The organism is Aquamicrobium soli, assembly GCF_042646345.1.
GTDB lineage: Bacteria > Pseudomonadota > Alphaproteobacteria > Rhizobiales > Rhizobiaceae > Mesorhizobium > Mesorhizobium soli_A.
The window spans coordinates 1-112,897 of the sequence record NZ_JBHRTK010000012.1; the positions used below are offsets into that span (position 1 = coordinate 1).

The window sequence follows — 112,897 nt, forward strand, 5'->3', positions numbered from 1 at the left end:
GTTCTTCAACAGACACCTCATCACGAGTCCAATGTAAACACTGCCCCACAAGGGGGAGGGGAATCTGGTAGCGTCCTACCGAAAATGTCAGCGCCCCGCTTGCAACTGGTCGAGCTGGAATCCTCCTCCCCCTTGTGGGGAGGGGCCAGGGGTGGGGGTCATGCGGGGCATGAAGCTTGCCGCCCGGGGGTGCGCCAGTGAGCGTCTCCGGCCCCCTCTCCCGGCGCGAATGGCTCCTGTCCGAGCGGCCTGCCTCGCGCCTGCAGGCTCGGCTCGGGCGGGCCTACGTCGCCTGGCGACGCTTTTCGGCCAACCGGCTGGCGCTGGTCGGCCTGCTGATCATCCTGGCGCTGATCGCGGTCGCGGCGCTGGCCGGCACCATCGCGCCCTACTCGCCGACCGTGGGCGATCTCGCCGGATCGCGGCTGTTGCCGCCGGGCGAAAAACACTGGCTCGGCACTGACGACCTCGGCCGCGATATTTTATCGCGCATCCTCTACGGCTCGCGCTGGACGCTCTATGTGGTGGTGCTGGTCGCCATCATCGCCGCCCCCATCGGCCTCCTGGTCGGCACCGTCGCCGGCTATGCCGGCGGCTGGGTGGATACGGTGCTGATGCGCATCACCGACATCTTCCTCGCCTTCCCGAAGCTGATCCTGGCGCTGGCCTTCGTCGCGGCGCTCGGCCCCGGCATCGAGAACGCGGTGATCGCCATCGCCATCACCTCCTGGCCGCCCTATGCGCGCATCGCCCGGGCCGAGACGCTGACGGTGCGCAACTCGGATTTCATCAAGGCCGTCGAGCTGATGGGCGCTTCGCCGCTGCGCATCATTTTCCGCCACATCATGCCGCTCTGCCTTTCCTCGCTGATCGTGCGCGTGACGCTCGACATGGCCGGCATCATCCTCACCGCCGCCGGCCTCGGCTTCCTCGGCCTCGGCGCGCAGCCGCCGCTGCCCGAATGGGGCGCCATGATCGCGTCCGGCCGCCGCTTCGTGCTCGACCAGTGGTGGGTGGCGGGCGTGCCGGGCTTCGCCATCCTCATCGTCAGCCTCGGCTTCAATCTCCTGGGCGACGGCCTGCGCGACGCGCTCGACCCCCGCAGCGGTGACCAATGAGCGACACGCTGCTCGAGATGGAAGACCTGCGGGTAACGTTCCCGACCCGCACCGGCGTGGTCGAGGCGGTGCGCGGCGTTTCCTTTTCGCTGGGCCGCGAGCGGCTGGGCATCGTCGGCGAGAGCGGTTCCGGCAAATCGCAGACCGGCCGCGCCATCATGGGGCTGACGCCGCCGCAGGCCCGTGTCAGCGCCAAAAGACTCGCCTTCGACGGCATCGACCTTCTTGCCGCCTCGGCCGTCGAGCGGCGGGCGCTGCGCGGCAATCGCATCGCCATGATCCTGCAGGACCCGAAATATTCGCTCGACCCGGTGATGAGCATCGGCCGGCAGATCGTCGAGACGCTGCGGACGCACGAAAAGGTTTCAAAGGCCGAGGCACGCGAGCGGGCTCTCGACATGCTGGCGGCGGTGCAGATACGCGACCCCAAGCGGGTGTTCGACCTGCACCCGCACGAGGTTTCGGGCGGCATGGGCCAGCGCGCCATGATCGCCATGATGCTGGTGGCCAATCCCGAGATGCTGATCGCCGACGAGCCGACCTCGGCGCTCGACGTCACCGTCCAACTCGACGTGCTCGGCATCCTCGACCGGCTGGTCGGCGAGCGCGGCATGGGACTGGTCTTCATCTCGCACGACCTCAGGCTGGTGTCGTCCTTCTGCGACCGGGTGGTCGTCATGTATGCCGGCAAGGTGGTGGAGCAGTTGAAGGCCTCCGACCTGAAGAACGCCGAGCACCCCTATACGCGCGGCCTGCTCGACTGCATGCCCAAGATCGGCGCCGACCGCCACCCGCTGCCGGTGCTGGAGCGCAAGCCGGAGTGGGCGCTGTGAACGGCCGCAACGAGGGACCCCCACCCCTGACCCCTCCCCACAAGGGGGAGGGGAACCGGATGGAGCCATGCCAACCCTATACCCGCGATTTCCCAGGGACGGTGACGCTGGCGTCCCCCTCCCCCTTGCGGGGAGGGGCCGGGGGTGGGGGTAAATCCATGCCGAGCGGAGTGGGGCCATGACCGCCGCGCTCTCCGTCAAAAACCTCGAAGTGACGTTCGACCGTTTTCGCGCGCTGAAGGGGGTCAGCCTCGATGTCGAAAAGGGCGAATCCTTCGGGCTGGTCGGCGAGTCCGGTTCCGGCAAGTCGACGCTGCTTCGGGCCGTTGCGGGGCTGGCGCCGGTGTCGGCCGGCGCGATCGCCGTCGACGGCGAGACGCTGGGCAGGCGCCGGACGAAAGCCTTCTACCGCAAGGTGCAGATGGTGTTCCAGGACCCCTACGGCTCGCTGCACCCGCGCCAGACGGTGGACCGGCTGCTGCAGGAGCCGCTTGCCATCCATGGCATCGGCGACGGCGAACGGCGCATCCTGCGGGCGCTCGACGAGGTCGGGCTCGGCTCCGGTTTCCGCTTCCGGTATTCGCATCAGCTTTCCGGCGGCCAGCGCCAGCGCGTGGCGATCGCGCGGGCGCTGATCCTGGAGCCGTCGATCCTGCTGCTCGACGAGCCGACCTCGGCGCTCGACGCCTCCGTGCAGGCGGAGGTGCTCAACCTTCTGGAAGAGGTGCGCCGGGCGCGCGGCCTGACCTTCCTGATGGTCAGCCACGACCTCGCCGTCGTTACCCATATGTGCGACCGGCTGATGGTGATGCAGAACGGCGAGGCGGTCGAACATCTCGACGCCGCCGATCTCGCCAGCCGCCAGGTTACGAAGGATTATACGCGCAACCTGCTCAAGGCCAGCGAAGGGTTTTCACGCCCGGCGTGATACCGCATCCGGCCATCGGCAGGCCCAACGGCTCGCCCGCGGTGCGGGCTTGAGCAAAGGCTGAAATAGCGCGAGATTGGGCAACAGACCGTGCAGGCCCGACAACCAGAGCTGCCTTGAGAGGACCCGATGAAGAACGCCGCCATTTCCGAACGCAAGAACGCCGCCATCTCGCGCGGCGTCGGCATGACCACGCAGATCTACGCCGACCGCGCCGAAAACTCGGAGATCTGGGACGTCGAGGGCAATCGCTACATCGACTTTTCCTCCGGCATCGCCGTGGTCAACACCGGCCACCGCCACCCCAAGGTGATCGCGGCGGTCAAGGCGCAGCTCGACCGCTTCACCCATACCTGCCATCAGGTCGTGCCGTATGAGAACTACGTGCACCTGGCCGAGCGCCTGAACGGCATGCTGCCCGGCAAGTTCGAGAAGAAGACGATCTTCGTCACCACCGGCGCCGAGGCGGTGGAGAACGCGATCAAGATCGCCCGCGCCGCCACCGGCCGGCAGGCGGTCATTTCCTTTGCCGGCGGCTTCCACGGCCGCACCTTCATGGGCATGGCGCTGACCGGCAAGGTGGTGCCCTACAAGGTCGGCTTCGGCGCGATGCCCGGCGACGTGTTCCACGCGCCGTTCCCGGTGCCGTTGCACGGCGTTTCGGTGGCCGACGCGCTGGCGGCCTTGGAGCGGCTGTTCAAGGCCGACGTCGATCCAAACCGGGTCGCCGCCATCATCGTCGAGCCGGTACAGGGCGAAGGCGGCTTCTATGAAGCGCCACGCGAATTCACCTCGGCGCTGCGCAAGATCTGCGACCAGCACGGCATCTTGTTGATCGCCGACGAGGTGCAGACCGGCTTTGCCCGCACCGGCAAGATGTTCGCCATGGAGCACCACGACGCGGTGCCGGACCTCACCACCATGGCCAAGAGCCTCGCCGGCGGCTTCCCGCTTTCGGCGGTGACGGGCCGGGCCGAACTGATGGACGCGCCCGGACCGGGCGGCCTCGGCGGCACCTATGCCGGCAATCCGCTGGGCATCGCGGCGGCGCATGCCGTGCTCGACGTGATCGAGGAGGAAAAGCTCATCGACCGCGCCAACGCGCTCGGCGGCCGGCTGAAGCAGCGGCTGGAATCGCTGCGCGACGACGTGCCCGAGATCGTCGATATCCGCGGCCCCGGCTTCATGAACGCGGTCGAGTTCAACGATGTCCAGAAAGGGCTGCCCTCGGCCGAGTTCGCCAACGCCGCGCGGCTGAAGGCGCTGGACAAGGGCCTGATCCTGCTCACCTGCGGCGTCTACGGCAACGTCATCCGCTTCCTGGCGCCGATCACCATCCAGGACAACGTCATGAACGAGGCGCTGGACATTCTGGAAAGCTCGATCCGCGAGGCACGGGCGTAACTTTTCTTCTCCCCTGCTGGGAGAAGGTGTCGCGAAGCGACGGATGAGGGGAAACGCCGCCCCTCATCTACATGCCGTCATCTGCCCTAGCGTGCATTCATCATTCTTCGCCCCCGTAAACGGGGCGAGGAAAACAGTTTCGGCGTTACTCCGCCGCCTGCTTCTGCTGATACGCCGCCAGCGCCGCCTTCAGCGCATCGGGACCGCCGACGGCGACTTCCAGTGACGGCGAAAAGCCGGCGCCGAGCATCTTGCGGCCGAGCATGTGGTCGGCCGGCTTGTTGATCGATTCGACGCCGATCAGCCGGTCGCCGCCATAATGATAGATGGAGAATTTGTTCTCGTCCGGCTCGCCCACCACGACCGTCTGATCGCTGCCCGAGGTCAGGCCGACCATCTGCAGCTTCATGTCGCCGATGTCCGACCAGAACCACGGCACCGCCGCATAGCTGTCTGCGCGGCCGACAATCGTGCGGGCGGCAAGGCGCGCCTGGTCGGTGGCGTTCTGCACCGATTCCAGCCGCACGTCGCCGCCGGTGAACCAATGCCGGTAGTTGGCCACGTCGCCCACCGCCAGCACCTGCGGCACGGACGTCCGCATCTGGCCGTCGATTTTGATGCCGTTGGCGACGGCGATGCCCGCGGCCTCGGCCAGTTCGACATTGGGCACCACGCCGATGCCGATGATGACCATCTGCGCGGCCAGGCGCTCGCCCGACGCGGTGATGGCGGCGATGACATGGCCGTTCTCGCCTTCCAGCCGGGCGACCGTCGTGCCGGTCAGGATGCGCACGCCCATGGCTTCCAGCCGCTGGCGCACATGCGAGCCGATGGCCGGCGCGACGGCGCGGCCGAGCAGGCGGTCGACGGCTTCCACCACCGTTACCTTGCGGCCGCCGAGCGTCAGCGTCGCGGCGATCTCGAGGCCGATGAAGCCGCCGCCGAGGATGACGACTTCCCCGGCAGCGCCGCTAAGTTCGCGGATCAGGCGCGCATCGCCGATCGAGCGCAGCGACAGCACGCCTGCCAGGTCGGAGCCCGGCAGCGGCAACAGGCGCGGGCGCGAGCCGGTCGCCAGCACAAGATGGTCGAAAGGGAGTGTGCCGCCGCCGGCCAGTTCGAGGCGGCGCCCGCCCAGATCGATGCGCTCCGCCCGAAGGCCGGGCCGGAAATCGATGGCGTTGCCGCCATAGAAGGTCTCGCCGCGCAAGGGCTGCGGCTTCGCCTCCACGTCCTTGATGAAGGTCTTCGACAGCGGCGGCTTGTGGTAGGGCAGTTCGTTTTCGTCGCCGAGCAGCAGGACCGGGCCGTCATAGCCCTCCTCGCGCAGGCTGGCGGCGGCCTGGACGCCCGCATGTCCCGCCCCGACAATGACGACACCGTTACTCATGCTGCCCTCTTTGCCTGCTTTCGCGCGTGGTCCATCCTATGGCGAACGCGATGGGAAACGGTGGTCCGGTTCCGCCACGAAAGCCATCATTCCGGTCGCACCTGGAACGGCTGTTTGTCAATCGCGCCGATCGGGGCAGGCCCGGAATATGGTTTGCACCAAAAACATGACCGTTTCAGTTTAGAATTATTCTAAACTATTGTTTCGATTGATTTTTCTTGACCGAAACAGTTGACTTTCAGCCACGCCACCGTTTTATGAAAGCCAAGCGCGATGGCGCACCTTTGATGTCTGGGCCTTGAACCCGTTCGATTGGAGGCACTTCGGTGTTTTGTTCGACCAGCCAATTCCCCTGGCCCCTGTTGCCGGCTGCTGTCCCGGCGGACGCCCCTGAATGCCGTCCTGCCCCGGGTATGGCCGCCGCTCTGCTTCCCTGAAATTGCCGAGGAGACAACCATGAGAACGACACGGGTCAGGGCACGCATCGCCGGCAGGCTCGCCGCGCTCGTCGCCACGGCGGCGCTGACGACGGCGGCCTTCGTCTTGCCGACAAAGGCGGAGACGGACGCGAAGGCGGTCATCAAGACCTATGCCGATATCGCGCTCGCCAAATATGAGGATTCGCTGACCACCGCGCAGGCGCTGGACAAGGCGGTGGACGCGCTGATCGCCACGCCCTCGGCCGACACGCTCGCCGCTGCGCGGGACGCCTGGAAGGCGGCCCGCATTCCCTACCAGCAGACCGAGGCCTACCGCTTCGGCAACCCGGTCGTCGACGACTGGGAAGGCCGCGTGAACGCCTGGCCGCTGGACGAAGGGCTGATCGACTATGTCGATGCCGGCTACGGCACCGAGTCGGACGAGAATTCGCTCTACACGGCCAATGTCATTGCCAACAAGACGATCAAGATCGACGGCAAGGACGTCGACGCCACCAATCTCACGCCGGAATTCCTCTCCGGCACGCTGCAGGAAGCAGGCGGCATCGAGGCCAATGTCGCCACCGGCTATCACGCCATCGAGTTCCTGCTGTGGGGCCAGGACCTCAACGGCACCGGTCCGGGCGCCGGCGACCGCCCGCATACGGACTACGACACCGCCAACTGCACACACGGCAATTGCGACCGCCGCGCGCAGTACCTGAAATCGGCTTCCACGCTGCTGGTCGCGGATCTCGAGGAGATGGTCGGCAACTGGAAGGACGGCGGCGCTGCGCGCAAGGCCCTCGAGGACGGCGAGCCGAACGCCGGCATCACGGCCATCCTGACCGGCATGGGTTCGCTTTCCTACGGCGAACTGGCCGGCGAGCGCATGAAGCTCGGCCTGCTGCTGCATGACCCAGAAGAAGAGCACGACTGCTTCTCCGACAACACGCACATGTCCCACCTGGAAGACGCCGTCGGCATCCGCGACGCCTACCACAACCGCTATACCCGCATCGACGGCTCGACGGTTTCCGGGCCTTCGGTTTCCGACATGGTCAAGGCCGCCGATGCGGCGCTGGACAAGGAGCTTTCCGACAAGCTCGACCTGACGGTTTCGAAGATGGAAGCGATCAAGGCGCGCGCCGACAGCGGCGAGGCCTACGACCAGCAAATCGGCGAGGGCAACACCGAAGGCAACGACACGGTGCAGGCGGCGATCGGCGGGCTGATCGACCAGACCAAGTCGATCGAGCGGGCCGTGTCGGTGCTGAAGCTCGACGCCATCGCCTTCGAAGGCTCCGACAGCCTCGACGCGCCGGACAAGGTCTTCCAGTAAGGAACAATCCACCCAGCCAGACGGGGCGCATGCCCCGCCAGCCATCGAGACGACCATGCTGATCTGCCAATGCAATGTCCTTACCCAGAAAGAGGTCGAGCAGGCCATCGTCGCGCTGCTCGATCAGGATCCGTGGCAACTCATCGTGCCGGCCAAGGTCTATCATTCGATGAAGAAGCGTGGCCGCTGTTGCGGCTGCTTCCCAAATGTGGTGGAAACGATCATTCGGGTAACCGAAGACTATCATGCCAGATCCGCAACGGACGGCGTGGATATCGTGACACACCTGGATCGCGTGAGGGAACTGCGCGTCCAATACGGGAGCACCGCGCATGAAAGGCGAACCGCAAGTCATCGAGCGGCTTAACGAAGCCCTCTTCCTGGAACTCGGCGCCGTCAACCAGTACTGGGTTCATTTCCGCCTGCTGGAGGACTGGGGCTACACCAAGCTCGCCCGCAAGGAACGCGCCGAATCGATCGAGGAAATGCACCATGCCGACAAGCTGGTGGCGCGCATCATCTTCCTCGAAGGCCACCCGAACCTGCAATCCGTGGCGCCGCTGCGCATCGGCCAGAACGTCAAGGAAGTGCTGGAATCGGACCTGGAAGGCGAATACGAGGCCCGCACCGCCTACAAGCGCTCGCGCGAAATCTGCAACGAGCTCGGCGACTACGTCACCATGAAGCTGTTCGAGGAACTGCTGGCCGACGAGGAAGGCCATATCGACTTCCTCGAAACGCAGCTCGACCTGCTCGCCTCCATCGGCGACGAGAAATACGGCCTGCTCAACGCCGACTCGGCCAACGAGGCCGAATAGGACATGCCTGGATGCGGCGCCTGACGCGATTCCTGCGCCGCATAGCCATTGCCTGCACGGTTGTCGTCTCGACGGCAGCAGTTGCCGCCGATCTTGACGGTGTTGCCGCCGCGCGCACCGACCTGTCGCCTGCCGACCTCGCCCGCGTCGAGGCGGTCACCAAACCGGCTGTCGATTTCTCCAGGGCGGAGCCCTTCGAGACCATGCAGGGCGGGGCCGGCACGTCGAAAAAGCGTGCCGACGCCAACGCCTTCTCGCATCCGGCCGGCAACCTCACCTTCGAGCAACGCGGCACCTTCGGGCTGGGCGAGGCGCTGTTCCGTAAACTGTGGGTGTCGGCGCCTTCCTCGACGCAGGCTTCCGACGGGCTCGGCCCGCTCTACAACGCACGCGCCTGCGATGCCTGCCATGTGAACAACGGGCGCGGCCACCCGCCTGAGGCCGGCCCCACCTCGATGCTGCTGCGGCTGGCGCGCGCCGCCGGCACGGCGGAGGAACAGGCGAAGATCGCCGGCCACGAAGCGCTCAACTTCCCCGATCCGGTCTATGGCCGGCAATTGCAGGAACTGGCGGTGCCGGGCGCGGCCGGCGAAGGGCGGATGGCCATCCGCTACGAGGAACAGCAGGTGACGCTCGGCGACGGTAGCGTCGTTTCGCTGCGCAAGCCGAGCTATGCGGTCGAGAACCCGACCTACGGGCCGCTCGATCCGAAAACGACGCTGTCGCCGCGCATGGCCAGCCCGCTGATTGGGCTCGGTCTCGTCGAGCAGATCGATCCGGCCGATATTTTTGCCCATGCCGATCCCGACGACGCGGACGGCGACGGCATTTCCGGCAGAGCCTCTATCGTGCGCGATCCCGTCAGCGGCAAGCCGACGCTCGGCCGCTTCGGCTGGAAGGCGGAGCAGGCGACGATCCGCCAGCAGGCGGCTGACGCGCTGGCCGACGACATCGGCATTTCCTCGCCCGAAGCGCCACGGCACTGGGGCGACTGCACCGAAGCCCAGACCGCCTGCCGGGCGCTGCCGGCCGGCGTGCAGGCGCGCCTCGGCGACACCGAAGCCCCGGCGCCGGTCATCGACCTCGTCACCTTCTACACGCAGAACCTTGCCGTTGCGGCGCGGCGCGGCGGCGACGACGGCAAGGTCCTCGAAGGCAAGCGGGCGTTCTACGAAATGGGCTGCGTAGCCTGCCACACACCGAAATTCGTCACCCGACGCGACGCACCGGACAAGGCGCAGGCCTTCCAGTTGATCTGGCCCTATTCCGATTTCCTGCTGCACGACATGGGCGAGGGGCTGGCCGACGGCCAGCAGGCAGGCATGGCCTCGGGAAACGAATGGCGCACGCCGCCGCTATGGGGCATTGGCCTGGCGAAAAAGGTCGGCGGCCATGCCTTCTTCCTGCATGACGGGCGCGCCCGCAGCCTACCCGAGGCGATCCTGTGGCATGGCGGCGAGGGGCAAAAGGCACGCGACCGCTTCGCCGCCGCATCTGCCGCCGAACGCGCGGCGCTGATCAAATTCCTGGAGTCCTTGTGATGACAAGACGGTTTTCTCTCGCTTGGATGCTGGCGCTCGCCTTGCCCTTCGCCCTGTCGGCAGCACCGACCGCGACGGCAGCGGTAAAGGCGTCGGATGTGATCGGGGCGGCCGTCGACGGGTTCGTGCGGCCCGCCTATGACGACCTGCACAACCGGGCCACCGACCTCGGCAAGACCATGCAGGCGCTGTGCGAAGCCCCCTCTCCTGCCGCTCTGGAGGCCGCGCGAACCGGGTTTTCCGGTGCCGTCGCGGCCTGGTCCACGGTCGAGATCATCACCTTCGGCCCGATCCGCCAGGACAACCGGATGGAACGGATGCTGTTCTGGCCCGACCGGAAGGGCATCGGCCTGAGGCAGGTGCAGGCGGCGCTGGCCGGCAAGGACGAGACGGCGACCGACCCCGCCCAACTCGCGACCAAAAGCGTCGCCATGCAGGGCTTCGGCGCGCTGGAGTTCGTCCTTTACGGCACCGGCGCGGAGGCGCTTGCCACCGGCGACGCCTATCGCTGCCGCTATGGAGCAGCCATTGCCGGCAACATCGCGACGATCGCCGGCGACGTCGCCGCCGCCTGGAACGACAAGGCTGGGTTTGCCGCGCAGTGGGCCAATCCGGGGCCTGACAATCCGCTCTACCGCGACGGCAACGAGGCGGTGACCGAACTGATCAGCGTCTTCATCAACGAGCTGGAGATGGTGCGCGATGTGCGCCTGAAAGGCTTTTTCGGCACGACGCCCGATGCCGACAAGCCGAAACAGGCGATCTACTGGCGCTCGCAAAACACCGCCGCCTCGCTTGCCGCCAATCTCAACGGCATGGACCGGCTGTTCACCGTTTCGAAGATCGGCGAAGCGCTTTCGCCGGAGGCTCGCTGGATGGCCGATTCCATCCATATCCAGCTGGCCAACGGCGTGGCCGATGCGCGCGCCGTCACCGGCCCGATCGACGAGGCGCTGGCCGATCAGGCGCGGCGCGCCAGACTGGAGCATTTCGCGCTGGTGACCAGCACGCTTTCCGCCTTGATCGGCACGCGCATGACCGCGGAATTCGGTCTTACCGCCGGCTTCTCCTCGCTGGACGGGGATTAAGGCCGATGCACAACGCCTTCATTCGGACGGGCCGGGAGCTTCATACCCCCACCCCTGGCCCCTCCCCACAAGGGGGAGGGGATTCGGAAAGCTCACCGCCAGATTCCCCTCCCCCTTGTGGGGAGGGGCCAGGGGTGGGGGTAACTTTACCGGCAAAGACATCTTCAGCATCGATGAGAGCGTCCCATGCGCACGCGTCTGATTGACCGTCGCGATTTCCTGAAGGCGGCGGGCGCGGGCTTCGCGGCGGCGCTGGCGCCATCGGCGTGGGCGGCCGCGCTTGAAACCGATGCCGTGTTCGCCACCGCATTCGTGCGGCGCGACGGCAGCTATGGCGCGGGCATTCTTTCCGAAGCCGGCAAGCTGCTCTATTCGGTGGCGTTGCCGGACCGGGGCCACGACGTGACCTTCGATCCGGTGTCACAGCGCTCGGTGGTGTTTCCGCGCAAGCCCGGCACCGTCGCCGTCGTCTTCGATCATACGCGCCGGACGGAGCCGCTTACCATAGCCAGCAACTCCGGGCGGCATTTCTACGGCCATGGCGTGTTCTCGCCGGACGGGGCGCTGCTCTACGCCACCGAGAACGATTTCGACAACGCCGCCGGCATGATCGGCATCTATGACGCGAAAGGCGGCTTTGCCCGTGTCGGCGAATTTCCGACCCATGGCGTCGGCCCGCACGAACTCATGCTTCTGGACGACGGGCGCACGCTCGCCATCGCCAATGGCGGCATCGAAACGCATCCGGATTTCGGCAAGGCCAAGCTCAACCTGGCGACGATGCAGCCTTCCTACGTGCTGGTCGATCGCCTTTCCGGCGATCTCCTGGAGAAGCACCAACTGCCGCCCGACCTCAACCGGCTTTCCATCCGCCACATGGACGCGGACGGGTCCGGCACGATCTGGTTCAGCTGCCAGTATGAGGGGGCGACCGCGGATAGGCCGCCGCTGGTCGGGCGCGCGCCGCGCGGCAAGGAGCTCGAACTCCTGGAAATGCCGGAAAAGGCGCTGAACAGCCTGCACAACTATATCGGCGCGATGGCGGCCAACCGCGAGGCCGGCACCATGGCCGTGTCCTCGCCGGCCGGCAACAGCTACGTGGTTTTCGATACGACGAGCGGCAAGGTGGTTTCGGCGACCGACATGACGGAAGTGTGCGGCATCGCTCCCGACCGCGACGGCTTCATCGCCACTAGCGGCGCCGGCGCCATCGCCCCGTCGAGGCGGGCGGCCGTGTCGGAACCGGGCTATGTGTGGGACAACCACATGCTGCGGATAAGGCCACCCGCGTAACCTATTTGTCCGGGGTCTCGCCGTGCGGCGGCGTGGTTTCGTCGGCCGGCTTGTAGAGGTAGAAAAACTGCCAGGCGCCGTAGGCCGCAAAGGCCAGCGCGATCAGGCCCCAGGTCGACGAGCCCCCGTAAAATTCGAGCGCGGCCCAGACGGCGCAGCCCGCGACGATGGCGATGCGCCGCCACAGGGGCCGGAAGAACGGGTGCTCATAGTCCTTCAGCAGGGCCATCAGGCAGCATTCTTGCGGGCGAGCCGCGCCTTGATGCTTTCGACATCGGCACGCGGGGTCGCGGAAAACAGCGTGCGGGTATAGCTGTGCTGGGGATCGGAAAAGACAGCGTCGCGCGAGCCGTATTCGACCGCCTCGCCGAAATACATCACCATCACGTCGTCCGCGATGTAGCGCACCACCGACAGGTCGTGGCTGATGAAGATATAGGTAAGCTGGAACTCGTCCTGCAGGTCGGCCAGAAGGTTGAGCACCTGCGCCTGCACCGAAAGGTCGAGCGCCGAAACCGGCTCGTCCAGCACCAGCAGGCTCGGCCTCAGCATCAGCGCGCGGGCGATGGCGATGCGCTGGCGCTGGCCGCCGGAGAACATGTGCGGGTAGCGGTTGAAGTGCTTGTCCTCCAGTCCGACCTTCCGCAGCATGTCGTAGGCACGCTCGCGCCGCTCGGCCGCCGGCATCGAGGTGTTGATGACGAGCGGCTCCATCAGCACGTCGCCGATCTTCTGGCGCGGGTTGAGCGAGCCGTAGGGGTTCTGGAAAACGATCTGCACCTTGCGGCGAAGTTCCGGCGTCGGCCGCCCGGCGGCGATATCGATCTTGTGGCCGTCGAGGAACAGCTCGCCCGACGTCGCCGGATCGATGAGGGTGATGATGCGCGCCAGCGTGGACTTGCCACAGCCCGACTCGCCGACGATGGCCAGCGTCTTGCCCTTCTCCACCGAAAACGACACGCCCTTGACCGCGTGCACGATGCGCGCCGGCCTGAACACGCCGCCCTGCACGACATAATCGCGCTTGATATCCTTGCCCTCGACGACGATCGGGTTGCCGGTATCGGTCATTGCGGTGCCACGGCCACGCCGCCCTCCAGCATCAGCGCGGCAACGGTCGGCAGCCGGTCGCCGGTGGCGTTGTCGGGAAGGGCCGCCAGCAGCGCGCGCGTATAGGCATTCTTCGGCGCCTCGAACAGCGAAAGCACGTCGGCCTCCTCCATCTTGCGGCCCTTGTACTGGACGATGACCCGGTCGGCCGTCTCGGCCACCACGCCCATATTGTGGGTGATCATGATCATGCCCATGCCGTGCTCGGCCTGCAGCTTCATCAACAGGTCGAGGATCTGCTTCTGGATGGTGACGTCGAGCGCCGTGGTCGGCTCGTCGGCGATCAGCAGCTTCGGGTTGCAGGCGATCGCCATGGCGATCATGACGCGCTGGCACTGGCCGCCGGACATCTGGTGCGGATAGGAGGAAAGCCGCTCCTCCGGGTTGGGAATGCCGACCGCCTTGAACAGTTCGATGGCGCGGGCGCGCCGCTGGCGCTTGTCCATGCCGAGATGGAAGCGCAGCACCTCCTCGATCTGGAAGCCAACGGTGAAGCAGGGGTTGAGGCTCGCCATCGGCTCCTGGAAGATCATGGCGATGTCGCGGCCGACGATGCGGCGGCGCTCGGCCGCGCTCATCGCGAACAGGTCCTTGCCGGCAAACAGCGCCTTGTCGGCGGAAACCTTTGCCGTCCACGGCAGCAGCCCCATGACCGCCAGCATCGACACCGATTTGCCGGAGCCGCTCTCGCCGACGATGGCCAGCACCTCGCGCTCGTCGACATGAAGCGACACGCCGTCTACCGCCCGGAACGGGCCGGAGGCGGTGTCGAACTCTACGACGAGGTTTTCGATCTCAAGCAAGGCCATGGTCACGACCTCTTCATCTTCGGGTCGAGCGCGTCGCGCAGGCCGTCGCCGACGAGGTTGATGGCAAGCACCGTGACCAGGATGGCGATGCCGGGCAGGGTCACCACCCACCAGGCGCGCAGGATGAATTCGCGCGCTTCGGCCAGCATCGTACCCCATTCCGGCGTCGGCGGCTGCGCGCCCATGCCGAGGAAGCCAAGTGCGGCGGCATCGAGAATGGCGTTGGAGAAGGAAAGCGTCGCCTGCACGATCAGCGGCGCCATGCAGTTGGGCAGGATGGTCCTGAACATCAGCCGGATCGGCCCGGCGCCGGCGACTCGGGCGGCAACCACATAGTCGCGACTCTTCTCGGCCATCACCGCCGCGCGGGTGAGGCGCACGAAATGCGGCTGGTAGACCAGCGCGATGGCGATCATGGCGTTGTCGAGGCCAGGGCCGAGCACCGCCACCAGCGTCAGCGCGAGCAGCAGCGACGGGAAGGCCAGGATGATGTCCATCAGCCGCATGATGACGGTGTCCAGCCAGCCGCGGAAATAGCCGGCGAGCACGCCGACGAAGATGCCGACAACAAGCGCGATGGTGGTGACGACGATGCCGATGAACAGCGAATAGCGGGCGCCGAACAACAGCCGCGAAAGGATGTCGCGGCCGACCGCGTCGGTGCCGAGCAGGAATTCCCACCGCCCGTTCGCCTGCCACACCGGCGGCACCAGCACGGCGTCGCGATACTGCTGGTAGGGCTCGTGCGGGGCGATCAGCGGCGCCAGGATCGCCACCACGATCAGCGCCAGGAAGAACCACAGGCCGATGACCGCGCCCTTGTTCTCGGAAAAATAGAACCAGAACTCGGCAAGCTGGCGCCGGCGCGGCGACATCTCGTCCAGCGAAGAAGCGGTCTTGGCGGTCGCGTTGCTCATGGCGCCCTCAATACCGGATACGCGGGTTGACCAGCCCATAGGCGAGGTCGACGAGCAGATTGACGATCATGATGATGGCGGCGATCAGAAGCAACCCGCCCTGGATGACCGGATAGTCGCGCTTGAACACCGAATCCACCATCCACTTGCCGATGCCGGGCCAGGAGAAGATCGTCTCGGTGAGGATGGCGCCGGCCAGCATGACGCCGACCTGCAGGCCGATGGTGGTGATGACCGGGATCATGGCGTTGCGCAGCGCATGGATGCCGACGACACGGAACGGCGACAGTCCCTTGGCGCGCGCCGTGCGCACATAGTCCTCCGACAGCACTTCCAGCATGGCCGAGCGCGTCTGGCGCGCGATGACGGCCAGCGGAATGGTGCCGAGCACGATCGCCGGCAGGATGAGATGGCTGACCGCGGAGGTGAACGCCCCCTTCTGCCCAGAGAGCAGGGAATCGATCAGCATGAAGCCGGTGACCGGCGGGAAGAAATAGAGCAGGTCGATGCGCCCCGACACCGGCGTCCAGCGCAGGATGCCGGAAAACAGGATGATCAGCAGCAGGCCCCACCAGAAGATCGGCATCGAGTAGCCGACCAATGCCGCCCCCATCACCGACTGGTCGAAGAAGGAACCGCGCTTGATGGCGGCGAAGACGCCGGCCGGAATGCCGAGCACGATGGCGAAGATGATGGCGCAGACGGACAGTTCCAGCGTCGCCGGGAACAGCGCGAAGAACTGCTGGATGATCGGCCGCTTGGTGACGATGGAGGTGCCGAAATCGCCGTGCAGGATGCCGCCGATATAGGACAGGTATTGCATGACCAGCGGCCGGTCCATGCCGAGTTCGTGCATGATCTGGGCGTGGCGCGTCGGGTCCATCACCCGCTCGCCCGACATCAGCATGACCGGGTCGCCCGGCAACAGCCGGATGAAGGCGAAGGCGATGATCGACACCCCGATGAAGGTGGGGATGAGGATCAGGAGCCGGCCAAAGAAGAATTTGAGCATGGATGTCCTATGACATCTCGCCCCGACCGGATCAATCGGCCGGGGAGAAAGGCAACGCCCGGCCTGGGCCGGGCGTTGCTGTTGGCTTTATTCGGCGATGTCGACGTTGTCGAAGCGGTGGATGCCGAGCGGGTCCTGGGTAAAGCCGGTGACCTTCTTCGACATCGGCATGAACACGGTCGAGTGGTCGATGGTCGCCCACGGGGCTTCCTTCTTGAAGACGACCTGCGCCTGTTCGTAGAGCTTGGCGCGCTCGGCCTGATCGGACGTCACCTTGGCCTTCTTGACCAGCTCGTCGAACTCCTTATTGCACCACTGGGCGCGGTTGTTGCCGCCGACGGCGGTGCAGCCGAGCAGGGTATCGAGGAAGTTGTCCGGATCGCCGTTGTCGCCGGTCCAGCCGAGGATGACGGCGCCGTCGCGGTCCTTGTCGGAGGAGCGCTTCAGGTACTCGGCCCACTCATAGGTGACGATCTCGGCCGAGACGCCGACCTTGGACAGGTCCGCCTGCATCAGCTCGGCGGCGCGGCGCGCGTTGAGCATGTAGGGGCGCGACACCGGCATCGCCCAGATCTTCATCTTCAGGTCCTTGACGCCGGCGGCCTCGAGCGCGGCCTTGGCGGCGTCGGGATCGTATTTGTCGTCCTGCACCGCATCGTTATAGGACCACATGGTCGGCGGGATCGGGTTCTTGGCGACCTGTGCCTGCCCCTCGAAGACCGCGTCGACGATCGCCTGCTTGTTGATCGCTTGGTTCAGCGCGCGGCGCACCTCGGCCTTGTCGAACGGGGCCACCAGCGTGTTGTAGGCGAGATAGGCGACGTTGAGGCCGGCCTGCTCCTCGACATTCAGGTCGGGATTGCCCTTCAGCGCCTCGACGTCGGCGGCGTTCGGATACGGATAGATCTGGCACTCGCCCGCTTCCAGCTTCTGCCGACGCACGGACGCGTCCGTGGTGATGGCGAAGACGAGGTCGTCGATCTTGGGCGCGCCGTTCCAGTAGTCGGCGTTGGCCTTGTAGCGGATCGCCGCGTCAGGCTGATAGGCGACGAAGGTGAACGGACCGGTGCCGAGCGGCTGCTGGTTCATCTGCTCCATCTTGCCGTCCGCCGAGAGCTTGTCGGCATATTCCTTCGACAGCACGGAGGCGAAGTCCATGCCGAGGTCGGCCAGGAACGGCGCCTCGGGATGGTTCAGCACGAACTTGACCGTGTGGTCGTCGACCTTCTCGATCGACTTGATGAGGTCGGGGAAGCCCATGCCGGCCGAATATTCCCAGCTCGCGCCCGCCACATACTTGTTCCACGGATCGTCCGCCTTGAGCTGGCGATCGAAGGAGTAGATCACGTCGTCGGCGTTGAACTCACGGCTCGGCGTGAAGAAGTCGGTGGTCTGGAACTTGACGCCCTGGCGCAGCTTGAAGGTGTATTCGAGGCCGTCGTCGGAAATGGTCCAGCTTTCGGCGAGGCCGGGCTCGATCTCGGTCGAGCCGTGCTTGAACTCGACGAGACGGTTGTAGACCGTGCGCGAGGAAGCGTCGAACGTGGTGCCGGCGGTATAGAGGCCGGGATCGAAGCCTTCGGGCGACCCTTCCGAGCAATAGACCAGCGTCTTGGCGTTGGCAGCGCCTCCCAGCACCGTTGCAGCCAGCAACGCAGCCGCAAAAGCCATTTTCTTTTTCATGGAGAACTCCCTGATTATTTCCAAGCCCCTCTAGCAGGCTCGTGAAGGCCGCATATAAGCATCAAATTCACCCTAGTGGAACTGCCCGCTTGCATTCCCCAAGGAAAGCGGAAAAGCATTCCGTCTATCTTTAATTCGAAGAATTCTTTTCCAAATTTCGATCGCGCCTCATATATCAGTGGTCTTTTTTTCGCCTTTTTCAGTCCCGCTCGACCCTGTCACTCCGCCTTGCAAGCGCCTGCATAGTTGGTGATACATAAGCCAACCGAGGGAGAAACGCGTGGCCAAAGCGACGGAAACGACCGGTCGGGCGAAGGGCGGGAGCGCCTCCGAACCGTCGCCGGAAACAGGCGGGACAGAAGCCGCTTCCGAAAACCGCGCCAGCCCCCCTCCTCTGCCCGATGCCACGAAAACGGACGCGGCGCGGCCCCCGTCAAAACCCTGGCTCAAAAGCTACCCGAAGAACATGGCGGCCGAGATCGGCGCGCTTCCGGCCAATTCGATCGGCGAACTGCTGGTCAAGGCCTGCAAGCAACATGCGGGGCGGACGGCCTTCGTCTCGATGGGCACGAACCTCAGCTACGCCCAGCTGGAGCGGCGCTCGGGCGCGCTGGCCGCCTGGCTGCAATCGCGCGGCATCCCGAAAGGCGCGCGCGTTGCGCTGATGATGCCCAACGTGCTGCAATATCCGATCGCGATGATGGCGCTGCTCAGGGCCGGCTGCGTCGTCGTCAACGTCAACCCGCTCTATACGCCGCGCGAGCTGGAGCACCAGTTGAAGGATTCCGGCGCCGAGGCAATCGTCATCCTGGAGAATTTCGCCAGGACGCTGCAAACCGTCGTCGCCAGGACCGGCATCAAGCACATCGTCGTCGCCTCCATGGGCGACCAACTGGGCGAGCTCAAGGGAGCGGTCGTCAACTTCGTCGTGCGGCGGGTGAAGAAGCTGGTGCCGGCCTGGTCGCTGCCCGGCCATGTCCGCTTCAACGCGGCGCTGAAGGCCGGCGACGCACTGCCCTTCAAGCCGGTGAAGACCACGCCCGACGACATCGCCTTCCTGCAATATACCGGCGGCACCACCGGCGTCTCCAAGGGCGCGACGCTGCTTCACCGCAACATCCTGGCCAACGTCGCCCAGCTCGCCCTGTGGGTGGAGGACGCCTACGCGGTCAAGCCCAAGCCGGCGCACGCCACCTATATCTGCGCGCTGCCGCTCTACCACGTCTTCGCGCTGACGGTGAACGCGCTGATGGGCATGCAGCAGGGGGCGCAGAACATCCTGATCCCGAACCCGCGCGACATTCCCGCCTTCGTCAAGGAACTGGCGCGCCAGCCGTTCCATATCTTCCCCGGCCTCAACACGCTGTTCAACGCGCTGCTGAACAACGACGATTTCCGCAAGCTCGACTTCAGCGCGCTGCGGCTCAGCCTCGGCGGCGGCATGGCGGTGCAGAAGGTGGTGGCCGAGCGCTGGAAGGACGTCACCGGCAGCCACATCACCGAGGGCTACGGCCTTTCCGAGACCTCGCCGGTGGCGACGGCCAACAAATGCTCCTCCCCCGATTTCACCGGCACCATCGGGCTGCCGCTGCCTTCCACGGAACTGTCCATCCGCGACGACGCCGGCAACGAACTGGCGCTCGGCGACATCGGCGAGATCTGCATCAGGGGGCCGCAGGTGATGGCCGGCTACTGGAACCGGCCGGACGAGACCGCGAAGGTGATGACGGCCGACGGTTTCTTCCGCTCCGGCGACATGGGCTTCATGGACGAGGCCGGCTACACCAGGATCGTCGACCGCAAGAAGGACATGATCCTGGTTTCCGGCTTCAACGTCTATCCGAACGAACTGGAGGACGTGGTCTCGCGCCACCCGGGCGTGCTGGAAGTGGCGGCCATCGGGGTGCCCGACGAGCATTCAGGCGAGGTGCCGAAGCTGTTCGTGGTGCGCAAGGACCCCGCCCTCACGGAAGCCGACCTCGTCGCCTACTGCCGCGAGAACCTGACCGGCTACAAGCGTCCGCGCACGATCGAGTTCCGAACCGAACTGCCCAAGTCGCCCGTCGGCAAGATTCTGAGGCGCGAACTCAGGCCGAAGGACCCCGCCTGAGGGCAGGCCGGCGGCGCGCAATGACGCTACGGAATTCTTCTTGCCGGGATTATCGGCATATGATCGTATGACGATCAAAAGAAGTCGATTTCAATCCGACAGCCAAACAACGGCCGATAGCCAAACAATGGGAGGTTTGCATCGATGTCCACTGACTACAAAAGCGTTTCGCGCCGCCGTTTCCTTGAGGGAAGCGCCGTCGCCGTCGCGGCGGGTACCCTGGGAATGCCCTTCGTGCGAACGGCGCGAGCGCAGGCGGCGACCTTCAAGGCGGGTGTCATCACCTCGCTGTCGGGCGAGAACATCCTCGGCGGCAACCTGACCAAGCAGGGCTACGACCTGTGGGCGGACGCCATCAACGAGAAGGGCGGCGTCGAAGTGGGCGGCGATCGCTTCAAGGTCAGCATGTTCTACGGCGACGACCAGTCGAACCCGGCCACGGGCGCCGACGCCGCCGAGCGGCTGATCGTGCAGAACGAGGTCGACGTGCTGTTCGGTCCCTACACCAGCGGCTCCACCATCGCCGTGCAGCCGATCTGCCAGAAATACCAGGTGCCGATGATTTCCGGCTCGGCGGAATCGCCGAACGTCTGGAAGGCCAAACCCGAATTCAACTTCGGCATCATCCCGGCCGTGGACACTACCTCCGGCCTGTCGCTGGGCGTGCTGGCGAAGCTGTCCAACCCGGCGGCGAAGACGGTCGCCGTGATCGGCGTCAACGAGCCGTTCTCGAAGGAAACGGGCGAAGGCTTCCGCGACGGCGTCAAGGCCGCCGGGCTGGAACTGGCCGCCTACGAACTGGTGCCGCCGGAAGGCGACCTCACCCCGGTCATCTCCAAGATCGCCGCGCTCAACCCCGACGTCATCGCCGTCGGCGGCCATGAGGAGCCGCTGATCAACGTGGTCAAGACCTGCAAGTCGCTGAACTACCGGCCGAAGGCGCTGATCATGCATTACGGCATCACCAACCCGGCCTTCGCCCAGGCGCTGGGTCCCGATGCCGACGGCACGACGGGCGTCGTCGTCTGGCTGCCTTCCGTGGCCTACAAGGACGATCTGTTCGGCACCGCCAAGGACTTCGCCGACATGGCGACGAAGAAGCTGGGCGGCGAGCCGGACTATACGGCGGCCGGCTGCGCGGCGAGCGGCCTGGTGCTGGGCGATGCGCTGAAGCGCCTCGGCAAGAAGCCGGCGCTGACGCCGGAGGATCGCGTGGCGCTGAAGGACGCCATCGCCGAGACCGACATCCAGACCTTCTACGGGCCGATCAAGTTCGAGAAGGAAGGCGCCCATTACCACGACAACATCCAGCCGATCCCGGTACTGGTCCAGATACAGGGCGGCAAGGTCGTCGCCGTGGGACCGAAGGAAGCGGCGGCGGCCGACTACATCTATCCGTTGCCGGCCTGGAAATAAGCGAACCGGCGGGATGCGGACGGTGATGCGTTCCGCTCCCCGCTACTACGCTCAGGTAGTTGCGCATGCCCGTGAAATGACGGACCATGCGCAACCGATTGCCTGCCCGTTTCCCTGACGACGAACGGTTGCCGCCTTGGATCTTTTTCTCCAGACCTTGCTGAACGGCCTTCTGATCGGCGGCGTCATCGCCACCTTCACCATCGCCTTCCAGCTTACCTTCGGCGTGCTGCACGTCATCGACTTCGCCGTCGGCGGCTGGGTCGTGCTCGGCGGCTATCTCGGCTACTACATGGCGGCCGGGCTCGGCGTCGACGGCTTCCTCGCTATCCCGGTGGCGTTCGTGCTGTTCGGCGCCCTCGGCTACCTGATCGGACCGGTGCTCTACAATGTCCGCAACAGCCGCACGGCGCGGCCGGAACTGATGGCGCTGGCGCTGACCTTCGGCCTGTTCACGCTGCTGCGCGGCGGTATGCTGACGGCCTGGGGCTTCAACACCCGCAACGTGCCGACCGTGCTCAGCGGCCAGAGCCTGGCGCTCGGCCCGGTGACGGTGCCGATGATCCGCGTCGCGGCGGCGGTGTTCGCCATCGCCATCGCCGGCGGGCTGTTCGTCTTCCTCTACCGCACCCGCTACGGGCTGGCGATCCGCGCCACGGCCGAGAACCGCCAGAACGCGGCGCTGATGGGGGTCAACATCCGCCGCCTCAGCGCCAACGTCTACGGCCTCTATGCCGGCATCACCGCCATGGCCGGCGTGCTGATGGGGGCGATCTACTCGGTCAACCCCGAAGTCGGCCTGCGCTACACGCTGTTTGCCTTCTTCGTGGCGGTGCTGGCCGGCCTCGGCTCGGTCGGCGGCGCGCTGGTGGCCGCCCTGCTGCTCGGCGTCATCGAGGCTTTCGTCTCCACCTATGTCGGGGCGAGCTATTCGCTGCTGTCGATCTTCGGCACGCTGTTCCTGGTGCTCCTCATATCCCCCAAGGGGATATTGCGCAGGGGGTTGTGAGATGGCGGCACAACCCGTGAAATCGCGCCTCCCCGTCCTCGTGCTGATGGCGGCCATTCTGGTCGTGCTGGCGCTGATGCCGTTCCTGGTCAACAATTACTGGCTGCGCATCGCCACCGGCGCGCTGATGTGGGCGGGGCTCGCCTGCTCGTGGAACATGCTGGGCGGCTACGCAGGCTACATCAATTTCGGCCATTCGGCCTTCTTCGGCCTCGGCGCCTATGTGACCGCCTTCCTGATGAACGACCCGTTCGGCCTGCCGTTCGTCGCCACGATCCCGGCCGGCATGCTGGTGACGGCGCTGTTCGCGATCATCATCGGGGCACCGACGCTCAGGCTGCGCGGCGCCTATTTCGCCATCGCCACCTGGGCCTTCGCCGAGGTGCTGATCCAGTTCGCCTCGGCGGTGGACTTCACCGGCGGCATCGGCGGCATCGGCCTACCGCCCTATCTCAACGAACGCTTCTTCTACTACGCCATGTTCGGGGTCGCGGCCCTGACCTATCTCATCACCTGGGCCCTGTTCGAGCGCTCGCGCTTCGGCCTCAAGGTCAAGGCGCTGCGCGACCACGAGCCGGCAGCGGAAGCGCAGGGCATCAACACCGCGCTGGTCAAGCTGCAGACCTTCGTGCTCAGCGCGGTGACCGCCTCGGTGTTCGGGGCGATCTTCGCCTACTGGGTCACCTTCATCAATCCGAAGTCCGTGTTCGGCGGCGACATCACCGACCAGATGGTGGTGATGGTGCTGCTCGGCGGGCTGGGCAGCCTGTGGGGGCCGGCGATCGGCGGCGTGGCGCTGTTCGTGGTCAACCGGCTGGTGTGGATGTACTGGGGCGACACCGCCTTCTATATCGCCGTGCTCGGCGCCGCCATCGTGCTGGTGGTGCTGTTCCTGCCCAACGGCATCGCCGGCCTGTTTACCCGGCGCAAGGCGAACGCCCTCGACAAGATGGCCGGCAAGCTCGCCGGCGGCAGCGACGAAGGAGCGCGCCCATGAACCCGGCGACGCAGGCGCCGGCAAACGGCGATCCGATCCTGGTCGTGCGCGACCTTCACAAGCATTTCGGCGGCATCAAGGCCACCAACGGCGTCAACCTGGAGGTGAACCGGCGCGAGATCGCCGGGCTGATCGGCCCCAACGGCTCCGGCAAGTCCACGCTGTTCAGCCTGGTGTCGGGCACCGTGTCGCCCGACAGCGGCCAGATCCGCTTCGACGGCCACGAGATCGCCGGCCGCAACGCCCATGTGGTCGCGCGGCTCGGCCTTGCCCGCACCTTCCAGATCCCGGCGCTGTTCGACAACATGACGGTGACGGAGAATCTTCTCGCCGCGGCGGCACAGGCGCACTGGCAGGGCGCGCGGGAGCGGGCGGCCGAGACGCTTTCGCTGCTGAGGCTGGAGCATGTCGCCGACAACCGCGCCTCCGACCTGTCCGGCGGCCAGCAGAAGCTGCTCGAATTCGGCCGCGCGGTCATGCGGCAGGCCAGCCTGGTGCTGCTCGACGAGGTGACGGCGGGCGTGCACCCCAACATCCGCAAGATCATCCTCGAGGCGATCACGCAGTTGCGCGGACGCGGCATCACCTTCCTCATCATCGAGCACGACATGGAGATGGTGCGCAGCGTGTGCGACCGCATCATCGTCATGGATTCCGGCCGCGTGGTGACCAGCGGAACCTTCAACGACATCGTGCGCAACTCCGAAGTCATGCAAACCTACCTGGGGCGGCCGCAATGACCACGCTCGCCGCCGAAAACGTCGCCACCGGCTATGGCAAGCAGGAGATCGTCCACGGCGTCTCGCTGACGGCGGAGGCCGGCAAGATCACCTGCATCTTCGGCCCGAACGGCTGCGGCAAGTCCACGCTGCTCAAGGCCGTGGCCGGCGCGCTGCCGGTGTGGCGCGGCAGCGCCAGCCTCGACGGCACGACGCTTTCCAACCTGCCGGTACACGAGGTGGTGCGGCAGGGGCTGGTGCTGATGCCGCAGGGCGGCGGCGTGTTCCCGCGCCTCACCGTCATGGAAAACCTGCGCATGGGCGGCTATGCCCTTGCCGACCGCGGCGCGGTGGAGAGCCGCATCGAGGAACTGATCGGCCAGTACCCGTCGCTGGCGCGGCGGCGCAAGACGGCGGCCGGCGCGCTTTCCGGCGGCGAGCAGGCGATGCTGTCGCTGGCGCGCGCGCTGGTTTCAAAGCCGCGCTTCATCCTGCTCGACGAGCCGTCGGCCGGGCTGTCGCCGGCCATGGTGATCGAGACGCTGGAGCGCATCACCGGGCTGACCCGGCAGGGCATCGGCATCCTGATGGTGGAGCAGAACATCCGCGAGGCGATGCCGATCGCCGACAAGATCTACATCCTCGCCGCCGGCGAAAAGCGCTTCGAGGGAACGCCGGGCGACGTGCGCGACGACCGCCAGATCATGGATATCTACATGGGCGGCGCCTGAGGGCAGCCTGCTAACGGGCCGCTTCCCGCTGCCGCTCGCCGATCCACGTCGCGCAGGCCTGGCTGATCGCGTCATGGACGGCGCGGCCGATGGCGGCGCCCACGGCGGTATGCAGTCCGGCGAAGGCTTCGCCCGGCTCACCGGCCGGGGCAGCGACCACGATGCAATCCGTGCCGGTGCCCGTCGCCACCTGCCCGCCGACCTTCCAGCCGGCATCGATGACGGCGGCGGTGCGCGCCTCGGCCGCGATCGACAGGGCCTCCAGCTGCGCGCCTTGCGAAAGCGGCCGGTCGACATGGGCGAGAAGATTGATGGTGCCGACAGGCTTTGCCGGCAACGGCGGCGCCCCTACCCGGGCCGCGTTGCCGAGCCCGGCCGTCGCCAGGCAGGTGCCGGTCACGCCGTCGAAGCAGGCGGCCGCCAGGTGATGGCGGGCGACATCGCGCGACGTCATCAGATGGACGGCATCCGCATGGCCGGCCGCCGCCATCCTGGTTTCCAGCAGCTCGACGGGGTCGACCCCCAGCGGCAGGTCGTCGTCGCGCACATGCAGCCACGCCACCTTGCGCGCCTGGTCAAAACCCGGGCGGGTGAGCGACCAGCTCACCATCGCCTGCGGCGTGGCGAACTCGGCGACGAGGAAAGGAGCGGCGCAGGAAACGGCAAAGGCATTCATGCCGCCCTTGTTCCACCGTCCGCCGCCGCCCGCAAGCCGGCATGAGGCCGGAACCTGCACGGGTGGCGCTTGCGCCACAGCGGGACAAAAATTGTTCGCCGGCCCGCGCCCTTGCCGATTGACGCTTTCGCCCGCGGCCACTAGGGTCCGCGTTGGAATTGGCTCCGCCGCGAGGCGGATTAAAAGGGAACACGGTGACGCCGAACGACGGCTGAATCCGGGACTGCCCCCGCAACTGTAACCGTTGAGTCTTCTTCCACTAGCCACTGGGCGCGCTTCTGGCGCTCGGGAAGGCGGAAGAGCGGCGACGACACGGAAGTCAGGAGACCTGCCTTTTCCGGTCACCCAAGCCTGGACACGGGGTGTGTTCAAGCGCGGTCGTCCGTGGCGGTGACACTTTTGTGTTGCCGTGCGCCGGGCGGACCGGGTGGAACCCTCATTCCCCCCAACCAGTCGGATCACGGTTCGTTTTGAGCCAGGGCGCGATACGCGCCCAAGATTGCCTGGGGACCGAATTGAAGAAACTATCGATCACGACCAGCATGCTGGCATTGGCACTGACGGGCGCGCTCGCCGGCACGGCCGTCGCGCAGGATGCCCAGACCGACGAGCAAGGCGCGACGAAGCTCGACCGGCTTCTCATCACCACACCGTTGCGGCGCGAATCCTCGCTGGAGCGCTCGACCTCGTCGGTGACCGTGGTGAGCGAGGAAGACATCAAGCTGTCGGCGGCGCCGGACCTGCCCTCGCTGCTCAAGAGCTATCCGGGCGTCACAGTGACCTCGAACGGCGGCATGGGCGCCGATTCCAGCGTCTCGCTGCGCGGCGCGACCGCGGCGCAGACGCTGGTGCTGGTCAACGGTGTCCGCGCCGGTTCCGCCACACTGGGGACGGTCAACCTGTCCGCCATCCCGCTCACCTCGATCGAACGCATCGAGATCGCCAAGGGCGGGCATTCGGCGCAATACGGGGCCGACGCCATCGGCGGCATCATCAATATCATCACCAAGCAGGGCGGCGTCTGCGCCGACGGGCGCAAAAGCTGCGGCACGGCGACGGTGGGCGTCCTGCACCCGTGGGGCGGCTACCTCTCCGGCAGCGTACAGGGCCAGAGCGAACAGGGGGTCAACTATGCCTTCGGCGCACAGGTCATCGGAACGCAAGGCTATGACTTCACCTTGCCGGGGACATACGGCCATGATCCCGACAAGGACGGCTTCGTGCAGGGCTCGGCCAATTTCGCCCTGTCGAAGGACTTCGACTGGGGGCGGCTCTACGCCGATGGCCTGTATGCGCGCGGGCGCAACCAGTATGACAGCCAGCCGACGGACCAGACCGACACCCACAATTTCTCCGGCCGTCTCGGTGCCCGCATCGATCACTCCGACAACTGGTCTTCCACGGTCGAGTTGACCAGCGCGCTCGACTACGCCTCCAATTTCGGCCACGGCGTCGAGGGCGACGATTTCGACACGCTGCGCTACGGCATCCTTGCCTCGACGCAGAAGACCTTCGAGGTCAACGACGCCAGGCATACGGTGCTCGGCGGCGTGGAGGCCTATCGCGACTCGGTCGACGGCAGCACCGTTTCGGATGTCGCCTACGCCAGGACGAAGCGCGACCTCGCGGCCGTCTTCGGCCAGTACTCCTTCGAGTATCAGGCGCTCACCATCGATACCGGCCTGCGCTACGATCACGACGAACAGTTCGGCGGCGCCACCACCTTCAATATCGGCGCCAGCTACGAACTGACGGACGGGCTGGTGGCGCGCGCTTCCTACGCCACCGGCTTCCGCGCCCCGACCTTCAACGACCTTTATTATCCCGACCCCTTCACGCCGGGTAATCCCGACCTGAAGCCGGAAAAGTCGCGCTCCTTCGAAGTGGGCCTGAAGTGGCAGGCCACGGCCCAGACCAGCCTCGACATAGCCGTCTATCACATGCGGGTGAAAGACCAGATCAACTGGGCGCCGATTGCGCCGGGCAGCTTCATCTGGCAGCCGGACAACATCGACCAGGTGGAGGTCACCGGCTTCGAGGCGACATTGGCGCATGTGTTCAACGAGCAGTGGAGCGGCACCCTCGGCATCGATCTCCGCGATCCGCTGAACAAGAGCCCCGGCGTCCACGGAAAATACGTTCCCTATGGCGACCGCTTCAAGGCAACGGCAGGGCTGGCCTACAAGCCCACCGAGAAGCTGGAGCTTTCGGCGGCGGTGATCTATGGCGGAGCGCGTTACGCCGATGCCGCCAACACCATCAAGCTGCCAGACTATGTTACGGCCGACTTCACCGCCCTTTACGCACTGGACGCGCAGTCCCAGTTCAAGTTCTCGGTGGCGAACGCCTTCAATGAGCAGTACCAGACCAAGCTGGGTTACCGGGCGCCGGGGCGGACGATCGATTTCAGCTTCACCCGCTCGTTCTAGGGAAACAGCACCATGAACGCCGCCGCTGCGAAATGCCGGAAAATCGCAACCGCCGCGGCGGCGGCCGTCTTCGCTCTGGCATCCGCGCCCACCATCGCCCAGCCGGCGCCGCAGCGGGTCGTCTCCATCAACCTGTGCACCGACCAGATGGCGATGCTGATGGCCGCTCCCGGGCAGCTCAAGTCGGTGTCCTTCCTCGCCACCGAGAAGGGCACCTCGATGATGGTGGACGAGGCGGCCCGCTATCCCCTCAACCACGGCCAGGCGGAGGAAGTCTTCCTCATGCAGCCCGATCTGGTGCTGGCCGGCACCTATACCGCCAAGGCGACGGTAGGCCTGCTCGAGGAACTCGGCTTCCGCGTCGAGCAGTTCACGCCGGCTTCCTCCTTCGAGGACGTTCGGACAAGCCTGGTCCGCATGGGCGCGCTGCTCCATCGCGAACAGCGCGCCGCCGAACTGGTGGCGGAACTGGACGCCGGATTGGCGGAACTTGCGGCACGCAAGCCGCCAGCGAAGAACGCCGCCTTCTACTATGCCAACAGCTACACCTCCGGCTCCGGTACGCTGGCGGACGCCATCGTGCGGGCAGCCGGCCTTACCAACCTGGGCGATACGCTGGGCTTCACGGGCATGACGCGCATGCCGCTGGAACTGCTCATCGCCGCCAACCCGGATCTCATCATCGAGGGCGACAGCCAGTACAGCGCGCCGGCGCTCGCCAAGGAGAATTTCTCGCACCCCGCCTTCAAGGCGCTTTCCGGCCGCATCGTGCCCATTCCCGACAAATACACGATCTGCGGCGCGCCGTTCACGCTGGAAGCCTCGCGCATCCTGCAACAGGCGGCGTTCGGGCAATCGGGCGACCATAAGGGCGGCAGGCCGTGAGCGACACCGCCCGCTTCCGGCTGGTGCTCGGCCTGCTCGGCGCGCTCACGCTCGCGCTGTTCTTCCTGTCGCTGACGGTCGGGCCGGCGGCGGTCGCCTTCGGCGACAGCATTCGGGCGCTGTTTTCCGACAAGGCCGACACGATGGCGCTGATCATGCAGGAAATCCGCCTGCCGCGCGCGATCCTCGGCCTGATGATCGGCGCCACGCTCGGCCTGTCGGGGGCGGCGCTGCAAGGCTGGCTGCGCAACCCGCTGGCCGAGCCGGCGCTGCTCGGCGTCAGCGCCTCGGCCTCGCTCGGCGCGGTGATCGCCATCTACACCGGCTTCTCGGCGCTGTTTCCGCTCGGCCTGCCGCTGGCGGCGCTGGCGGGCGCGGTGGCCGCGGTGCTGGTGGTGCAGGCGATGGCCGGCCTGCGCGGCGGCGCGCTCACCGTCATCCTCGCCGGCATCGCCGTCTCCAGCCTGGCCAGCGCCATGACCGCGCTGGCGCTGAACCTGTCGCCCAACCCGTTCGCGGCGCTGGAAATCATGTTCTGGATGCTCGGTTCGCTGACCGACCGCTCCATGACGCATGTGTGGCTGGCGGGTCCGTTCATGCTCGTGGGCTGGGTGATGCTGGCAAGCCTCGGGCGTGCGCTCGATGCGCTGACGCTGGGCGGCGACGCCGCCGCCAGCATGGGCGTCGACCGGCGTCGCGTGCAGTTCCTGGCCGTGTTCGGCACCGCAGCCTCGGTGGGTGCTGCAACCGCCGTCGCCGGCGTCATCGGCTTCGTCGGGCTGGTGGTGCCGCATATGCTGAGGCCGCTGGTCGGCGCGCGCCCGTCGCGGCTGTTGCCGGCGAGCGCGCTCGGCGGCGCCTGCGTGCTGCTCGCCGCCGACACGCTGGTGCGCCTCATCGCTCCAGAGCGCGACCTCAAGCTCGGCGTGCTGACGGCGATCGTTGGCGCGCCGTTCTTCCTGTGGCTGGTCTACAAGACGCGGAGGCAGATGCTGTGAGCCTGCTTTCCGTGAAAAATCTCAGTGCGTCGCTCGGCGGCAAGCCGGTGTTGAAGGACCTGTCCTTCACCGTGGCGCCCGGAGAGTTCGTCGGCCTGATCGGGCCGAACGGCGCGGGCAAGTCGACGCTGCTGCGCACCGTTCTCGGCTTCACGCCGCATCGCGGCGCGGTGTCGATCGACGGCCGCGACGCCGCCTCGATGGGCGCGCGCGAGCAGGCCCGCCATGTCGCCTACCTGCCGCAGGAGCGCGACATCGCCTGGCCGGTGCCTGTGGAAATGATCGTTTCGCTCGGCCGCCACGCGCACCGCCCGGCCTTTGCCGCCGCCGGCAGGGCCGACAAGGAAATCGTCGAGGCCGCCATGCGGCGCATGGAGGTGGACGCCTTCCGCAACCGCCCGGCGACCGAGCTTTCCGGCGGCGAGAAGGCGCGGGTGCTGATCGCGCGCGCGCTGGCGCAGGACGCGCCGCTGCTCCTGGCCGACGAACCGGCGGCCGGGCTCGATCCCTCGCACCAGATCGTGCTGATGAAGACCTTTTCGACGCTGGCCGGCGAAGGCCACGGCATCGTCGCTTCGATGCACGACCTCAGCCTCGCGGCGCGCTGGTGCTCGCGGCTGATCCTGCTCGACAAGGGCGTGATCCTCGCCGACGGCCCGCCGCGGGACGTGCTGACGGCGGAGCGGCTGCGCGCGGTCTATTCGGTCGAAACGTTTCTCGGCGAAGCCGGCGGCAAGCCGATCGTGCTGCCGCTCGACCTTACAAGATAGACCCTTTTCCGGTCAGGCTTCCTCGCCGAAACGCGAAGCGATCAACTCGCCGAGGGCGGCCACCACGTCGGCGGCCTGCGGGCCGCTGGCGATGACGCGGATGGCGCAGCCGGGGCTCGCGGCCAGCATCATCAGGCCCATGATCGAGGTGCCGCCGACCCTGACGCCGTCCTTCTCCACATCGACCGTCGCGTCGAAGCTGCCGGCTACCTGGACGAATTTGGCCGAGGCGCGCGCGTGCAGGCCGCGTTGGTTGACGATCTTGAATTCCCGGGCAATCTGATCTTCGTTGGGCGATACGCTATTCATTTACTGGCAAGAAGCTGGCTGGCGACGTTGATGTATTTACGCCCGGCAGCCTGCGCCTCGTCAAGCGAGAGCTGCATGTCGTCACCCTTGCGCACGCTGGAAAGCTTGATCAACATCGGCAGATTCATGCCGGCAATGATTTCGGTGCGGCCCGGCTGCATCACCGAAATGGCCAGGTTCGACGGCGTGCCGCCGAACATGTCGGTGAGCACGATGACGCCCGCGCCGGTGTCGACACGCGCCACCGCATCGACGATATCGCGGCGACGCTGCTCCATATCGTCGTCTGCACCGATCGCAACGGTCTCGAAATTGTCCTGGGGGCCGACGACATGCTCCACGGCATGGCGGAACTCGGTGGCCAGTTGACCGTGCGTTACCAGCACGAGGCCGATCATTTGGCGGTTTCCGTCATAAACCCTTCACCAGCACGCCTTATACTCGCCGGTCGAGCGGCGGGAGCGCTATCTTGTCGAGGCGTGGCGCGTTTACAAGCATAAAATTTCGCCTCGGCCAACCATTTTGCCGCAATGCAGCACCTGCGGCGGCACCCCCTCTGGAAAGCATCGGCTCCCCGGCCTGTCAATCCCGCCGAAAGGGCAAGGCCGCCAGGACCGCCGGCACGGCGACGAGCGCCGCAACGACATCGCGCTCGGCCAGCACCACCAGCGGAAGGCGGTAACCGGCCACGGTTTCGACGGCTTCCTCCTGAAAGCGCGGCACCTCGTTCGGCGGGACCAGGCGTATGGCCATGTCGATGACGGCTGCCGGCTCGAAGCCGACCGGGCGGGGACCGAGGCCGGGCACCTCGGCCAGCCCGGCGATGGTGGCAGGCACCCGAAGCACCAGCCGGCCATCCCTTGCCTCGGCAAAAAGCTGGTCGTCGCCGACCAGCCGGGAGAAAATCCCATCCTGCGAGAAACGGGCGACGAGCGCCGCCGCCAGCGTCGTCTTGCCCGATCCCGAGGGGCCGAGGATGACGAGCCCGCGATCGCCGACGACAAGGGCGGTGGCATGGATATTCAGCATCGGGCGGCAGGAAAGGTTTTCGGCGCGCTCATGCGTCGGCCGGCAGGGTGACCACGAAGCGCGCGCCGCGGACGTCGCCGGGCTTGGTGCCGGGAATGTTCTCGGCCGTCAGCGTGCCGCCATGGGCTTCCACGATCTGCCGGCTGATCGACAGGCCCAGTCCCGAATTCTGCCCGAACGCCTCGCTCGACGGACGGTCGGTATAGAACCGCTCGAAGATGCGGTCGATCTGCTCGGCGCGGATGCCGGGACCGTTGTCCTCGATGGTGACGATGTTGAACTTGCCGATGCGGGCGAGCGAAATCTCGATGCGGCCGTGCTCGTCGGGAACGAAGGAACGCGCGTTCTCGATCAGGTTGGTGATGACCTGGCCGATCCTGAGGTCATGGCCGACGACCTCGTAGCTCCGGGCCCCCTGCGGCAGCTTGGCGGCGTTGAAGACGATCTCGACGGCCTTCTTGTTGCGCGTGGTCTCGCTCGACACCGCGACGAGGTCGGTGATGAACTTCTTCAGGTCCACCTTGCCGGCGTCCTCGCGCGCCAGTTCCGCATCGAGGCGCGAGGCGTCGGAAATGTCGGTGATGAGGCGATCGAGCCGGCGCACGTCGTGCTGGATGATTTCCATCAGCCGCCCGCGGGAAGCGTCGTTCCTCGCCAGCGGCAGCGTCTCGACCGCGCTGCGCAGCGAGGTGAGCGGGTTCTTCAACTCGTGGCTGACATCGGCGGCGAAGCTTTCGATCGCATCGATGCGCGCATAAAGCGCGTTGGTCATGTCGCGCACCGCCACCGACAGGTTGCCGATCTCGTCCTGGCGGTCGGAGAAATCGGGGATTTCCTCGCGGTTCTTGACGCCGCGCCGCACGCGGATCGCCGCCGCCGAAAGCCGGCGCAGCGGGTTGGCGATGGTGGAGGCGAGCAGCAGCGACAGGCTGGCGGTGACCAGCGCGGCGATGCCGAACACCCGCAGGATCGCGCGGCGTTCGTTGCGCACGATCTTGTCGATGTCGCCGCCTTCGGTGGACAGCATGAGCACGCCGAGCACGCCGCGGAAGCGCTGGATCGGCACGGCGACCGACACGATCTGCTCGCCCTGCTCGCTGATGCGCACGATGGTGGAGGGGCTGCCGGTCAGCGCCTTCATCACTTCGGGGAAAGCCGCGCCATTGCCGCCCGGCTGCTCGTGGTAGACCGGCAGCGCCTTGTTGCGGAACAGGCTGAAGACCATGCCTTCGATCCGCTCGAGCAGGCCCGGCGTCTCCTCGTCGACCGGCGGCAGGTCGTAGCGCAGGATCTGGCCGCGCGAATAGAGATGGCGCGAGTCCAGCAGCAGGTTGGCGTCGCGGTCGTAGATGCGCGCGCGGGTGCGCGTCGGCGAGATCAGCCGCCGCAGCACCGGCGCCACGCGCTCGGGATTGATGGGGAAGTCGAGATTGTCGAGCTGGTCGGAACCGGGAGCGATGCTTTCGCCGGCCTGCAACTCCAGCAGCTTTTCCGGGTCGATCGAGATCGAATCCGTCTCGACCGTGGCGGAGGCGGCGATGGCGCCGGCGATGATCTCGCCCTGCGTCATCAGGCTTTCGACGCGGGCGTCGATCAGGCCGTCGCGGAAGGTGTTGAGATAGAGGATGCCGATGACCAGCACGGCCAGGCCGGCCAGGTTCAGGAACAGGATGCGGCGGGTGAGGCTGGAGAAGATATGGTGGCCGAGGAACCGGCGCATCGGCACCGTCAGCCGTGACAGCATGGGCGGCAGGAAACCCCGCCGCCGCCTGCCGGCGGTCGCCAACTTGCAAGTCTCGGTTACCGATGCCATGCCGTTCCTGTTTTCGCGGCGCTTACGCTTCGCGGAAGCGGTATCCGACCCCGTAAAGCGTTTCGATCATCTCGAACTCGTCGTCGACCTGCTTGAACTTCTTGCGCAGCCGCTTGATGTGGCTGTCGATGGTGCGGTCGTCGACATATACCTGCTCATCATAGGCCGAATCCATCAGCGCATCACGGCTTTTCACCACGCCGGGGCGCTGGGCCAGCGAATGCAGGATCAGGAACTCGGTCACGGTCAGCGTCACCGGCTCGCCCTTCCAGGTGCAGGTGTGGCGCTCCTGGTCCATGACGAGCTGGCCGCGCTCGAGCGAACGGGATTGCTGGCTCGGCGCCTTGGCGGCCGCATCGCGGGCGCTGGCGCGCCGCAGCACCGCCTTGACGCGCTCGACCAGAAGCCGCTGCGAGAACGGCTTGCGGATGAAATCGTCGGCACCCATCTTGAGGCCGAACAGCTCGTCGATCTCGTCGTCCTTGGAGGTCAGGAAGATGACCGGGAGGTCGGTTTTCTGGCGCAGGCGGCGCAGAAGCTCCATGCCGTCCATGCGCGGCATCTTGATGTCGAGGATGGCGAGGTTCGGTGGCCGCGCCGCCAGGCCCTCCAGCGCCGACGCACCGTCCGTATAGGTCTCGACACGGTATCCTTCCGATTCAAGCGCGATCGAAACCGATGTGAGAATGTTGCGGTCGTCGTCAACAAGCGCGATCGTGGCCATTTCCAGCGGCTCCCTCATAAGCAGATTCCTTCCGTGGTGAAGAAGGGCTCTTGCAGGACAAATCTGGTACAAAATGTGGCACAAGTCCCGCGCGTAGTCACGGGAAGCGGCCCTGTTCCACTGTCATATCTATTTCGCATTGGACGAAATGCGACCGCCGTTCCTTGGGTAAGCCCCTGATTTTTACACACCTTTAAACGATTTAAAAAACTTTCAAAATTTTTAAATCGATTAATGATTTGATATCAAACGCTTTTCCTGCTTCTGGCCATTTTGCTTCCGTAATTCAGCGCTCGGATGATTTTTTTCGGATCCTCGTGCGAACACTCAAAAAGGAACACCATGTCTGAAACAGGCAAACGCAATCCCGCCTGCGGGATCGACCGGATCGGCCTCACGACCAAGGGCACGGTGCACTATAATTTCGGCGTCGCTGGGCTGTGCGAGGAAGCCATCCGCCGCGGCGAAGCCCGGCTTTCCGCCCACGGCGCGCTGGTGGCGCTGACCGGCCAGCACACCGGCCGCTCGGCCAAGGACAAGTTCATCGTCCGCGACGAGGCCACCGACGGACAGGTGTGGTGGGACCAGAACAGGGCGATGTCGCCGGCCCAGTTCGACGCCCTGCTGGAAGATTTCCGCGCCCATATGGCCGACAGGGACCTTTTCGTGCAGGATCTCGTCGGCGGCGCCGACGCCGATCTCAGCCTGCCGACGCGGGTGATCACCGAACTCGCCTGGCATTCGCAGTTCATCCGCAACCTGTTGATCCGGCCGGAGCCGGCGGCGCTCGAGGGCTTCGTGCCGCAGATGACGATCATCGACCTGCCGTCCTTCCGCGCCGATCCGGCCCGCCACGGCTCACGCGGCGAAACCATCATCGCGGTCGATTTCACGCGCATGATGGTGCTGATCGGCGGCACCTCCTATGCCGGCGAGATCAAGAAGTCGGTGTTCACCGCGCTCAACTACCTGTTGCCGCAAAAGGGCGTGATGCCGATGCACTGCTCGGCCAATGAAGGGCCCGAGGGCGACACCGCCATCTTCTTCGGCCTTTCGGGCACCGGCAAGACGACGCTGTCGGCCGACCCGTCCCGCACGCTGATCGGCGACGACGAGCACGGCTGGGGCCCGAAGGGCGTCTTCAATTTCGAGGGCGGCTGCTACGCCAAGACCATCCGGCTTTCGGCGGAGGCCGAGCCGGAAATCTTCGCCACGACGCGGCGCTTCGGCACCGTGCTCGAAAACGTCATCCTCGACGAGCACGGCGTGCCCGATTTCAACGACGGTTCGCTGACCGAGAACACGCGTTGCGCCTATCCGCTGGATTACATCCCCAACGCCAGCGCCACCGGCCATGCCGGCCACCCGAAGAACATCATCCTCCTGACCGCCGATGCCTTCGGCGTCATGCCGCCCGTCGCCAAGCTGTCGCCGGCGCAGGCGATGTATCACTTCCTTTCCGGCTACACGGCCAAGGTCGCCGGCACCGAAAAGGGCGTGACCGAACCGGAAGCCACCTTCTCGACCTGCTTCGGCGCTCCCTTCATGCCGCGCCATCCGTCGGAATACGGCGAATTGCTGCGCGACCTGATCGCCAGGCACGATGTCGATTGCTGGCTGGTCAATACCGGCTGGACCGGCGGCGCCTACGGCACCGGCAAGCGCATGCCGATCAAGGCGACGCGCGCGCTGCTCGCCGCCGCCCTCGACGGCTCGCTCAACAAGGCCAGCTTCCGCACCGATCCCAATTTCGGCTTCAAGGTGCCGATGGCCGTACCGGGCGTCGATGGTTCCATTCTCGATCCGCGTTCGACCTGGGCCGACAAGGGCGCCTATGACCGGCAGGCCGGCAAGCTGGTCGACATGTTCATCGCCAATTTCGAGAAATTCGAAACCCATGTCGACGCATCGGTCCTCGGCGCCGCGCCGCACATGCAGGTGGCCGCCGAATAGCGGCACCTTCAGCCTCCTCCAGATAAGGCCCGGCGTTGCCCGGGCCTTTTCTTTTTTCCGCAACCGCGCCATGTGATGCGGCATGAGCGAGGCCGAAAAGATCATCATTGCCGACGAGGCCGTCATTTCTCCCGACGACTGGCGCGAGGATTTCATCCGCTCGTCCGGCCCGGGAGGCCAGAACGTCAACAAGGTGGCGACGGCGGTGCAGCTGCGGTTCGACGCCGCGAACGCGCCGGGCCTGTCGGAGCGCGTGCGCCAGCGCGCGCTGAAGCTGGCCGGGCAGCGCGCCACCAAGGACGGCGTGATCGTCATCGAGGCCGGGCGCTTCCGCACGCAGGAACAGAACCGCGCCGACGCCCGTGCAAGGCTGGTGGCGCTGCTCGCCAGCGCGGCCGAACCGCCACCGCCGCCGCGCAGGAAGACGAAGCCGACGAAGGGATCGGTCGAGCGGCGACTGAAGGCCAAGGCCGGCCGCTCCACCGTCAAGAAGCTACGCGGACGGGTCGGAGATGACTGAGCGCCCGACCCTGCCGCCGGGCGTACGCCACCTGCCTTCCTACCTGCCGCAGGAAGCACAGGAAACGCTGCTCGAAGCGATCCGCGCCGTGGTGCGCCAGGCCCCGCTCTACGTTCCCGCCATGCCGCGCACCGGCAAGGAAATGAGCGTGCGCATGACCAATTGCGGCGCGCTCGGCTGGGTCACCGACCAGGAGCGCGGCTACCGCTACCAGCCCATGCATCCGGTGACCCGCGAGCCATGGCCGCCGATCCCGGAAGCGCTGCTGCGGCTCTGGCAGGAGGTTGCCGACTATCCGCATCCGCCGCAGGCCTGCCTGGTCAATTTCTACACGGCCGACGCGAAGATGGGCCAGCACCAGGACCGCGACGAGAGAGAATTCGCCGCACCGGTGGTCTCGGTTTCGCTCGGCGACGATTGCCTGTTCCGGGTGGGCGGGACGCGGCGGACCGACAAGACGGTCTCGCTGCGCCTGTGTAGCGGTGACGTTCTCGTGCTCGGCGGCGAAAGCAGGCTCGCCTTCCACGGCGTCGACCGCATCTACCCCGGCACCTCGATGCTGCTGAAAAGCGACGGCCGCATCAACCTGACGCTACGGCGGGTGACGGCTCCCTGACCCGTCTCAGAGTTTCCGCAGCGCCACTTCCTCGACCAGATGGTTCGCGCCCTTGCGCAGGATGAGGTCGGCGCGGGCGCGGGTCGGCAGGATGTTCTCGCGCAGGTTCTTCAGGTTGATGTTGCCCCACAACCCCTCGGCGATGGCCTGTGCCGCGCCCAGCGAAAGCTGCGAGTAGCGGTGGAAGAAGGACTGCGGATTGCGGAACGCCGTCTCGCGCAGCCGCATGAAGCGGGCGATGTACCAGTCGTGGATGCGATCCTCGTCCGCATCGATATAGATGGAAAAATCGAAGAAATCGGACAGGAACGGCACGATCTTGCCGTCGCTGGGCAGCTTGCCCGGCTGCAGCACGTTCAGCCCCTCGAAGATCAGGATATCCGGCCGGTCGATGGTGACGAATTCACCCGGCAGCACGTCATAGGTCAGGTGCGAGTAGACCGGTGCCTGCACCGCGCTCTGGCCCGACTTGATGTCGGACAGGAAGCGCAGCAGCGCGCCGACATCGTAGCTTTCGGGAAAGCCCTTGCGCTCCATCAGGTTTTCGCGGCGCAGGATCTCGTTCGGCAGCAGGAAGCCGTCGGTGGTGACGAGATCGACCTTGGGGCTGGAGGGCCAGCGCGCCAGCAGCTCCTTCAGCACGCGCGCCGTGGTCGACTTGCCGACCGCCACCGAGCCGGCGATGCCGATGATGAACGGTGTCTTGGCGACGTCGCCGACATTGAAGAAGGCGCGCCGCTGGCGAAACAGCAACTGGCTCGCCTCGACATGGGCCGACAGCAGCCGCGACATCGACAAATAGATGCGCTTGACCTCTTCCAGGTCGACCGGATCGTTCAGCGAGCGCAGGCGGTCGATTTCTTCCCCGCTCAGCGTCAGCGGCGTATCGGCGCGGAATTCCGCCCATCGTTCGGCTGAGAAAAACAGATAGGGCGAGTATTTCTCGGTCGGTGCGAGCTGATCCATCGCGTCTCCTGGCCCTGCCTAGCCCGAGCTTGGCCGGGATGCTTTTTCGGCGATACCCGAACGGCCGGTACGCTGCTCGAGCTCTTCGAGGACGGCGTCAAGCGGGACGCCGGCAATACCCAGCACCACCAGCCAATGATAAAGGAGATCGGCGCTTTCCGAAACCAGCGCCTGCCGGTCGCCGCTCACCGCCGCGATCACGGCTTCCACCGCTTCTTCGCCGAGCTTCTGCGCGGCCTTGCCCATGCCGCGCGCGTAAAGCTTCGCGGTCCACGAATCGGGATCGCCCGAATGCGCGCGTTCGTGGATCGTCTTTTCCAGCTGGGACAGCGAAAACTCGGTCATGGCGCCGTTTAGAGCCGAACCGCGGCTCTGTCGAGTCGCATCGGCAGGCCGGCCTCGGCCATGTGGCGCTTCGCCTCGGCGATCGAATAGGTGCCGAAATGGAAGATCGAGGCCGCCAGAACCGCCGTCGCGTGGCCGTCGCGGATGCCTTCGACCATATGGTCGAGCGTGCCGACGCCACCGGAAGCGATCACCGGCACGCGCACCGCGTCCGCCACCGCGCGGGTCAGCGCGATGTCGTAGCCGGCCTTGGTGCCGTCGCGGTCCATCGAGGTGAGCAGGATTTCGCCGGCGCCGAGATCGGCCATCCTGCGGGCGAAGTCGAGGGCGTCGATGCCGGTCTTCTCGCGGCCGCCATGGGTGAAGATTTCCCAGCGATCGACCTCGCCGGGCGCCGACACCTTCTTGGCGTCGATGGCGACGACGATGCACTGGTCGCCGAACTTCTGCGCCGCCTCGGCGACGAAATCCGGGTTCTTCACCGCTGCCGTGTTGATCGACACCTTGTCGGCGCCGGCCAGCAGCAGCTTGCGGATATCGGCGACCTGCCGCACGCCGCCGCCGACGGTCAGCGGCATGAAGCACTGCTCGGCGGTGCGGGCGACGATGTCGAAGATGGTCTCGCGGTTTTCCGACGAGGCGGTGATGTCGAGGAAGCAAAGCTCGTCGGCGCCCGCCGCGTCATAAGCTTTTGCCGCCTCGACGGGGTCGCCGGCATCGACTAGGTCGACGAAATTGACGCCCTTGACGACGCGGCCGTCCTTAACGTCCAGACAAGGGATCACGCGGGCCTTGAGGGTCACGCTTTTTTCTCCAGCGTTTCGAGCACGCCAACCAGCAGGCGGCCGACCACGGGCGGCACATCGCCTTGCGGGTCGTAGGCCGGGTCATAGGCGGAAACCGTCACGCCCACGATCGGAAGCTGGCCCGCCAGCGCGGTCATGGCCTGCTGCAAGCGGTCGGGATCGGGGCCGCCGGGCCAAGTGTAGCGATTGGCCTGCAGCACGTCGGGGTCGAGCACGTCGAGGTCGAGGTGGAGGTGCGTGCGCAGCACGCCGTCGGCCGCGAGCTTTCCGGCCAGCGCCGGCGCATCGGTGCAGGGCGCGCGCAGGATCGACAGCCGCGCCAGGATTTCCTTTTCGGTCGCATCGAGGTCGCGCGCGTCGACAAGCAGGCAGCGCGACGGATCGAGGGCGGCAAAGCCCGGAACGGCCGCCGCCATCGCCTGCCAGCACTGGCCGAGCGCCGCCGACAGCGCCATGCCGTCGAGAAAGCCGGAAGTGGTGGTTTCAGGCGTGTTGAGGTCGCCGTGCTGGTCGGCCCAGACGATCGAATCGGCCCCATCCCCCGCAATGGCGCCGACCGTGGTCAGGCAGTTGCCGGCAAGCACGATGGGAAAGCGGCCGTCCTTCACGGCCTCGCCCGCCTTCTGCGCCACCGCGGTCGCGACGGCGAAGCCGGTGGCGATCTCGCGGCCGGGCGTAGCGCCGACCTCGCCGATATCCTGCGTCACCACGTCATGGCCGTGCAGCGTCAGTTCCTCGACCAGCCCGCCGGTGACGATGGCGTCCGGCCCCTGGCCGCAACCGGCGTTGCGATAGCCGCTGTCATAGGGCGCCAGGATAAGCGAAAGTTTCATCGTACCGACGCTTTTTTCAGGAGGGCCAGCGCCTCGGCCGGGTCGATGCGCCCGTCATAGAGCGCGCGGCCGGAAATGGCCCCTTCCAGCCTTTGCGCATCCGGCAGGGTCATGCGCACGATATCGGCCATCGATGCCAGGCCGCCCGAGGCGATGACGGGAATGGACACCGCCTCGGCCAGGCCGATGGTGGAGGCCCAGTTGATGCCGGCGAGCACGCCGTCGCGGTCGATGTCGGTGTAGATGATGGCCGCGACGCCCGCGCCCTCGAATTTCTTCGCCAGTTCGACGACGCCGAGCGAGGAGGCTTCCGCCCAGCCTTCGACCGCGACCTTGCCGCCCTTGGCGTCGATGCCGACCGCGACCTTGCCGGGGAACGCCTTGCAGGCCTGCTTCACCAGGTCGGGGTCGCGCACGGCCACGGTGCCGAGGATGACGCGGGCAAGGCCGCGTTCCAGCCAGCTTTCGATATGGGCCAGCGTACGGATGCCGCCGCCGAGCTGCACCGGGTTCTTCGTCGCCTTCAGGATGGCATCGACCGCCGCGCCATTGACGCTCTCGCCAGCAAAGGCGCCGTTGAGGTCGACGACGTGCAGCCACTCGAACCCCTGATCCTCGAAGGCCTTGGCCTGCGCCGCCGGGTCGTCGTTGTAGACGGTCGCGGTCGCCATGTCGCCGAGCCTGAGGCGCACGCACTTGCCGTCCTTGAGGTCGATGGCCGGGAAGAGGATCATGGCTTCCACCTCAGGAAATTGGCGATCAGCGCCAGGCCGAGGGCCTGGCTCTTTTCCGGGTGGAACTGGGTGCCTGCGAGGTTGTCGTGCGCCACCGCCGCCGTCACCGGGCTGCCATAGTCGGCGACGGCCAGCACCTGCGCCGGCTTCGTCGCTTCCAGATGATAGGAATGCACGAAATAGGCGTGCAGTCCGCCCTCGCCGGTCGGAATGCCGGCAAGCAGCGGGTGCTCGCGGCGAACCTCGATGGTGTTCCAGCCGATCTGCGGGATTTTGAGCGCAGGGTCGGACGGGGTGATTTCCCTGACGTCGCCCGCGATCCAGCCAAAACCGTTCGTCACCGCCTTTTCCAGGCCGCGCTCCGACATCAATTGCATGCCGACGCAGATGCCGAGAAAAGGCTTCGCCCGGGCGATGGCGGCTTCCTCGACCGCCTCCCACAACCCCGCCACGCCATGCAGGCCGGCCGCACAGTCGGCATAGGCGCCGACGCCCGGCAGCACGATGCGATCGGCGGACAGAACCCGTTCCGGCGCGGCCGTCAGTTCGATCTCGGCAGCGATGCCGGATTCGCGCGCCGCGCGCTCGAAGGCTTTCATCGCCGAGCGCAGATTGCCCGAACCATAGTCGATGATGGAGACACGCATCGTCAGCGCTTTCCGGAAAAGGGAACGAGGCCAATGGCCGGGCCGGGCTGGACCGGACGCGCGAGCGACGGCTCGGGCTGCAGGCGCGGCTCGGGCGCCGACTCCTGTGGAGACGAGCCGGCTTCCGACGCGTAGCGCAGGTCGGCATCGTCCACGCTGTCGGCGACAACGACGCCCCACTGCCGCCAACCGTGCCTGGCCATGGCGGCGAGCCGCAGCGCCTGCCCCTCCAGCCCGACATAGAGCATGACGAGCAGGACCAGCGACGCGCCGGGCAGCGGCATCGCGAAAGTCTCTCCCGCCACAGCGATCAGGGCGATGGCGACGAAGGCGAGCCCGGCCTCGATCCAGCGTCGATGCCAGAGCAGCCACAGTGGCGGAACGAGAAAGCCGAACCACGAAAAACCATCGCGCACGAAGCTCGTTTCATCGGCCTCGTGGCCGCGGCCCGGCGGCTCCATCACGACATAGACGGCCATCTTTATCCCTTCAGGGAGCCCTTGGTGGAGGGAACGGCCTCCGGCTGGCGCGGATCGGTCTCCAGCGCCGCGCGCAGGGCCCGCGCCACCGCCTTGAAGCAGGTTTCGGCGATATGGTGGTTGTTGGCGCCGTAATGGTTGGTGACGTGCAGCGTGATGCCGGCGTTCTGCGCAAAGGCGTGGAAGAACTCGCGCACCAGTTCGGTATCGAAGGTGCCGATCTTGGGCGACGAGAAGGAAACGTTCCAGACGAGGAACGGCCGGCCCGACACGTCGATGGCAGCGCGCGTCAGCGTCTCGTCCATCGCGAGGTCGATCGAGGCGTAACGCATGATGCCGCGCCGCTCGCCGAGCGCCTTCGACAGCGCCTGGCCGAGCGCGATGCCGGTGTCTTCCACCGTGTGGTGGTCGTCGATGTGCAGGTCGCCCCTGGCCCGCACCTTCATGTCGATCAGCGAATGGCGCGAAAGCTGGTCCAGCATGTGGTCGAAGAAGCCGACGCCGGTTTCCATGTCGGCCTTGCCCGTGCCGTCGACATGGATGGCAACCGAAATGTCGGTTTCCCTGGTCTTGCGGCTCACCTCGGCGGAGCGGGCGGTCATGGCCTCATCCCTGTGCTGGAAATCCCATGCTTGAAAGCGAGTGCGTTCTAGCAGCATGATCGCGCGATGACCAGCAGCCGCGCCGATGGTTTGCAAACCATCTTCGCTCACATACATATGGCCGATCACAATCCTCGTAACGCGCCCGTTGCCTCGAAGGGACGGCGCGGCATCGGAGCCACGAACATGTCGAATGAACTGAGCATGCACGCCACGACCATCGTCACGGTGCGCAAGGACGGCAAGGTGGTCATCGCCGGCGACGGCCAGGTCAGCCTTGGCCAGACCATCATGAAGGGCAACGCCAAGAAGGTGCGCCGCATCGGCAAGGGCGGCAGCGTCATCGCCGGTTTCGCCGGCGCCACGGCGGATGCCTTCACGCTGCTGGAGCGCCTGGAAACCAAGCTCGAGCAATATCCCGACCAGTTGACGCGCGCCTGCGTCGAACTGGCCAAGGACTGGCGCACCGACCGTTACCTCAGGCGGCTCGAAGCAATGATGCTGGTGGCCGACAAGAACGTCTCGCTGGCGCTGACCGGCAACGGTGACGTGCTGGAGCCGGAAGACGGCGTCATGGCCATCGGCTCGGGCGGCAACTATGCGCTGGCGGCGGCGCGCGCGCTGATCGACACCGACAAGGACGCCGAGGAGATCGCCCGCCGGGCGATGCAGATCGCTTCCGACATCTGCGTCTACACCAACAACAATTTCGTCGTCGAAGTCATCGATGGCGCTGCCTGAGGCGGCGCCGATCTACGACTTCCGCGCCGTCGCGGAGGCCGACCTGCCGGTGATCGCCGGCTGGCTGGCCCTGCCGCATGCGGCCGCGTGGTGGGGCGATCCGGCAACCGAGATCGCCTCCGTCCGCGAACATATCGACAGCGACAGCGTCGAGCCGCTGGTCGTCGAACTGGCGGGGCGGCCGATCGCCTACCTGCAAAGCTACGATCCGCATCTGGAGGACGAGCACCCTTATGCGGACCAGCCCTTCGGCACGCTCGGCATCGATCTCCTGATCGGCCCGGCGGCACTGACGGGCATCGGCCACGGCCCCGCCATCATCACGCAATTCACCGAAGCGCTGTTCGAGGAAGGCGCGCCGCGCGTCATCGCCGACCCGCATCCCGACAATGGCCGCGCCATACGCGCCTACGAAAAGGCAGGGTTTCGCCCGCTCGGCGAGAGATCGTCACATTATGGGCGTGTATTGCTGATGGCCATCGATTCGCCTGAGGGGAATTTCGAAGAATGACGGATACAGCCAAGAGCGCCAGCCCGGCCGCGTTGCAGCTTTCCTGGCGCGCGGGGCTCGCCATCGCCGCCGGCCTGATCGCCATCCAGGCGATCGTGCTCTACTGGCAAGGCCATCCCGCGATCTGCGCCTGCGGCTACGTCAAGCTGTGGCAGGGCGTCGTGCAAAGCTCCGAAAACTCGCAGCACATCGCCGACTGGTACACCTTCTCCCACGTCATCCACGGCTTCCTATTCTACGGGGCGGCGCGGCTTCTGTTTCCCAAATCCTCGATCTGGCTGCGGCTGGCGCTGGCGATCGCCGTCGAGGGCGGCTGGGAAATTCTAGAAAACAGCCCATTCATCATCAACCGCTACCGCGAAGGCACCATCTCGCTCGACTATTTCGGCGACTCCATCCTCAACTCGGTCTGCGACACGCTGTTCATGGTGCTGGGCTTCTTCCTGGCGTTCCGGCTGCCGGTGTGGGCAACGGTGGCGCTCGCCATCGCCTTCGAGATCGTGGTCGGATACCTCATTCGCGACAACCTGACGCTCAACGTGCTGATGCTGGTCTACCCCCTGGACGCGGTAAAAGCCTGGCAAGGCGGGCTCTGATCCATGGCGGCCGCGCCCTCGGCCACGCAGCCGGTCTCCGGCGAAACGATCGAGCGCGCGCTCGCGCAAGGCGTGCTCACCGCGCAGCAGGCAGAAATGCTGCGCTACCTGGAAAACAACAGCCCGGCGCAACCCGGCGAGCCTGCCGACGACGAGAAATTCCGCTTCATCAACGGCTTCGGCGACATCTTCGTCACCATCGGCATCGCCCTGTTCCTCGGCGCGCTGTCCTATTTCGCAGCCCTCCTGTTCGACGGCGGCGGCGCGGGCCTCGCGGTGGCGCTGGCAAGCTGGCTGCTGGCCGAATATTTTACCCGCAAGCGGCGCATGGCCCTGCCCAGCATCGTCCTGCTGCTGGTCTATGCCGCCGCCATCTTCCTGGCGGCGGTGCTGTTCATCACCGGCTCTGACCAATTCAGCCTCGCGGCGCTGGAGACGCAGAACTGGCCCGTCGTCGTCGCCGGCATCGTCACCATCGCGGCCACGGCCGTCCATTACCGGCGCTTCGGCATCCCGATAACCTTCGCGGCCGGCGTGGCGGCGCTGGTCGCCAGCGTGCTGGCGCTGGTGTTCGGCACGGCGCCCGACCTAGCCGGGCAGTTCGCGCGGCCTATCCTGCTCGCCTGCGGCATCGGCGTGTTCGCGCTGGCGATGCGCTTCGACCTCAGCGACCCGAAGCGGCAAACTAGACGCACCGACATCGCCTTCTGGCTGCACATGCTGGCGGCACCCCTGGTCGTCCATCCGCTGATCAGCGGCCTGATCGGTTCCGGCCGGCTGACCACGGCGGCGGCGGTGGGCGTGCTGGCGATCTTTGCCGGCCTCGCCCTCGTCGCGGTGCTGGTGGACCGGCGGGCGGTGCTCGTCTCAGGCCTGGCCTATGCCGGCATCGCGTTCGGCTCGCTCGTCACCCAGATCGGCTTCAGCCAGGGCGTGGTGCCGCTCACCATGCTGGTGCTGGGCGCGCTGGTGCTGTTGCTCAGCGCCGGCTGGCACGGGTTGCGCCGCCGCCTGCTCGGCCTGTTCCCGCCCAGCCTTGTAAGCAGGCTGCCATCCCATACATAAGCCGCAACCGCTGTTTCATGAGTAATCCCCTATGAGCAATTTTTCCCCCCGTGAGATCGTTTCCGAACTCGACCGTTTCATCATCGGCCAGAAGGAGGCCAAGCGCGCCGTGGCAATCGCGCTCCGGAACCGCTGGCGCCGCCAGCAACTGGAAGCCGGCCTGCGTGAAGAAGTGATGCCGAAGAACATCCTGATGATCGGCCCGACCGGCGTCGGCAAGACCGAGATTTCGCGCCGGCTGGCCAAGCTCGCAGGCGCGCCCTTCGTCAAGGTCGAGGCCACCAAGTTCACCGAGGTCGGCTATGTCGGCCGCGATGTCGAGCAGATCGTGCGCGACCTGGTCGAGGTCGCGATCGCGCTGGTGCGCGAGAAGATGCGCGAGGACGTCAAGGCGCGCGCCCACATCAACGCCGAAGAGCGCGTGCTGGAGGCGCTGATCGGCAAGACGGCCTCGCCGGCCACCCGCGATTCCTTCCGCAAGAAGCTGCGCGAGGGTGAACTGGACGACAAGGAGATCGAGATCGAGGTTGCCGACACCGGTACCGGCGGCATGCCCGGCTTCGAGATTCCCGGCATGCCGGGCGCCAATATCGGCGTCATGAACATCAACGACATGCTGACCAAGGCCATGGGCGGCAAGCGCACCAAGATGCGCAAGACGACCGTGAAGGCGTCCTACGACCTGTTGATCGAGGACGAGTCCGACAAGCTGCTCGACCAGGAAGAGGTGGTGCGCCGGGCGCTCGAGGCGACACAGGAAGACGGCATCGTCTTCCTCGACGAGATCGACAAGATCGCCAACCGCGAAGGCGGCATGGGCGCCGGCGTTTCGCGCGAAGGCGTGCAGCGCGACCTGCTGCCGCTGGTCGAGGGCACCACGGTGGCGACCAAGTACGGGCCGGTGAAGACCGACCACATCCTGTTCATCGCCTCCGGCGCCTTCCATGTCGCCAAGCCGTCCGACCTGTTGCCGGAGCTTCAGGGCCGCCTGCCGATCCGCGTCGAGCTCAGGGCGTTGGAGAAGGAGGATTTCGTGCGCATCCTCACCGAAACCGAGGCGGCGCTGATCAAGCAGTATATCGCGCTGATGAAGACCGAGAACGTCGATCTCGCCTTCACCGATGACGCCATCGATTCGCTGGCCGGCATCGCCGTCGACCTCAACGCCACCGTCGAGAATATCGGCGCACGGCGGCTGCAGACGGTGATGGAGCGGGTGCTGGACGAAATCTCCTACGACGCGCCCGACCGCAGCGGCACGCAGGTCACCATCGACGCCGCCTATGTGCAGAAGCATGTCGGCGACCTGTCGAAGAACACCGACCTGTCGCGGTTCATCCTGTAGCGACGGCGTCGTACCCAACCCCTGACCATCGTGGTGGGCTGCGTACCCCCACCCCTAGCCTTTCCCCACAAGGGGGAGGGGAACATGGCCATCGGCCTTTGCGGGCAATCGGGTATATCGCTGGTGGCGCCCTCGGATTCCCCTCCCCCCTGTGGGGAGGGTTAGGGGTGGGGTATGCCGCCCACGGCGTATAAGTTTCCATATCCGGCCGCCGCCACCCATGCAGTGTGGCCAAATGGAGCCATGCGGCCGCTTTCGGCCTGCCGGGGCCCGTCCGGCGCCTACACAATGCTCGACTCCCCGGCAGGCTTTTTCTAGGTTGCGCGGCAGAACAACCGGACAGGGCGCGACGGCGCATGAAGAAACTGATTCGTGTGGCCTTCGCGCTGCTGCTGGCGGCGGCAGCGTTGCCGGCGGCGGCGGCAACGCTCGTCCCGCCGGGCAACCGCAATGCCGAGCAGCCACCGATACCGGGCGCCTCGTCGCGCCGCACGCAGGCCACCAACACCACCTTCCAGGCAAAATACCGCAAGGTCTACGCGCTGTTCCAGAACGACGCCAAGCTGCGCGCCAAGATCAGGCAGGCGGCGTCCGCCTACGGCATCGACCCGATGCACATCGTCGGCGCCCTCGTCGGCGAGCATACCTATAACGTCGATGCCTACGACCGCCTACAGACCTATTACGTCAAGGCAGTGTCCTACCTGTCGGGCAAGCTGTCCTTCTCCTACAAGGGCGAGGACATCTCGGCCTTCGTGCAGAGGCCGGCCTTTGCCGAATGCGCGAAGCTTTCGGGCAGCTACGAGCTGTGGTCGTGCCGCGAACGGGTGTGGAACCAGTCCTTCCGCGGCAAGACCGTCGATGGCAAGACCTTCCCCAACGACCGCTTCGGCGCCACCTTCTTCCAGCCCTATTACGCCGGCCAGACGTTCGGGCTCGGCCAACTCAACCCGCTGACCGCCTTGCAGATGAGCGACCTCGTGCACAAGGTCTCGGGCCTGCCGGAACTGGACGCATCCGACCCCAACGAGGTCTACAAGACCATCATGGACCCGGACCTGACGCTCAACTACGTCGCCGCCACGCTGAAGAAGTCGATCGACGCCTACAGGCGGATCGCCGGGTTCGACATTTCAGGCAACCCCGGCATCACCGCCACGCTCTACAATATCGGCAACCCGGAGCAGCGCGCCTACGCGCTGAAGGCCGAGAACGAGCGGCGCAAGGCGGCCGGCGAACCGCAGAAACTGCCGGAGGAGAACTATTACGGCTGGCTGGTCAACGACAAGCTGCCGGAATTGCAGGCGCTGTTCTAGGCCGCCCTCGGCTCAGTGGTTGTCGCGCGGCACGCCGGCCGTATGCGCCACGTCCTGGTACTTGACCGCCGGCTTCAGCACCATGCCCTGGTCGAACTGGTCGACCATGCCGCGCTGGATTTCCTGCCACGGCGTCTGGTGCTTCGGATAGGCGTAGCCGCCCTCGTTCTGCAGTTCCGCGCGGCGCCGGGTGATCTCGTCGTCGGAGACGAGAATGTCGGCTGTGCCCTTCCTGAGGTCGATGCGCACGCGGTCGCCGGTCCTGAGCAACGCCAGCCCGCCGCCGACCGCCGCTTCCGGCGAGGCGTTGAGGATGGAGGGCGTGCCCGACGTGCCCGACTGGCGGCCGTCGCCGATGCAGGGCAGCGAATGCACGCCCTTCTTGATGAGATAGGCCGGCGGCTGCATGTTCACCACCTCGGCGCCGCCGGGATAGCCGACCGGGCCGGCGCCGCGCATGAACAGGATCGTGTTCTCGTCGATGCCCTGCGCCGGGTCGTCGATGCGGGCATGGTAGTCCTCCGGCCCGTCGAAGACGACGGCCTTGCCTTCGAAGGCTTCCGGATCGCGCGGATTCGACAGATAGCGGTCGCGGAATTCCTTCGAGATCACGCTGGTCTTCATGATCGCCGAATCGAACAGGTTGCCCTTGAGGTTGAGGAAGCCGGCTTCCTTGACCAGCGGATCGGAGACCGGACGGATCACTTTCGGGTCCATGTTCTCCACGCCGGCGCAGTTCTCGCCGATCGTCCTGCCGTTGACGGTCATCGCGTCTGGATGCGGCAGCAACCCGCCCTTGATCAGTTCGGCCACGACCGCCGGCACGCCGCCGGCATGGTGGTAGTCCTCGCCGAGATATTCGCCGGCCGGCTGCAGGTTGACGAGAAGCGGAATCTTGTGGCCGACCGCCTGCCAGTCGTCGTTGTCCAGGGCGATGCCGAGATGGCGGGCGATGGCGTTGAGGTGGATCGGCGCGTTGGTGGAACCGCCGATGGCCGAATTGACGACGATGGCGTTCTCGAACGCCTCGCGCGTCATGATGTCGGACGGCTTCAGGTCCTCGTACACCATCTCGACGATGCGGCGGCCGGTTTCATAGGAAATCTGGCCCCGTTCGCGGTAGGGCGCGGGGATGGCGGCGGAGGCCGGCAACTGCATGCCGAGCGCCTCGGCCAGCGAATTCATCGTGGTCGCGGTGCCCATGGTGTTGCAGTAGCCGACCGACGGCGCGGAGGAGGCGACGATGTCCATGAACTCGTCGTAGTCGATCTCGCCGGCCGAAAGCCGCTGGCGCGATTCCCAGACGATGGTGCCCGAACCGGTGCGCTTGCCCTTGTGCCAGCCGTTCAGCATGGGCCCGACCGACAGCGCGATGGCCGGGATGTTGACGGTCGCCGCCGCCATCAGCAGCGCCGGCGTGGTCTTGTCGCAGCCGACCGTCAGCACCACGCCGTCGATCGGATAGCCGTAGAGCACCTCGACCAGCGACAGATAGGCGAGATTGCGGTCGAGCGAGGCGGTGGGCCGCTTGCCCGTCTCCTGGAGCGGATGGCAGGGAAACTCGAAAGGAATGCCGCCGGCCGCCTCGATACCCGCGCGGATGCGCTTGGCCAGTTCGAGATGGTGGCGGTTGCAGGGCGACAGGTCGGAGCCGGTCTGCGCGATGCCGATCAGCGGCTTTCCCGACTGCAGTTCCGCGCGCGTCAGCCCGAAATTGAGGTAGCGCTCCAGGTAAAGCGCCGTCATGCCCGGATTGTCCGGATTGTCGAACCATTCCTGCGAGCGGAACTTCTTCCTGGACTGGTCGCCGGCCATTGCTGCTCTCCGTATTTGTAAGACAAATGGATATGGCAACGCGCCCCGGCAGGCAAGAGGCCGCAACGCCGCACGGACTTTCGTCCGGTAGACAAGAACCGAACGCCGGGTTAGGGCTTTCCGCAGTTCTTGTTATGGAGGTACGCATGGCATTGGTGATCGAAGGCGAAGAGCGCATCAGCGCACCCGTCGACAAGGTATGGGCGGCGCTGAACGACCCCGCTGTCCTCAAGGAGGCGATCCCCGGTTGCCAGAAACTCGAGATGAAGTCGCCGACCGAGATGGCGGCCACGGTGGTGCTCAAGATCGGCCCGATCAAGGCGACCTTCCAGGGCGAGGTGACGCTGAAGAACCTCAATCCGCCCAATGGCTACACCATCGAGGGCGAGGGCAAGGGCGGCATCGCCGGCTTTGCCAAGGGCGGCGCCGACGTGACGCTGGCCGCCGACGGCGATAACGCCACCATCCTCAAATATGCGGCCAAGGCCGATGTCGGCGGCAAGATCGCCCAGTTGGGCAGCCGGCTGATCGAATCGACATCGAAGAAACTCGCCGGCCAGTTCTTCTCGACCTTCGGCGAGAAGGTCGGCGGCTGATCCGCACACCGGTCTGCGGGCAATCGGACATTGTGCCGATAGCCCGCCGCATCGCCGGAACGGGCTTTCCGGCGGCCGTTGGCCTGCTTATTCGAATACGATCGAGGGCACCGCGTTCTCCGCGGTGGCCTTTTCCTGCGCCAGGCGGTCGCGCACGCGGGTAGCTATCTGGCGATAGATCGCCGCTTCCGCGCCCTGCGGGTCGGCCGCCACGACCGGACGGCCGCCGTCCGAGCTTTCGCGGATGTCCATGACCAGCGGCACCTCGCCAAGGAAAGGCACGCCGAGGCGCTCGGCCTCGCGCTTCGCCCCGCCGTGGCCGAAGATATCGTAGCGCTTGCCGGTGTCCGGGGCGACGAAATAGCTCATGTTCTCGACGATGCCGAGCAGCGGCACGTCGACCTTCCTGAACATGTTGAGGCCCTTGCGCGCGTCGATCAGGGCAAGGTCCTGCGGCGTCGAGACGATGACCGCGCCGGCCAGCGGCACCTGCTGGGCCATGGTCAACTGCGCGTCGCCGGTGCCGGGCGGCATGTCGACCACCAGCACGTCGAGCGGGCCCCACTCCACCTCGCGCAGCATCTGCGTCAGCGCCGAGATGACCATCGGGCCGCGCCAGATCATCGGTGTTTCCTCTTCGACCAGGAAACCGATCGACATCACCTTGAGGCCGTAATTCTCCATCGGCTGGAGGATCTTGCCGTCCCTGGTCTGCGGCCGGCCGCGAATGCCGAGCAGGCGCGGCATCGACGGGCCGTAGATATCGGCATCGAGCAGGCCGACCTTCAGGCCGAGCGCGGCAAGGCCGAGCGCCAAATTGACGGCCGTGGTCGACTTGCCGACGCCACCCTTGCCGGAGGCGACCGCGATGATGGCCTCGATGCCCGGCACACCGCGCTTGCCCTGGCTGTGCGAGGCGGGCGCGTGCGGAGCGGGACGAGGCGGAGCAGCCGGGCGCGGCGCGGGGCGCGGAGGCACCGCCGCCTCCATGCCGCCGCCCTTCTTCTCGGCGGTAAGCGCCACGATGGCGCTGGCCACGCCGGGGATCTCCTTGACGACGCGCTCGGCGGCGGCGCGCAGCGGCTCCATCTCCTGGGCGCGGGCGGCCGGAACGGTGATCGAGAAGAACACCTTGCCGTCGGCGACGAATATTTCCGAAACCATGCCGAGGTCGACGATGTTGCCGGAAAAATCCGGCCCGCTGATCGTCTTCAGGCGCTCGAGGACGGCTTCCTTGGTAACAGACATCACAAATTCCCCAATACGGGCTTTCTCAGTGCAGGCTCATGCCTGAAATAGGGCAGTTCGGACGCCGCACCAAGCGCCACGATGCCGCTGTCACCCGGCCAGCCGGGTCGCGGCATAGGTCAGCGCGGCGATCGCGGCCGTCGCCGGCAGCGTCACCACCCAGGCCACGACGATGCTTTTGGCGATGCCCCATCGCACGGCCGAGACGCGGCGGGCCGCGCCCACGCCGACGATGGCGCCGGTGATGGTGTGGGTGGTCGAAACCGGGATGCCGAGCCATGTCGCGCCGAACAGGGTGATGGCGCCGCCGGTTTCGGCGCAAAAGCCCTGCATCGGGTTCAGCCGGGTGATCTTGGAGCCCATGGTGTGGACGATGCGCCAGCCGCCGAACAGCGTGCCCAGCGCCAGCGCCGCCTGGCAGGAGAGCACGACCCATAGCGGCACGTAGAAGGTGTCGCCCAGCGCGCCCTGCGAATAGAGCAGCACGGCGATGATGCCCATGGTCTTCTGCGCGTCGTTGCCGCCATGTCCAAGCGAATAGAGCGAGGCCGAAACGAACTGCAGCACGCGGAACGTGCGGTCGACGGCATAGGGCGACTGCCTGACGAAGATCCAGGCGACGGCGAGCACCAGCAGCAGGGCCAGCACGAAACCGGTGAGCGGGGAAAGCACGATCGCCGCGACCGTCTTGGTGAGGCCAGCCCAGACGATGGCGCCGGTGCCGGCCTTGGCGACGCCCGCTCCGACCAGCCCGCCGATCAGCGCGTGCGAACTGCTCGACGGGATGCCGACGATCCAGGTCAGGACGTTCCAGACGATGGCGCCGACCAGCGCCGAAAAAATGACCGCGGGTGTGACGATATCGGCATCGACGATGCCCTTGCCGATGGTCTCGGCGACATGCAGGCCGAAGAACAGGAAGGCGATGAAATTGAAGAACGCGGCCCAGAACACCGCATATTGCGGCCTCAGGACCCGGGTCGAGACGATGGTGGCGATGGAATTGGCCGCGTCGTGCAGGCCGTTCAGGAAGTCGAACACCAGCGCCACGGCAACGAGGCCGGCCAGCAGCGGAAAGACGAGCGTCGCGTCCATGGGGTCAGACGTTCTCGACGACGATGCCGCTGATCTCGTCGGCGACGTCCTCGAAGCGATCAACCACCTTTTCAAGCTGGCTGTAGATTTCGCGGCCGACGATGAAGCCCATCGCGTTGCCGCCGTCGTGGCGACGGAAAAGTTCCTTCAGCCCCTGCTCGTGCAGGTCGTCGGAGCGGTCTTCGAGGCGGGTAACCTCCTCGGAGATGGCGGCGAGGCGGGGAACGTTGGCGCCGAGCTTGCCGAGCAGCGGGATCGCCTCCGCCACCAGGTGCGCCGCCTCGACGATGACGCCGCCCATCTCCTGCATCAGCGGATCGAATTGCGTCTTCTCGAACAGCCGCACCGTCTTGACGGTCTTGTTCATCATGTCGATGGCATCGTCCATCGACTGGATCAGGTCCTGGATGTCGCTGCGGTCGAACGGCGTGATGAAGGAGCGGCGCACCGCGTGCATCACTTCGGCGGCGATGGCGTCGGCCTCGTCCTCGAGTTCCTCGACCTGCTGGCACCAGCGCTCGACGTCCGCTCCGCCGGCGAGCACCTGCTGCAGGGCCTCGGCCCCGCCGACGACGGCCTGGGAATGCCGCTCGAACAGGTCGAAGAAACGATCCTCGCGCGGCAAAAGCTTCCGGAACCAGTTCAGCATCTCAACCTCGTTGCACGGATGTCGTGTTCCCATAACGCCCAGCACGACGACGCGAAACAGCTAATGCCGAAAAAGGTGTGATTAGCCGGCATTGACGGACAATCGATCGTCCACGCCGTTGGCGCACGACCGCCTTTTCGCCGCCTGCCGCCATTCCAGGCCGCTTTCGGCCGTTGCAAGGTTGACCTCGGCCCCTATCTGGTCAAGTTTCTGCGCGCTGCTTCGGCAGCCCGGATAGCGGAAAAGGGAGCGGCATGGCCGGACAAGCGCTGATCGTCATCGATTTGCAGAACGATTTCTGCCCCGGCGGCGCGCTGGCGGTTGCCGGCGGCGACGAGATCGTGCCGCCGGTCAACGCCATGATCCGCGATGCCGAGCACGTCGTGCTGACGCAGGACTGGCACCCGGCCGGCCATTCGAGCTTCGCGTCCAGCCATGCCGGCAAGGAGCCGTTCCAGACCGTCACCATGCCCTATGGCGAGCAGACGCTGTGGCCGGACCATTGCATCCAGGGCAGCACCGGCGCGGATTTTCACTCCGGCCTCGCCTGGACCAAGGCGGAACTGGTGATCCGCAAGGGGTTCCGCCCGGCCATCGACAGCTATTCGGCCTTTTTCGAGAACGACCATGCGACCCCGACAGGCCTTGCCGGCTATCTGCGGGAACGCGGCATCTCGGCGATCACGCTCGCCGGGCTCGCGACCGATTTCTGCGTCGCTTACTCGGCGCTGGACGCCGTGAAACAGGGCTTTGCCGTGACGGTGCGGCTCGACGCCTGCCGTGGCATCGACCTCGGCGGCTCGATGGAAACGATGCTCGGGCGCATGCGCGACGCCGGCGTGACGCTGGCATGACGGAGGCCACCGCGCGAAGACGCGGGCGCGATAAAAAGTGAGGGATTTCATGCGGGTTTCGAAACTGGTGACGGCCGCGCTGTGGTTCGCGGCGCTGGCCTTGTGCCCGCAGGCCGCGATGGCGGCCGAGGAACACGGACTGCCGGGCGCCACGATGTCGCTGTGGTGGGCGCTGCCGTTCGCCGGCCTGCTGCTTTGCATCGCCAGCGGGCCGCTGCTGTTCCACCATGTCTGGGAGAACCATTACGGCAAGATCGCCGCGTTCTGGGCGGTGCTGGTGGTGATACCCATGGCCGCCGCCTTCGGCATTTCCACGGCCGGCGAAGCGGTGCTGCACGCGCTGCTGCTGGAATACATGTCGTTCATCATCCTCCTGTTTGCGCTGTTCACCATCTCCGGTGGCATCCTCGTTGCCGGCAACATCCATGGCACGCCGCTGGTCAATACCGGCCTGCTCCTGATCGGCTCGATCCTCGCCTCCATCATCGGCACGACGGGAGCGGCCATGGTCATGATCCGGCCGATGATCCGCGCCAACGACAACCGGCCGTTCAACGCCCATGTCGTCGTGTTCTTCATTTTCCTGGTCGCCAATATCGGCGGTTCGCTCACCCCGCTGGGCGACCCGCCGCTGTTCCTCGGCTTCCTGCGCGGCGTCGACTTCTTCTGGACGACGGTACACCTGCTGCCGGACACGCTGTTCGTCGGCGGCATCGTGCTTGCCGTCTTCTTCGTGCTGGACACGATCCTGCACCGCCGCGAACAGGGCGCGCCGAAGGTCAAGGACCCGACGCCCGACAAGAAGGTGCGCCTCCGAGGCCTCGCCAACGTGCCGCTGCTCGCCGGCGTCATCGGCGCGATCCTGATGTCCGCTTCGTGGAAGCCGGGCGTCACCTTCGCCATCCATGGCGTCGGGGTCGAATTGCAGAACCTGGTGCGCGACGCCGTCATCCTCGTGCTGGCCTTCGTCTCGCTCGCTGTCTCGCGCAAGGAATACCGCGCCGCCAACGGATTCGAATGGGGGCCGATCGCCGAGGTGGCCAAGCTGTTCGCGGCCATCTTCATCTGCATCGCCCCGGTGGTGGCGATCCTGCGCGCCGGCCTCGACGGAGCCATGGCGCCGCTGGTCGCGGCCGTCACGCTGCCGAACGGCCAGCCCAACGACATGGCCTATTTCTGGATGACCGGCCTTCTATCTTCCGTGCTCGACAACGCGCCGACCTACCTGGTGTTCTTCGAACTGGCCGGCGGCGACCCGCAGCACCTGATGACCGAATTCGCCTCGACGCTGGCGGCCATTTCGGCGGGCGCCGTGTTCATGGGCGCCAACACCTATATCGGCAACGCGCCGAACTTCATGGTCTACGCCATCGCCCGGCGGCAGGGCATCAACATGCCGAGCTTCTTCGGCTACATGCTGTGGTCGGGGGCGATCCTGATCCCGGCCTTCGTGCTGTCGAGCCTGCTGTTCTTCTGATAGCGGGTTTAACCTACGCCGACATAGCGCTTGACCAGCGAAGGGTCGGCGCGCAGGGCGTCGATGCCGACCGTCTCGCGGCTGCGGCCGTTCTCGATGAAGGTGACGCGATCGGCCAGCGACAGCACCGCCTCGACGCGCTGCTCGACCAGGATGGTGGAGACGCCACGGCCGCGCAAGCCGGCCACCGTCTCGCGTATCCTGTCGATCATCGACGGCATCAGCCCCTCGGTCGGCTCGTCCAGCAGCAGCACCTTCGGCTCGAGGCACAGCGCGCGCGCCATCGCCAGCATCTGCTGCTCGCCGCCCGACAGCGTGCCGGAGCGCTGCTTCAGCCGCGCGCGCAGCAGCGGGAACAGGTCCAGCACCGCCTCTTTCGTCGCCTCGCCCCTGCCGCGCGCCATCAGGCCGATCTGCAGGTTTTCGGCAACCGTCATCTCGGCAAACAGCCGCCGGCCCTGCGGCACATAGGCGATGCCCGCCTTGGGCACATTATGGGCGGGCAGCGCCGTCAGTTCCCGCCCGTCCAGCCGGATCGAGCCGGCGGCTGCGGGCACCAGGCCCATGATCGCCTTCAGCGTCGTCGTCTTGCCGGCGCCGTTGCGGCCAAGCAGGCACAGCACCTCGCCCGCCCGCAGCGAAAGCCCTACGCCGTGCAGGACCTGTACCTCGCCATAAAAGCAGTCGAGCCCGGCGACGGTGAGCAGCTCAGCCATGGGCCGTCCCCAGATAGGCGGCCTGCACGGCCTGGTTCTCGCGGATTTCCGCAGGCGTGCCTTCGGCGAGGATTTTGCCCGCCTCCATCACGGTGACCCGGCCGGCAAGCTCCATCACCACTTTCATGTTGTGCTCGATGATGAGCACCGTCGCTTCCCGCGCGATTTCGCGGACAAGCCGGATGAAGGACTCGATCTCGCCGTCGGCCAGACCCTGCGTCGGCTCGTCTAGGATGAGAAGGCGCGGCTTCAGCGCCAGTCCTATAGCCATTTCCAGCAAGCGCTGGTGGCCGTAGGCGAGCTGGCCGGCCGGCGTGGCGGCGCGGTCGGCGAGGCCGACCTTTTCCAGTACCTCCATCACCCCCGCCCGCACCGCCCCCCCACCGCGGCCGTCCTCAAGCGTGCGCTGCACCGGCAAGGCGACATTGTCGTAGACGGGCAGGTTGGCGAAGATGCTGGTGATCTGGAACGTATAGGCGATACCGAGCCGCACCCGCCGATGCGCCGGCAGACGGGTGATGTCGCTTCCATTGAACGCGATGGTCCCGGCCGACGGCGCGATGCGGCCGCAGACAAGGCTGACGAAGGTGGTCTTGCCCGCGCCGTTCGGACCGATGAGGGCGCGGATTTCGCCTTGGTTCAACGTGAAATCGACGCCGTCCACGGCGCGCAGGCCGCCGAAATCGCGCGACAAGCCTCTGGTCATCAGGAGCGGCGTCATGTCAGCCATCACGGCAGCCATCCCAGCCAGCGCTCGCGAAAAGTTCCCAGAATGCCCTTGGGGAAGAACAGCACCAGAAGGATCAGCGCCACGCCGACGACCAGCAGATAGGCGGAGGTGTAGAAGCTGGTGACGTCGATCACGTAATACATCACCAGCGTGCCGACCAGCGGCCCGAGCACGGTCGCGGCCCCGCCGAGCAGCACCCACAGGAGCGGCAGGATGGAATACTGGATCGAGGCGAAGTTGGAGCCGACATAGCCGAACAGCAGTGCATAGGCAGCCCCGGCGGCGGCGCAGAGCGTGCCGGAGACGACCATGGCGGCGAGCTTGCCGGCAAAGGTGTCGTAGCCCAGCATCCTCGTGCGCTCCTCGTTTTCACGGATGGCGACCAGCACGCGGCCGTGGCGCGAGCGCACGACGGCGAGCGTGGCCAGCAGGGCGACGCAGAGCATGGCAAGCGCGGCCATGTAGCGGACGGTCGGATGGGTGAGATCGAGCGGGATTCCTGCCAGATGGAGAACACGCACCGCCTGCGGCACCACGATGCCCTGGTCGCCGCCGGTCCAGGGCGCGAAATAGAGGATGGCAAGGAAGAACGCCTGCGCGAACATCATGGTGACGATCATGAAGGCGACGCCGCTGGTGCGCAGCGCGAGCAACCCTACCGCCAGCGACAGCAGCGCGCCGCACGCAACCGCGCCGGCAAAGGCGAGCGGCACGTTCCAGCCCAGATGCACCACGGCCAGGCCCGAACCGTAGAGGCCGGCGGCAAAGAACATCGCATGGCCGAGGCTGAGCAGCCCGACATAGCCGAACAAAAGATTGTAACCCATGGCAAAGGCCGCGAGCACCATGATGCGGGAGAACAGGCTCTGATGGTAATCCGGCAGGACGAAATTGAGCGCGAACAACAGCGCGACGACGCCTAGATGCAGCGCGTAAACCTTTACCGGCGACGCCTCCCCGCTCATCGCGCCGCCGTCCCGAAAAGGCCTTGCGGCCGGAACACCAGCACCATGGCGACGATCAGCGTGACGATGATCTTGGCCAGCGTCGGCGAAAAGAACATGGAGACGATGCCGTCCGAAAGCCCGATCAGCAGCGCGGCGACCACGGTGCCGCGCAGCGAACCGAGGCCGCCGATGATGACCACGACGAAGGACAACAGCAGCGGATCCTGGCCCATCAGGTAGTGCGCCTGGCTGATCGGCACGATCAGCACGGCAGCGACGGCCGCCAGCATCGCGCCGAAGGCAAAAGTGCCGGCATAGACGCGGTCGACCGGAATGGCGAAGGCCTGCGCGGTCTCGCGGTCGTATTGCGTGGCGCGCATGAGAAGGCCGACCTTCGTGCGCGTCAAAAGCAGCCATGTCGCGACGAGGATCAGCGCCGAGGCGGCGATCACCGCCAGCTTGTAGCCGGAATAGCCGAACCAGGGCAGCGCGATGCGCGTGTTGAAGGGCGGCGGCACCGGATGCGCGTCGGGGCCGTAGAAGGTCAGCGCCAGCTGCTGGATGATGTAGAGCAGGCCGATGGTGGCGACGATGGTCGCCTGCGGCTCGTAGCCCAGCCGGCGCAGCACCAGCCGCTCGGCCACCAGCGCCACCGCGCCGACGGCGAGCGGCGCCAGCACCAGGGCAGCAGCGAAACCCAACGCCGGCGGTCCGCCGACTGCATTGGCGATCGCCCATGCCAGCACCGCGCCCAGCATGAACAGCTCGCCATGGGCGATGTTGACCACGCGCATGACGCCGAACACCAGCGACAGCCCAAGCGCCGTCAGCGCCAGCACCGCGCTGCTGACCAACCCCTCCAGAACGGCAAGCAAAAGATGCGGTCCAAAGGCCATTCAGGTTTCGTCCTCGGCCGGCGGCCATTGGCGGGCAGTGTGGACCAATGCCAGAACGATGATTTCCGCATCCCGAATTTGATAGACGAGCCGATAGTTCGGATGCGGAAGCAGTTCGCGCGTTCCGGGAATGCCGCCTTCCTTGCCTAGCCTCGGAAATTTCGACAGCCGGCTTGTCGCGTCATCGAACATGGCGTCCATTCGCCGAGCCGCCGATGGGTTGTCGAGCCAGATGTATCCGACGATATCTTCGCGATCCTGATCCGCCCCCTCAGACCACCGGACCTTCACCTACCGGCCTCGCGATCCTTGCGTTCCCATTCCTCAAAGCGGGCTTTCATTCTCTCACGAACCTCCTCGTCCGTGTAGACGCGGCCCGCAGCGATGCTCGCTCTCGCCTTCTCCACCTTGCGGCGCAGGAATTCGACATATTCCCTGTCCTGCCGCACGTAGTCGCGCATGAATTCGCGCACGATCTGCGAGGCGGGTCGGTCGGCGGCAGCGGCGGCCGCCATGAAGGCGTCGCGCAGTTCCGGTTCAAGTTTCAGGGTGAAGACAGCTTCCTTGGCCATGGCTCATCTCCAAAAGATACTGACTTCGTATATACGTCGTCAGTATCTTTTCCGCAATAAATGCGGCCTATAGCGCCATCTTGGTGTAGTCGACGTCCGACTCGTACAGCCCATCTTCGATGGACGTGCGATGGATGACGTTCAGCCTGCCGCCTTCCAGCTTGGAAATGTACTGGACGCCGAACACCTGGTGCAGCTTGCCGTTGAAGCGCTTCGGCCCCTGCGGATGCTCCGGCCCCTCGGTCAAGTCGGTCAGCGCTTCGGTCGCCTCCACCAGCTTCGCACGGTCTTCCGGCCCCTTGTAGCCGCAATCCTCCATCGCCTTCTTGATGACGTAGAGCGTCTCCCAGCAGCCGAACATATGGCCGGCCGTGGAAACGTCCTTCGGGTCGCCGACGGCGGCGCCGTTGTCGTCGATGCCGACGGCGGCGCGATAGGCCTTTTGCGCATCGCTGTCGTTGGGCTGCGCGTAGCGCGGCGAGCCTTCCCAGAAATGGCTGCCTTCCAGATAGTCGAGGCCGGGGCTGTTGATGTCGACGCCTTCCAGCGAGTCGATGAAGCCGAACAGCTTCGGGCCGCTGGTGCCGTAGAACTCGCCCAGTTCCTTGACGAAGGTCAGCACCGCCGGCCCGACCATGACGTGATAGAGCACCTCGGTCTCGGCGGGGATCTGCGGGAAATACTTGGTGAAGGAGGATTCCGTCGGCGGAATGGCGATCTTGGCCACCACCTCGGCGCCGTTCTTTTCCAGTGCCGGCGGCAGGAAGTCGCGATGGTCGTAGCCGAACGCATAGTCCGGATAGATCATGGTGACCTTCTTGCCGGCATTGGCGGCAATCCATGGCGCCATCGACGACACCTGCTGGCGAACGTCGGTGATGCCGGGCTGCAGGCACCAGCGGTTCATCTTGCCGGAAGCGACGTGATAGCCCTCGCTGACCACGTAATACGGCATCTTGAGCTCGCCCGCCGTCGGCGCGGAGCCGACGACGACGTTGGAGAACAACGTGCCGTAGACGATGTCGGTCTTGTGCTGCTTGGCGAATTTCGTCACCACCTCGGCACCGCGCCCGGCGTCGGTGCCGTCATCCTCGATGACGACCTCGACCGGGCGGCCGTTGATGCCGCCGGCATCGTTGATCGCCTTGATCGCGGCGGCGGTGGTCTTCTCGTACCAATGGGCATAGGTGGCGCCGATGCCAGTGCGATGCGACTGAAAGCCGATGCGGATGGGGGCCGAACTCTGCGCCTGCGAATAGCGCACGAAGCCGGGGGCCGCCATCAGGCCAGCGCCCGCCGCCAACCCTTTCAGCGCCGAGCGGCGGCTAAGCCCGGTTGCGGTCAGATCGAAAAATCCCCTGGTATCCGGCATCGAAGGTCCTCTTGCTGAAGCGTGTCGGCCGCCCTGGCGGCAAAATGGAGCGCGTCCCTCCATAAAGGATCGAGGGGCAAAGGGGAAATCGAAATTCCAATTATTCCGATGGCCGATCAACGTCTTAGGCCGGAGGGCCCGGCCGGCGCCGGCCAATGCCTTCCGCAAGGGAATATGCCTATACCTTGACCACGTGGCTGGCGCGGTCCTTCTGGCCGAAAATGCGCAGATAGCGCTCGATCTCGGCTATGTCGCCGGTGGCTTTTTCCGGGTTGTCGGAAAGCTTGACCGCCGGACGGCCGTTGGCCTCGGTGACCTTGCAGACCAGCGAAATCGCATCCAGCCGGTTGGTCGGCACCGGCGCGCAACCCTCGAAGTCGTTGGTGAGGTTGGTGCCCCAGCCGAAGGCCATGCGCACCTTGCCGTGGAAATGCCGGTAGGTCTCCACGATCGTCTCGACCTCCAGCCCGTCGGAAAAGATCAGCAGCTTCTGCTTCGGGTCCCGCCCCCTCTGCCGCCACCAGTCGATGATCCGCTCGCCGGCCTCGACCGGCGGCGCGCTGTCGGGGCGAAAGCCGGTCCAGTCGGCCACCCAGTCCGGCGCATCGCGCAGGAAGGCGGCGGTGCCGAAGGCATCCGGCAGCACGATCAGCAAATTGCCGCCATAGTAGCGCTGCCAGTCCTGCAGCACCTTGTAGGGCGCTTGCCGCAGTTCCTGCTCGCTGTCGGCAAGGGCGGCCAGCACCATCGGCAATTCATGGGCGTTGGTGCCGAGCGCCTCGAGATCGTTGTCCATGGCGAGCAGCACGTTCGAGGTACCGGTAAAAGCGGCACCGATGCCTTCCTTCAGCGCCTCCACGCACCACCGCTGCCACAGGAAGGAGTGGCGGCGGCGCGTGCCGAAATCGGAAATGTTGATGTCCGGAAGCGCCTTCAGCAGGTCGGTCTTGGCCCACATCTTGGCCTTGGCACGGGCATAAAGGACGTCCAGCGCAAAGGGGCCGTAGGCCCGCATCGCGGCGCGCGAGCGCAATTCGTTGATGATGGCGAGGGCGGGAATCTCCCACAGCGTGGTGTACATCCACGGGCCGGAGAACGTAAGCTCGAACTGACCATCGCGCTTTTCCAGATGGTATTCGGGCAGCCGGAAATTCTCCAGCCAGGCGAGGAATTCCGGCTCGAATATCTGCTTGCGGCCGTAGAAATTGTTGCCGCCCAGCCAGATCATCTCCTTTTTCGTAAACCGCAGCGTGCGCGCATGGTCGAGTTGCTCGCGCAGTTCTCCCTCGTCGATCTCGTCGGCAAGGCGGATGGAGGTGGCGCGGTTGATCAGCGAAAAGGTGGCCTCAACCTTCGGGTACATGCCCCAGATCATCTGCAGCATCAGCAGCTTGTAGAAATCCGTATCGAGCAGGCTGCGCACGATCGGATCGAGCTTCCACGTATGGTTGTAGACGCGGCGCGCGATGTCCGTTTTTGTCATGGCCGTTGTCGCCTTCGCTGCGAGATGGGACGGTCTGCGGCAAGCCTCTTAGCATCGAATCCGCCGGAACGCTCCCCGCTTTCCCTGCTGGCCCGACAAAAAGTCCGACTGCGGTCGGCCGCCGATTCAGCGCGCCATTGCCGGATCGAGCCGCATGCGCCGCTCGCTGCGCAGCCAGCGTGCGAGCAGCAGCACTGCGACCACTGCCAGCCCGGCCGACAGGCCGATCCAGACGCCGACGCCGGCCAGGCCGAAATGGAAGGCGAGCAGGATGCCGAGCGGCATGCCGACGCCCCAATAGCCGATGGCGGCGATGACCATGGGCACGCCGGTGTCGTGCAGGCCGCGCAACATGCCTGCGCCGACCGCCTGCGCCCCGTCGACGATCTGGAACAGCGCGGCAAAGACGAGGAAGGACGCCGCGATCGCCACCACTTCGGCATTGGCGGGATCGCCGGTGTCGATGAACAGGCTGATAAGCCAATGCGGCATCAGGATCATGACCAGCGCCGACAGCGCCATGAAGCCGACACCGACGCCATAGGCCGCCCAGCCGGCCCGGCTGACGCCGGCGGCGTCGCCCGCGCCATAGGCGGTGCCTACCCGCACGGTGGCGGCCTGGTTGACCCCGAGCGGCACCATGAAGGAAATCGAGCACAACTGGATGACGATCGCATAGGCGGCGAGCGAGGTGGCGCCGATGATGCCCATGAGGAAAGCGGCAAGGTTGAACAGCGTCGTCTCGAACGCCATCATGGCGGCGATCGGCATGCCGAGCCGCATCAACTGCCGGAAGCGCGGCCAGTCCGCGCGCCAGAAGCGGCCGAACAGGCGGTAGCGCCGGAACTGGCGGTCGAGGAGCACCACCAGCACCATGCCGACGAACATCAGCAGGCTGGAGAGGCTGGTGGCGATACCGGAGCCGACGATGCCCAGGCGCGGAAAGCCGAGATGGCCGAAGACCAGGGCCCAGTTGGCGAGCAGGTTGAAGCCGACGGCAACGAAGGCGACGACGGTCGCCCAGCCCGGCCGCTCCAGCGTGGTGATGAAGGAACGCAGCACGATATAGCCGTAGAAGGGCAGCAGCCCCCACTGCAGCGCATGCAGATAGGCCCCGGCGGCGGCCGCGAGCTTCTGTTCCTGTCCGAGCAGGAGCAGGATCTCCTCGCCGTGCCACAACAGCAGCCAGATCGGCAGCGCGATGAAGACGGCGGCCCAGAAGCCCTGGCGCACGGTGCGGCGCACGTCGCGCACCGAGTGCCGGTTGCGGCCGATTTCTCGCGCCATCATCGGGATCGTGGCCAGCATCAGGCCGAGCCCGAATATCATCGGCGCGAAATAGAGGTTGGTGCCAAGCGCGCCCGCCGCCAGCGTATCGGCGTCGACGCGGCCGAGGATCATGACGTCAGTGACCGTCATCGCCGTCTGGGCAAGGTTGGTCAGCACCATCGGCCACGATAGCGCCAGCGTCGCCTTTATTTCAGAACGCCACGGCTTTGCCGTCGCCAGTGCGGCGGCCTCGATCGAATACATTGTCGCTCAACTTTCCAGCGGCGCATCGGCCAAAAAGGCCGGAAGCCGCCAACGAACAGAGAAAACCGTCGGTTTCCACCGCATCAAGGCATCGCTTTTGAACGAATTGCGACATTTTGGCAAGACGCGAGCGCCAGGCAGCGATTGAGCCAGGGAGAAGCCTACGCCAGCGCCTCCAGCGCCCGGCGCTGCCGGTGCATTTCCAGGAAGACGCGAAAATCGCGGTCGAACCGGCTGGCCGCGGCCGGATTGGGCCGGCGCGTCCTCACTTCCTGGCGCATGGCGAGGCCGGCGGCGGCCAGGCCGGAGTGAAGGCCGGCGGCGGTCGCGGCCACCATCGCGGTGCCGACAAGCACGGCTTCGTCCGCCAGCGGCTCGACCACCGTGCAGCCGGTGACGTCGGCGTAAAGCTCCATCATCAGCGGGTTGCGGGTATGGCCGCCGGTGACGTGCAGCGTGTCGATCAGATAGCCGTTTTCGTTCAACGCCGTCAGGATGTGGCGCACGCCGAGCGCGATCGCCACCGCCGTGCGCCAGTAGAGCCGGCACAGGCTGTCGAAGGAAGCGTCGAGCGCAAGCCCGCTGACGACGCCGAGCGCATGCGGGTCGGCCAGCGGCGAGCGGTTGCCATGGAAATCGGGCAACACATGCAGGCGGCCGGCCAGATTGAGCCCTTCGACGGCCCGCAACTCGCCGATGCGGGCGGCGATGCGCGCGTGGGCGGCGGCGTCCGGCTCGCCGCCCGCCCCATGCCAGCGGATGACATGATCGAGCAGCGCGCCGGTGGCGGACTGGCCGCCCTCCGACAGCCACAGACCCGGCAGCGCGACGCCGTAATACGGCCCCCACACACCGGCGAAGGGCAGCGGCTGCGGCGTCATCGCCATGACGCAACTGGAGGTCCCGGCAATCAGCGCGAGGTGCCGGCCGATGGTTTCCGGATCGCCGGCATAGCCGCCGAGCACGCCGAGCGCTCCGGCATAGGCGTCGATGGCCCCGGCCCCGACCCGGCATGTCCCGGCAAGGCCGAGCGCGGAAGCAGCCTGCGGCGACAGCGGGCCGAGATCGGTCCCGACCGGGCTTGCCTTCTGCGGCAGGGCGCCGTGCTCGAATAAATCCTCCAGCCCGACGGCGGCGAAGAAATCGGGCCGCCAGCCGCCTTTCTCATGCGCCAGATAGGCCCACTTGGCGGTCAAGGTGCATTGCGAGCGCGCCAGCGAGCCGGTCGCCTTCCAGCTCAGGAAATCGGCCAGGTCGAACAGAAGTCCGGCCCGCGCCCAGCTTTCGGGCAGGTTGCGCTTCAGCCACATCAGCTTCGGCGTTTCCATCTCGGGCGACATGACGCCGCCGACATAGGCGAGGACAGGATGCCCGGTCGCGGTGCATTCGTCGGCCTCGGCGATGGCCCGGTGGTCGAGCCAAGCGATGGTGTCCCAGCGCTCCTCGCCGCCGCGCGACACGCTGACCTGGCCGCCGTCGCGCTCGCGCACGACCAGCGAGCAGGTGGCGTCGAAGGCTATGCCGACGACGGCCTGCGCCTCGATGCCTGCCTTGTCGCGCGCCGCGCGCACCGCGATGCAGACGGCGTCCCAGATATCCTCGGAATCCTGCTCGGCGAAATCGGCCTGCGGGCGGTTCATCGCGATCGGATGCTCGGCGCGGCCGAACAGCTTGCCGCGCCGGTCGAGGATCGCGGCGCGGGCACTTCCCGTGCCGACATCGACCGCGCAGACGAACCCGGTTTCCAAGGCGCTTCTTCTCGCTTCAACGCTCAGGCGACAGCGAGCGAAACTATAAGGGGCGCGGCGCGCGGCGCAAGCCGGCTTGCATGCGGGCAGCGTCAGAGCGTACCGGCGAGGTAGCGGGTCAGCGTGACGCGCGCGCCGTTCGCCCACAGCGCGGCCAGCGCATGGGCAAAGGCGGCGGCGAAAACGGGAGAGCGGCCGACGTCGCCATAGATGTCCTCCATGGCGAGCCAGGCGGCGGGATCGGCCTTCGCCGCCCGGGCGGTGGCCTGCATGCGGTCCCAGTTCGGGTCGTTGGGCTCGATGACGGCGCCGGAATCGGTGGTGCCGAAGCAGTAGCGGCACCAAAGCGCCGATTCGAGCGCCAGCCCGGCCACGCTTTTGCCTGCCTTCAGCCGGTCGGCGATGGTGGGAATGATGAACTTCGGCTGGCGGTTGGAGCCGTCGAGGCAGAGTCGGCGCACCGTGTCGCCGATCTTCGGATTGGAAAAGCGCCTCTCGATGAGCCGGTAATAGTCCTCGAGGCTGGTGTCCGGAACCGGCGGCACGGTGGGGATGATCTCGTCGTGCTCGATTTTGTCGAGGAAATTGCGCACCAGCGGCTCGGCCATCGCCTCATGCACGAAATGGATGTCCATCAGGCCGGCCGGATAGGCGATCGCCGCATGGCCGCCGTTGAGGATGCGGATTTTCATCAGCTCATAGGGCGAGACGTCGGCCACGAACTGCACACCGACCTTTTCCAGGGGCGGCCGGCCGTCGGTGAAGCGGTCTTCCAGCACCCATTGGCGGAACGGCTCGCAAAACACCGGCCAGTTGTCCTCGACGCCGAATTCCTTCGCCAGGATGGCGCGCTCGCGGTCGGTGGTGGCCGGGGTGATGCGGTCGACCATCGCGTTCGGGAAGGCGACATGATCGCTCGCCCAGCCGGCCAGGTCCTCGTCGATCAGGCGGGCGAGGCCGACGACGCCGTCATAGGTCACCCGGCCGTTATGGGGAATGTTGTCGCAGGACATAACGGTGAACGGCACGATGCCGTCGTCGCGGCGGCGTCTCAGGCCGGCAAGGATGATGCCGAACACGGTTTTCGGCGCGCCGGGATTCTGCGCGTCGGCGACGATGGCCGGATGGGTCGGATCGAACAGGCCGGAAGCCGGGTCGATGAAATAGCCGCCTTCGGTGATGGTCAGCGACACGATCTTTATCGCCGGGTCGGCCAGCCGCGCGATGATGGCTGCACCATCGCCGGGGGTAATGAAATCGACCATCGAGCCGGTGACGCGGGCGCTCATATGGCCCTCGTCCTGCTCGACCACGGTGGTCAGCCAGTCCTGTTCGGCCAGCTTTTGCCGGCCTGCCTCTTCGCCCTCGAAAACACCCGCGCCGACCAGCGCCCAGTCATGGCCGCGGCCCTGGGCAAACAGGTCGTCCAGATAGACCGCCTGATGGGCTCGGTGAAAATTGCCGACACCGAAATGCAGGATGCCGGCCTTCAGCGCCGAACGGTCGTATTTCGGCCGGGCGACCCCGGCGGGCAGGGAGGCGAGGTTCGCCAGGGAAAGCTTCGTGGTCATGCTGAATGCTCCTCGCTGAGGCCCGCGACGCCTCCGGCCCTTTCGCCTCGGGTCGTGGTCAGTGCGTATGCGAATCCGCCGTCGTCGCGGACTTCAGCACCCCCACCCCTGACCCCTCCCCACAAGGGGGAGGGGAATTCCACGGCAGCGTCGCGACATCCTTTTCCGGCAGTTTTCGGGAAAAAACGACGGTGTCGGCGTTCCCCTCCCCCTTGTGGGGAGGGGTCAGGGGTGGGGGTACCTTCGCGGGCGATATCTCCCACGCGCGGGAAAGAAAGCGCCGATCCGAGCGAGACGGAGAGGGGAGCACGCATCTTCAGCTCATCCACTGGCCGCCGTCGACATTGTAGGTCTGGGCGACGATGTAGTCGGCCTCGGCGCTGGCGAGGAACACGGCCATGCCGGTCAGGTCCTCCGCCCGGCCCATGCGGCCATAGGGGACGCCCTCGCCGACCAGTTTCTTCTTCTCGCCGAGCGGCCGGTTCTCGTATTTGGCAAACAGCGCGTCGACGCCGTCCCAGTGCTCGCCGTCGACGACGCCGGGGGCGATGGCGTTGACGTTGATGCGATGTTTTATGAGGTCCAATCCGGCCGACTGGGTGAGCGAGATCACCGCCGCCTTGGTGGCGCAATAGACGGCGACCAGCGGCTCGCCCCGGCGTCCCGCCTGGCTCGCCATGTTGATGATCCTGCCGCCCTGCCCCCGCGCGATCATCGAGCGGGCGGCCGCCTGCATCATGAACAGCGTGCCGGCGACGTTGACCGAAAACAGCCTGTCGTAGCTCGCCTTGCCGATCTCGACGATGGGCGCGGCGTCGAACAGGGCGGCGTTGTTGATGAGGATATCGAGGCCGCCGGTGCGTTCCTCCACCGCCTTCACCGCCGCCTCGATGGAGGCGAGGTCGGTGACGTCGAGCTTTACCGCATAGGCCTTGTCGCCGATGGCTTCAGCCGTCTTTCGTGCCGCCTCGAGGTTGATGTCGGCGATGGCGACGGTGGCGCCTTCCCGCACGTAGGCCTCGGCGAAGGCACGGCCGATGCCGCGCGCCGAACCGGTGATCAGGGCGGATTTGCCGGGTAGTCGCATGTCAGATTGCCTTTCCATCGGACCCGAAGCGGTGCAGCTTGCTTGGGTCCGGCGTGAGATAAACGGTGTCGCCGTGCCGCGCGCCGATTTCACCGTCGGCACGCACCGTAAGCGGGCCGACGCCGTCCGCCTGCACATGCAGGAAGGTGTCGGAGCCGAGATGCTCGGCGACGCCGACCCTGGCCTGCCATTCGCCGGTAGTGGCCGAAATCTTCAGGTGCTCGGGGCGGATGCCGACGGTTTTGGCGCCATGCTTCTCGGCCGGTGCGCCTTCGATCAGGTTCATCCTCGGTGAGCCGATGAAGCCGGCGACGAACAAATTGGCGGGCGTCCTGTAGAGTTCCATCGGCGAGCCGACCTGCTCGATATTGCCGGCGTTCAGCACCACGATCTTGTCGGCCATGGTCATGGCCTCGACCTGGTCGTGGGTGACGTAGATCATCGTCGTCTTGAGTTGCTGGTGCAGTTCGGAGATCTCCAGCCGCATGGTGCCGCGAAGTGCGGCGTCGAGGTTGGACAGCGGCTCGTCGAATAGGAAGGCCGACGGCTGGCGCACGATGGCGCGGCCGATGGCGACGCGCTGGCGCTGGCCGCCGGAAAGCTGCCCCGGCCGCCGCTCCAGGTAGTTGGTGAGGTTGAGCACCCGCGCCGCCTCGGCCACCTTCCTGTCGATGGCGGCCTTGTCCTCGCCGGCCATCTTCAGCGGGAAGGCGATGTTCTTGGCCACGCTCATATGCGGGTAGAGCGCGTAGGACTGGAACACCATGGCGAGCTTGCGCTTTGCCGGCGCCTCGTTGGTGACGTCGCGGCCGTCGATATGGATCGAGCCGCCGCTGGTGTCCTCCAGCCCAGCGATCAGCCGAAGCAGCGTGGACTTGCCGCAACCGGAGGGGCCGACGAAGACCACGAACTCGCCGTCCTCGATGACCAGGTCGATGCCCGGAATGATGACGGTCGAGCCGAACGCCTTGGATACGTTGTTGAGCGTGATGTTTCCCATGGTGTCTCTCCCCGCCTCGTCCTATTTCACCGCGCCGAAGGTCAGGCCGCGCACCAGTTGGCGCTGCGAGAACCAGCCCATGATCAGGATCGGCGCGATCGCCAGCGTCGAGGCCGCCGACAGCTTCGCCCAGAACAGACCCTGCGGGCTGGAGAACGAGGTGATGAAGGCGGTGAGCGGCGCAGCCTCGGTGGTGGTCAGCCGGATGGTCCAGAACGCCTCGTTCCACGCCAGGATGATGTTGAGCAACAGCGTCGAGGCGATGCCCGGCACCGCCATCGGCGTCAGCACATAGGCGATCTCGCCCCACAGCGAGGCGCCGTCCATGCGCGCGGCTTCCAGAATCTCGCCCGGTATCTCGCGGAAATAGGTGTAGAGCATCCACACCACGATCGGCAGGTTGATCAGCATCAGCATGACGGTGAGGCCGATGCGGCTGTCAAGCAGGCCCCAGTCGCGGAACAACAGATAGATCGGCACCAGCACCGAGACCGCCGGCATCATCTTCGTGGACAGCATCCACATCAGCACGTCCTTGGTGTGCTTGGTCGGCGAAAAGGCCATGGCCCATGCCGCCGGGATACCAACCGCGAGCGCGATCAGGGTCGAGCCGACCGAAATGATCACCGAATTCATGAACGGCTTGAAGTAGTTGTACTGCGACTGCACCTCGGCATAGCTCTCCAGCGTTCCCGACGGGATCAGGCTGAAGCCTGCGATCGCCTCCGTCTCCGACTTGAAGGAGGTGACGATGGTGTAGAGGATCGGGAAGAACAGAAGCAGCGCGACCGCCCATGCGGCGACGGTCCAGCCGATCTTCGTGCGGGTAGGAACTGCGCGCGCCATGATCAGATCTCCAGCCTGCTCGATGAGGCGGATTTACCCCCACCCCTAACCCCTCCCCACAAGGGGGAGGGGAATCCCGTAGCCAGTTCTCGTGCAGCTTGGTGGCGGCAAGGTTCCCCTCCCCCTTGTGGGGAGGGGCGAGGGGTGGGGGTAAGCAACGCCAAAGACATCTCCATCCCCTTTCACTTGTCCAAATTCTTGCCGACGGCGCGCATCAGGAACAGCGCGACGATGTTGGCCAGCACCACCGCGATGATTCCGCCGGCCGAGGCCCCGCCGACGTCGTAGCCGAGCAGCGCGGTGCGGTAGATGAGGAACGGCAGGTTGGTCGAGGCGTAGCCCGGCCCGCCATTGGTGGTGACGAGGATTTCCGCATAGATCGACAGAAGGAAGATGGTCTGGATGAGGATGACCACGGTGATGGCGCGCGCCATGTGCGGCAACGTCAGGTAGATGAAGCGACTGACGAAGCCGGCGCCGTCCATCTCGGCGGCTTCCTTCTGCTCGCCGTCGAGCGATTGCAGCGAGGTGAGCAGGATCAGCGTGGCGAAGGGCAGCCACTGCCAGGCGACGATGATGACGATCGACAGCAGCGGGTGCTGGCCGAACCAGTCGATGGGGTTGAGCCCGAGCGCGCGCGCCATGTCGGCAAGCACGCCGTATTGCGGGTGCATGATCATGTTCTTCCACACCAGCGCCGCCACCGGCGGCATGACGAAGAAGGGCGAGATCACCAGGATGCGCACGATGCCCTGGCCGAAGATCGGCTGGTCGATCAGCAGCGCCAGCCCGATGCCGCCGATAACCGTGATCAGGAGCACGCCGACGACAATGACCAGCGTGTTCCAGATCGACTGGAAGAAGGCCGGGTCGCTGTAGAAGAAGCGGTAGTTGAACAGGCCGGCAAAGCCCGTCTGCGCCGGGTTGAGCAGGTTATAGTCCTGGAACGAGAACCACAGCGTCATCGCCAGCGGCACGACCATCCAGATCAGGAGAAGGATGACCGAAGGCGCCATCATGAAGCGCGCGAGCGTGCCCGTCTGTCGAGTAGCCATTGTGGTTGCCCTGTGTCGTGGAGAATGGGCCGTTCATCGATTTCAAAGCGGCCGCCCGGGCTGGGACCCGGACGGCCAAGGCACCGGGAGGAGCCTTACTTGATGTATCTGGCGCGCGTCATTTCGCGCACCGAAGCGGCCTGCGCCGCGGCCAGCGCATCGTCCACGCTCGACTGGCCGGCAAGGGCGGCCGAGAACAACTGGCCGACCGTGGTGCCGAGCCCCTGGAACTCGGGAATGGCGACGAACTGGCCGCCCGTGTAGGGCACCGGCTTCACGCTCGGCTTGGTGATGTCGGCGGCGTTCATGGCGGCGAGCGTCGGCCCGGCGAAGGGAGCGGCCTTCTTGTATTCCTCGTTGTTATAGAGCGAGGTGCGGGTTCCGGGAGGGGCGCTGGCCCAGCCTTCCTTGGAGGCGACGAGTTCGGTGTAGCCCTTGCTGGTCGCCCACGACACGAACTTCTCCGCCGCCTCGGCCTTCTTCGTCGAGGCCGGGATGGCGAGGTTCCACGACCACAGCCAGTTGCCGTGGTTGTCGACGCCTTCCTTGTTCGGGAAGATGGCGAAGCCGACCTTGTCGGCGACGGTGGAGTTCTTCGGGTCGGACACGAAGGAGGCCGCCACCGTGGCGTCGATCCACATGCCGCACTTGCCCTGCTGGAACAGCGTCAGGTTTTCGTTGAAGCCGTTGGAGGAAGCCCCCTCAGGCCCGGCGTCCTTCATCAGCTTGACGTAGAAGTCGAGCGTGTCCTTCCATTCCGGCTGGTCGAACTGCGGCTGCCACTTCTCGTCGAACCAACGCCCGCCGAAGGAATTGTCCATGGCGGTGAGGAAGGCCATGTTCTCGCCCCAACCGGCCTTGCCGCGCAGGCAGATGCCGTTGATGCCGGCGGAGCGGTCGGTGATCTTGCGCGCCGCATCGCCGATGAATTCCCAGGTCGGCTTGTCCGGCATCTTCAGCCCGGCCTTCTCGAACAGGTCGGTGCGGTACATGACCATGGCCGATTCGCCGTAGAACGGGGCGGCGTAGAGCTTGCCGTCGACCGACAGGCCGCCGCGGATCGCCGGCAGGAGGTCGTCGACATCGTAGTCGGCGCCCAGATTGTCGAGCGCGAGCAGCCAGCTTTGCTTGGCCCAGATCGGCACTTCGTAATTGCCGATGGTAACGACGTCGTACTGGCCGCCCTTGGTGGCGATGTCGGTGGTGACGCGCTCACGCAGCACGTTTTCCTCCAGCGTCACCCAATTGAGCTGGATGTCGGGATTCTTCGCGGTGAAGTCGTCCGTCAGCTTCTGCATGCGGATCATATCGCCGTTATTGACGGTGGCGATGGTGACGGCCTCGGCATGCGCGGCGAACGCAAAGGCGCTGGCGGAGCACAAGCCCAGGATAAGCGTGCGCAGTTTCATCGAGTTCCTCCCAAAGATCGAATGAGCAATTGCTTCTGGTGTGAGCAATTATTCACTCCGATTGATTTATGTCAAGCGAGATTCGTCGCTGCGCCGCAGCACGAAGGGCGGGCGAGCGGCTTCGGGGAACTGGCGTACAGCGAGAGCTTCAATACCCCCCACCCCTGGCCCCTCCCCACAAGGGGGGCAGCGGAAGCGCGGTGCCAGAATCCCCCTCCCCCTTGTGGGGAGGGGCCAGGGGTGAGGGTACGATCCCAATGACGATGCGGATTCCAGGTGCCGGCTCAGCCGCCGGAAAGCAGGGCGGCAGCCGTCCGTTCGTCGGTGATCAGGCCGTTGACCAGGCGGCGGTTCACGGCGGCCAGGATGCCGGGCAGCTTCAGTTCGCCCATGGCAAGCGCCACCACCAGCGACTTTTCCCGCGACGGCAACGGTGCGGAGGACACACGATCGTTGGTGACCCCGTCGATCATGCGGCCGTCGCGGTCGAAGACCCAGCCGACGATCTCGCCTACACCGCCCGCCTTCTGCAGCGCCTTCAGTTCGGCCTCGGAAACGAAGCCGTCCTCATAGAGCGGCGCCCGTGGCCCAAGGTCGCCGATGCCGACGAAGGTGACGCTGGCCTCGGCCGCCAGCGCCAGCGTCTGCCGGATCATCGGCTGGCTGAGCAGCATTTCGCGCTCTTGCGGCGATGAGGCGATGACCGGCAGCGGCATAGGGAAGGAGCGTGCCTTGATCCGGTCCGCCATGGTGAAAATGACGTTGTAGAAGGCCGCCGAGCCATCGGGGGCGATGTTGCCGGTCAGCGACACGATCTTGTGCTGCGGGCATTCCATCGGCGGCAACTGGCTGATGGCGGCCTTCAGCGTGCGGCCGGTGCCGATGCCCATGACGATGGGTTCGGGCAGGCGCAGCCACTTCTCGATCTGCACGGCGGCGACTTCCGAAATGCCGATGGTGGTGGAGGAGGAGTCCGAGGCGCTGGGCGCCACCTCCACCAGGTCGAGCGCAAAGCGCGTCTTCAGCCGCGCCGCGAGGTCGAGGCAGTTGGCGATGGGGTGGTCGACGCGGACCTTGATCAGCCCTTCCGACATCGCCAGCGACACCAGCCGCTGCGCCGTCTGCCGCGAGATGCCGAGGGCCGAGGCGATCTGGTCCTGCGTATGGCCGGCGACGTAATAGAGCCAGCCCGCGCGGGCCGCATCGTCGAGCCTGCTGCCTGTCTCGGACCGGGCGCTCATCGTGTCGTTCCTCCAGCCATCATTCTTGCAGGAAATCTTTTTGAGAGCAATTGCTCGATAAATGTGTCAATTATTCAAATCGCAATCGCAGCTTATGACATTCGGACGGGCCAAGGCGAGAATTGATTTGTCCGCGCGGCAAAAACCTGTAGGGCATCGGCCGGGAAACGCGGGCCCGGCTTCGGCCGAAAGCGACAGACAGGACAGCCAATGACGCCGAAAGCGGTTTTCTGGGACATGGACGGCACGCTGACCGACAGCGAGCCGCTGCATGAGGCGGCGCTGGTGGCGGCGCTGGCCAGCGCCGGGGTGACGCCGCCCACCGACCTGCACGAGCGCGTGCTCGGCGTCTCCGCCATCCCGGTCTACGAGATGCTGCGCGACGAGCACGGCCTTTCCCTGCCGTTCGAGGAATGGATCGTGCGCAAATACGACCATTACTGGCCGCTGGTGGCGGAGCTGAAGCCGCGCCCCGGCGCCGTCGAGACCTTCAATGACCTGCGGGCGCGCGGCGTGGCGCAGGCGGTAGTCTCCAATTCCGACCGCATGGTGGTCGACGCCAATTTGCGCGCCGTCGGCCTCGCTTACCCCGGCCTGCGCACGGTGAGCCGCAACGACGTGCGCGAGGGCAAGCCCCATCCCGAGCCGTTCCTGCGCGCGGCCTGGCTTGCCGGCGTCGAGCCCGGCGAGGCGGTTGCCATCGACGACAGCTGGCCCGGGGCGCAGGCGGCGCTCGCGGCCGGCATGAAGACCATCTTCTGGCCGGAAAGGCCGATGGACGGCCCCGACGGCGCCCTCAACCTCAACAGCATCGCTGAAGTGCGCGCCGAACTCGGTCTTTAGGCCATGGCCCGACCGAGGTACGGAGGCTGCCGCACGTAACGGTTTTCACCGCGCCCGCAGGCTGGTAGGATTTTGCCGGCCACAGAGGAGGCTGCCATGGCGATCCATCTCGACACCCTGATGCATGCCAGCCATCAGCGCGGGCAGGCGGCCGGCCGGGTCTTCGTCGCGCCGCTGAACGGCATCGCGCATGTCTCGGGCGAGCGATCGACCCCGCTCCTGGACAAGACCATCCCTGCCCTGTTTGCCGAGACGGTTCGTGCCCATGGCGAGCGTGACGCCGCCGTTTTCCTCGGCCAGGACAAGCGCTTTTCGTGGAACGAACTGTCCGAGACGGTCGATGCCTTCGCCGCCGGCCTTCTGGCGCTCGGGCTGCAGAAGGGCGAGCGCATCGGCATCTGGTCGCCCAACCGCTGGGAATGGCTTGTCACCCAGTTCGCCACCGCGCGGCTCGGCCTGATCCTGGTCAACATCAACCCGGCCTACCGGCTGACCGAGCTGAAATACGCGCTGAACAAGGTGGGGTGCCGGGCGCTGGTCACGGCAGCCGCGTTCAAATCCTCCGACTATATCGGCATGCTGCAGACGCTCGCGCCCGAACTCGCCACCGCAGAGCCCGGCAAGCTCGAGGCGGCGGCCCTGCCCACGCTCAGGCTCGTCATCCGCATGGGCGAGGAAACCACGCCGGGCATGGCCAATTTCGGCGACGTGCTGGCCAGCGGCGGTCTCGACGAGCACGAGCGGCTGGACGCCATCTCGCAGGAACTCGACCCGGACGAGGCGATCAACATCCAGTTCACCTCCGGCACCACCGGCGCGCCCAAGGGGGCGACGCTCAGCCATCACAACATCGTCAACAACGGCAATTTCGTCACCTCGGCGATCCGGCTCACCGCCGAGGACCGGCTGTGCATCCCGGTGCCGTTCTATCATTGCTTCGGCATGTCGATGGGCGCGGTGGGCTGCGTCAGCAAGGGCGCGACCATGGTGTTTCCGGACGAGGGCTTCGACCCGGGCGCGGTGCTGAAGGCGGTCGCCGGGGAGCGCTGCACCGGCCTCTATGGCGTGCCGACCATGTTCGTGGCCATGCTCGACCACCCGGATTTCGCGTCCTTCGACCTTACCAGCCTGCGCACCGGCATTATGGCCGGCTCGCCCTGCCCGATCGAGGTGATGAAGAAGGTGGTGTCGCTCATGCATATGAGCGAGGTGACCATCGCCTACGGCATGACCGAGACCAGCCCGGTGTCGTTCCAGAGCAATGTCGACGACCCGCTCGAAAAGCGCGTCTCGACGGTTGGCCGCATCCAGCCGCATGTCGAGGTCAAGATCGTCGACGCGGACGGCATGACGGTCGCCGTCGGCGAGGCCGGCGAGCTGTGCACGCGCGGCTATTCGGTGATGAAAGGCTACTGGCAGGACGAGGAAAAGACCCGCGAAGCGATCGACGCGGAAGGCTGGATGCACACCGGCGACCTCGCCACGCTCGACGCGGAAGGCTACTGCAACATCGTCGGGCGCGTGAAGGACATGGTCATCCGTGGCGGCGAGAACGTCTATCCGCGCGAGGTGGAGGAATTTCTGTACCGGCACCCGAAGGTCAAGGAGGTGCAGGTGTTCGGCGTGCCGGACGAAAAGTTCGGCGAGGCGCTGGCCGCCTGGATCGTGCTGACGCCGGGCCAGAGCGCCACCGAAGAGGAGATCAAGGCCTACTGCCAGGGCCAGATCGCCCACTACAAGATCCCGCTCTATATCCGCTTCAAGGACAGCCTGCCGATGACGGTGACCGGCAAGCCGCAGAAATTCATCATGCGCGACGAGATGGTGGCCGAACTCGGCCTGAAGGCGGCCAAGACGGCGTAGCGGGACGAGCTGTTCAGAGCACGTCCAGCAACAGTGCGAAGCAGCCTTGCGTCCGGAAATGCGGCCAGAACAACCGGTTGGAGCGGTTATGCCTATCCCGCGAAAACCAGAACCATTCCGGCACCGCAGCGGCCGTTCACGGGACGCCAGATAGCGCCCAAAGTGCAGCACGACCTTGCGGGTCGCTCACCCGGCGCCCGGTATCACGCCAGGACTTCACGCGGCATGCGCCATGCTCTGGGCGCTCATGCGATAGGCGATCGCCTCCGCCACGTGAAGGCGGCCGACGGTCTCGCTGGCGTCGAGGTCGGCCAGCGTGCGCGCCACCTTCAGCAGCCGATGATAGGCGCGGGCCGAAAAGCCCAGCTTGTCGGCGGCATCGCTCAGCAATGCCATGCCGGCGGCATCCGGCGCGGCGATCGTCTCGATCAGGGCCGGCGGGCAATGCGCGTTGGTCGTCGCGCCAGCGACACCCAGCTGCTCGAAGCGCCGGCGCTGGATTTCCCGCGCCCGGGCCACGCGCTCGGCGACAACGGTGCTTGTCTCCGCCCGGTCCGAGCGGATCAGGTCGCGGGTCGAGACCGCCGGCACCTCGATCCTCAGATCGATGCGGTCGAGCAGTGGGCCGGAAATGCGCGCCTGGTAGTCGGCGCGGCAGCGCTCGCCGCGCGCACAGCGAAAACCGGGCTCGCCGGCCATGCCGCAGCGGCACGGATTCATCGCCGCCACAAGCTGGATGCGCGCCGGATAGGTGACGCGGTGGTTGGCGCGCGCGATCATGCATTCGCCGGTTTCCAGCGGCTGGCGCAACGCATCCAGCGTCTGCGGTGAGAATTCGGGGAACTCGTCGAGGAACAGCACGCCATTGTGCGCCAGCGACACTTCGCCGGGCCGGGCGCGCAGGCCACCGCCGACCAGCGAGGCCATCGAGGCCGAATGGTGCGGCGCGCGGAACGGGCGGCGGTCGGTCAGCTTGCCTTCGCCGAGTTCGCCGGCGACCGAGGCGATCATCGAGACTTCCAGCAGTTCCTTCGGCGCCAGCGGCGGCAAGATCGAGGGCAGGCGCTGCGCCAGCATCGATTTGCCGGAGCCCGGAGGGCCGATCATAAGCAGGTTATGACTGCCGGCCGCCGCCACTTCCAGCGCGCGCCTGGCCGTTTCCTGGCCTCTTATGTCGGCGAGGTCGGGCAGGTTGCTGGCCGGCGCATGGGTTCCTGGTTCGGGGCGCGACAGCACCTGCGTGCCGCGAAAATGGTTGGCGATGGCAATCAGGCTGCGCGGCGCCAGGATGTCGATGTCCGCGCCGGCCCAAGCCGCCTCCGGGCCGCAGGCGAAGGGGCAGATCAGGCCCTTGCCCTCGGCATTGGCGCCGATGGCCGCCGGCAGCGCGCCCGCCACCGCGGCGATGGTGCCGTCGAGCGACAGCTCCCCCAGCACGACATAACCGGCCAGCATGTCGCCCGGAACCGCGCCAATCGCCGCCATCAGGCCGAGCGCGATCGGCAGGTCGTAATGGCTGCCTTCCTTGGGCAGGTCGGCGGGCGCGAGGTTGATGGTGACTTTCCTTGCCGGCATCGACAGGCCGGAGGCATGCAGCGCCGCCTGCACCCGCTCGCGGCTTTCGGCCACCGCCTTGTCGGGCAGGCCGACGATCGACATGCCGACCTTGCCGGGCGCCACCATCACCTGCACGTCGACCGGCACGGCCTCGATGCCCTGGAACGCCACCGTGCGAACGCGCGAAACCATCCTTCCGCCCCCTTCGGGCAGGCAGGCTCATGTTCCGTCACCCGTCCGCCCCATGCCAGACAAGCACAGCCAGGCGATCGAATCAAGAACATTTCAGGAACAACCTAGCGACCAGCGTGTGATTCGGTTGTGCCAGGTTGCATGGCTGGAACAAAGCGCAAGGCCAGCGCCGCCGCGGCTTTCGTCATTTCAGCCGCGCTTCTTGTCCTCGACCACGTCCCAGAACAGGCCGGCGATGTCGGGGCCGCCGAAGCGCTGGATTTCGCGGATGCCGGTGGGCGAGGTGACGTTGATCTCGGTCATATAGTCGCCGATGACATCGATGCCGACGAGGATGAAGCCGCGTTCCTTCAGGGAGGGACCGATGCGCGCGCAAATCTCGCGCTCGCGTTCGGTCAGGCCGGCCTTTTCGGCGCGCCCGCCGACATGCATGTTGGAACGCGACTCTCCTTCCGAAGGCACGCGGTTGACGGCACCGACCGCCTCGCCGTCGATCAGGATTATGCGCTTGTCGCCCTTGCGCACGTCCTTCAGGTAGCGCTGAACGATGAACGGCTCGCGGAACATCTGCCCGAACATCTCCAGGAGCGAGGTCAGGTTGCGATCGCCGTCGTTGAGCTGGAACACGCCGGCGCCGCCGTTGCCGTAAAGCGGCTTGAGGATGATGTCGCCGAACTCCTTGCGGAAGGCCTCGACCTCGCGCACGTCCTTGGTGATCAGCGTTTCCGGCATCAGGTCGGGAAATTCGGTGACGAATATCTTTTCCGGGCTGTTGCGCACCCAGGCAGGATCGTTGACCACCAGCGTCTTCGGGTGGATGCGCTCCAGCATGTGGGTGGTGGTGATGTAGTTCATGTCGAAGGGCGGGTCCTGGCGCAGCAGGATCACGTCCATTTCCGACAGGTCGGTGCGGACGGGTTCGCCCAGCGTGTAGTGGTTGCCCTTCTCGTCGCGCACCTGCATTTCCTCGATGCGGGCAATAACCTTGCCGTCGCGCATGGAAAGCCGGTCGGGCGTGTAGTGGAACAGCCTGTGCCCGCGCCGCTGCGCTTCCAGCGACAGCGCGAACGACGTGTCGCCCGCAATCGAGACGGTAGAAACGTGGTCCATCTGGACGGCGACCTTGAGAGACATGGCGAGCCCTTGGCGTTCGGGGAAACTGTCTTGCCTTTACAGCTTTGGCCCCAAGCTGCCAATCGCCGGATTGCCCGGCGGCCGGCTGGCAGCTCGAAAACGCCGGCCCACCGCGGCCGCTTTCTGCCTGGCCCGCTTGTGCGGGCCGGCCACGCGCTTTACAGCAGGGGCGATAACCGAAAGGCGATAGCGACAGACATGCGACTGGGCGGACGGCTGGCGGCAGCCATCGAGGTGCTTGACGACATCGAGCGACGCCACCGGCCGGTGGCGGAGGCGCTGAAGGACTGGGGCGTCTCGCATCGCTTTGCCGGCGGCGGCGACCGCGCCGCCATCGGCAACATCGTCTACGACGCGCTGCGGTACAGGCGCTCCGCCGGCTGGCTGCTCGGCCAGGACACGCCACGCGCCGTTGGCTTCGGCGCCCTGCTGCTTCGGGGCGAACACTCGGCCGCCGGGCTCAACGCTGTGTTGGAGGACGACAGGTTCGCGCCACCACCGCTGGACGACGCCGAATTGAAAGCGCTCGAGGGTAGGCAGATCGCCGATGCGCCGGGCCCGGTGCGCGCCGACATCCCCGACTGGTGCGTGCCGCTGTTCGAGCGCGCCTTCGGCGACGATTGGGTCGGGGAAGGGGCTGCCCTGGCCGCACGCCCGCCTCTCGATATGCGCGCCAACACCTTGCGGGCCGGCCGCGACAAGGTTCTGGCCGAACTGTCCCAAACCGGGGCGCGGCCGACCACGATCGCACCGGACGGCCTGCGCATCGCACCGATTTCTGGCGACGGCCGCCACCCCAACGTCCAGGCCGAGGCCGCCTTCCAGAAAGGCTGGTTCGAGGTGCAGGACGAAGGCTCGCAGATCGCCGCAATGCTCGCCGGAGCGAAGCCCGGCATGCAGGTGCTCGACTATTGCGCGGGCGCCGGCGGCAAGACGCTGGCCCTGTCGGCGGCGATGGACAACCACGGCCAGGTTTTTGCCCAGGACGCCGAAAAGGTGCGGCTCGCGCCGATCTTCGACCGGCTGCGCCGCAGCGGCAACCGCAATGTGCAGGTCGTCACCAAGCCGGCGGAACTGGCGGCGCTCTCCGGGCATATGGACATCGTGCTCATCGATGCGCCCTGCACCGGCAGCGGCACGTGGCGGCGCAGGCCCGACGCCAAATGGCGGCTGACGCAAAGGCAGCTCGAAACCCGCATGGCCGAACAGGCCGCGATCCTCGACGCGGCCCGGGATTTCGTGAAGCCGGGCGGGTTGCTGGTCTACGTCACCTGTTCGGTCTTCGATGAAGAAAACGGCGCGCAAACCGCCGCCTTCCGCCAACGCGACCCGCGTTTCGCGGCTGTCGATCACCGGGCCCTGTGGCAGAGCCGTTTTCCGGGCCATGAGGCGGCCGCGCGCATCGATCCCGAAGGCGGCATCCGCCTTTCGCCGGCGAGAAGCGGCACCGACGGCTTCTATTTCTGCGCCATGCGCCGGCAGGCCTGATTGCTGCGCCGCAGCATTTGAGGATTGCCTGCCCGGCCGGGCTCTGCGATAAGCCCCCTAACGCAGCAGCGAAAGCACTCGCCATGGCGGCAAAGATCGTACCGGCCCCGAACTACGAGGAACGCGTTCGCGCCTCTTTCCTGCGCCAGCAGGCGATGAAGACCATCGGCGCGGAACTGACGCTGGTGACGCCCGGCATCATCGAGATCGAGATGCCCTATTCGTCGGCGCTGACGCAGCAGCACGGCTTCCTGCATGCGGGCGTCATTTCCACGGCGCTGGATTCGGCCTGCGGCTACGCCGCCTTTTCGCTGATGCCGGAAAACGCCGGGGTGCTGACCATCGAGTTCAAGGTCAACCTGCTCGCGCCCGGCAAGGGCGAGCGCTTCCTGTTCAGGGGCTCCGTCACCAAACCCGGCCGCACCATCATCGTCGCCGACGGGCAGGCCTATGCCTTTGCCGACGACGGCGAGGCACGCCTCATCGCCACCATGACGGGCACGATGATGACGGTGGTCGGCCGCGACGGCATCGACGGCTAGGCGTGACGACCCTCACCAGCCTCGGCGGAAAGAACGTGCTGTTCGCCATGGCGGCAGCGGCGGAATACGGACCGCACCTCCAGCGCCTGTTCACGCCGCTGATGACCGGCGTCGGCCCGGTGGAGGCAGCCGTCACGCTCACCGCCGAACTCGCACGGTTGCAGGCAAGAGCGGCCCTGCCCGATCTGGTCGTGTCGCTCGGCTCCGCCGGCAGCCGGCGGCTCGCGCAGGCCGAAATCTACCAGGCCATATCGGTAAGCTATCGCGACATGGACGCCTCCGCGCTCGGCGTCGACAAGGGCGTGACGCCGTTTGTCGGCCTGCCGGCAACCCTGCCGCTCCCCTTGCGCATCCCGGGCATCCCCGAGGCGAGCCTGTCGACGGGGGCCGTGATCATCTCCGGCCGCGCCTATGACGATATTGCCGAAGACATGGTCGACATGGAGACCTATGCCTGCCTGCGCGCCTGCCAGCATTTCGGCGTGCCGTTGATTGCCCTGCGCGGCATTTCGGACGGAGCGGCCGAGCTGCGGCATGTCGGCGACTGGACGGCCTATCTTCACGTGATCGACGACAAGCTCGCCGAAGCCGTAACGGCGCTTGGGCAAGCGCTGGCGCGCGACGAAATCCTGCTTTGATACCGGCCGGACAACCCACGAGCCCATTGCACCGGACGAAGTTCTTCTTTAAATGCCCGCCATGACGATCACCCATCCTTCCGACACCGTTCTCATCATCGACTTTGGCAGCCAGGTCACGCAGCTGATCGCCAGGCGCGTGCGCGAGGCCGGGGTCTACAGCGAGGTCGTGCCGTTCCAGTCGGCGCAGGAGGCTTTCACGCGGATCAGGCCGAAAGCGGTCATCCTCTCCGGCAGCCCGCATTCGACCGTCGACATCGGCAGCCCGCGTGCGCCGGACGCCGTCTTCACCGCCGGAATCCCGGTGCTCGGCATCTGCTACGGCGAACAGACCATGTGCGCCCAACTCGGCGGCAAGGTGGAAGCCGGCCACGACCGCGAATTCGGCCGCGCCTTCCTAGAGATCGAGGGCGATTGCGCGCTGTTCGACGGCATCTGGGCCAAGGGCACGCGCCACCAGGTGTGGATGAGCCATGGCGACCGCGTGACCGCGATCCCGCCCGGCTTCAAGGTGGTCGGCACCTCGACCGGCGCCCCCTTCGCCGCCATCGCCGACGACGCCCGCAAGTTCTACGCGGTGCAGTTCCATCCGGAAGTGGCACATACGCCGGACGGCGCCAAGCTCATCACCAATTTCGTCCGCGAGATCGCGGGCCTGCGCTCCGACTGGAGCATGGCCGCCTATCGCGAACAGGCGGTCGAGGCGATCCGCAAGCAGGTCGGCAAGGGCAAGGTCATCTGCGCGCTTTCGGGCGGCGTCGATTCCTCGGTGGCCGCGCTCCTGATCCACGAGGCGGTCGGCGAACAGCTCACCTGCATCCTCGTCGACCATGGCCTGATGCGCAAGAACGAGGCGGCCGATGTCGTCGCCATGTTCCGCCAGCACTACAATCTGCCGCTGATCCTGGTCGACGCCTCGGACAAGTTCATTTCGGCGCTGGAAAGCGAGAGCGATCCCGAGAAGAAGCGCAAGACCATCGGCCGGCTGTTCATCGAAGTCTTCGAGGAAGAGGCGAAGAAGCTCGGCGGAGCGGACTTCCTGGCGCAGGGCACCCTCTACCCCGACGTGATCGAGAGCGTGTCCTTCACCGGGGCGACTTCTTCCACCATCAAGTCGCATCACAATGTCGGCGGCCTGCCCGAGCGCATGAACATGAAGCTGGTGGAGCCGCTGCGCGAACTGTTCAAGGACGAGGTGCGGGTGCTGGGCAAGGAACTCGGCCTGCCGGACAGTTTTATCGGCCGCCATCCGTTCCCGGGCCCGGGCCTTGCCATCCGCTGCCCCGGCGGCGTGACGCGCGAAAAGCTGGAAATCCTGCGCGAGGCGGATGCCGTCTATCTCGACGAGATCCGCAAGGCAGGCCTCTACGACGCCATCTGGCAGGCCTTCGCGGTTCTCCTGCCGGTGCAGACGGTCGGCGTGATGGGCGACGGCCGCACCTACGAATTCGTCTGCGCGCTGCGCGCGGTGACCTCGGTCGACGGCATGACGGCGGATTTCTATCCCTACGACATGGGCTTCCTCGGCCGCGCCGCCACCCGCATCATCAACGAAGTCCGCGGCATCAACCGCGTCGTCTACGACGTGACCTCGAAGCCCCCCGGCACCATCGAGTGGGAATAATTCGCGCCTACCCAAAAGCCGCCGACAACCGCCGATTTCCCTCCATAACGCGCTGAAAATAAAGAATTTTCTCTCTGTCGTCTTTCGCCGTCAATCGCCGGGCAAGCCTCGCGATCGACGGCGGAGCTGACGGTATGGGGCGTCTTGTGACACCGAAGATTTGCATATACCGTCATGGCTTAGAGAGCTTGTGACGGTATTTTTTTGGACCTTATTCCATTGAGAATAAAGGAAAATTCTCCGTCAGGATTGGTCGATTTTGGCCTGACGGTATTTTTAGGGGCTCTCTGGCGTTTTTTGAACGATCTTGGAGGGTCCGATGCTTACCGATGCGGCAATCAAAGCACTGAAACCAAAAGACAAATTATACAAGGTCGCTGACCGTGACGGTATGTATGTCGTCGTGAGCCCGTCGGGCGCCGTCGTGTTCCGCTATGACTACCGCATGCACGGTCGACGCGAGACCTTGACCCTCGGTCGATACGGGCCGGCGGGCCTCTCTTTGGCCCGTGCGCGGGAGAAGCTGATCGACGCGCAGCGCTCGATACAGGAAGGGCGGTCGCCGGCCCAGGAGAAGCAGCGCGAGAAGCGCCGCATCAAGGAAGCAAAGAGCTTCGGCGAGTTTGGCGAACGCTGGCTGCAAGAGCACCGGATGGCCGAAAGCACCCGCGCGATGCGCCGCTCGATCTACGAGCGGGACATCCTACCGACGTTCCGCAATCGGCTGCTGACGGAAATCACGCCCGAGGATCTCCGGGCGATGTGCGACAAGGTGAAAAAGCGGGGAGCACCGGCCACGGCGGTCCATGTCCGTGACATCGTGAAGCTGGTCTTCGCCTTTGCTAAGCTGCATGGGGAGAAGGTGCCGAATCCCGCCGAAGAGGTCGGGCCGGCGTCGATCGCGACGTTCGTTCCCAAGGACCGCTCGCTCTCGCCCGCCGAAATTCGGGTGATGCTCGGCCAGCTAGAGCATGTGGCGACGCTGCCGACAATTCGGCTCGGTCTGAAGCTGATCCTGCTAACGATGGTCCGCAAGAGCGAGTTGCAGGACGCGGTGTGGGATGAGGTCGACTTCGAGAATGCGGTGTGGTCCATCCCGAAGGAGCGGATGAAGCGTTCCAAGCCGCACAACGTCTATCTGTGCGAACAGTCGCTCGACATCCTTGTCGCGCTCAAGACCTGTGCCGGCAATTCGCGCTACCTGCTGCCCTCGCGCTACGACGCGGATGCGCCAATGTCGCGCGCGACCTTCAACCGCGTCACTACGGCGGTCGTCGTGCAAGCTAAGAAGGCGGGCCTGCCGCTGGAGCCGTTCACCGTGCATGACCTTCGCCGCACGGGCTCGACGCTGCTTAACGAGCTGGGCTTTAACAGCGACTGGATCGAGAAGTGCCTGGCGCACGAGGACGGGCGTTCTTCGCGCGGCGTCTATAACAAGGCCGAGTATGAGCACCAGCGCCGCCACATGATGCAGGAATGGGGCAATCTGATTGACGCATGGGTCGGCGGCCAGAAATACACCCCGACGCTCTATCCGGCCTCCATGGACCTTCTGACCCCGGAGCCTAGTCTTTGACCGGACGGGTCTTCCTGAGCGTGACGTCGGGCGCCGGCGCACGCTTGGTCGTCTTCGCCTTGGAGGCTCGGCGGCGTTCTTCAAGCCAAGCCTCCACTTCGCCGAGGTCCCAGACGACGGTTCGAGAGGTCAGATAGAAGCGCTGCGGAAACTCGCCGCGCTGCTCCATGTCGTAGATGGTCGTGTCGGCCATCATGCGCGCCGATCAGGCCGCGACCTTGCGCGAAGCCGTCGCCGCACGCGCCAACATTCTCGTCGCGGGCGGCACCTCCACCGGCAAGACCACGCTGACCAACGCGCTGCTCGCTGAAGTCGCCAAGAGCGCCGATCGCGTCGTCATCATCGAGGACACGCGCGAAGCCGTTCCAGCAAGGCCGGGTCTTCAAAGAAACCGCCGCGATCCTCGGTGAACAGGTCGCGGATGATGGTGCCGCCCGCCTCGGTATAGGCTTGCGCGCCGACGAAGACCGCGCAGCGATCCGTCGCGGCCACGTTCATCTTGGTCAGGTCGCGCCGGATGATGGAGGGATCGCGGTTATAGGACAGGTTCTCATAGACGTGTTCCTGCCGCGCGTGATCGTCGGTGATGGCGAAGGCCATCAACTGGTCCAAGGTCAGGTCGCCGTCGCGATAGACCTGCAACAGCTTCGGGCTGACCGCGCCGAGTCGCATCCGCTGCCTCACCACATGGGCAGTCACGCCGAACCGGGCGGCGATTTCTTCCGCGCCCCATCCACGATCCTCCGAAAGCTCGCGGAAGCGCTCGAACTGGTCGGCAGGGTGCAGGTCTTCGCGGGTCACGTTCTCGTCAAGGCTGATTTCCGCCGCGTCGTTCGCCGTGTCGATGACGCAGCGAATGGGCTCGGTCTTCTTGATCTGCTTGCGCTTCACGCGCAGCATCTGCGCCAGCCTGCGGCCTTCCCCGATGCTGACGAGATAGAAGCCGGTCGGCTCGCCGCCTGCGTCAAACTCCGGCTCCACCACCAGATTTTGCAGAATGCCCTTGGCGGCGATGCTCGCCGCCTTCGCCTCGATAGACACCTCGCTGTGCGGGGTCTTACGGGCGTTCCTCGGATGCTTCTTGAGCTTGTTGAGCGGGATGAAGACGGTCGCGCCGTGTTCGACGATCGGGGCGGTGTTGTCGGTCGTGGTCATGGTCTTTCTCCAATGGGCTTGGGTTGAAGCGCAGCGCTGCGCTGCAACCCTGCCCGTCGGCGAGACCGGGGGGTGCAAGGTGCAAGGGCGACCGGGACGGAGGGGGATCACCCGGCCTGCACAAGCGGATCGAAGCCATGGCGAGAGTGGGAAACACGCATCCGCGCGGAAGGCTGGGGAGACCGTCCCGGTCGAGCGCCAGCGATCCCTTGCGCCGCGCCAGGGGGCAGAGCCCCTAAGCGATGAGCCTGGTCAGAGCGGAACGGCGGCTTGGCGCAAGGACCAGAGGATAGGCCGTTGCCGATCAATTCCCTAGGACGCGCAGAGAAAGCGACATTGGCGCGCTTTAATCGAAGGAATAATAGCTCATGATCCGGGAGAACATACCGTTGTCATTAGAGATATGGCTCCTCCTCATCCATCGAGCGAGCTCCGCCCGGAAATTGAGTCAGTGGGGCATTTTCATTGAAAACTGTCAGAAAAGCTCATAGAGTTCTGACGGGAGAGTGGGTGTGCGACGGTTGACCGAACAGATTCTTGATCATGCAGGTGAGTTGCCGGAGGGAAGTCCTATCGCGGCAAAAGCCTTGCTCCACCTCGGCAACCGCGCTGCGGTGGATCAGGCACTGTCACGCCTTGCCGAACGAGGTCAGCTGATCCGCGCCGGGCGCGGCCTATATCTACGACCTGTTTCCAGTAGACACGGTGTCCGCTCGCCATCGGTACAAAAAGCTGTTGACGCGCTCGCAAGCCAGAAAGGCGAGGTCATCGTGCCGAGCGGTGCCGCGGCTGCCAATACACTTGGGCTTACAACGCAGGTGCCAATGCGATTGGTCTACCTGACTTCGGGCCGTAGCCGAACGATCTGTTTCGGCAACCAGGCGATCGAACTGAGACATGCGCCTCGCTGGCAGCTTGCTCTGGCTAATAATCCCGCGGGTGTCGTAATTCGAGCGCTTGCTTGGCTCGGGCCTGAGAAGGCCGATGCCGCTCTCGTGGCACTGAAGCGTGACCTGCCGCCGTCTACGTTTAACGAACTTATTGCGGTAGCGCCGCAGCTACCGACCTGGCTTGCGCGAAGCGTCGGAAAGGCCGTTCATGGCTGATTCCCGCCTCCGGTATCTCATCTTCACCCCGGGGGCATCCCCTCGGGCTTTGATCCACCAAAGTGTTATGTATTCCGCTGTTCTGCCGCAGATGCCTGAAGGCTGTTCGCTTGATCGAGTGCTAGGTCGGGAAATAGCTGGCAATGGAGAAACAAAATGAAGGCGGCTCGAGCAAAGAGTAGCGGAGATTTAGTTAAAAGAATCTGGGGTCTTTGTCATATACTAAGGGGCGATGGGGTCAGTTATCATGAGTATATCTCTGAGCTTACCTATCTTCTATTTCTCAAGATCGCAGAGGAAACTGATACCGATAGGGCTTTGCCCGAGGGGTATCGCTGGCGCGACCTTATAGATTACCGCGGAGCTGATCTTCTAACCTTCTATCGTGACATGCTGACATACTTAGGTGGTCATGCAGAGAATCGCGTGGTTCAAGAGATTTATGCATTTCCCACGACCGTATTCTCTCATTCGGAGAACCTGCGGGCGGTCATCGATGGAATTGCCAAGCTTGACTGGCATTCCGTTGATGCCGACGGAATGGGTGATATTTATGAGGGACTCCTAGCCCGTAACTCTCAGGATGCGCGATCGGGTGCGGGGCAATACTTTACGCCCCGGCCACTGGTCGACACAATGGTGCGCCTGATGCAACCCGCTGCTGGTGAGGTTGTACAAGATCCGTCATGCGGAAGCGGCGGTTTTCTGATCTCAGCCCAGCAGTTCTCCAAAATTATGTCTCCCGGCTCTACTACCTCACCTCGTTTCGAAGGTGTCGAGATCGAGAAAGGTACTTACCGCATATGCCAGATGAACTCATTTTTGCATGGACTGAATGCGGAATTGATACTTGGTGATGCACTAACTGCGGACGCGGCGGCACTGACGCCTGCTGACGTGATTTTGGCCAACCCGCCGTTCGGGAATAAGGCAGGCAGCGCGCGAAAATTAAGAGACGATTTGCCACATCGAACCGCTAATAAGCAGTTGGCGTTTCTGCAGCACATTAGGCTCGCGCTTAAGGAAGGTGGCCGTGCCGCAGTAGTCGTGCCGGACAACGTGCTTTTCGAAGGCGGTGTAGGGCGGGCAATTCGCGTCGACCTCATGGAAGAATGCGACCTCCACACCATCCTAAGGTTACCAAACGGCATATTCTATAGTCAGGGTGTAAACACAAACGTTCTTTTCTTTACACGCAGGACGAAAAACCCACGGAACTCTAGCCGTATTTGGGTCTACGACTTACGGACAGAAATGCCTCGTTTCGGTAAGACGCGTCCATTGCGGCCTGAGCACTTTAGAGAGTTCGAGGCCGTTTATGGAACGGACCCTTTTGGCAGCAAACGCCGTCCGGAATCTGCGGACATTCCCCGGTGGCGGTCGTTCAAACGGGAGGACATTGCGGCAGCGGGGGACAATCTCGACCTAATATGGATGACGCCGCGTGACGCTGACGAACCCGACAGCTCGACGTTGCAGGATGTGGCATCCACCGTTCTTTTTCATCTCCAGTCCGCGATCGCCGAAATTGAATCGCTGATGGAAGATCTGCCGGCGGACGAGGTGGAGCGATGAGGAAGCTTCCCCGCGGCTGGGTGCAGACCTCCATTGGCGCGATCGCGGATCTTATAAACGGTCGGGCCTTTAAGCCTTCTGACTGGGGTGCGAGAGGTCTCCCCATCGTCCGTATCCAAAATCTCAATCGACAGGACACGTCCTTCAATCACTTCTCAGGAAATGTCGATGAGCGGCATCTCGTGCGCTACGGCGATCTGTTATTTGCGTGGTCGGGCACACCGGGTACGTCTTTTGGCGCGCACATCTGGCGCGGCCCGGAAGCGGTGCTCAACCAGCACATATTCAATGTACGTGTAGATTCAGAAGCGGTTAACCGGGAATTCCTTAGAGCTGCAATCAACCACACCCTTGATCAGCAGATCGCAAAAGCTCATGGCGGTGCGGGGCTACGCCATGTCACAAAAGCGGCTTTCGAGGCCACGCCGATCGTGCTGCCTCCTCTGGCTGAGCAAAACCGCATCGTAGAGAGGCTCAATGCCTATGAGCAGCGGATAGCCGCGATCCGCTCGAGCCTTGATGAGGGGGTCGTCGCTGTGGAGAAGGGGCGCTCAGCGCTGTTGGCAGCAGCCTACGATTTAACGCTGCTCCCTTCCACGGGATCATATAGCTCCCCTGATAAGGCGCCTTTGGTTTCAGTTGGGGATATTTCTGTCAGCATCGCTTACGGCTCAAGCGCAAAGTCTTCCCCTACAGGAAAAGTAGTTGTTCTCCGAATGGGTAATATTCAACGGGGAGAACTCGACTGGTCTGACCTCGTCTTCACGTCGGACGAACGGGAGATAGAGCGCTACCTGTTAAAGCCTGGAGATGTTCTGTTCAACCGTACAAACGGAAGTCCGCAGCTGGTCGGGAAGACGGCAGTTTACCATGGAGAGATGGCCGCGATCCATGCGGGTTATCTCATCCGGATTAGATGCGACGATCGCGTTCATCCGGATTACCTTGGATACTGCTTAAACAGTCCCGCTGGTCGCGAATACTGCTTCGCCGTTAGAAGCGACAGTGCAGGGCAGTCCAATATCAACGCGAAGAAATTGGCTGCATTTCAGCTACGTTGCCCCAGTCTCGAGGAGCAGCAAGCCATCGTGGATTTAGTGCGGTCCGGCATGAGTCGGCTTGCAGCTGGCGAGGCCGCCGTGACGCAGGCCATTAAGACGCTAGAGAGACTGCATCGTCGAATTATGGATGATGCTCTCGCGGGTCAGCTTAGCACTAATGATAGCAGCGACGAGCCGGCGAGCGCGCAGCTCGACCGACTAATCGCCACAAAGCAAAAACCCAAAATCCGCGCACAGACACGGAGGAGCGGAGCGAAGATCATGAAGCGCACTGTATTGGAGATTTTGCAGGAAGCCAAAGCACCGGTCTCAGCCCAGCAAGTGGCGGAGCTCTATGGCATAAAGGAAGGTGCGGCGCCTGAGGAGGTGGAGCCGTTTTATGCTGAGCTTCGAGCGCTGGACCAAGATGGACGATTGATTGCAGAGCCTGTCAAAGACGATACCGGCGTCAAACTCGGTGACCGCCTCCAACTGAAAGCTGTCAGCTGATATGCGCGTAGATAAGCTCACGATTGGATCTCCGAAAGATAGCGCCACGCATAGGTTCAAGAACCTGAAGGACGTTACGATCGATTTTGATCAGAACGACTGGGTTACAGTGGTTATCGGCTGGAATGGCACGGGAAAGTCGAACGTGCTTGAAGCTTTGGCAGTGATCTTTCGCGAGTTGATTGATACGCGGCGATCCCCAAAGATCGATTTTGCTTTTGTTCTGAAGTATCGGATCGGCAGTGGCGATCTCCACCGATCAGTCACTATATCGCATGATCCTGACGAAAAAGAGCCATTTAACATTGTAGTGACGTTTATCCCTGTCGCGGAGGGGGCACCGGAAATGCCTCCAAAGCGTATGAGGATTGGGACATTCCTCAAAGACGATTCAAACCTACCGCGTTATGTCTTTAGCTACTACTCAGGCGAGAGTCCCCGAATGGGGGAAATCTTCGCCCCCTATCTCCAATGGTACGATGAGCAGTTGCGGAAAGGCCGAGATCCTGGGCTCAAGCGGTTATTTTACGCTCTTCCGGTACATAGCCAGTTCGTTCTTCTTGCCTTTCTTATTGGAGGATCGCCCGCCGCCGAAAGCCTGCTACGTGATCATCTGGGTATTGATCCGGAGCATGGCTTCGAGTCGGTTCTCTTCGTGTTGCGGCAGCCGCCGTGGCCTCCCCACCGAGACGGGGATGCTCGGTTTTGGGGCGCCCGCGGCGTCGTCAGCAGCTTCCTAGATAGACTTCAAGAGGTTGCGCTCGCGCCAATCAATGTGCAACGGCGGGTCAATACGTCACTTTGGAACAAAACGCGGCTAGAATTCAAATATTTATACATAAAGGACATCGCAGCGCTGCGCCAGCTGGTGGGTGATCAGCCTCCAGCGCATTTTTTTCGCGACCTTGAGAGCACCTACGTCTCTCAATTGGTTGAGGAAGTGCGGATAAAGATCAAGGTCGACAACGGTGACGGTACCGTTACCTTCCGCGAATTAAGCGAGGGGGAGCAGCAGCTTCTAACGGTACTTGGTCTTCTTCGTTTCACGGCGGAAGAAGAAAGCCTGATATTGCTGGACGAGCCTGATACGCACCTCAACCCCAAATGGAGTGTTAAATACCTGGAGTTCCTTCGCCAGTTCATTGGCAACACAGCTAGTGAGCAGGAAACAAGCCACGTGATAATGACGACGCACAATCCGATCGCGATTGCCGAGCTATCGTTGCAGCAAGTCCAAATTCTTCAGACCAGGATTGACGCAGGACACCGCAAAGTTGTGGTGTCGTTTCCAGACGAGCATCCGCGGGGGATGGGATACGCCTCGATTGTGACGAGCAATATGTTCGGAATAGCCTCGCAGCTCGATGAAACGACGCAGCTTGATCTGGAGCGACAGCGGCATCTCGCGTCTCGAGACAAACTAACTCCAGATGAAGCGACGGAGCTGGATGCGGTCAATGCGCGGCTAGACCAACTTGGTTTCCGGTTCTTCTTTCCGGATGACGAATACTCGCGGTACCTCCGAATTCGAAATCAAGAGATGGAGAGGGTATTCGAAACGAAAGATGTAGAAGTCTTGGCGCGAAGGGTCGTTGATATGACCTTGGAAGAGCGGGAAGCTCTTGCTCGCCGTCTCATATCCACACTTGAGGAAGATGGGGGCGACATAGCGTGAGGTATGTTGACATCGGTGATCTGCGTTTGGATGACGGTTGGCCCGCATTGGCGGAAACAGCCTGTCGAGACGTCATAGAGAACGGTGCCAGTATTGCTAGCCACGATGATTTATGGCGGGATACTAAGAAGCGCTTGGGCGCGTTGCTTCACGACAAATGCTGGTTCTGCGAAACACCCGTCGATCGATCAGATAATGCGGTTGATCATTTCCGCCCCAAAGGGAGAGTAGCGGACGCTCTTCAGGAACATAACGGTTATCGCTGGTTGAGCTTTGAGAGCCGCAATTTTCGCTTTGCATGTACCTTCTGTAATAGTCGAAGAGTGGATATCGAGAATGGGACTGCTGGTGGCAAAGCTGATCGCTTCCCCCTCGTTGATGAGGGCGCGCGAGTATACGCAGTTGATCCGGCGGTGATCGATTACGACGATTTGATTGCTACTGTAGAGGCCGAAACCCCGGCGATTCTCGATCCGTGTGACCCAGATGACTGGCTTCTGCTCGGATGCAAACGTGAGAATGGAAAGCCATGTGCTACCAGCTCCGAGCCCGCCGCCATCCGCCGTGTCGAGCAGTCGATTGAAGTATATCATCTCGACTATGAACCCACATGCAAACGGCGCCACACCGTTGCTGGCCAGCTTCTCGAAAAGGTGCGCGAGGCAAAAAAAGCATTTCTAGAGATCGATGAGGCCGATTTGAAAACTACGCGACGCTTTAAGCAGCTGTTTGTGGAGATACATCGTATGATCAAGATGAAGGCCCCTTTCAGCGGCGAAATGCACTTCTTGCTGCAAGGGCAGCGTTCTCCAGATCACCCCTGGATCGAAAACGTTCTTAGCGCAGGGGGGTGAGGTGGGTTCAAACTGCCATCAAAATTCTGCTGAGTGGATCAGGGTACTATGTTTGAATACGCAGTTCGCGATCTCGCGACGGTGGGCGATTCACTGTGTTGAGGTATGATATGTAATGCTCACGGTACTTTTTTGATGCTGATCAAGTTCGCCAAACCGGCATAGAGAGGTGCAAATGATCCGACTGGTCTCGATAGTAGGCGAAACCACGAAAATTTTTTTCCAGAAATTTTCCTTTTGAAATCAAAAGCATAACTTTTTGACGGTTCGCACGTCGGTTTGTGCGTTCTATTTGGATTAAATTTGTATATATTTCAAAGCGTTAGGTTGAGTTTGAACAATCGAGTGGGAATAATTCTTTTCCACTCGGAGTCCACGCCACGGTACCGAGGGAAAAATCGCGGCCTTTTTCGCTGATAGACCCGGTGCGGTAAGAAATCAGGGGGCCGGCAGGTTACGGCTATCGCCAGGCATGAGATGGCCGGCGGAGGCGGTGATGATTTCTCCGAGCTCAACAAAGTCCTGCTTGCGCGGAGAGCTCTTGCGCCAGGCCAGCCCGATGGTCCGCTTCGGTTCGGGATCCTCGAAGCGCATCAGGTGAATGTTCTCCCGCCGGGTTTCCAGGCCGACGCTCATTTCCGGGATCAGGGTCATTCCGAAGCCGTTGGCCACCATTTCCAGCAGGGTGGACAGGCTCGAGACGCCGAAGGTGGCGGCATTCTCGACCTGCCGCAGCCCGCAGAACGTCAGCGCCTGATCGCGGAAGCAGTGGCCTTCCTCCAGCAGCAGCAGTTTGTCGCGTTCGACCATGTCGGGGGTGGCCCGCACATGGTTGGTCATCTTTTTCGAGCGTGGCATCGCCAGCAGGAAGCGGTCGTCGAAAAGCCGCAGCGTTTCGACCGCGGGGTCCTCGATCGGCAGCGCCAGCAGCAGGAGGTCGAGGCTGCCGTCCAGCAGTTCGCGCAGCAAGAACTGGGTCTGCGTCTCGCGCAGCGAAAGATCGAGATCGGGATAGGCCGTGCGGATCGAAGGCAGCAGGCCGGGCAGGATGTAGGGGGCGACCGACGGGATCACGCCCAGCCCGAGCCGCCCGGACAACGGCCTGCCGTCCTGCCGCGCCAGATCGACGATGTCGCGCGCATCGGCAAGCATGCGCGCGGCGCGAAGGGCGATGCTCCTGCCGCTGTTGGTCAGCATCACCGGCCCCCGGCCCCGCTCGAAGAGCGCGACGCCCAGGAACTTCTCCAGCTCCTGTATCTGCATCGAGAGCGCGGGCTGGGTAACGCCGCATTCCTCCGCAGCCGCGCCGAAATGCCCGCAGCGGGCCACGGCGTCGAAATACCGGATCTGCTTCAGCGAAACCATCCCGATCAGTTTTCCTTATTTCTTTTGGAAGCCATTATGATTGGACCTGATCGCCGGGATTGTCTACCCTGAGGCGCTGCCGCATCCTTCGCACGAGCGACGAGCGCGGGCAGGACACCCGAATTGCATGGACGCTGCCCCAGCAACAGGGCAGGTCGACACACGACCCAACCATCCGGAAGACACGCCGGAAACGGCCAGGAAAGGAATGACCCCCATGACAGACAAGAAACCAGGCATCGGCTCCACCACGGGCACCGGCGCGCCCGCGCCCAGCGACCGCAATTCGCTGACGATCGGCGCGAATGGCCCGATCCTGCTGCACGACGTGCATTTCCTGGAACAGATGGCGCATTTCAACCGGGAGAAAGTGCCTGAGCGCCAGCCGCACGCCAAGGGCTCGGGCGCCTTCGGCACCTTCAGGACCACCGAGGACGTGTCGGCCTTCACCAAGGCAGCGCTGTTCCAGAAGGGCGCCTCGACCGAGATGCTGGCGCGCTTTTCCACCGTCGCCGGCGAGCAGGGCAGCCCCGACACCTGGCGCGACGTGCGCGGCTTCTCGCTCAAGTTCTACACCAGCGAGGGCAACTACGACCTCGTCGGCAACAACACGCCGGTTTTCTTCGTGCGTGATCCGATGAAGTTCCCACACTTCATCCGCAGCCAGAAGCGGCTTCCCGATTCGGGCCTGCGCGACAACCACATGCAGTGGGATTTCTGGACCAGCAATCCCGAGACCGCGCACCAGGTCACCTATGTGATGGGCGAGCGCGGCCTGCCGCGGACCTGGCGCCACATGAACGGCTACGGCTCCCACACCTATATGTGGATCAACGCCAAGGGCGAGAAGTTCTGGGTGAAGTACCACTTCCACACCCAGCAGGGCATGAAGTTCTTCTCCAACGAGGAAGCGGCCGCCATGTCGGGCGCCGACGCCGACTTCCACCGCCGCGACCTGTTCGACGCCATCGCGCGCGGCGAGCATCCGAGCTGGACGCTGTCGGTGCAGGTCATGCCCTATGCCGAGGCCAGCGCCTATCGCTTCAACCCGTTCGACCTGACCAAGGTGTGGCCGCATGCCGACTATCCGCTGATCAAGGTCGGCACCATGACGCTCGACCGCAACCCGGAGAATTTCTTCGCGCAGATCGAGCAGGCAGCGTTCTCGCCGGGCAACACGGTCCCCGGCATCGGCCTGTCGCCGGACAAGATGCTGCTCGGCCGCGCCTTCGCCTATGCCGACGCGCAGCGCAACCGCATCGGCACCAACTTCCACCAGCTTCCGGTGAACCAGCCCAAGGTGCCGGTGAACACCTACATGTTCGACGGCCAGATGGCCTACCACCACAGCGGCAACGCCCCCGTGCACGCCCCCAACAGCGGCGGCCGCGACTGGACGGACAATACCGGCCCGGTTGCCGACGGATGGGAAGCCGACGGCGCCATGGTGCGCAGCGCCTATACCCTGCATGCCGAGGACGATGACTTCGGCCAGCCGGGCAAGCTGGTGCGCGAGGTGTTCGGCGACACCCAGCGCGCCAATCTGGTGGACCAGGTCGCGGGCAGCCTGCTGGGCGGCGTGCGCGAGCCGGTGCTGAGCCGCGCCGTCGACTACTGGAAGAACATCGACGCCGAAACCGGGCGCCGCATCGAGGAAAAGGTCCGCCAGGGCAGCACGCCGAAGCCCGCCGAGGGCATGGGCGAGGCCTGAGCGCCAGCGACCGGGCCGCACGCCTGTCCGAGCACCATTCGTCCGGGCAGGCGGGCGGCCCGTTTCCGGCCGCACGAACGGGGCGGCGATCCCCAAACTTCGCCGGCGGTCTGCTATAGGAAGACACCTTCCTGATTCCCCGACGCAGGCCGCCTTGCTTCCCGATCCAATTCACATCCTCAAGACCGTTTACGGCTACGACGCGTTCCGGGGCCGGCAAGCCGAGATCGTTCGCCATGTGATGGCCGGCAACAACGCCTTCGTGCTGATGCCGACCGGCGGCGGCAAGTCGCTGTGCTACCAGATTCCGGCCCTGGCACGGCCCGGCATGGGCCTCGTGGTTTCGCCGTTGATCGCGCTCATGGCCGACCAGGTCGCGGCGCTGCGGCAGGCGGGCGTGCGGGCGGCCGCGCTCAACTCCGACCTGCCCGGCGAAGAACGGCGCGCCCTGTGGCGGGACATCCGCGGCGGGACGCTCGACCTGCTCTATGTCGCCCCCGAAACGCTGCTGAAGCCCGATGTCGTCGACCGGCTCGCCACCGTGCCGCTGTCGCTGATCGCCATCGACGAGGCGCACTGCCTGTCGCAATGGGGGCACGATTTCCGTCCCTCCTACCGGCAACTCGACGCGCTGGTGGCGCGCTTTCCCGATACGCCGCGCATGGCGCTGACGGCGACCGCCGACACCCCGACGCGCGCCGAAATCCTGGCGCACCTGAACATCGCCGAAAGCGACGCCTTCATCGCCGACTTCGACCGTCCCAACATCCGTTACGCCATCCAGGAGAAGGACAATCCGCGCGCGCAACTGAAGCGCTTCCTGATGGACCACGAGGGCGAGAGCGGCATCGTCTACTGCCTGTCCAAGCGGCGGACCGAAGAGACGGCCGCGTGGCTGTGCGCGCAGGGTTATGACGCGCTGGCCTATCACGGCGGCATGGACAAGGCCGCGCGCGAGGCCAACCAGGCCCGCTTCCAGCATGGCGAGGCGATCATCATGGTCGCCACCATCGCCTTCGGCATGGGCATCGACAAGCCGGACGTGCGCTTCGTCGCCCATATCGACCTGCCGGGCAGCATCGAGGCCTATTACCAGGAGACCGGGCGCGCCGGCCGCGACGGCCTGCCAGCCGATGCGCTGATGCTCTACGGCATGGAAGACATCGCGCTGCGCACCCGCTTCATCGAGGAGTCGGAAGCGCCCGACCAGCGCAAGCGCATGGAGCGGCAGAAGCTCGACTCGCTGCTCGGGCTGACGGAGACGGCCGGCTGCCGCCGGCAGGCGCTGCTCTCCTATTTCGGCGACCGGTGCCAGCCATGCGGCAATTGCGACACCTGCGCGGAGCCGCCGCACCTGTTCGACGGGACGATCGCCGCGCAAAAGGCGCTGTCGTGCATCTACCGCACCGGCGAGCGCTTCGGCCAGGCCTATGTCGTCGACGTGCTGGTAGGCGCCGAAGACGAACGCATCGCCTCGTTCGGCCACGACCGCCTGTCCACCTACGGCATCGGCAAGGAGCACGATAAGCGCACCTGGCGCGCCATCCTGCGCCAGCTGATCGCGCTGAGGCTGGTCGACGTCGATCTTAGCGGCCATGGCGGCCTGTCGATCGCGGAAGACGGCCGCGATTTCCTGCGCGACAAGGCGACGCTGATGCTGCGCGTGCCGGCGGCGCCGCGCCCGGCGCGGGGAAAGCTCGCGCACCGGCAGGCTTCAACCGCGCTGCCGGAAGCTGACCGAGACCTGTTCCAGGCGCTGCGGGAAAAACGCATGGAGATTGCCCGCCTGCAAAACGTGCCACCCTATGTGATCTTCCATGACCGCACGCTTATCGAGCTTGCAGCCGCGCGGCCCGCCTCGCGCGCAGATATGGCCGCCGTCGCCGGCGTCGGCGAGGCCAAGCTCACGCGATACGGGCCGGCCTTCCTCGCGGTGATCGCCGAGCACGGCAAGGGCCTGCGGGCGTAACGCCGGCTAAAGACCGCCGATACGAGGCGGTCCGGGGAAATCCTCGCCGCTGTCCAGCGCATCGGCAAAGCCGTGGTTTACGTCCCGGTGGAGAGCCTCATCCTCCTGGATCGCGGCGATGACGTCGCTCAACCGCGCGTCGGGCGGCAGATTCCAATAGGCGATGGCCAGTTCCGGCGCCGGCGGGTTTTCCTGCCGGCGTTCGCGGATCTCGTCGAGATAGTGGCCATAGCCGCGCACCGCGTCCTCGGCAAAATAGCCGGCGATGCGGTGGCCGGTACGCGGCGAGAACAGATAGAGGAGGAAGTGGGCGTTGTAGAAAAGCCCTTGCGCGACCAGGACGACCAGCCGCTCGAACAGGTTCGGCCGGTCGATCGACACGAATACCATCAGGTGGACACGCTGCGTCTCGGCCTCGTTGAGCAGGACGCGAATCCAGCCGCGGTCGTCGATCATCCGCCGCAGGCATTTGAGGTGAAGCAGCGTCGCCGCCACCATGCCTGGAACCGCCGCGATCGTTTCCAGGACGATGGTGCGGTGGCGATAGCGGCGGCCAAACAGCGCGCCGGCGCTGGACTGGACCATGCCGACCAGCCGATAGGCGATCCGGTCGGAGAACGACCGGGGTACATGGTGGCGCGACAGGTCTGTCTTGTCGATGGTCAGCATGGCTCGCAGCATCATCCTATGGCGTCGCCCACATTATAAGCAGATCGGTCGCTGACAAAGGCCGACGGCGAATCCCCAAATAATAGCTGTGGAACCCGGCCGTGGCGGGCATGCCCCGGCTGTCGCGGCGTTTCTGCTTTTGCGGCAAACCGGGCTATGTTGGCGAAACCGTGTGCAGCGCCGCACGACTCGGCCGCCATGTCGGTTGAACAGGAGATCGGATAGACAGGCGATGGTGGGCGGGCAAGCGGACCTGAACATTCTGGCGGCTACCGAAATCTTCCGCTTCCTGCCGGTGGAAACCGTCGAAGAGGCGCGCAGCCTCGCCGTCCGCAAACGCATCGCCAAGAGAACGGTGCTCTACCACCAGGGTGATGCCGCCGACACATTCTACGTCGTCATCGTCGGTCGGCTGCGCGCGATCCAGACGGCGCCGGACGGCAGCCAGATCGCGTTGCGCTATCTCGGCCCCGGCGAACTGGCCGGATACGCCGCGCTGTCCGGGATTCCCACCTATCCCGGCACTGTGACCGCCGTCGAGGATACCCACCTGTTCTCCTGGTCCGCGCATACCATCCGCCAGTTGATGGGCAAGCATGCGCAGATCGCGATCAACGCGCTCGCGGTGCTGGGAACGCGTTACCAGGAAACGCAGACGAGGCTGCGCGAGCTTTCCACGGAAACCGTCGAGCGCCGCATCGCTCATACGCTGATGCGCCTGGCGCAACAGGCCGGGCGGAGGACCGCGCAGGGCATCGAAATCTGCTTTCCGCTGTCGCGGCAGGATTTCGCGGAACTGGCCGGAACGACGCTGCACACCGTCAGCCGCACGCTCAGCGCCTGGGAAAAGGACGGCATCGTCTCGAGCACGCACCGCTACATCGTCATCCACCGGCCCGACGTCCTGGAACAACTGAGGGAAGACACGCTCTAGCCGCTCTCCCAGCGCCGCGGCCGGCTGCGGCGGCACGCCGCACCTTGGCCAAGAATCGAAATTTTGCGCGGCAGCAAAGATTCCACGCGGCATCGGTTTAGGTCTGTCGTCGACAACAGCCACGAAGGAGTGAGCAAATGTTGACGAGACGCGAAGCCCTGTTTGGAACGATGAGCGGAGCGGCCACCGCGGCCCTGCTGACGGCGGTAGCGGCAACGCCCGCAAACGCCGCGCAGCCCCCGCTCGCCGATGTCGGCAAGCTGCCGCGCGAACGCGTGACGCTGGTTGCCCCGCCCTTCGTGCATGCGCATGCGCAGGTCGCCACCGGCGGCCCCAGGATCGTCGAATTCCAGCTGACCGTGAAGGAACAGCCGATGGTCATCGACGAGGACGGGACCGTCATGCAGGCTATGACCTACAACGGCTCGATCCCGGCGCCGATGATGGTGGTGCATGAGGGAGACTATGTCGAACTCACCCTCATCAACCCCGAAACCAACGAAATGCCGCACAACATCGACTGCCATGCCGCGACCGGCGCCTTGGGCGGCGCGGCGCTAACCGAGGTCAACCCCGGCGAGCAGGCGACCCTGCGCTTCAAGGCGACGCGGGCCGGCACCTTCGTCTATCACTGCGCACCGGCCGGCATGATCCCCTGGCACGTGGTGGCGGGCATGAGCGGCACCATCATGGTGCTGCCGCGCGACGGGCTGAAGGACGAGAACGGCAAGCCGCTGCGCTACGACCGCATCTTCTACATCGGCGAGAACGAGTTCTACATCCCGCGCGACGAGAACGGGAAGTACAAGAGCTACGCCTCGCTCGGCGAAAGCTACGACGACACGCTGAAGGTCATGCGCGGGCTCATTCCCACCCATGTGGTCTTCAACGGCAAGGTCGGGGCGCTGACCGGCGACAACGCGCTCAAGGCCAATGTCGGCGAAACGGTGCTGTTCGTCCACGCACAGGCCAACCGCGACACCCGTCCGCATCTGATCGGCGGGCATGGCGACCATGTCTGGGAGATGGGCAAGTTCCACAACCCACCCGCCAAGGACCTTGAGACATGGTTCATCCGCGGCGGCTCCGCGGGGGCGGCGCTCTACACCTTCCGGCAGCCGGGCGTCTACGCCTATGTCAACCACAACCTCATCGAGGCGGCGGAACTGGGCGCCACGGCACATATCATGGTGGAGGGCGAGTGGGATAACGACCTGATGGCGCAGGTCAGCGCGCCAGCGCCGATCGCCGCCCTCTGACGGGCCGACGCTCGCGAACGAATGGCGGCCCGTCGAGTTCTCGGCGGGCCGTTTTTTCTGGGAGTAAAGCCATGCGACTGATGATCCCGACAATGATAGGCGCGGCGGCGACCGCAACGGCCCTGATGGCCCTCGGCGCCGGCCGGCACGCCACCGTGAACAAAACCATGCCGCCCGTGGCGATGGTTGCCGTGCAGCCCGGCTCCTTCGACTTCCGGCTGCCCGGAGAATACCTCAAGGCCAACTGGCCGGTGGATGCCCCGAAGCGGAAGGTGACCTTCGACCGCGGCTTCGAGATGATGAAGTACCAGGTCAGCCTTGCCGACTATGGCGCCTGCGTCGCCGACGGCGCCTGCGAGGCCCTCGAGGGCGCTCGCAAGAGTGCGGACGTTCCCGTCACCGGCGTGAACTATCGCGACGCCACCGCCTATGCGGCGTGGCTGTCGAGGAAGACCGGCGAAAGCTGGCGCCTGCCGACCGACGAGGAATGGGCGTTCGCCGCCGCCGAGCGCCTGCCGGACGACGCGCTCGGCCTGCCGCAGGATACCACCAACCCGGCCACGCGGTGGCTGGCCCGCTATGCCGCTGAAAGCGGCACCGAGGCACGCGACGCCGAGCCGAAGCCGCGCGGCCATTTCGGGGAAAACAGCAAGGGGCTGGCCGACATCGCCGGCAATGTCTGGGACTGGACGACGACCTGCTACCGGCGCGCGACGGTGGACGTGGACGGAAAAGTCACGCAGAGCACCGAAAACTGCGGCGTGCGGGTGCTGGGCGGCCGGCACCGCAGCTACATGTCCACCTTCATCCGCGACGGCAAAAGCGGCGGCTGCGCGGCGGGGCTGGCACCGGACAATCTCGGCATCCGGCTGGTCCGCGAGCCGCCGACCCTCGTCAGCCGGGCCGCCCGGCTCTGGGCGACCGTAGCCGGCGCCTGACCGGCCGACGGCCGTTGTTCAGGCCCTTTCCGATCAGGAATCAAGCGCCCTGCCGGTCGCCGGATCGAACAGGTGCAGCGCTTCCTCATCGAAGGTGAAGCGATGCGTCTCGCCAGCCCTTACCGTCGTACGCGGCGGCAAGCTTGCCGTGATCCGCTGCGCGCCGAGCCGTGCGGCAACTAGCAGTTCCGGGCCGGTCAGTTCCACGCTTTCGACGATGGCGTCGAAGGAATAGGGCGTCGCCCGTGCGGCCGCCAGATGCAGCGCCTCCGGCCGGATGCCCGCGACCAGCGGCGAGCCCTGCCCATGCGCGGTGTTTTGGAATCGCGCCGGCAGCGGAAAGCGGGCTTCCGCTCCGTCTATCGCCAGCCCATCGCGCTCGCGTTTTGCCCGAAGCATGTTCATGGGCGGTGCACCTACAAAGCCCGCCACATAGAGGGTCGCCGGGTGGTTGTAGATTTCCTCCGGCGTGCCAAGCTGCTCGATCTGGCCTTCATGCATGACGGCGATGCGGGTCGCCAGCGTCATCGCCTCGATCTGGTCGTGGGTGACGTAGACCACCGTCGTCTTCAGCATCTGGTGCAGGCGCTTGACCTCGGTGCGCATCTCCAGCCGCAGCTTGGCGTCGAGATTGGACAGCGGCTCGTCGAACAGAAACACCTGCGGCTTGCGCACCAGCGCCCGCCCGATGGCGACGCGCTGGCGCTGGCCGCCCGAAAGCTGCGCCGGCTTGCGGTCGAGCAGGTTCTCGATCTGCAGCAGCCTCGCCGCCTCGGCGACCGCCCTGCCGCGCTCGGCCGCCGGCACCTTGCGCATTTCCAGCCCGAAGCCGATGTTGCGGCGCACGTCGAGGTTCGGGTAGAGCGCATAGGACTGGAATACCATGGCGATGTCGCGATCCTTGGGGTGGACCCCGAGGATCGAGCGGTCGCCGATGCGCACGTCGCCGCTGGTCGCTTCGGCAAGCCCCGCGATGATGTTGAGAAGCGTGGACTTGCCGCAGCCGGACGGCCCCAGCAGCACCAGGAACTCGCCGTCCTCCAGCGCGATATCGATGCCCTTCAGCGTCTCGACCTTGCCGTAGCTCTTGCGGATGTCGCGGATCTCGAGCTTGCTCATGCTGTCGGCTCCTCGCTGGGCAGCGGTCCGCCATAGGAACGGGGACGGGTGGAAATCGCGCGCGAGGCCGTCTCGACGCCGGCGGCGAGGCATTCGGCCAGCGCCTGCCCGCGCGCCAGCGCGGCAAGGAAGGCGGCGTTGAAGACGTCGCCGGCGCCGATGGTGTCGACGACGTCGACGCGCGGCGCTGGGGCCCGGACCACGGCGCCGTCCGCGCCGATGGCGAGCGCGCCGTCCGGACCGCGCTTGACCACCACCAGCGCCTCCTTGCGCATGCCGGCGCGCAGCGCCAGCGCCGCCTCGGCAACGTCGTCGCGGCCGGTCAGCGTCGTCGTCTCGATCTCGTTGAAGAGCGCCAGCGTGCAGCGCGACAGCCAGCCGCGGACGGCCTCCCGGTTGGCGGCCGTCCAGCCCTGCATCGGCCAGCCGGTGTCGAGCGCAACGGCAATGCCATGCGTATCGGCCCAGTCGAAGAAAGCGGGGTAGTCCGCCGTCAGGTCGTCGGTCAGGAAGGCCCCGCCCAGCAGCGCCCATCCGCCGGCAAGTTTTTTCCCCTCCAGCACCGCCAGCACGTCGGCGAGGCTGAAGCGCGGCAGGTGGCCGCGCGTTGTGAAGAAGGTGCGCTCCCCGTCCGGATGGGTGATGCCGACCGACAACGTCGTGCCTTGCGGGCTGACCGGCCATTTTTGCGCGCGGGCGCCGAATTCCTCGACCAACCAGCGGCCGAACTGGTCGTCGCCGACATTGGCGGCGATCTGGAAGTCCACGCCGAGCGCCTGCCAGACGAGCGCGCTGTTGCCGGCCTGGCCGCCGACGCGCAACTCGTCATGGTCGACGATGATTTCGGTGCCGGCTTTCGGCCACGGCACGGCCGGGCCCAGAATGAGGTCGACATTGACGTTGCCGATCACCGCCAGTGGCCGCATTCACTCGCTCCGCGTGATTTTCGTGGAGCGCACGGGCGTGCCGGCATCCTCGACGCGGGCGGCGGCGAAGGCGATCATCAGCCGCTGCGCCACCGGCAGCATGGCGAGGACGGCGGCAAGCCCGGACGCCGGCCGGAACGTAAGCGTCACCGCGCCCTCGACCGGCGGCTTGCCCGAGGCGTCGAACACCACCGTCGGCGCGCCCGCCGCGACCACCGAGGCCGCCATCGCCGCCACCAGCTCGCCGGTGGGGTCGTCGCCGCGAAACAGCACGACGCCGATCTCCGACCCCAGCATCTCCATCGGTCCGTGGCGCAGTTGCCCGCCTTCGAGCGAAAAGCAGGGGCGGCGCGACAGTTCGGTCAGCCCCAGCGCCAGCGCCTCCGCCAGCCCCTGCAGGCGGCGGCCGGACGTAACTACGCCCGCCACGCCGGAAAGTGCCGCGACCGCGTCTTCGACGCCGACCGCCTGCGGGTCGCGCAGGGCGGCAAGTGCTTCGGAAGGATCGTCGCCAAGCGCCGCCAGCACGGCCAGGTGCAGGGCGAAGCTGATGGTCAGGCTGCGGGTGGCGGCGAAGGCCAGTTCGCTGCCGCCGGAACCGACTAGGCAGGGAACCGTCCGACCGAGAAACGACCCGGCTTCCAGCGTCAGCCCGAATGTATCCGGCCCGCCGCCATCCTCGGCGAACCAGCGCACCACTTCGGCGCTTTCGCCAGATTGCGAGCTCACCAGCACGGTGCGGCCCTGAAGCGGCAAGGGCTGCCCAAGCTGTTCCGAAAGCGGCAGCGCGACGGCGTCGATGCCATGGGCGCGGTAGAGCGGCTCGACCGCGCGGCCGACCGCATGCGAGCCGCCCATGCCGAGCAGGACGAGACGGCCGGTGCGCTTCAGCGAAGCGGCGATCTTTTGCGCCACAGCGTCGGCCTGATAGAACGAGGCCAGCGCGTCGACATTCTGGCGTGCCATTTCGCGATCGATGGCGGCGAGCCCCGCCGGCCGTTTGTTTTCAGCGTTCATCGTCATCCTTTCACTCCGCCGCTGGTCAGGCCCGAGATCAGCGCCCGCTGCATGAACAATCCGACCACGACCGGCGGCAGCGCCGCCAGCACGCCGGCGGTGGCGATCAGGCCGTAATCGGAAACGCGGCCGCCGGCGAGGTCGGCGATGGCGACCGTCAGCGTCTTGGCGCGCTGGTCTGAGGTGAACAGCAGGGCGTAGAAGAATTCGTCCCAGGCAAGCAGGAAGGCAAACAGCGCCGCCGTCGCCATGACCGGGCCGGCCAGCGGCAGGGTGATGATGCGCCATGTCTGGAGAAGGCCGGCGCCGTCGATCATCGCCGCCGCCTCGATCTCGCGCGGAATGGTGTCGAAGCCCGACTTCATCAGCCAGGTGGTGAAGGGGGCCAAAATGGTCAGGTAGACCAGCGCCAGCCCGAAGACGTTGTTGAGCAGGCCAAGCCAGGCAAGGCCCATATAGAGCGGCACGGCGAGCGCCACCGGCGGCAGCATGTAGGTGGCGATCACCATCGACAGCGACCAGCCGACCGAGGGCGTGCGCGAAACGGCCCAGCCGGCCGGCACGGCCAGGACCAGCGCTGCCAGCGTCGCCATGCCGGCGATCTCGATGCTGTTCCTGAGCGAGGAGGTGAAGGCGGCGCCCGCGCTGTTTTCGGCGGTCGACAGCAGGACCGCGTAGCGCGAAAAATCGGCGTGTTGCGGCCACCACCTGAGCGGCTTGGCGGCAAGGTCGCCGGGCGGCGAAATGCTCATCACGAACAGCCACAGCACCGGCGCCAGGATGACGACGGCGAGCAGCAGCGCGCAGGCGTAGACGAAGACGGTGAAGGTCCGGCTCCGGCGTTCCATCAGGCCGCACTCCCCGCCGTTTTCCTGACCAGCGCGGCATAGGCGACGGCCAGGACCGTGACCAGCAGCGTGACGATCAGCGCCAGCGATGCGCCGGACCCCGCCCGCTGGAAGGAAAAGGCTTCTTGGTAGACGAGAATGGACAGCGTGCGGGTCGAGTTCGCCGGCCCGCCGCGCGTCATCACCCAGATGATGTCGAACACCTTGAACGCCTCGATGGTGCGCAGCACCAGCGCCACCATCAGCGGCCCGGCGAGATAGGGCAGGATGACGAAGCGGAAGCGGTTGAACGGCCCGGCGCCGTCGACCAGGGCGGCGGCAGTGACATCGCGCGGAACCGCCTGCAACGCCGCCAGCGCGATCAGCGCCACCAGCGGGAAATTCTTCCAGCAGTCGGCGACGATCAGGGCGGCAAGCGCCGTGCCCGGCTCGCCCAGCCAGGAGCGGTAGACGTCGATGAGGCCAAGCTGCGACAGCGCGGCGTTGAGCGCGCCATATTCCGGGTTGTAGATCAGCCGCCACAGCGTGGCGTTGACGACGGTGGGCAGCGCCCAGGGCAGGATCAGCAGCGCGCGCAGGGCGGCGCGGCCATGAAAGCGCTGGTTGAGCAGAAGCGCCGCGAGAACGCCGATGACCATTTCGGCGGCCACCGAGATCACCGCGAACCACGTCGTGGTGACCAGCGTGCGTTGGAAATTGGAGCCGGAAACCATCTTGACGTAGTTGTCGAAGCCGACGAAATTGCCGCCGGTCCCCACCAGCTTGGCGTCGGTGAAGGACAGCGCGACGGTATCGGCCAGCGGCCAGCCGATGACCGCCACCATGACGACGAGCAGCGGCAGCATCAGCAGCCAGGCGCGGGTCGTCATCCAGGTCCCAGACATCGACGGCGGCCCTCGTTGGAAAGATCGGGTATCATGTCATCCCGGGCGGCCCGCCGCCACCCGGGACGACGGGAAGCTCAAAGCCCGCTGTTTTCGGCGGCAGTCTTCAGCGCGTCCTCAGGCGTGGCCTGGCCGAGCAGGGCTTCCTGGATCGCCTGCTGCAAGGCGACCGACAGTTCCTGGTATTTCGGCGTGGTCGGGCGCGGATACATGGCGGCAAGACCGAGCTTGGCGGCCGCGATCAGTTCCTCCTGCCCCTTGGTCACGGCCGGGTCGTCATAGGAGGAGGCCCAGATCGGCAGGCTGAGCTTGGCATACTGGTTCTGCGTCGCCTGCGAGGTCATGTAGACGATGTATTTCCACGCCTCGTCCGGATGCTTGCTGGCGGTGGTGACGCCGAGGCCCATCGAGCCGTTGACCGCCGACACCTCGCTCTTGCCGGCAACGCCCGGCGCCGGCACGACGCCGACCTTGCCCGCGACCTTGCTGTCCTTGGGGTCGTTGGCCATGTTGTACATGTAGGTCCAGTTGAGCGCGAAAGCGGCGTCGCCGTTCTCGAACACCTTGCGCACGTCCTCTTCCAGGAACTCCTTGGAATTCGGGTTGGTGAGGCCGGACTTATAGCTGTCGACCATGTATTGAAGCGCCTCGAGGCCGCCGTCGGTCTGGAAGGCCGGCTTGCCGTCCTTCAGGAACGACCCGCCATAGGCGCTGACCAGCGTGGTGTAGTCGCAGATCGCGGCCTCGGCCTGCGCCCAGCTCCAGGCGATCGGCGAGGCGAGAAGCCCCTTGTCCTTGATGGTCTTGGCCTGCTCGCTCAGTTCCTCCCAGGTCTTGGGCGGATTCTTGATGCCGGCCTTTTCGAGGATTTCCTTGTTGTAGAACAGGTACTTGGTGTCGAGAATCCAGGGCATGCCGTAGCGCTTGCCGTCGTACTCGACCGTCGTCCATGCCCCCGGCAGGACGCCGGACTTCATCTCGTCGGTGATCTTGTCGGTAATGTCGACGAGAACGTTGTTGGTGGCATACTCGGCCGGCCAGATCACGTCGAACAGCACCACGTCGTAGCCGCCGCCGGAACCCTGCGCCAGCACCGTCTTGTCGTGCAGCCCCTCATAGGGAACGAATTCGAGATTGACCTTGATGTCGGGGTTGGCCTTGGTGAAGGCCTCGGTCATGGCGCGCACGTCCGCCTCGCTATAGGCGGCCTGCGCCATGAACAGCGCGTTGAGCGAGGTTTCCGCGAAGGCGTGCGGCACCATCAGCCCGCCCGCGAAAACGGCCCCCAAGAGAATCCTGCCCGTCGATTTCAACATGTCTTCCTCCCGTTTCCGACGCTGGCCAGCCTGCATCGCAGGCAAGACCGCCGCGTCGATTTCGGCCTTGCCACGACGATAATAAGTCAAGTGTCTTGACTTATTAGTTCGCCAATCTTCTACTGGAGTCAAGAGGGGAAGCGAGGATGAACGACGTTCGCCCGATCCGCGCCAAGAGCGGCAGCAACCACGAAGGCACCAGCGCGCACAACCGCCGGGTCATGATCGATGCGCTGCGCTTCAACGGCGCGCTGTCGCGGGCCGAACTGGCGCGCGCCACCCAGCTTACCAAGCAGGCGGTATCCAACATCATCGAGGAACTCGAGCGCGACGGCTTCGTGGCCTCGCTGGAGGCCGTGCGCAACGGACGGGGCCAGCCATCGCGGCCCTACCGGCTCGTGCCCGAGCGCGCCTTCGCCGTCGGCCTGCAGATCGACCGCTATGTGACGCGCGCGCTCGTCGTCGACCTCATCGGCAACGCGATGGTGCGGGCCGAGGCCAACCTGCCCTCCGGCGACCCGGCCGAGGGGGTCGGCGTCATCCTCGACCTGATCGGCCGGGTGCGGGCCGAGCTTGCGGCACGCACTGCCCGCTCCGAGGAGCGCATCGTCGGGCTCGGCGTCGCCATGCCCGGCCCGTTCGGGCTGGGCGCCTTCGGCGACAACCAGTGGGTGATGCCGGCCTGGCAGGAATTTCCGCTGCTCGATAGGCTGGCCGCCGGAACCGGCCTTTCCGTCGGGCTGCAGAACGATTCCGCGGCCTGCGCCACCGCCGAGCGCCTGCTCGGCGCGGCGCAGGGGGTGGACCACGCGGTGTGCCTCTATGTCGGCTACGGCATCGGCGCCGGGCTCATCCTCAACGGCGACTCCTATCGCGGCGGGCACGGCAATGCCGGCGAGGTCGGCATGGCGCTGTTGTCGCCCACCGGCCGCAACCGCATGCCGCTGGAGCATCGCGCCTCATTGGCATCGCTCTACCAGCACCTGGGCATGGACCCCGCCGACGCGCATTTGCACGAGCGCATCGACGAACTGGCCTCGAGCGGAGACGCGCGGATCATGGCCTGGATCGAGGCGGCCGCGCCCGACCTGCGCTGGAGCGTCCACCTCGTCGAAACGATCTTCGATCCGCAGACCGTGATCCTGGCGACCGGCGCGCCGCCGTCGCTGGCAACGCGCCTGTTCGAAGCAGTGCATCCGCTGCTACCGTCGATCGCGGTGCGGCCGGACCGGGCCTTTCCCCGCCTGCAACTCGGCATCGCCGACCCGTGGGCGATCGCGCTGGGGGCGGCGGCGGAGCCGATCGGCCGGGCCTTCGACCCGAACTTCTCGGCCATGCTCAAATCGCGCCCCGAGACCTACTCCCCGTAAGGCACCCAGATGTTCTTGACCTGGACCGCGCGGCGCAGATAGTCGCGGCCCTGCCCCTGGCGCGTGTCCGACCAGTCGCGCTGGCGGCCGTAACTGACCCAGGTGGCCTTGAGGTTGCCGACGGAGGCCTTCTCCACCATGGCGCTGCCTTCCTTGGAGCCGGCATACCAGAGGGCGGCGACCTCGTCGTGCTCGGCCAGTGTCTTGGCCAGAACGTCGCGCTCGCCGGTGACGATGTTGACGACGCCCGCGGGAACATCCGAGGTGTCGAGCACCTGATAGAGGTTGGTGGCCAGCAGCGGATGGCGCGCCGAGGGAACGGCGACGACGCGGTTGCCCATGGCGATGGCCGGCAGCACCAGCGACACGAACGACAGCAGCGGCTGCTCGTCCGGGCAGACTATGCCCATCACGCCCCACGGCTCGTTCATCGACAGCGTCACATGGCGCGACTTGGTCGAATGCACGGCCCCGTCATATTTGTCGGACTGGGCCGCGTAGTAGAAGATGCGGCGCAGGCTCGTGGCGAATTCGTCGGCGGCGGCCCTGGCCGAAACGCCGGTGCTCTCGCTGAGCAGATTCTCGAACTCCGCCTGCCGGGCCGACAGGTTCTCGCCGAGGTAATACAGCACCTGCGCCCGGTTGTGGGCGGTGACGCCGCTCCAGCCGCCGGCCTTCGCCGCCGCTTCCACCGCGTTGCGGATATCCTTGCGGTTGCCGAGGCCGGCCTGGCCGATGATGCGCCCGCCCTTGCCCACGACCGAATAGCTGTAGCCGCCGTCGGGGCGCGCCTGCTTGCCGCCGACATAGTTCTTGGCGGTACGGTCGATGGCGCCGGCATGGGCGAGCGGGCCCTCGCCGGGCGCCGCCGAGGGCGTGAACGGCTGCTCGGCCTTCGCCGCCGGAAGCCGCTTTTCCCAGTCGGCCGCCAGATATTCGTAGAGCCCCTCGCGCCCGCCTTCGCGGCCGAAGCCGCTTTCGCGGTAGCCGCCGAAACCGGCGCCGGCATCGAGCAGGTTGGTCGAGTTGATCCAGACGACGCCGGCCTTGACACGGGCAGCCATGTCGAGCGCCAGGTTGATGTTTTCCGACCAGATCGAGGCGGCGAGCCCGTAGCGCGTATTGTTGGCGAGTTCGATCGCCTCGTCGGGCGTGCGGAAGGTGGTCGCGGTGGCCACCGGGCCGAAGATCTCGACCTCGCAGACGGTCGAGGCCGGCTCCACTTCGGTGAAGAAGCTGGGCGCGAAGAAGCTGCCCTTGACCGGAAGCTTGCCGGGGGCCTGCCACAGTGTGCCGCCTTCGGCCTTGCCCTGCTCGACCAGCGAGGCGATGCGCTTCAGCTGGCCGGTCGAGACGATGGCGCCGACATCCATGGTCTTGTCCAGCGGGTCGCCGACGCGCATGGTTTCCATGCGCTTGCGCAGTTTGTCGTAGAAGCGCGGGGCGATGCCTTCCTGCACCAGGATGCGCGAACCGGCGCAGCAGACCTCGCCCTGGTTGAACCAGATGGCGTCGACCACGCCCTCGACCGCGCCATCGATATCGGCGTCCTCGAAGACGATGAAGGGCGACTTGCCGCCGAGTTCCAGTGACAGTTTCTTTTCCGAGCCGGCGGTCTGCTCGCGGATGATGCGGCCGACTTCGGTCGAGCCGGTGAAGGCCACCTTGTCGATGCCGTCATGGCCGCAGATGGCGGCACCGGTCGCGCCGTCGCCATGGACGATATTGACGACGCCGGCGGGCAGGCCGACCTCGCGGCAGACCTCGGCGAAGGCGATGGCCGAGAGCGGCGTCAGTTCCGCCGGCTTCAGCACCACCGTGTTGCCGGCGGCCAGCGCCGGGGCGATCTTCCAGGCGAGCATCAGCAGCGGGAAATTCCACGGGATCACCTGCCCGCAGACGCCGACCGGCGAAAAGCCCTCGAATTCGGTCTCGACCATCTCGGCCCAGCCGGCGTGATGGTAGAAGTGGCGGGCGACGAGCGGGATGTCGATGTCGCGGGTCTCGCGGATCGGCTTGCCGTTGTCCATCGTCTCCAGCACGGAGAAGAAGCGCTCGCGCTTCTGGATATGGCGGGCGATGGCGTAAAGATATTTTGCGCGCTCGTGGCCGGGAAGCTTCGACCATTTGCCGAAGGCGGCGCGCGCGGCCTTCACGGCGGCGTCGACGTCGGCGGCCGTGCCGAGCGCGACCTTGCCGAGCACGGTTTCGTTGGCCGGGTTGATCACGTCGAAAGTTTCCCGGCCCCCGACCGCGGTGAACTTGCCGTCAATGAAATGGCCGAACCCCTCGCCATGCGCGTCCAGCCAGTGCCGGACCTCGGTATTGCTTTCGGGGGCGGGGCCGTAGTCCATGGTGCGAAGAATGTCCCTGATCTGTCCCATGTTCTTTCCTCAGGCGAGCGCGTGGCGCGAGGAAGCCGCATAGCGGCCCGTCACGTAATGTTCGAGCTGGCGCTCGATATCGGCCAGCATCGAGCTTGCCCCGAGACGGAACAGGTCCGGCTGCAACCAGGGCAGGCCGAGCTCTTCCTTCATCAGGAACAGCCAGCTCATGGCGTCCTTGGCGGTCTTCATGCCGCCGGCGGGCTTGAAGCCGACCGTGTAGCCGGACAGTTCGCCATAGTCGCGCAGCGCGCGCGCCATGACGAGGCCGACCGGCAGCGTGGCGTTGACGTTTTCCTTGCCGGTCGAGGTTTTGATGAAATCGGCGCCGGCCTGCATCGCCACCATCGAGGCGCGGTAGACGTTGCGCAGCGTGTTGAGGTCGCCGGTGCCGAGGATCGTCTTCAGGTGCGCCTCGCCGCAGGCCTCGCGCATCTGCGCGATCTCGTCATAGAGGGCTGCCCAGTTCTGCGTCAGCACA

The 112,897-nt window shown here is 65.5% G+C and carries 105 protein-coding genes, 2 pseudogenes and 1 riboswitch (1 of these 108 cut by a window edge); of the genes and pseudogenes, 51 read left to right on the forward strand and 56 right to left on the reverse strand.

Features of this window, described 5'->3' with window-relative positions; genetic code table 11:
* Positions 1-197: 197 nt before the first annotated feature.
* The 4 genes from nikC (at position 198) to ACFOHJ_RS09560 (ending at position 4,283) form a co-directional block, all read left to right on the forward strand.
* Positions 198-1,118 (forward strand): nickel transporter permease, encoded by a 921-nt coding sequence (nikC, locus tag ACFOHJ_RS09545; RefSeq protein ID WP_378220271.1) that lies wholly within the window; start codon positions 198-200, stop codon positions 1,116-1,118.
* A complete protein-coding gene (locus ACFOHJ_RS09550; RefSeq protein ID WP_378220272.1) occupies positions 1,115-1,951 on the forward strand; it encodes an ABC transporter ATP-binding protein in 837 nt (278 codons plus the stop codon). Before nikC ends, ACFOHJ_RS09550 begins: the two co-directional genes overlap by 4 nt.
* 178 nt (positions 1,952-2,129) lie before the next feature.
* The gene (locus tag ACFOHJ_RS09555) at positions 2,130-2,879 is read left to right on the forward strand and encodes an ABC transporter ATP-binding protein (RefSeq protein WP_378220273.1); all 750 of its coding nucleotides are present in this window, start codon (positions 2,130-2,132) and stop codon (positions 2,877-2,879) included.
* A 129-nt stretch (positions 2,880-3,008) separates the two neighbouring features.
* On the forward strand, positions 3,009-4,283 hold the full coding sequence (locus ACFOHJ_RS09560) for a 4-aminobutyrate--2-oxoglutarate transaminase (RefSeq protein ID WP_378220274.1): 1,275 nt from the start codon (positions 3,009-3,011) through the stop codon (positions 4,281-4,283).
* Between the two features lie 145 nt (positions 4,284-4,428).
* Here the strand turns inward: ACFOHJ_RS09560 and ACFOHJ_RS09565 are convergent, their stop codons facing one another.
* The gene (locus ACFOHJ_RS09565; protein WP_378220275.1) at positions 4,429-5,673 is read right to left on the reverse strand and encodes an NAD(P)/FAD-dependent oxidoreductase; all 1,245 of its coding nucleotides are present in this window, start codon (positions 5,671-5,673) and stop codon (positions 4,429-4,431) included.
* 456 nt (positions 5,674-6,129) lie between these two features.
* Here ACFOHJ_RS09565 and ACFOHJ_RS09570 point away from each other — a divergent pair, with 456 nt between their 5' ends.
* From ACFOHJ_RS09570 to ACFOHJ_RS09595, 6 genes are all read left to right on the forward strand, one after another.
* On the forward strand, positions 6,130-7,434 hold the full coding sequence (locus tag ACFOHJ_RS09570; RefSeq protein WP_378220276.1) for an imelysin family protein: 1,305 nt from the start codon (positions 6,130-6,132) through the stop codon (positions 7,432-7,434).
* Positions 7,435-7,489: 55 nt separating this feature from the next.
* Positions 7,490-7,801 (forward strand): (2Fe-2S)-binding protein, encoded by a 312-nt coding sequence (locus ACFOHJ_RS09575; RefSeq protein WP_378220277.1) that lies wholly within the window; start codon positions 7,490-7,492, stop codon positions 7,799-7,801.
* Positions 7,767-8,252, forward strand: coding sequence for a bacterioferritin (gene bfr, locus ACFOHJ_RS09580; RefSeq protein WP_378220278.1), 486 nt, complete (start codon positions 7,767-7,769; stop codon positions 8,250-8,252). The genes ACFOHJ_RS09575 and bfr overlap by 35 nt, the downstream gene beginning before the upstream one ends.
* A gap of 11 nt (positions 8,253-8,263) precedes the next feature.
* Entirely contained in the window at positions 8,264-9,793 is a 1,530-nt protein-coding gene (locus ACFOHJ_RS09585) for a di-heme oxidoreductase family protein (RefSeq protein WP_378220280.1), read from the forward strand.
* A complete protein-coding gene (locus ACFOHJ_RS09590) occupies positions 9,793-10,881 on the forward strand; it encodes an imelysin family protein (RefSeq protein WP_378220281.1) in 1,089 nt (362 codons plus the stop codon). The genes ACFOHJ_RS09585 and ACFOHJ_RS09590 overlap by 1 nt, the downstream gene beginning before the upstream one ends.
* Positions 10,882-11,067: 186 nt before the next feature.
* Positions 11,068-12,174 carry a DUF1513 domain-containing protein gene (locus ACFOHJ_RS09595; RefSeq protein WP_378220282.1) on the forward strand — a complete coding sequence of 369 codons (1,107 nt, stop codon included), beginning with the start codon at positions 11,068-11,070 and terminating at the stop codon, positions 12,172-12,174.
* Between the two features lies 1 nt (position 12,175).
* Here ACFOHJ_RS09595 and ACFOHJ_RS09600 read toward each other — a convergent pair whose 3' ends face one another.
* The 6 genes from ACFOHJ_RS09600 to ACFOHJ_RS09625 all read right to left on the reverse strand — a co-directional run bounded on the left by ACFOHJ_RS09600 (position 12,176) and on the right by ACFOHJ_RS09625 (position 17,705).
* A complete protein-coding gene (locus ACFOHJ_RS09600; protein ID WP_378221513.1) occupies positions 12,176-12,394 on the reverse strand; it encodes a DUF3329 domain-containing protein in 219 nt (72 codons plus the stop codon).
* An 8-nt stretch (positions 12,395-12,402) separates the two neighbouring features.
* Entirely contained in the window at positions 12,403-13,245 is an 843-nt protein-coding gene (locus tag ACFOHJ_RS09605) for a dipeptide ABC transporter ATP-binding protein (RefSeq protein WP_378220283.1), read from the reverse strand.
* Positions 13,242-14,093: an ABC transporter ATP-binding protein gene (locus ACFOHJ_RS09610; RefSeq protein ID WP_378220284.1), complete on the reverse strand. Its 852-nt coding sequence runs from the start codon at positions 14,091-14,093 to the stop codon at positions 13,242-13,244. The genes ACFOHJ_RS09605 and ACFOHJ_RS09610 overlap by 4 nt, the downstream gene beginning before the upstream one ends.
* 2 nt (positions 14,094-14,095) lie before the next feature.
* Positions 14,096-15,010: an ABC transporter permease subunit gene (locus ACFOHJ_RS09615; protein WP_378220285.1), complete on the reverse strand. Its 915-nt coding sequence runs from the start codon at positions 15,008-15,010 to the stop codon at positions 14,096-14,098.
* 7 nt (positions 15,011-15,017) lie between these two features.
* Positions 15,018-16,022: an ABC transporter permease subunit gene (locus ACFOHJ_RS09620; RefSeq protein WP_378220286.1), complete on the reverse strand. Its 1,005-nt coding sequence runs from the start codon at positions 16,020-16,022 to the stop codon at positions 15,018-15,020.
* Between the two features lie 87 nt (positions 16,023-16,109).
* Positions 16,110-17,705 carry an ABC transporter substrate-binding protein gene (locus ACFOHJ_RS09625; RefSeq protein WP_378220287.1) on the reverse strand — a complete coding sequence of 532 codons (1,596 nt, stop codon included), beginning with the start codon at positions 17,703-17,705 and terminating at the stop codon, positions 16,110-16,112.
* A gap of 394 nt (positions 17,706-18,099) precedes the next feature.
* On the opposite strand from ACFOHJ_RS09625, the gene ACFOHJ_RS09630 reads away from it, so the two are divergent.
* The 6 genes from ACFOHJ_RS09630 (at position 18,100) to ACFOHJ_RS09655 (ending at position 24,687) form a co-directional block, all read left to right on the forward strand.
* A complete protein-coding gene (locus ACFOHJ_RS09630; RefSeq protein WP_378221515.1) occupies positions 18,100-19,815 on the forward strand; it encodes a long-chain-fatty-acid--CoA ligase in 1,716 nt (571 codons plus the stop codon).
* Between the two features lie 144 nt (positions 19,816-19,959).
* Positions 19,960-21,231, forward strand: coding sequence for an ABC transporter substrate-binding protein (locus ACFOHJ_RS09635; RefSeq protein ID WP_378220288.1), 1,272 nt, complete (start codon positions 19,960-19,962; stop codon positions 21,229-21,231).
* A gap of 136 nt (positions 21,232-21,367) precedes the next feature.
* Positions 21,368-22,240 (forward strand): branched-chain amino acid ABC transporter permease, encoded by an 873-nt coding sequence (locus ACFOHJ_RS09640; RefSeq protein ID WP_378220289.1) that lies wholly within the window; start codon positions 21,368-21,370, stop codon positions 22,238-22,240.
* 1 nt (position 22,241) lies between these two features.
* Entirely contained in the window at positions 22,242-23,237 is a 996-nt protein-coding gene (locus ACFOHJ_RS09645; protein ID WP_378220290.1) for a branched-chain amino acid ABC transporter permease, read from the forward strand.
* Positions 23,234-23,977, forward strand: a complete 744-nt coding sequence (locus ACFOHJ_RS09650) for an ABC transporter ATP-binding protein (protein WP_378220291.1) — start codon at positions 23,234-23,236, stop codon at positions 23,975-23,977. The genes ACFOHJ_RS09645 and ACFOHJ_RS09650 overlap by 4 nt, the downstream gene beginning before the upstream one ends.
* The gene (locus ACFOHJ_RS09655) at positions 23,974-24,687 is read left to right on the forward strand and encodes an ABC transporter ATP-binding protein (RefSeq protein ID WP_378220292.1); all 714 of its coding nucleotides are present in this window, start codon (positions 23,974-23,976) and stop codon (positions 24,685-24,687) included. The genes ACFOHJ_RS09650 and ACFOHJ_RS09655 overlap by 4 nt, the downstream gene beginning before the upstream one ends.
* 10 nt (positions 24,688-24,697) lie before the next feature.
* On the opposite strand, the gene ACFOHJ_RS09660 is transcribed toward ACFOHJ_RS09655, so the two are convergent.
* Positions 24,698-25,423 (reverse strand): adenosylcobinamide amidohydrolase, encoded by a 726-nt coding sequence (locus ACFOHJ_RS09660; RefSeq protein WP_378220293.1) that lies wholly within the window; start codon positions 25,421-25,423, stop codon positions 24,698-24,700.
* An 82-nt stretch (positions 25,424-25,505) separates the two neighbouring features.
* Positions 25,506-25,713: riboswitch (cobalamin riboswitch) on the forward strand.
* A 192-nt stretch (positions 25,714-25,905) separates the two neighbouring features.
* Here ACFOHJ_RS09660 and ACFOHJ_RS09665 point away from each other — a divergent pair.
* The 4 genes from ACFOHJ_RS09665 to ACFOHJ_RS09680 are packed head-to-tail and all read left to right on the forward strand — an operon-like array spanning position 25,906 to position 30,445.
* The gene (locus tag ACFOHJ_RS09665) at positions 25,906-27,792 is read left to right on the forward strand and encodes a TonB-dependent receptor plug domain-containing protein (RefSeq protein WP_378221516.1); all 1,887 of its coding nucleotides are present in this window, start codon (positions 25,906-25,908) and stop codon (positions 27,790-27,792) included.
* Between the two features lie 12 nt (positions 27,793-27,804).
* The gene (locus tag ACFOHJ_RS09670; protein ID WP_378220294.1) at positions 27,805-28,677 is read left to right on the forward strand and encodes an ABC transporter substrate-binding protein; all 873 of its coding nucleotides are present in this window, start codon (positions 27,805-27,807) and stop codon (positions 28,675-28,677) included.
* Complete coding sequence (locus tag ACFOHJ_RS09675) at positions 28,674-29,675, forward strand: FecCD family ABC transporter permease (protein WP_378220295.1); 1,002 nt, start codon at positions 28,674-28,676, stop codon at positions 29,673-29,675. The genes ACFOHJ_RS09670 and ACFOHJ_RS09675 overlap by 4 nt, the downstream gene beginning before the upstream one ends.
* Positions 29,672-30,445 (forward strand): ABC transporter ATP-binding protein, encoded by a 774-nt coding sequence (locus ACFOHJ_RS09680; RefSeq protein ID WP_378220296.1) that lies wholly within the window; start codon positions 29,672-29,674, stop codon positions 30,443-30,445. The genes ACFOHJ_RS09675 and ACFOHJ_RS09680 overlap by 4 nt, the downstream gene beginning before the upstream one ends.
* Positions 30,446-30,457: 12 nt before the next feature.
* On the opposite strand, the gene ACFOHJ_RS09685 is transcribed toward ACFOHJ_RS09680, so the two are convergent.
* The 5 genes from ACFOHJ_RS09685 to ACFOHJ_RS09705 form a co-directional block, all read right to left on the reverse strand.
* On the reverse strand, positions 30,458-30,754 hold the full coding sequence (locus ACFOHJ_RS09685) for an HPr family phosphocarrier protein (RefSeq protein ID WP_378220297.1): 297 nt from the start codon (positions 30,752-30,754) through the stop codon (positions 30,458-30,460).
* On the reverse strand, positions 30,751-31,152 hold the full coding sequence (locus ACFOHJ_RS09690; RefSeq protein WP_378220298.1) for a PTS sugar transporter subunit IIA: 402 nt from the start codon (positions 31,150-31,152) through the stop codon (positions 30,751-30,753). Before ACFOHJ_RS09690 ends, ACFOHJ_RS09685 begins: the two co-directional genes overlap by 4 nt.
* Positions 31,153-31,336: 184 nt before the next feature.
* Complete coding sequence (locus tag ACFOHJ_RS09695; RefSeq protein ID WP_378220299.1) at positions 31,337-31,783, reverse strand: HPr kinase/phosphorylase; 447 nt, start codon at positions 31,781-31,783, stop codon at positions 31,337-31,339.
* A gap of 28 nt (positions 31,784-31,811) precedes the next feature.
* Positions 31,812-33,596 (reverse strand): stimulus-sensing domain-containing protein, encoded by a 1,785-nt coding sequence (locus tag ACFOHJ_RS09700; protein WP_378220300.1) that lies wholly within the window; start codon positions 33,594-33,596, stop codon positions 31,812-31,814.
* A gap of 22 nt (positions 33,597-33,618) precedes the next feature.
* Positions 33,619-34,320: a response regulator transcription factor gene (locus tag ACFOHJ_RS09705; RefSeq protein WP_378221518.1), complete on the reverse strand. Its 702-nt coding sequence runs from the start codon at positions 34,318-34,320 to the stop codon at positions 33,619-33,621.
* Positions 34,321-34,662: 342 nt separating this feature from the next.
* Between ACFOHJ_RS09705 and ACFOHJ_RS09710 the strand changes: the two genes are divergently transcribed.
* The 3 genes from ACFOHJ_RS09710 to ACFOHJ_RS09720 all read left to right on the forward strand — a co-directional run bounded on the left by ACFOHJ_RS09710 (position 34,663) and on the right by ACFOHJ_RS09720 (position 37,409).
* Positions 34,663-36,273, forward strand: coding sequence for a phosphoenolpyruvate carboxykinase (locus ACFOHJ_RS09710; protein WP_378220301.1), 1,611 nt, complete (start codon positions 34,663-34,665; stop codon positions 36,271-36,273).
* Positions 36,274-36,355: 82 nt separating this feature from the next.
* Positions 36,356-36,793, forward strand: a complete 438-nt coding sequence (gene arfB / locus ACFOHJ_RS09715) for an alternative ribosome rescue aminoacyl-tRNA hydrolase ArfB (RefSeq protein WP_378220302.1) — start codon at positions 36,356-36,358, stop codon at positions 36,791-36,793.
* Positions 36,786-37,409 carry an alpha-ketoglutarate-dependent dioxygenase AlkB family protein gene (locus ACFOHJ_RS09720; protein WP_378220303.1) on the forward strand — a complete coding sequence of 208 codons (624 nt, stop codon included), beginning with the start codon at positions 36,786-36,788 and terminating at the stop codon, positions 37,407-37,409. The genes arfB and ACFOHJ_RS09720 overlap by 8 nt, the downstream gene beginning before the upstream one ends.
* A gap of 6 nt (positions 37,410-37,415) precedes the next feature.
* On the opposite strand, the gene coaA is transcribed toward ACFOHJ_RS09720, so the two are convergent.
* The 8 genes from coaA to hisB are packed head-to-tail and all read right to left on the reverse strand — an operon-like array spanning position 37,416 to position 42,821.
* Positions 37,416-38,375, reverse strand: coding sequence for a type I pantothenate kinase (gene coaA / locus ACFOHJ_RS09725; protein WP_378220304.1), 960 nt, complete (start codon positions 38,373-38,375; stop codon positions 37,416-37,418).
* A gap of 18 nt (positions 38,376-38,393) precedes the next feature.
* Complete coding sequence (locus tag ACFOHJ_RS09730; RefSeq protein WP_378220305.1) at positions 38,394-38,720, reverse strand: phosphoribosyl-ATP diphosphatase; 327 nt, start codon at positions 38,718-38,720, stop codon at positions 38,394-38,396.
* An 8-nt stretch (positions 38,721-38,728) separates the two neighbouring features.
* A complete protein-coding gene (hisF, locus tag ACFOHJ_RS09735; RefSeq protein ID WP_378220306.1) occupies positions 38,729-39,523 on the reverse strand; it encodes an imidazole glycerol phosphate synthase subunit HisF in 795 nt (264 codons plus the stop codon).
* Entirely contained in the window at positions 39,520-40,359 is an 840-nt protein-coding gene (locus tag ACFOHJ_RS09740) for an arginase family protein (RefSeq protein WP_378220307.1), read from the reverse strand. The genes hisF and ACFOHJ_RS09740 overlap by 4 nt, the downstream gene beginning before the upstream one ends.
* Entirely contained in the window at positions 40,356-41,093 is a 738-nt protein-coding gene (gene hisA, locus ACFOHJ_RS09745; RefSeq protein WP_378220308.1) for a 1-(5-phosphoribosyl)-5-[(5-phosphoribosylamino)methylideneamino]imidazole-4-carboxamide isomerase, read from the reverse strand. The genes ACFOHJ_RS09740 and hisA overlap by 4 nt, the downstream gene beginning before the upstream one ends.
* Positions 41,090-41,740, reverse strand: a complete 651-nt coding sequence (hisH, locus tag ACFOHJ_RS09750) for an imidazole glycerol phosphate synthase subunit HisH (RefSeq protein WP_378220309.1) — start codon at positions 41,738-41,740, stop codon at positions 41,090-41,092. The genes hisA and hisH overlap by 4 nt, the downstream gene beginning before the upstream one ends.
* 2 nt (positions 41,741-41,742) lie before the next feature.
* Positions 41,743-42,219: a DUF2628 domain-containing protein gene (locus ACFOHJ_RS09755; RefSeq protein WP_378220310.1), complete on the reverse strand. Its 477-nt coding sequence runs from the start codon at positions 42,217-42,219 to the stop codon at positions 41,743-41,745.
* Positions 42,220-42,221: 2 nt separating this feature from the next.
* Positions 42,222-42,821, reverse strand: a complete 600-nt coding sequence (gene hisB / locus ACFOHJ_RS09760) for an imidazoleglycerol-phosphate dehydratase HisB (RefSeq protein ID WP_378220311.1) — start codon at positions 42,819-42,821, stop codon at positions 42,222-42,224.
* Between the two features lie 186 nt (positions 42,822-43,007).
* Here hisB and hslV point away from each other — a divergent pair, with 186 nt between their 5' ends.
* The 6 genes from hslV to ACFOHJ_RS09790 all read left to right on the forward strand — a co-directional run bounded on the left by hslV (position 43,008) and on the right by ACFOHJ_RS09790 (position 48,395).
* A complete protein-coding gene (gene hslV, locus ACFOHJ_RS09765; protein ID WP_378220312.1) occupies positions 43,008-43,562 on the forward strand; it encodes an ATP-dependent protease subunit HslV in 555 nt (184 codons plus the stop codon).
* A complete protein-coding gene (locus ACFOHJ_RS09770) occupies positions 43,549-44,073 on the forward strand; it encodes a GNAT family N-acetyltransferase (RefSeq protein WP_378220313.1) in 525 nt (174 codons plus the stop codon). The genes hslV and ACFOHJ_RS09770 overlap by 14 nt, the downstream gene beginning before the upstream one ends.
* A complete protein-coding gene (locus ACFOHJ_RS09775) occupies positions 44,070-44,669 on the forward strand; it encodes a DUF2585 domain-containing protein (protein WP_378220314.1) in 600 nt (199 codons plus the stop codon). The genes ACFOHJ_RS09770 and ACFOHJ_RS09775 overlap by 4 nt, the downstream gene beginning before the upstream one ends.
* A gap of 3 nt (positions 44,670-44,672) precedes the next feature.
* Positions 44,673-45,734, forward strand: coding sequence for a hypothetical protein (locus ACFOHJ_RS09780; RefSeq protein WP_378220315.1), 1,062 nt, complete (start codon positions 44,673-44,675; stop codon positions 45,732-45,734).
* 31 nt (positions 45,735-45,765) lie between these two features.
* The gene (gene hslU / locus ACFOHJ_RS09785) at positions 45,766-47,079 is read left to right on the forward strand and encodes an ATP-dependent protease ATPase subunit HslU (protein WP_378220316.1); all 1,314 of its coding nucleotides are present in this window, start codon (positions 45,766-45,768) and stop codon (positions 47,077-47,079) included.
* A gap of 356 nt (positions 47,080-47,435) precedes the next feature.
* Entirely contained in the window at positions 47,436-48,395 is a 960-nt protein-coding gene (locus ACFOHJ_RS09790; RefSeq protein ID WP_378220317.1) for a DUF1402 family protein, read from the forward strand.
* Positions 48,396-48,407: 12 nt separating this feature from the next.
* Here the strand turns inward: ACFOHJ_RS09790 and ACFOHJ_RS09795 are convergent, their stop codons facing one another.
* The gene (locus tag ACFOHJ_RS09795; protein WP_378220318.1) at positions 48,408-50,210 is read right to left on the reverse strand and encodes an IlvD/Edd family dehydratase; all 1,803 of its coding nucleotides are present in this window, start codon (positions 50,208-50,210) and stop codon (positions 48,408-48,410) included.
* A 146-nt stretch (positions 50,211-50,356) separates the two neighbouring features.
* Here ACFOHJ_RS09795 and ACFOHJ_RS09800 point away from each other — a divergent pair, with 146 nt between their 5' ends.
* Entirely contained in the window at positions 50,357-50,806 is a 450-nt protein-coding gene (locus ACFOHJ_RS09800) for an SRPBCC family protein (protein WP_378220319.1), read from the forward strand.
* A gap of 87 nt (positions 50,807-50,893) precedes the next feature.
* Here the strand turns inward: ACFOHJ_RS09800 and ACFOHJ_RS09805 are convergent, their stop codons facing one another.
* From ACFOHJ_RS09805 to ACFOHJ_RS09815, 3 genes are all read right to left on the reverse strand, one after another.
* Positions 50,894-52,054, reverse strand: coding sequence for an Mrp/NBP35 family ATP-binding protein (locus ACFOHJ_RS09805; protein WP_378220320.1), 1,161 nt, complete (start codon positions 52,052-52,054; stop codon positions 50,894-50,896).
* A gap of 90 nt (positions 52,055-52,144) precedes the next feature.
* On the reverse strand, positions 52,145-53,149 hold the full coding sequence (locus tag ACFOHJ_RS09810; RefSeq protein WP_378220321.1) for an inorganic phosphate transporter: 1,005 nt from the start codon (positions 53,147-53,149) through the stop codon (positions 52,145-52,147).
* Positions 53,150-53,153: 4 nt separating this feature from the next.
* On the reverse strand, positions 53,154-53,798 hold the full coding sequence (locus ACFOHJ_RS09815; RefSeq protein WP_378220322.1) for a DUF47 domain-containing protein: 645 nt from the start codon (positions 53,796-53,798) through the stop codon (positions 53,154-53,156).
* 254 nt (positions 53,799-54,052) lie between these two features.
* Here ACFOHJ_RS09815 and pncA point away from each other — a divergent pair, with 254 nt between their 5' ends.
* Entirely contained in the window at positions 54,053-54,652 is a 600-nt protein-coding gene (pncA, locus tag ACFOHJ_RS09820; protein ID WP_378220323.1) for a bifunctional nicotinamidase/pyrazinamidase, read from the forward strand.
* A gap of 49 nt (positions 54,653-54,701) precedes the next feature.
* Entirely contained in the window at positions 54,702-56,129 is a 1,428-nt protein-coding gene (locus tag ACFOHJ_RS09825) for a sodium:proton antiporter (protein ID WP_378220324.1), read from the forward strand.
* Between the two features lie 8 nt (positions 56,130-56,137).
* Here the strand turns inward: ACFOHJ_RS09825 and ACFOHJ_RS09830 are convergent, their stop codons facing one another.
* From ACFOHJ_RS09830 to ACFOHJ_RS09910, 17 genes are all read right to left on the reverse strand, one after another.
* Entirely contained in the window at positions 56,138-56,845 is a 708-nt protein-coding gene (locus tag ACFOHJ_RS09830) for an ABC transporter ATP-binding protein (protein ID WP_378220325.1), read from the reverse strand.
* On the reverse strand, positions 56,838-57,566 hold the full coding sequence (locus ACFOHJ_RS09835) for an ABC transporter ATP-binding protein (protein WP_378221519.1): 729 nt from the start codon (positions 57,564-57,566) through the stop codon (positions 56,838-56,840). The genes ACFOHJ_RS09830 and ACFOHJ_RS09835 overlap by 8 nt, the downstream gene beginning before the upstream one ends.
* Before the next feature lie 8 nt (positions 57,567-57,574).
* Positions 57,575-58,540, reverse strand: a complete 966-nt coding sequence (locus tag ACFOHJ_RS09840; RefSeq protein ID WP_378220326.1) for a branched-chain amino acid ABC transporter permease — start codon at positions 58,538-58,540, stop codon at positions 57,575-57,577.
* Entirely contained in the window at positions 58,537-59,418 is an 882-nt protein-coding gene (locus tag ACFOHJ_RS09845) for a branched-chain amino acid ABC transporter permease (RefSeq protein ID WP_378220327.1), read from the reverse strand. The genes ACFOHJ_RS09840 and ACFOHJ_RS09845 overlap by 4 nt, the downstream gene beginning before the upstream one ends.
* Positions 59,419-59,709, reverse strand: coding sequence for a type II toxin-antitoxin system RelE/ParE family toxin (locus tag ACFOHJ_RS09850; RefSeq protein WP_378220328.1), 291 nt, complete (start codon positions 59,707-59,709; stop codon positions 59,419-59,421).
* Positions 59,706-59,990, reverse strand: a complete 285-nt coding sequence (locus ACFOHJ_RS09855; protein ID WP_378220329.1) for a CopG family ribbon-helix-helix protein — start codon at positions 59,988-59,990, stop codon at positions 59,706-59,708. Before ACFOHJ_RS09855 ends, ACFOHJ_RS09850 begins: the two co-directional genes overlap by 4 nt.
* Before the next feature lie 67 nt (positions 59,991-60,057).
* Positions 60,058-61,362, reverse strand: a complete 1,305-nt coding sequence (locus ACFOHJ_RS09860; RefSeq protein ID WP_378220330.1) for an ABC transporter substrate-binding protein — start codon at positions 61,360-61,362, stop codon at positions 60,058-60,060.
* 178 nt (positions 61,363-61,540) lie between these two features.
* A complete protein-coding gene (gene pncB / locus ACFOHJ_RS09865) occupies positions 61,541-62,845 on the reverse strand; it encodes a nicotinate phosphoribosyltransferase (RefSeq protein ID WP_378220331.1) in 1,305 nt (434 codons plus the stop codon).
* Between the two features lie 126 nt (positions 62,846-62,971).
* Entirely contained in the window at positions 62,972-64,378 is a 1,407-nt protein-coding gene (locus ACFOHJ_RS09870; protein ID WP_378220332.1) for an MATE family efflux transporter, read from the reverse strand.
* 161 nt (positions 64,379-64,539) lie between these two features.
* Positions 64,540-66,126 (reverse strand): FGGY-family carbohydrate kinase, encoded by a 1,587-nt coding sequence (locus ACFOHJ_RS09875; protein WP_378220333.1) that lies wholly within the window; start codon positions 66,124-66,126, stop codon positions 64,540-64,542.
* 92 nt (positions 66,127-66,218) lie between these two features.
* Complete coding sequence (locus tag ACFOHJ_RS09880) at positions 66,219-67,697, reverse strand: mannitol dehydrogenase family protein (protein ID WP_378220334.1); 1,479 nt, start codon at positions 67,695-67,697, stop codon at positions 66,219-66,221.
* Positions 67,698-68,013: 316 nt separating this feature from the next.
* Positions 68,014-68,784, reverse strand: a complete 771-nt coding sequence (locus tag ACFOHJ_RS09885) for an L-iditol 2-dehydrogenase (RefSeq protein WP_378220335.1) — start codon at positions 68,782-68,784, stop codon at positions 68,014-68,016.
* Between the two features lies 1 nt (position 68,785).
* Entirely contained in the window at positions 68,786-69,784 is a 999-nt protein-coding gene (locus tag ACFOHJ_RS09890) for an ABC transporter ATP-binding protein (RefSeq protein WP_378220336.1), read from the reverse strand.
* A gap of 21 nt (positions 69,785-69,805) precedes the next feature.
* A complete protein-coding gene (locus ACFOHJ_RS09895) occupies positions 69,806-70,630 on the reverse strand; it encodes a carbohydrate ABC transporter permease (RefSeq protein WP_378220337.1) in 825 nt (274 codons plus the stop codon).
* Between the two features lie 182 nt (positions 70,631-70,812).
* Positions 70,813-71,685, reverse strand: coding sequence for a carbohydrate ABC transporter permease (locus tag ACFOHJ_RS09900; protein ID WP_378220338.1), 873 nt, complete (start codon positions 71,683-71,685; stop codon positions 70,813-70,815).
* Positions 71,686-71,780: 95 nt separating this feature from the next.
* Entirely contained in the window at positions 71,781-73,094 is a 1,314-nt protein-coding gene (locus tag ACFOHJ_RS09905; protein WP_378220339.1) for an ABC transporter substrate-binding protein, read from the reverse strand.
* A gap of 284 nt (positions 73,095-73,378) precedes the next feature.
* Entirely contained in the window at positions 73,379-74,335 is a 957-nt protein-coding gene (locus ACFOHJ_RS09910) for a sugar-binding transcriptional regulator (RefSeq protein WP_378220340.1), read from the reverse strand.
* A 210-nt stretch (positions 74,336-74,545) separates the two neighbouring features.
* On the opposite strand from ACFOHJ_RS09910, the gene ACFOHJ_RS09915 reads away from it, so the two are divergent.
* Positions 74,546-75,178 (forward strand): HAD family hydrolase, encoded by a 633-nt coding sequence (locus ACFOHJ_RS09915; RefSeq protein WP_378220341.1) that lies wholly within the window; start codon positions 74,546-74,548, stop codon positions 75,176-75,178.
* A 96-nt stretch (positions 75,179-75,274) separates the two neighbouring features.
* Positions 75,275-77,041 carry an AMP-binding protein gene (locus ACFOHJ_RS09920; RefSeq protein WP_378220342.1) on the forward strand — a complete coding sequence of 589 codons (1,767 nt, stop codon included), beginning with the start codon at positions 75,275-75,277 and terminating at the stop codon, positions 77,039-77,041.
* A gap of 216 nt (positions 77,042-77,257) precedes the next feature.
* Here the strand turns inward: ACFOHJ_RS09920 and ACFOHJ_RS09925 are convergent, their stop codons facing one another.
* Together ACFOHJ_RS09925 and gshB are read right to left on the reverse strand one after the other, a co-directional pair.
* The gene (locus tag ACFOHJ_RS09925; RefSeq protein WP_378220343.1) at positions 77,258-78,790 is read right to left on the reverse strand and encodes a YifB family Mg chelatase-like AAA ATPase; all 1,533 of its coding nucleotides are present in this window, start codon (positions 78,788-78,790) and stop codon (positions 77,258-77,260) included.
* Positions 78,791-78,979: 189 nt separating this feature from the next.
* Complete coding sequence (gshB, locus tag ACFOHJ_RS09930; protein WP_378220344.1) at positions 78,980-79,924, reverse strand: glutathione synthase; 945 nt, start codon at positions 79,922-79,924, stop codon at positions 78,980-78,982.
* Between the two features lie 198 nt (positions 79,925-80,122).
* Between gshB and ACFOHJ_RS09935 the strand changes: the two genes are divergently transcribed.
* The 5 genes from ACFOHJ_RS09935 to ACFOHJ_RS09955 all read left to right on the forward strand — a co-directional run bounded on the left by ACFOHJ_RS09935 (position 80,123) and on the right by ACFOHJ_RS09955 (position 85,792).
* Entirely contained in the window at positions 80,123-81,412 is a 1,290-nt protein-coding gene (locus ACFOHJ_RS09935) for an RsmB/NOP family class I SAM-dependent RNA methyltransferase (RefSeq protein ID WP_378220345.1), read from the forward strand.
* Between the two features lie 83 nt (positions 81,413-81,495).
* Positions 81,496-81,954, forward strand: coding sequence for a PaaI family thioesterase (locus ACFOHJ_RS09940; RefSeq protein WP_378220346.1), 459 nt, complete (start codon positions 81,496-81,498; stop codon positions 81,952-81,954).
* Between the two features lie 2 nt (positions 81,955-81,956).
* Positions 81,957-82,592, forward strand: a complete 636-nt coding sequence (locus ACFOHJ_RS09945; RefSeq protein WP_378220347.1) for a 5'-methylthioadenosine/S-adenosylhomocysteine nucleosidase — start codon at positions 81,957-81,959, stop codon at positions 82,590-82,592.
* A gap of 61 nt (positions 82,593-82,653) precedes the next feature.
* Positions 82,654-84,216, forward strand: a complete 1,563-nt coding sequence (gene guaA, locus ACFOHJ_RS09950; protein ID WP_378221520.1) for a glutamine-hydrolyzing GMP synthase — start codon at positions 82,654-82,656, stop codon at positions 84,214-84,216.
* 319 nt (positions 84,217-84,535) lie between these two features.
* On the forward strand, positions 84,536-85,792 hold the full coding sequence (locus tag ACFOHJ_RS09955) for a tyrosine-type recombinase/integrase (protein WP_378220348.1): 1,257 nt from the start codon (positions 84,536-84,538) through the stop codon (positions 85,790-85,792).
* Here the strand turns inward: ACFOHJ_RS09955 and ACFOHJ_RS09960 are convergent.
* Positions 85,782-85,988: a helix-turn-helix transcriptional regulator gene (locus tag ACFOHJ_RS09960; RefSeq protein WP_378220349.1), complete on the reverse strand. Its 207-nt coding sequence runs from the start codon at positions 85,986-85,988 to the stop codon at positions 85,782-85,784. The two genes, ACFOHJ_RS09955 and ACFOHJ_RS09960, sit on opposite strands and share 11 nt — an antisense overlap.
* Here ACFOHJ_RS09960 and ACFOHJ_RS09965 point away from each other — a divergent pair.
* Positions 85,972-86,175: pseudogene (locus ACFOHJ_RS09965) on the forward strand (ATPase, T2SS/T4P/T4SS family); the annotation flags it as partial. The gene ACFOHJ_RS09960 and the pseudogene ACFOHJ_RS09965 overlap by 17 nt on opposite strands.
* Here the strand turns inward: ACFOHJ_RS09965 and ACFOHJ_RS09970 are convergent.
* Positions 86,150-86,947: pseudogene (locus ACFOHJ_RS09970) on the reverse strand (ParB/RepB/Spo0J family partition protein); the annotation flags it as partial. The pseudogenes ACFOHJ_RS09965 and ACFOHJ_RS09970 sit on opposite strands and share 26 nt — an antisense overlap.
* A 512-nt stretch (positions 86,948-87,459) precedes the next feature.
* Between ACFOHJ_RS09970 and ACFOHJ_RS09975 the strand changes: the two are divergent.
* From ACFOHJ_RS09975 to ACFOHJ_RS09995, 5 genes are all read left to right on the forward strand, one after another.
* Positions 87,460-88,053, forward strand: a complete 594-nt coding sequence (locus ACFOHJ_RS09975; RefSeq protein ID WP_378220350.1) for a DUF6088 family protein — start codon at positions 87,460-87,462, stop codon at positions 88,051-88,053.
* A 156-nt stretch (positions 88,054-88,209) separates the two neighbouring features.
* On the forward strand, positions 88,210-89,628 hold the full coding sequence (locus ACFOHJ_RS09980) for a class I SAM-dependent DNA methyltransferase (protein ID WP_378220351.1): 1,419 nt from the start codon (positions 88,210-88,212) through the stop codon (positions 89,626-89,628).
* The gene (locus ACFOHJ_RS09985) at positions 89,625-91,178 is read left to right on the forward strand and encodes a restriction endonuclease subunit S (protein WP_378220352.1); all 1,554 of its coding nucleotides are present in this window, start codon (positions 89,625-89,627) and stop codon (positions 91,176-91,178) included. The genes ACFOHJ_RS09980 and ACFOHJ_RS09985 overlap by 4 nt, the downstream gene beginning before the upstream one ends.
* 1 nt (position 91,179) lies before the next feature.
* The gene (locus tag ACFOHJ_RS09990) at positions 91,180-92,853 is read left to right on the forward strand and encodes an AAA family ATPase (protein WP_378220353.1); all 1,674 of its coding nucleotides are present in this window, start codon (positions 91,180-91,182) and stop codon (positions 92,851-92,853) included.
* On the forward strand, positions 92,850-93,707 hold the full coding sequence (locus tag ACFOHJ_RS09995; protein WP_378220354.1) for a hypothetical protein: 858 nt from the start codon (positions 92,850-92,852) through the stop codon (positions 93,705-93,707). The genes ACFOHJ_RS09990 and ACFOHJ_RS09995 overlap by 4 nt, the downstream gene beginning before the upstream one ends.
* 438 nt (positions 93,708-94,145) lie before the next feature.
* Here ACFOHJ_RS09995 and ACFOHJ_RS10000 read toward each other — a convergent pair whose 3' ends face one another.
* On the reverse strand, positions 94,146-95,072 hold the full coding sequence (locus tag ACFOHJ_RS10000) for a hydrogen peroxide-inducible genes activator (RefSeq protein ID WP_378220355.1): 927 nt from the start codon (positions 95,070-95,072) through the stop codon (positions 94,146-94,148).
* Positions 95,073-95,289: 217 nt separating this feature from the next.
* On the opposite strand from ACFOHJ_RS10000, the gene ACFOHJ_RS10005 reads away from it, so the two are divergent.
* Both ACFOHJ_RS10005 and recQ read left to right on the forward strand, forming a co-directional pair.
* Positions 95,290-96,783: a catalase gene (locus ACFOHJ_RS10005; RefSeq protein ID WP_378220356.1), complete on the forward strand. Its 1,494-nt coding sequence runs from the start codon at positions 95,290-95,292 to the stop codon at positions 96,781-96,783.
* A 154-nt stretch (positions 96,784-96,937) separates the two neighbouring features.
* Complete coding sequence (gene recQ / locus ACFOHJ_RS10010; protein WP_378220357.1) at positions 96,938-98,752, forward strand: DNA helicase RecQ; 1,815 nt, start codon at positions 96,938-96,940, stop codon at positions 98,750-98,752.
* 6 nt (positions 98,753-98,758) lie between these two features.
* Here the strand turns inward: recQ and ACFOHJ_RS10015 are convergent, their stop codons facing one another.
* Positions 98,759-99,436, reverse strand: coding sequence for an alternative oxidase (locus tag ACFOHJ_RS10015; protein WP_378220358.1), 678 nt, complete (start codon positions 99,434-99,436; stop codon positions 98,759-98,761).
* A 217-nt stretch (positions 99,437-99,653) separates the two neighbouring features.
* Between ACFOHJ_RS10015 and ACFOHJ_RS10020 the strand changes: the two genes are divergently transcribed.
* The 3 genes from ACFOHJ_RS10020 (at position 99,654) to ACFOHJ_RS10030 (ending at position 102,552) form a co-directional block, all read left to right on the forward strand.
* Positions 99,654-100,355, forward strand: a complete 702-nt coding sequence (locus ACFOHJ_RS10020; protein WP_378220359.1) for a Crp/Fnr family transcriptional regulator — start codon at positions 99,654-99,656, stop codon at positions 100,353-100,355.
* A 137-nt stretch (positions 100,356-100,492) separates the two neighbouring features.
* Entirely contained in the window at positions 100,493-101,614 is a 1,122-nt protein-coding gene (gene nirK / locus ACFOHJ_RS10025) for a copper-containing nitrite reductase (RefSeq protein WP_378220360.1), read from the forward strand.
* Positions 101,615-101,685: 71 nt separating this feature from the next.
* On the forward strand, positions 101,686-102,552 hold the full coding sequence (locus tag ACFOHJ_RS10030; RefSeq protein ID WP_378220361.1) for an SUMF1/EgtB/PvdO family nonheme iron enzyme: 867 nt from the start codon (positions 101,686-101,688) through the stop codon (positions 102,550-102,552).
* 33 nt (positions 102,553-102,585) lie between these two features.
* On the opposite strand, the gene ACFOHJ_RS10035 is transcribed toward ACFOHJ_RS10030, so the two are convergent.
* The 6 genes from ACFOHJ_RS10035 to ACFOHJ_RS10060 form a co-directional block, all read right to left on the reverse strand.
* A complete protein-coding gene (locus tag ACFOHJ_RS10035; protein WP_378220362.1) occupies positions 102,586-103,671 on the reverse strand; it encodes an ABC transporter ATP-binding protein in 1,086 nt (361 codons plus the stop codon).
* Positions 103,668-104,597 carry a PfkB family carbohydrate kinase gene (locus ACFOHJ_RS10040; RefSeq protein WP_378220363.1) on the reverse strand — a complete coding sequence of 310 codons (930 nt, stop codon included), beginning with the start codon at positions 104,595-104,597 and terminating at the stop codon, positions 103,668-103,670. The genes ACFOHJ_RS10035 and ACFOHJ_RS10040 overlap by 4 nt, the downstream gene beginning before the upstream one ends.
* Complete coding sequence (locus ACFOHJ_RS10045) at positions 104,598-105,614, reverse strand: SIS domain-containing protein (RefSeq protein ID WP_378220364.1); 1,017 nt, start codon at positions 105,612-105,614, stop codon at positions 104,598-104,600. It abuts the gene before it with no gap.
* Positions 105,615-105,616: 2 nt separating this feature from the next.
* A complete protein-coding gene (locus tag ACFOHJ_RS10050) occupies positions 105,617-106,462 on the reverse strand; it encodes a carbohydrate ABC transporter permease (RefSeq protein WP_378220365.1) in 846 nt (281 codons plus the stop codon).
* Complete coding sequence (locus ACFOHJ_RS10055) at positions 106,462-107,346, reverse strand: carbohydrate ABC transporter permease (protein ID WP_378220366.1); 885 nt, start codon at positions 107,344-107,346, stop codon at positions 106,462-106,464. Before ACFOHJ_RS10055 ends, ACFOHJ_RS10050 begins: the two co-directional genes overlap by 1 nt.
* Positions 107,347-107,423: 77 nt before the next feature.
* Positions 107,424-108,662 carry an extracellular solute-binding protein gene (locus ACFOHJ_RS10060; RefSeq protein ID WP_378220367.1) on the reverse strand — a complete coding sequence of 413 codons (1,239 nt, stop codon included), beginning with the start codon at positions 108,660-108,662 and terminating at the stop codon, positions 107,424-107,426.
* A 146-nt stretch (positions 108,663-108,808) separates the two neighbouring features.
* Between ACFOHJ_RS10060 and ACFOHJ_RS10065 the strand changes: the two genes are divergently transcribed.
* Positions 108,809-110,032: an ROK family transcriptional regulator gene (locus ACFOHJ_RS10065; RefSeq protein WP_378220368.1), complete on the forward strand. Its 1,224-nt coding sequence runs from the start codon at positions 108,809-108,811 to the stop codon at positions 110,030-110,032.
* Here ACFOHJ_RS10065 and ACFOHJ_RS10070 read toward each other — a convergent pair.
* Together ACFOHJ_RS10070 and deoC are read right to left on the reverse strand one after the other, a co-directional pair.
* Positions 110,020-112,416: an aldehyde dehydrogenase family protein gene (locus tag ACFOHJ_RS10070; protein ID WP_378220369.1), complete on the reverse strand. Its 2,397-nt coding sequence runs from the start codon at positions 112,414-112,416 to the stop codon at positions 110,020-110,022. The two genes, ACFOHJ_RS10065 and ACFOHJ_RS10070, sit on opposite strands and share 13 nt — an antisense overlap.
* A 9-nt stretch (positions 112,417-112,425) precedes the next feature.
* Positions 112,426-112,897, reverse strand: partial view of a deoxyribose-phosphate aldolase gene (deoC, locus tag ACFOHJ_RS10075; protein ID WP_378220370.1) — the 3' portion only. It continues 527 nt past the right edge of the window; 472 of the gene's 999 nt are visible here — the last part of the coding sequence; its start codon lies off the right edge, out of view; the stop codon is at positions 112,426-112,428.

Bases quoted from the DNA above. Each gene is read 5' to 3' on its own strand.
- ACFOHJ_RS09550 (WP_378220272.1), top strand. From the start codon at position 1,115: ATGAGCGACACGCTGCTCGAGATGGAAGACCTGCGGGTAACGTTCCCG.
- ACFOHJ_RS09555 (WP_378220273.1), top strand. From the start codon at position 2,130: ATGACCGCCGCGCTCTCCGTCAAAAACCTCGAAGTGACGTTCGACCGT.
- ACFOHJ_RS09560 (WP_378220274.1), top strand. From the start codon at position 3,009: ATGAAGAACGCCGCCATTTCCGAACGCAAGAACGCCGCCATCTCGCGC.
- ACFOHJ_RS09565 (WP_378220275.1), bottom strand. From the start codon at position 5,673: ATGAGTAACGGTGTCGTCATTGTCGGGGCGGGACATGCGGGCGTCCAG.
- ACFOHJ_RS09570 (WP_378220276.1), top strand. From the start codon at position 6,130: ATGAGAACGACACGGGTCAGGGCACGCATCGCCGGCAGGCTCGCCGCG.
- ACFOHJ_RS09575 (WP_378220277.1), top strand. From the start codon at position 7,490: ATGCTGATCTGCCAATGCAATGTCCTTACCCAGAAAGAGGTCGAGCAG.
- bfr (WP_378220278.1), top strand. From the start codon at position 7,767: ATGAAAGGCGAACCGCAAGTCATCGAGCGGCTTAACGAAGCCCTCTTC.
- ACFOHJ_RS09585 (WP_378220280.1), top strand. From the start codon at position 8,264: ATGCGGCGCCTGACGCGATTCCTGCGCCGCATAGCCATTGCCTGCACG.
- ACFOHJ_RS09590 (WP_378220281.1), top strand. From the start codon at position 9,793: ATGACAAGACGGTTTTCTCTCGCTTGGATGCTGGCGCTCGCCTTGCCC.
- ACFOHJ_RS09595 (WP_378220282.1), top strand. From the start codon at position 11,068: ATGCGCACGCGTCTGATTGACCGTCGCGATTTCCTGAAGGCGGCGGGC.
- ACFOHJ_RS09605 (WP_378220283.1), bottom strand. From the start codon at position 13,245: ATGACCGATACCGGCAACCCGATCGTCGTCGAGGGCAAGGATATCAAG.
- ACFOHJ_RS09610 (WP_378220284.1), bottom strand. From the start codon at position 14,093: ATGGCCTTGCTTGAGATCGAAAACCTCGTCGTAGAGTTCGACACCGCC.
- ACFOHJ_RS09615 (WP_378220285.1), bottom strand. From the start codon at position 15,010: ATGAGCAACGCGACCGCCAAGACCGCTTCTTCGCTGGACGAGATGTCG.
- ACFOHJ_RS09620 (WP_378220286.1), bottom strand. From the start codon at position 16,022: ATGCTCAAATTCTTCTTTGGCCGGCTCCTGATCCTCATCCCCACCTTC.
- ACFOHJ_RS09625 (WP_378220287.1), bottom strand. From the start codon at position 17,705: ATGAAAAAGAAAATGGCTTTTGCGGCTGCGTTGCTGGCTGCAACGGTG.
- ACFOHJ_RS09635 (WP_378220288.1), top strand. From the start codon at position 19,960: ATGTCCACTGACTACAAAAGCGTTTCGCGCCGCCGTTTCCTTGAGGGA.
- ACFOHJ_RS09645 (WP_378220290.1), top strand. From the start codon at position 22,242: ATGGCGGCACAACCCGTGAAATCGCGCCTCCCCGTCCTCGTGCTGATG.
- ACFOHJ_RS09650 (WP_378220291.1), top strand. From the start codon at position 23,234: ATGAACCCGGCGACGCAGGCGCCGGCAAACGGCGATCCGATCCTGGTC.
- ACFOHJ_RS09655 (WP_378220292.1), top strand. From the start codon at position 23,974: ATGACCACGCTCGCCGCCGAAAACGTCGCCACCGGCTATGGCAAGCAG.
- ACFOHJ_RS09665 (WP_378221516.1), top strand. From the start codon at position 25,906: ATGCTGGCATTGGCACTGACGGGCGCGCTCGCCGGCACGGCCGTCGCG.
- ACFOHJ_RS09670 (WP_378220294.1), top strand. From the start codon at position 27,805: ATGAACGCCGCCGCTGCGAAATGCCGGAAAATCGCAACCGCCGCGGCG.
- ACFOHJ_RS09685 (WP_378220297.1), bottom strand. From the start codon at position 30,754: ATGAATAGCGTATCGCCCAACGAAGATCAGATTGCCCGGGAATTCAAG.
- ACFOHJ_RS09690 (WP_378220298.1), bottom strand. From the start codon at position 31,152: ATGATCGGCCTCGTGCTGGTAACGCACGGTCAACTGGCCACCGAGTTC.
- ACFOHJ_RS09695 (WP_378220299.1), bottom strand. From the start codon at position 31,783: ATGCTGAATATCCATGCCACCGCCCTTGTCGTCGGCGATCGCGGGCTC.
- ACFOHJ_RS09700 (WP_378220300.1), bottom strand. From the start codon at position 33,596: ATGGCATCGGTAACCGAGACTTGCAAGTTGGCGACCGCCGGCAGGCGG.
- ACFOHJ_RS09705 (WP_378221518.1), bottom strand. From the start codon at position 34,320: ATGGCCACGATCGCGCTTGTTGACGACGACCGCAACATTCTCACATCG.
- ACFOHJ_RS09710 (WP_378220301.1), top strand. From the start codon at position 34,663: ATGTCTGAAACAGGCAAACGCAATCCCGCCTGCGGGATCGACCGGATC.
- arfB (WP_378220302.1), top strand. From the start codon at position 36,356: ATGAGCGAGGCCGAAAAGATCATCATTGCCGACGAGGCCGTCATTTCT.
- ACFOHJ_RS09720 (WP_378220303.1), top strand. From the start codon at position 36,786: ATGACTGAGCGCCCGACCCTGCCGCCGGGCGTACGCCACCTGCCTTCC.
- coaA (WP_378220304.1), bottom strand. From the start codon at position 38,375: ATGGATCAGCTCGCACCGACCGAGAAATACTCGCCCTATCTGTTTTTC.
- ACFOHJ_RS09730 (WP_378220305.1), bottom strand. From the start codon at position 38,720: ATGACCGAGTTTTCGCTGTCCCAGCTGGAAAAGACGATCCACGAACGC.
- ACFOHJ_RS09740 (WP_378220307.1), bottom strand. From the start codon at position 40,359: ATGAAACTTTCGCTTATCCTGGCGCCCTATGACAGCGGCTATCGCAAC.
- hisA (WP_378220308.1), bottom strand. From the start codon at position 41,093: ATGATCCTCTTCCCGGCCATCGACCTCAAGGACGGCAAGTGCGTGCGC.
- hisH (WP_378220309.1), bottom strand. From the start codon at position 41,740: ATGCGTGTCTCCATCATCGACTATGGTTCGGGCAATCTGCGCTCGGCG.
- ACFOHJ_RS09755 (WP_378220310.1), bottom strand. From the start codon at position 42,219: ATGGCCGTCTATGTCGTGATGGAGCCGCCGGGCCGCGGCCACGAGGCC.
- hisB (WP_378220311.1), bottom strand. From the start codon at position 42,821: ATGACCGCCCGCTCCGCCGAGGTGAGCCGCAAGACCAGGGAAACCGAC.
- hslV (WP_378220312.1), top strand. From the start codon at position 43,008: ATGTCGAATGAACTGAGCATGCACGCCACGACCATCGTCACGGTGCGC.
- ACFOHJ_RS09770 (WP_378220313.1), top strand. From the start codon at position 43,549: ATGGCGCTGCCTGAGGCGGCGCCGATCTACGACTTCCGCGCCGTCGCG.
- ACFOHJ_RS09775 (WP_378220314.1), top strand. From the start codon at position 44,070: ATGACGGATACAGCCAAGAGCGCCAGCCCGGCCGCGTTGCAGCTTTCC.
- ACFOHJ_RS09780 (WP_378220315.1), top strand. From the start codon at position 44,673: ATGGCGGCCGCGCCCTCGGCCACGCAGCCGGTCTCCGGCGAAACGATC.
- hslU (WP_378220316.1), top strand. From the start codon at position 45,766: ATGAGCAATTTTTCCCCCCGTGAGATCGTTTCCGAACTCGACCGTTTC.
- ACFOHJ_RS09790 (WP_378220317.1), top strand. From the start codon at position 47,436: ATGAAGAAACTGATTCGTGTGGCCTTCGCGCTGCTGCTGGCGGCGGCA.
- ACFOHJ_RS09795 (WP_378220318.1), bottom strand. From the start codon at position 50,210: ATGGCCGGCGACCAGTCCAGGAAGAAGTTCCGCTCGCAGGAATGGTTC.
- ACFOHJ_RS09800 (WP_378220319.1), top strand. From the start codon at position 50,357: ATGGCATTGGTGATCGAAGGCGAAGAGCGCATCAGCGCACCCGTCGAC.
- ACFOHJ_RS09805 (WP_378220320.1), bottom strand. From the start codon at position 52,054: ATGTCTGTTACCAAGGAAGCCGTCCTCGAGCGCCTGAAGACGATCAGC.
- ACFOHJ_RS09810 (WP_378220321.1), bottom strand. From the start codon at position 53,149: ATGGACGCGACGCTCGTCTTTCCGCTGCTGGCCGGCCTCGTTGCCGTG.
- ACFOHJ_RS09815 (WP_378220322.1), bottom strand. From the start codon at position 53,798: ATGCTGAACTGGTTCCGGAAGCTTTTGCCGCGCGAGGATCGTTTCTTC.
- pncA (WP_378220323.1), top strand. From the start codon at position 54,053: ATGGCCGGACAAGCGCTGATCGTCATCGATTTGCAGAACGATTTCTGC.
- ACFOHJ_RS09825 (WP_378220324.1), top strand. From the start codon at position 54,702: ATGCGGGTTTCGAAACTGGTGACGGCCGCGCTGTGGTTCGCGGCGCTG.
- ACFOHJ_RS09830 (WP_378220325.1), bottom strand. From the start codon at position 56,845: ATGGCTGAGCTGCTCACCGTCGCCGGGCTCGACTGCTTTTATGGCGAG.
- ACFOHJ_RS09835 (WP_378221519.1), bottom strand. From the start codon at position 57,566: ATGACGCCGCTCCTGATGACCAGAGGCTTGTCGCGCGATTTCGGCGGC.
- ACFOHJ_RS09840 (WP_378220326.1), bottom strand. From the start codon at position 58,540: ATGAGCGGGGAGGCGTCGCCGGTAAAGGTTTACGCGCTGCATCTAGGC.
- ACFOHJ_RS09845 (WP_378220327.1), bottom strand. From the start codon at position 59,418: ATGGCCTTTGGACCGCATCTTTTGCTTGCCGTTCTGGAGGGGTTGGTC.
- ACFOHJ_RS09855 (WP_378220329.1), bottom strand. From the start codon at position 59,990: ATGGCCAAGGAAGCTGTCTTCACCCTGAAACTTGAACCGGAACTGCGC.
- ACFOHJ_RS09860 (WP_378220330.1), bottom strand. From the start codon at position 61,362: ATGCCGGATACCAGGGGATTTTTCGATCTGACCGCAACCGGGCTTAGC.
- pncB (WP_378220331.1), bottom strand. From the start codon at position 62,845: ATGACAAAAACGGACATCGCGCGCCGCGTCTACAACCATACGTGGAAG.
- ACFOHJ_RS09870 (WP_378220332.1), bottom strand. From the start codon at position 64,378: ATGTATTCGATCGAGGCCGCCGCACTGGCGACGGCAAAGCCGTGGCGT.
- ACFOHJ_RS09880 (WP_378220334.1), bottom strand. From the start codon at position 67,697: ATGACCACGAAGCTTTCCCTGGCGAACCTCGCCTCCCTGCCCGCCGGG.
- ACFOHJ_RS09885 (WP_378220335.1), bottom strand. From the start codon at position 68,784: ATGCGACTACCCGGCAAATCCGCCCTGATCACCGGTTCGGCGCGCGGC.
- ACFOHJ_RS09890 (WP_378220336.1), bottom strand. From the start codon at position 69,784: ATGGGAAACATCACGCTCAACAACGTATCCAAGGCGTTCGGCTCGACC.
- ACFOHJ_RS09895 (WP_378220337.1), bottom strand. From the start codon at position 70,630: ATGGCGCGCGCAGTTCCTACCCGCACGAAGATCGGCTGGACCGTCGCC.
- ACFOHJ_RS09900 (WP_378220338.1), bottom strand. From the start codon at position 71,685: ATGGCTACTCGACAGACGGGCACGCTCGCGCGCTTCATGATGGCGCCT.
- ACFOHJ_RS09905 (WP_378220339.1), bottom strand. From the start codon at position 73,094: ATGAAACTGCGCACGCTTATCCTGGGCTTGTGCTCCGCCAGCGCCTTT.
- ACFOHJ_RS09910 (WP_378220340.1), bottom strand. From the start codon at position 74,335: ATGAGCGCCCGGTCCGAGACAGGCAGCAGGCTCGACGATGCGGCCCGC.
- ACFOHJ_RS09915 (WP_378220341.1), top strand. From the start codon at position 74,546: ATGACGCCGAAAGCGGTTTTCTGGGACATGGACGGCACGCTGACCGAC.
- ACFOHJ_RS09920 (WP_378220342.1), top strand. From the start codon at position 75,275: ATGGCGATCCATCTCGACACCCTGATGCATGCCAGCCATCAGCGCGGG.
- ACFOHJ_RS09925 (WP_378220343.1), bottom strand. From the start codon at position 78,790: ATGGTTTCGCGCGTTCGCACGGTGGCGTTCCAGGGCATCGAGGCCGTG.
- gshB (WP_378220344.1), bottom strand. From the start codon at position 79,924: ATGTCTCTCAAGGTCGCCGTCCAGATGGACCACGTTTCTACCGTCTCG.
- ACFOHJ_RS09935 (WP_378220345.1), top strand. From the start codon at position 80,123: ATGCGACTGGGCGGACGGCTGGCGGCAGCCATCGAGGTGCTTGACGAC.
- ACFOHJ_RS09940 (WP_378220346.1), top strand. From the start codon at position 81,496: ATGGCGGCAAAGATCGTACCGGCCCCGAACTACGAGGAACGCGTTCGC.
- guaA (WP_378221520.1), top strand. From the start codon at position 82,654: ATGACGATCACCCATCCTTCCGACACCGTTCTCATCATCGACTTTGGC.
- ACFOHJ_RS09955 (WP_378220348.1), top strand. From the start codon at position 84,536: ATGCTTACCGATGCGGCAATCAAAGCACTGAAACCAAAAGACAAATTA.
- ACFOHJ_RS09960 (WP_378220349.1), bottom strand. From the start codon at position 85,988: ATGATGGCCGACACGACCATCTACGACATGGAGCAGCGCGGCGAGTTT.
- ACFOHJ_RS09980 (WP_378220351.1), top strand. From the start codon at position 88,210: ATGAAGGCGGCTCGAGCAAAGAGTAGCGGAGATTTAGTTAAAAGAATC.
- ACFOHJ_RS09985 (WP_378220352.1), top strand. From the start codon at position 89,625: ATGAGGAAGCTTCCCCGCGGCTGGGTGCAGACCTCCATTGGCGCGATC.
- ACFOHJ_RS09990 (WP_378220353.1), top strand. From the start codon at position 91,180: ATGCGCGTAGATAAGCTCACGATTGGATCTCCGAAAGATAGCGCCACG.
- ACFOHJ_RS10000 (WP_378220355.1), bottom strand. From the start codon at position 95,072: ATGGTTTCGCTGAAGCAGATCCGGTATTTCGACGCCGTGGCCCGCTGC.
- ACFOHJ_RS10005 (WP_378220356.1), top strand. From the start codon at position 95,290: ATGACAGACAAGAAACCAGGCATCGGCTCCACCACGGGCACCGGCGCG.
- ACFOHJ_RS10015 (WP_378220358.1), bottom strand. From the start codon at position 99,436: ATGATGCTGCGAGCCATGCTGACCATCGACAAGACAGACCTGTCGCGC.
- ACFOHJ_RS10020 (WP_378220359.1), top strand. From the start codon at position 99,654: ATGGTGGGCGGGCAAGCGGACCTGAACATTCTGGCGGCTACCGAAATC.
- nirK (WP_378220360.1), top strand. From the start codon at position 100,493: ATGTTGACGAGACGCGAAGCCCTGTTTGGAACGATGAGCGGAGCGGCC.
- ACFOHJ_RS10030 (WP_378220361.1), top strand. From the start codon at position 101,686: ATGCGACTGATGATCCCGACAATGATAGGCGCGGCGGCGACCGCAACG.
- ACFOHJ_RS10035 (WP_378220362.1), bottom strand. From the start codon at position 103,671: ATGAGCAAGCTCGAGATCCGCGACATCCGCAAGAGCTACGGCAAGGTC.
- ACFOHJ_RS10040 (WP_378220363.1), bottom strand. From the start codon at position 104,597: ATGCGGCCACTGGCGGTGATCGGCAACGTCAATGTCGACCTCATTCTG.
- ACFOHJ_RS10045 (WP_378220364.1), bottom strand. From the start codon at position 105,614: ATGAACGCTGAAAACAAACGGCCGGCGGGGCTCGCCGCCATCGATCGC.
- ACFOHJ_RS10050 (WP_378220365.1), bottom strand. From the start codon at position 106,462: ATGGAACGCCGGAGCCGGACCTTCACCGTCTTCGTCTACGCCTGCGCG.
- ACFOHJ_RS10055 (WP_378220366.1), bottom strand. From the start codon at position 107,346: ATGTCTGGGACCTGGATGACGACCCGCGCCTGGCTGCTGATGCTGCCG.
- ACFOHJ_RS10060 (WP_378220367.1), bottom strand. From the start codon at position 108,662: ATGTTGAAATCGACGGGCAGGATTCTCTTGGGGGCCGTTTTCGCGGGC.
- ACFOHJ_RS10065 (WP_378220368.1), top strand. From the start codon at position 108,809: ATGAACGACGTTCGCCCGATCCGCGCCAAGAGCGGCAGCAACCACGAA.
- ACFOHJ_RS10070 (WP_378220369.1), bottom strand. From the start codon at position 112,416: ATGGGACAGATCAGGGACATTCTTCGCACCATGGACTACGGCCCCGCC.